Raw genomic sequence first — 115,343 nt, 5'->3', positions numbered from 1 at the left:
CAAACAACGGGATAAGCAGTTAATCGCTTATAAAGAATATCAAGTCTTCACCAATAATTTGATGAAGACTTGATGACAGCTAATACCTAATCAGGTAATTACTCAGCTTCAACGAAGTCGTCGTTTTCTGCTTGAGCAACGATGTTGCTTTCACGACCTTCAGTGATAGCAGTCGCTACTGCACCAGTGTATAGCTGGATTGCACGGATAGCGTCGTCGTTACCTGGGATGATGAAATCAACACCATCTGGGTTTGAGTTAGTATCAACAACAGATACTACTGGGATACCTAGGTTGTTAGCTTCACGGATAGCGATGTGCTCGTGGTCAGCGTCGATAACGAAGATAGCGTCTGGAAGACCGCCCATATCTTTGATACCGCCAAGGCCTTTTTCAAGCTTTTGCATTTCACGAGTAAGCATTAGCGCTTCTTTCTTAGTAAGCTTCTCGAAAGTACCGTCTTGGCTTTGAGTCTCAAGCTCTTTAAGACGCTTGATTGATTGACGAACTGTTTTCCAGTTAGTCAACATACCACCTAACCAACGGTGATTTACATAGAACTGCTCACTTTGGATAGCCGCTTCTTTAACTGCTTCGCTTGCAGCGCGCTTAGTACCTACGAAAAGGATTTTGCCTTTGTTAGATGCTACGTTCTGTAAGAACTTAAGTGCATCGTTGAACATAGGAACTGTTTTTTCTAGGTTGATGATATGAACGCGGTTACGTGCACCGAAGATGAACGGCTTCATCTTAGGGTTCCAGTAACGTGCTTGGTGACCGAAGTGAACACCAGCTTGAAGCATATCGCGCATTGAAACGTTTGCCATTGTATATTTCCTCTAAAAGTTAGGGTTAGGCCTCCACATATCCCATAGCACCAACACGAAGTTTTTATAACTGCATGCACCCAAGTGTATGTGTCGATATGTGTGTGTGTTAATATTAATAAGTGTGTTGTCTTAACTACAAACATTCAATCTCATCGTGTGAGGAAGAATTATTTGTAAAAAGACGGCGCGCTTTATACCATATATAAAGAATTAACTCAATCTTATGCGTAAAATTTGTGCATAATAAATGTTCATCTAAATTGACTTGGAGTCTAAATGAGTGCTGTGATCAAAACCCCTGAAGAAATCGAAAAAATGCGTGTTGCCGGGCGTTTAGCCGCGGAAGTACTGGAAATGATCGAGCCGTATGTTAAGCCAGGGGTGACCACCGACGAATTAAACACCATTTGTCACAACTACATTGTTGATGAGCAAGGTGCTGTTCCTGCACCGCTAAATTATCACGGCTTTCCGAAGTCTATTTGTACCTCAGTTAACCACGTTATCTGTCACGGTATCCCAAACGATAAACCGCTAAAAGAGGGCGACATTATCAATATCGACATCACTGTGATCAAAGATGGTTATCATGGTGATACGTCAAAAATGTTTTACGTCGGTACACCAACTATCCAAGGTAAGCGCTTAAGCGAAATCACGCAAGAGAGCCTATACCTTGCGATAAAAATGGTAAAACCGGGCGTGCGTTTGGGTGATATTGGTGCTGCAATTCAAAAGTATGCAGAAGGCTTTAACTACTCTATCGTGCGCGAATACTGTGGTCACGGCATTGGTAAAGAATTCCATGAAGAACCACAAGTAATGCACTACGGCAAACCGGGCACTGGCGAAGTACTTAAAGCCGGTATGTGTTTAACTATCGAGCCTATGGTTAACGCGGGTAAGCGCCAATGTAAGCTACTAAAAGATGAGTGGACTGTCGTTACCAAAGACCGTAGTCTTTCGGCGCAGTGGGAACACACGCTGCTTGTCACGGATAATGGCGTTGAGATCTTAACGCTACGCAATGACGAGACGATAGACCGCGTTATTACGCATTCAGCTTAATTGCAAAAAGCATTTATCAAAGCCAGCCAGATTGCTGGCTTTTTTATTGCGCAACTCACGCTACAGTGGTTACAACCCCTTTGTGTTTAGATATCAGTTACACGCAATGCTAGTTGCCCAATCCTTGACCCTTCACCTCCCCGTCACTCGCAATTCTTATTTATTTAGTGTAAAACAGGACTCTACTGTTTTTGCGCGCATGACACAGGATCCTAAGTGGCATTACCGAACAAAGTGAAGACGCTTCTTGACGAAGCACAAGAACTTACCGATTACCGTGATTGTCTTGCTTTTTTCTACAAATGGTTAAGCAATCAATTTGCCAAGCAACCCGTTAGAAATCTAATTAACTCTCGAGCCGAATTTATTGACCGCTTGTTGATTAAACTGTTTAATGAAACCGGACTGGCGCACCAACCAGACTTGTCGTTAATCGCCATTGGTGGTTATGGCCGTGGTGAGTTACACCCGTTCTCTGATATCGATTTTTTGGTGCTGACCAAATCCGTTCCCTGTGAAGAAGTGACCAGCTGCTTAGAGCGTTTTGTCACTTATTTATGGGACTTAGGTCTAGATATTGGTCATAGCGTAAGAACCCATGAACAGGTCCTAGAACAAAAACAAAATGACGTTCACTTTGCCACTAGCCTGCTGGAAAGCCGCCTCATTTGTGGTAACCATATTGAATATGAACGCCTCAAACGACATATTGTTGAAACCCCAATTTGGCAATCTAGTGACTTTTTTATCGCTAAGGTCAATGAGCAGAATATTCGCCATAAAAAATGCCATGGTACCGCCTACAACCTTGAGCCTAATATTAAAGAAAACCCCGGTGGCCTGCGCGACCTGCAAACCATTTTTTGGGTCGCTAAAAAGCACTTCCGCGCTGAAACTTTGGAAGAGTTAATCAATCACGGTTATTTGACCCATGAAGAATATCAAGAGCTGTTAGAGTGCATCGAAAACCTGTGGAACATTCGCTTTGCGCTGCACTTAGCCGCTGGTCGCAGTGAGAACCGCTTACTGTTTGACCATCAACCACATGCCGCAGAGCTCCTCGGTTTTGGCTCTGAAGGTAAAGCCTCGGTCGAGCGTATGATGAAACGCTTATTTAGGATCATGAGCCGAGTGCGCGAAATGAACCAGATGCTGCTCTCCTATTTCGAACAAAGTATTCTTCCCGAGCAGTTAGAACAAGAAGCCGTGCCACTTGACAGAAACTTTGAGCGCATTGGCAATAAAATTCGCGTTAAGAACCCCTCGGTCTTTTTCCGTCGAGAGAATTTGTTTGTCCTCTTTGAACATATTGCAGACAACCCTAAAATTAATCAGATTGACCCAAGTACCATACGTACTATGCGCCAAGTCAGACGCCGCTTATTAGGCGATCTGCAAGATTACGCAGGCTGTCGTGACGCTTTTTTAAGGTTATTGAAGCACCCCAACGGCATGGGCCGAGCGTTTACTCTGATGCACAAACACGGGATCATCGCCGCCTATTTACCACAGTGGCGTAATATTTTTGGTCAAATGCAGTTCGATCTGTTTCACGCCTACACGGTAGATGAGCATACCCATAAGCTCATCAATAACATCTATCGCTATTTCGATAAAGAGCATATTAGCGAGTTCCCGATTTGTTCTGAGATTGTTGCCCGCATGGACAAACCAGAGCTACTCTACTTAGCTGGGATCTTTCACGATATTGCCAAAGGTCGAGGTGGCGACCATTCCGAGCTTGGTGCCGTTGACGCCATGGCATTTACCAAAATGCACGGCTTTACTGCTTCCGACGCTAAATTGGTAGCTTGGCTGGTGCAAAATCACCTCCTGATGTCTGTCACAGCCCAGCGTAAAGATATTAACGACCCCGATGTTATTGCTGAATTTGCACAAAAAGTGAAAAACGAACGTCAGCTAGATTATCTCTATTGCTTAACGGTTGCCGACATTCGTGCCACCAACGACAACCTCTGGAACGACTGGAAAAATACCCTCTTACGCGAGCTATATCTACATACTCAGCGGGCATTGCGCTTGGGTCTTGAAAACCCAATGGATATGCGCGATCAGATCCGTGATAAGAAACGCCAAGCCAAGCAACGGCTGATTAATTTGGGCTACTTCGAAGAGTACATTGACCTTATTTGGTCACGCTTTAAGGCCAATTATTTTACTGCCTTTAGTGAACAGCAGATTTCTTGGCATACTGAACACTTATTACAGTCTCATGATTTAAGTCAGCCAAGCGTGATCGTCTCTGACAAGCCCATGCATGGCGGGACGCAAGTATTCGTATACAGTCCTTATGAATCTGCGTTATTCGCCAAATTGGTCAGTGTAATAGGTTCTAAAAAAGCACAGATCCAACATGCTCAGGTCATGACCACAAAAGATGGCTATGTTGTCTTTAGTTTTGTTATCCTAGAAGTGAATGGCGACCCACTCAGTACTGGCCGTGCAGCGGGGATCAGAAAAGGCTTGGAAACTTTACTAAAAGATCCAAAAAGAAAGATCCGGGTAAAGAAAAACCGCTCACAGAAGTTTAAAGACTTTAATATCAAACCTAAAATTATACTACGCCCGCACGCACGCGACGATCGCAGCCTAATTGAAATTCAGGCCATTGATATTCCGGGGTTACTGACTAAAATTGCTGAGGTATTTCAGGCCTATTCACTACATATTCATGCCGCGCGCATTACAACCGTCGGCGAACGCGCAGAAGACTTTTTCGTCGTCTCAAACAAAGATTACAAGGCTCTAGATGAAGTACAAAAAGCAGAGCTTCATCGCGCCCTACTCAAAAAATTAAATGCTGAAACAGATTAACGAGGAATTTATGTCTGATTTAAAAACGACTATTGAAACCGCGTGGGAAAACCGCGATACCATTACTCCAACCACGGTATCAGACGAAGTAAAACAAGCGATTGTCAACGCATTGGAAATGCTAGATTCAGGTGCAGCGCGTGTTGCTGAAAAAATTAGTGGTGAGTGGGTTGCACATCAATGGTTGAAAAAGGCGGTACTCCTGTCTTTTAGAATTCGTGACAACCAACCAATGAGCGATGGCGTTAACCAGTTTTACGACAAAGTACCATTAAAATTCTCAGACTATACGCCAGAGCAGTTCCAACAAGGTGGTATGCGCGTAGTACCAAACGCGGTAGCGCGTCAAGGCAGTTTTGTCGGTAAGAACGTGGTACTTATGCCGTCTTACGTTAATATTGGTGCTTACGTCGACGAAGGCACTATGGTAGACACTTGGGCAACTGTAGGCTCGTGTGCACAGATCGGTAAAAACGTACACCTATCTGGCGGTGTGGGCATTGGTGGCGTATTAGAGCCGTTACAAGCCAATCCAACGATTATTGAAGATAACTGTTTCATCGGCGCACGTTCTGAGATCGTCGAAGGTGTGATTGTTGAAGAAGGCGCGGTTATCTCCATGGGTGTCTATATTTCACAAAGTACTCGTATTTACGACCGTGAAACAGGCGAAACCCATTATGGTCGCGTACCAGCCGGTGCGGTAGTAGTACCAGGTTCACTACCAAGCAAAGATGGCTCTCATAGCCTATACGCAGCAATTATTGTGAAAAAAGTAGATCAGCAAACCCGCGAAAAAGTTGGCATTAATGCACTACTTCGCTCACTAGACGACTAAATATCACGATAGTTTCAAACAAGGGAGCTTTCTGCTCCCTTTTTCATCTATTACCAGCGGTAGTCCAGTGACACTAGAATGTTTCTTGGTCTTCCTGGAAAGTACCTTTCACCACTAAATGAAGTGTAATCGGCACGCTCAGCATAATGTTCGTCGGTTAGATTTTTCACTCTCATCGTCAACGCCAAATGCGGATTTACCTGCCACTTTCCTCGCAAACTCAGTAAATCGTGACCGGAATAACGATGAAGATTTTCGGGGTCAGTAAAATACTCTCCTACATGATGCCAAGCTAAAGACCAACTGAAATTATCCAGTGCTTGCCAGTGTAGTTGGGCGTTAATCACGTTCCTTGGTGCTGAATCTAGATCGTTGCCATTAATATTGATGCCACCAAGAATATTATCTTGTTCATAGGTATGCTTAGCACGCGTTGCGGCGAGATCTAGTTGCCAATGTGCTGTGAATGAATAACTCAGCTCCAACTCCACACCTCGGTGTCTTGAGCGACCATCATTGATATAGAAAAAGTCACTATCTCGGAAGATCAAATTTTCTTTTTCCATGTCATAAATCGCGACCTGATAGCCAAGACTATCTGCACTCCCTTTTAGGCCAAGCTCGATATTGTCCGCCTTTTCTTCCTCTAGCGATGCTTTTACCTGCGCTCGCTGCAATTGGTAAAGCTCAGCAGTTTGTGGTGCGCGATAGCCTTGAGACACGTTAGCATAGGCAATATGCCGCTCAGTAAACGCATAGCTTAGGCCTAATTTTGGTGAAAAATAAGCAAAGCTATCTTTGCCACTGGCTGGGCGACTATAACGACATCCTCCCATTGCACACACCGAGCCATCTTCTTTGGTGCGCCCAATAGGCAAAAAGTTGCGATAATCGTATTTCATTGACTCAAAACGACCGCCCAGTTCAACTAACCAATTACCCTGTCGCCAACGGAGATTTGCAAAAGGCGCGAGTTGCCTTGCATCTACTTCATAGTCGTAGTGTTTTCCTGTGGGAATAGTTGAGCGCAAAAATGCCGAGCCTTCAGTCGGCGTAGGCTGATACTGCAACATCTCGCCTTGGGTATATTCCGCATCCATTCCCCAATCTAGTTGTATTGAGTCACTTAATTCAGTGTGTATAAGCGTTTGCAGCCCCACACCAGTTTGACCATTTTCTTCAAACGGCTTACCCGGTAAGAAATGCTTAACAAATTCCATCTCTTGCCAGCGTACATAAGGTTTTATCAGTACGGTGTTGCTATCATCAACGTGCCCGGTTATCTCTGTCCAAGCTCTAAATGACTCAGCCTTTCTAAATGCTTCAGGGTTTTCGTTTTGCTTTGCCAATTGCTTATTTTTATAGCTGTCCACTCCGGTTATATAACCTGCAGTTTGCTGATCTAAGTGGGTGTATGTCATCCCAGATAAGATACCAACCTTCTCACCTTCATATTGATGTTTGACGCTCAACTTTTGTTGCTCAACGCTTTCATCGTCACGATAACCCGTATCTTTTGTAAGGGTTAACGCTGAGCCCAAGCCAAGGGCTTTATCGCCAGCTTGTATCCGAGTTCGGCTATAACCATAGGAGCCGATATCTAATGCTACCCTAGGTGTCTTTTGAATGCGGTTTGAAGTAATCACATTAACCACTCCATGCACCGCATTAGAGCCATACAGTACGCTGTTTGGCCCTTTTAGCACTTCTATACGCTCAGCCGCTTCAAAGTGCGATTCAAAGAGTTCATTAATATTACAAAAGCCAGCTGCTCTGAGTGCAATACCATCTTCAGCCATTAAAATGCCGCCACATGCGCCTGCACCAGATAGCACTTGTGAGCGTAATGCAGGTAGATACTCTTGACCATTACCATGTTGTATATTTGCGCCAGCAACAAGCCTCAACGCCTTTTCGATATGTGTGACGCCTACGTCATCTAATTGAGCTTCTGTGAGCAAAGAGAGGCTCACAGGGCGCTCTCCTGCCGTCTCAGCCAATCTGGATGCCGTAGTAGTGATGATTTCAAATTCGTTGTTCTCTGTCGCTTTGCTAAGTTGTGGTGTAAGGGCACAACTTGCAAAGACCAACACCATTTTTTTCATTTTGATACCAATTGTATTAACTCGATTACAAGGCAAAAAGAAAGGGCTACACAGCCCTTTCGTTTCCTTTACCGCTAAGCGTTATGCTTGTCTTGCCTCTAACATCAAACGCTTCATATCTCGTACTGCTTTTTCCAGTCCATCAATTGCCGCTCGAGCAACAATGGCATGACCAATGTTCAGTTCGTAGATTTCTGGCATTTGTGCAATCGGTTTAACATTATGGTAATGCAAACCATGGCCGGCGTTGACGATAAGGCCTAGGCCATGAGCATACTGAACGCCTTCACGAATGCGTTCAAGCTCTGCGGTCATTTCGGTGTCGTTCTCAGCATCAGCATAAGCACCGGTGTGGATCTCAATGTAAGGCGCACCGCTTTGCTTTGCAGCATCTAGCTGCTTTTTATCTGCATCGATGAACAAGCTTACTTTGATACCCGCATCAGCTAGACGCTGAGTTGCTGCTGTGATCCTATCTAGATTACCCGCAACATCTAAGCCACCTTCCGTCGTTAACTCTTCGCGTTTTTCTGGCACTAGGCAAACATATTCAGGTTTTACTTCGCAAGCGATATCGAGCATTTCGTCAGTTACTGCGATTTCTAGATTCATACGTGTTTGGATGGTTTTTGCCATCACGTAAACATCGCGATCTTGAATATGGCGACGATCTTCACGTAGGTGAATAGTAATGCCGTCGGCACCTGCGTGCTCAGCTACTGCAGCTGCATGTGCAGGATCTGGATAGCTAGTGCCACGCGCCTGACGAAGCGTTGCAATATGGTCTACGTTGACGCCGAGTAAAATATCTTTCATCGTTTATCCCTTGATAATATGACGTAGCAAGTGGATCACCCACTTATTACCGCAATACCAATTTACCGATTTATACTTTTGATTAAATTGGTATTATTTCTTTGAAATAAATAGTTCTCTACTTTTCAGCCCTTGCTTACCAACCAGCGGTGCCATTAATTTTCGTGTTAATAGCTTAGCCGCCCTTCTCACTGCAAGGTCTTGGAAATCTTGATTGGCAATGGCCAATAACATACTGCCCGGTATCGTATCAGGTTCACGACCGACTGCAATAAAACCGTACTCAGATACGTACTTATACGCGGCTTTTGGCCGCACTGGATTACCTTCTGCGTCAAATTCCAGTTCCACCCCGAAACCAAGCTCACCTAACAATTGCAATTCAAAGCTGCGTAAGATAGGTTCCACATCTTCATCTTGGGCCAAACGCATTAAATGTAGCTGATAAAGCGAAAAGATCTGCTCTAGCGGTTCGTTGGTTGGTACCACGCGTTGTGTTAGCTCATTGAGATACAAGCCGCAATATAACTGTCGCCCAACGAGTTGGATTTGATTGTCTGTGGGTTCAAAACGATTTACGTATTTAAAATCGTATCTGCCTGCATATTGCAGTAAAAGTAATGAAAATGGCCGCAACTGGGCATTATGTTTGAGGGATTGCTTGCCCTTTACTCGGGCAAGCATTTTGAGTTGTCCAACGCCTTCGACCAGTACGTCAAGCAGTACCTGAGAATCGCTATAAGGTCTGCGATGTAACAGATAGGCCTGTCGAAAGTCGCTATCCAATCAGTCTTCTCCGTACCCTAAGCTACGAAGAGCACGTTCGTCGTCTGCCCAGCCAGATTTCACTTTAACCCAGCATTCGAGATAGACTTTGTTGTCTAGCATGTTTTCAAGATCTTTACGCGCTTCGCGACCGATCACTTTGAGCTTTTCGCCTTTGTTGCCGATCACCATGCGTTTTTGCGACTCGCGCTCAACAAGGATCAATGCGTTTATCTGCCAAACACCGTTGTCTTGCCACTTAAACTGTTCGATCTCAACCGTCACCGAGTACGGTAATTCATCGCCCATAAAGCGCATCAGCTTTTCACGCACGATCTCTGCCGCCATAAAACGCATTGAGCGATCGGTAACGTAATCTTCAGGGAAGTAGAACTCACACGCAGGTAAACGCTTGTGCACTTCTTCTCTGATCATATCAACGTTCTTACCTTGCTTCGCAGAGATAGGTACGATCCCGATAAAATCACCCTGTTCACTCAACCACTGAATATGTGGCATCAACAAGTCTTTATCTTTTACCTGATCGGTTTTATTCATTACCACCAAGATAGGACGACCGCTGTCTTTAACTTTGGTCAGTACCATTTCGTCATCAGGCGTCCAATGCGTCCCTTCTACGACAAAAATAACCAATTCAACATCGCCGATTGAGCTTGACGCTGCTCGGTTCATTAAGCGGTTAATTGCACGCTTTTCTTCAATATGAAGTCCTGGCGTATCAACATACACCGCCTGATAGTTACCCTCTGTATGGATCCCCATAATGCGGTGACGAGTAGTTTGTGGCTTACGCGAGGTAATACTTACCTTTTGCTCAACCAATTTATTTAATAGTGTCGATTTACCTACGTTAGGTCTACCGACAATGGCAATCATGCCGCAATGTGTATCAAGCGTCATTCTTTAATATCTTAAGCGCTTTTTCGGCAGCTTTTTGCTCAGCTTTACGTCGCGAGCTGCCTACTGAAATTATACTTTCCATCCCTTCCACTATACATTCGACCGTGAATGTTTGGTTGTGAGCTTGCCCTTTGGTATCTATTACAGTGTAGCCCGGTAAAGGTAATTTTCGAGCCTGTAGATACTCCTGCAGCAGCGTCTTCGGGTCTTTTTGATTATGACCAGGTGAAATCGCAGTTAAGCGTGATTCGTACCAACTTAGTACCAAATCTCTACACACATCGATGTCAGAGTCTAAGAAAACAGCACCAATAATGGCTTCTACTGCATCTGCGAGCGTTGACTCACGGCGAAACCCGCCGCTCTTTAGCTCACCTGGACCTAGGCGCAGATAATCACCTAGCGCGAATTCCACACCGAATTCCGCCAGCGTTTGACCACGCACTAACGTTGAACGCATGCGGCTTAAATCACCTTCACGCGCTTTTGGAAACTTGTGATACAAAGCATTTGCAATCACAAAGCTTAAAATAGAGTCGCCCAAAAATTCGAGACGCTCGTTGTGCTGGCCTTTGTGACTGCGATGCGTCAAAGCCTGCTCAAGCAGCGCCTTATCAGAGAAGTTGTACCCTATTTTATTATAAAGTTCTTCTACGTTTCTTTTCATTTTTACTGAATACTACCTAGGCGTTCAAAACGAACACCAGTTGGAACCCACCCTGGCAAAATGCTGTCTGGGCCATTATCAAAATCAAAACTTAACCAAATAAATACCGCTCTTCCAACCAAGTTTTCATCAGGTACAAAACCCCACATACGACTATCTTGGCTGTTATTACGGTTATCACCCATCGCAAAATAACTTCCCTCTGGTACTACCCACTCATCGCGGCGAGTACCTGGTTGTTGATAGTAGCGATCTGTTAACTCTAACACTTCAGGATTAATTAAAATATCATGTTCTACGTTTGGCAAATGCTCGGTTAGACGCACCAACTGCATTGGGCCTTGCGTAAACTCGTCACGATTAACAATATCTACGTCAATCTTGTTATACTCGCCACACGTCAACCCGTTTGCTTCGCTCTGCCCGTCTTCACACTTAGGTTTAATGTAAAGCTGACGATTGCGATAAACAATATGGTCGCCCGGTAAACCAACAATACGTTTGATGAAATCAATACGCTCGTCTAGCGGAAACTTGAACACCGCAATATCACCGCGCTCAGGTGTACCCGTCTCAACGATTTTGCTACGCCACACAGGGTCTTTAATCCCGTAAGCATATTTTTCCACTAGAATAAAATCGCCATCCAATAAGGTTGGCATCATTGAGCCTGATGGAATTTGAAACGGTTCAAAAATAAACGAACGGAAAATCGTGATCGCGGCAATCATCGGAAAAATTGATTTCGCGTTTTCAACAATGGCAGGTTCAGGTGCTATTTCCGCGATGATGTCAGCATCCAACTGAGTGTCAGACGCACCTTGCGCAATAGCAAGCCTAGCTTGTCTTTTTGGTGCATACACCAAATGATCGATCAACCAAATAAGGCCTGAACCGACCGTGAGTAGCACCAATAAAATTGAAAAATAACCTGCCATTTGTATTTCCTGTTACTTACCTACTTTCAATATTGCTAAGAATGCGTCTTGTGGCACTTCAACGTTACCAAGTTGCTTCATACGCTTCTTACCTTCTTTTTGCTTTTGCAGTAGCTTTTTCTTACGGCTCACGTCACCACCATAACATTTCGCGATTACGTTTTTACGTAACTGCTTAACTGTACTGCGCGCAATAACGTGATTACCAATTGCAGCTTGAATAGCAATATCAAACATTTGGCGAGGGATCAATTCTCTCAGCGCTTCAGCTAACTGACGGCCACGCGTTTGTGAACCATCGCGGTGAACAATTATTGCAAGCGCATCAACACGGTCACCATTGATCAGAATATCCACACGCACCATGTCTGATGCTTCAAAACGCTTGAAGTTGTAATCTAGTGATGCAAAACCACGGCTGGTAGACTTCAACTTATCAAAGAAGTCCATTACCACCTCTGACATTGGCAATTCATAGGTTAACGCAACTTGCTTACCGTGATAGGTCATCTTGGTCTGCATACCACGCTTTTCAACACACAGCGTGATCACGTTTCCTAAATATTCTTGCGGAACGAGAATATTTGCTTCAACGATTGGTTCACGAATTTCAATAATGTCGTTTACCGGTGGTAAATCCGATGGATTATCGATTTTCACCACACCGTGCTTAGTTTCTACTTCATAGATTACCGTTGGAGCTGTGGTAATAAGATCCATGTCGTATTCACGTTCAAGGCGCTCTTGAATAATCTCCATATGGAGCATACCTAAGAAACCACAACGGAAACCAAAGCCTAGTGCTGTTGAGTTTTCAGGCTCGAAGAATAGTGATGCATCGTTGAGGCTCAATTTATTAAGCGCATCGCGGAAATTTTCGTAGTCATCAGATGAAATTGGGAACATTCCCGCGTATACCTGAGGCTTCACCTTTTGGAAACCAGGCAAACGGTCTGTTGCAGAATCACGAGCCATGGTAATGGTATCACCAACTGGTGCACCATGGATGTCTTTGATACCTGCGATAACAAAACCTACTTCACCCGTTTTCAACACCCCAGTATTGGTCTGCTTCGGTGTAAAGATACCAACCTTATCTACTTGGTGAGCTTGCTCTGTAGACATGATCTTGATCTTCTCGCCCGCTCTTAATTCACCGTTTTTAATACGTACCAATGACACTACGCCTTGGTACGGGTCAAACCATGAATCGATAATCAGTGCCTGTAGTGGCGCATTTGGCTCACCTTCTGGCGGTGGAATATCACGTACGATCACTTCGAGCACTTCATCAATGCCGATCCCCGTTTTCGCACTACAACGCACCGCTTCTAATGCTTCAATACCAACGATATCTTCAATTTCTTCGGCAACGCGAAGTGGATCAGCCTGTGGTAAATCAATTTTGTTTAGTACCGGAATAACTTCCAAGTCCATCTCAAGCGCGGTGTAACAGTTCGCTAGTGTTTGTGCTTCTACACCTTGACCCGCGTCAACAACCAATAACGCACCTTCACAAGCGGCAAGAGAGCGCGACACTTCATAAGTGAAGTCAACGTGTCCCGGTGTATCGATAAAGTTTAGCTGGTAGGTTTCACCATCTTTTGCTTGATAGTTAAGCGTTACACTCTGTGCTTTGATGGTAATGCCGCGCTCACGTTCGATGTCCATCGAATCCAGTACCTGCTGCTGCATTTCGCGGTCTGTTAAACCTCCACAAACTTGGATTAAGCGGTCTGATAGCGTCGATTTTCCATGGTCAATGTGGGCAATAATAGAAAAGTTACGGATATGCTTCATATACTGGATTCAATACTTCTGTTAGTCACAAATAGAGATTAAGGCCTCGATTTTACATTTTATTTAGTACAATCACCATCTATTTGCGTTATTGGTAGGCTAATTGGGTAAATTTTTATCACTTTTACCTGATGTTTGAGTTTATCCCCTTGGACTCTGGCGAAAAATAAACCGAGTGCAGCACTCGTAAATGCAATAAGTATCTGCAAAGGTTCATTGAGACCAAGTAAGAGGGCTGCGATAAACATGCCAGCAAAAGCAAAAAGCAATGGCATCATGTAAACATAAAACGCATGTTTCACCACATTAGAGTCGTCTAATGCCAACTTAATTTTTTGGCCAATTTCGACAGATTCCGTCAAATCTACAGGGAATTGTTTTTTGTGGGTGCCAAAGAGTTTGGCAAATACTTGGGAGCCGCATTTGCCGTTACAGCCTTCACAAGCGGGTTTTGGCTGCGCTTCTAAGTAGACAGTTGCGCCTTTTATGGCGGCAACTGTCAGAGTTTGTTCTATCATAAAGGTCTTTTCACAGACTCAGCGATTGCTTTTGCGGTCATTGCTGGAATATTTCCAACTACGGATACGTCAAACGCACCTGTGTTGTGAACGTACACCGTTGTCGCACCTGACGAAAGCGCTCCACTTGGGCGCTGGCCCGGTAAAGGACGTTGTACAAATACCGAAATATCAACAAGGCCATCGGAAAACAAGTAGTAGTCTGCCAGCTCATTGTTTAAATCTAACTTATGTCTGTCAGATTTTAGCAGCTCAAAGCCCTGAGGTAACCAACCAATTTGCCAATTGTTTTTTGTGCCATTCTCAAGTGTCTTCAACAACCCAGATACGGCTTCAGGAAACTGTTTTTGTGAAAGTTCTAACAATTGCTCGGCCGGAGTTTCAGTCACGCTGATATGGGTAAGCTGAAGCTGCTCTAACAACTCGCCTTGTTGGTTTACGTAAGCGGATTTTAGCAACAGAGATGACTCGGTATCTATCCACAACCAATAGTTGTATTTAGCGTCGTCCTTTGCTTCTAACCTGACAAGCTGAGCAGGTCTGTCAACAATCCGGCCTTTACCACCTAAGACAAAATCATAGCTTTCTTTGAGGCTGTCGATATTTTTGAACAAAACTTCGGGAATAGGACCTGCTATCGAATCTGTTTGGATGGTGTAAGGCTCAGACTTTGGTTCAAAATAAGTCACTTTGTCACCAATGCGGATCATTTCAAGTCCAGCACCATTGAGCAAACTTAAAAGCTCAAATTCAGTCCCATCTTGGTTACCATGAAGCCAACGGTAAGGCTCCATAGATTTTCCTTTCACCACGACAAACGATGCATCAAAGTTTCTATGATGCACCGCTTCGGCCATGTCTTTTAGCAGTTGTTTGGCTGATACGCTTTCATTTGCCCACAGCCAACTAGAGAAAAATACACTTACTACAACTAACAGTGCTCTCATTTATTGCTCTTTTTCCTCTTGCTTTTCAGCGGTATTGTTTTCACCAGATTGCTGCAGCGCATACGCCATACGTGACTGTCTTTGGTGCTCTAACACCAATGCACCAATACGTTGCTGCTGTAACTCTCTAATGCCTTTAGCCGCTGATTCAAGCGCAGGCTCAGTTGATAAGCTCACAGGAGAAACGCCTCCAGCAAAAGGAGTAGATTGCAACTGTAACGTATCGCCCGCAGGTAAAGTCGCATCTGTGCTTAGCGTATTGACCCCAAGCACAGCAAACAATGACACACTTGCCGCGATAGCCACTTGTGCAAACGGCTTACGCCATGCGCTTAGCTCAATCACATTGCTCTTCGGCGTCGTTTCTTTCACTTGCTCAACGACCGGCTCACTATACGTTTGCTCTTGTTCAAGTGCCGCTGCAAAGCTGCTGGTGATATCAATGCAAGGTGTGTCTTGCTTTTGACTACGCATTACATCACCAATCAAGGCATACCGAGCAAACTTTTGTTCGTCTAAACGAACATCAGTTTCAGCGTTGAGTGACAGATCACCGTCAAAAATTTGCGATGTCGTTAAATCTTCTGTCACTTGTTTTTCAGCTTGTGCCATATTAAGACTCACCTATTAATGGGTTCAAATTGTTATCTATCGCTTCCCTTGCGCGAAAAATTCTCGAACGAACTGTACCTACCGGACAATCCATAATGACAGCGATTTCCTCGTAGCTCATGCCTTCGATTTCACGCAAAGTAATTGCGGTTTTTAAGTCATCAGGCAAGCGCTCGATAGTTTTGAAAATCACTGCTTTCACTTCGTCGCTTAACAATAGATTTTCCGGTGAAGCGTTCGATCTTAATTGGTCTGCACCATCATAAAACTCGGCTTCTTCCGCATCTACGTCGTTTGCTGGCGGCTTTCGACCAAGCGCCACCAAATAATTTTTTGAACAGTTAACCGCGATTCTATACAACCAAGTATAAAATGCGCTCTCGCCCCTAAAGTTAGGTAACGCTCGGTAAGCTTTAATGAACGTTTCCTGTGCCACATCTGCCACATCGCCTTGATTCGCTACATAACGAGAAATCAGCGCTGCGACTTTATTTTGATACTTGGCAACTAACAGGTTGAATGCGTTTTTATCTCCCTGTTGAACGCGTTTAACTATATCTAGATCTAAATCCTGCTCGCTCATTCGAGCCGGTACTCCTCTTTTTGCTTTTCTAAATCGTATCTAGTTGCCATCATTCACAGCTACTCTGACTTAGTACTGAATAAAAAGTTCTGTTTTTTTGTATTTTTTTTTAAAATAAACGAATTCATCCATCTTTGCGTACTAGTTCTTGGCTGCTTTTTAGCATTATTCCATTAGCAGTCACACAAAATGTTCTAAATGATTCTCATTAAACGGAACAAACTCTCTGCCTTCTATGATAGCAGATGTGGTATAAATAGCAGAATTAAACGCAAAAACAGTAAAGATCTTCGAATATGAAAAATACGACTCACCACAATACTGATGTAGTCATTATTGGTAGTGGCGCTGCTGGACTCTCTCTTGCGCTCTCTTTGGCAAACCACTGTAAAGTTACCGTGATAAGCAAAGGGGCGTTAAAAGAAGGCTCCACGCTTTATGCTCAAGGTGGCATTGCCGCAGTATTCGATAAGAAAAATGACAGTATTGAATCACATGTCGAAGACACACTTGCGGCAGGCGCTGGTTTATGTGACCGCGATGCGGTCCACTACACCGCCTCAAATGCAAAGAATTGCTTGAAGTGGCTGATTGAACAAGGCGTGCCATTTGATATGGAAGTGGATAGCAAAGGGAAAGAGCGCTTTCATTTAACCCGCGAAGGTGGACATTCACATCGTCGTATATTGCACGCAGCTGATGCAACGGGTAAAGCCGTTCAAACCACATTAATTAGCCAAGTGCAGTTACACCCAAAAATTAATATACTTGAGCAATACAACGCCATCGATCTCATCAAAGATAAACATGGCGACTCAAGCGATATCAAAGGCGTTTACGTCTATAATCGCAAAGCGGATAGAGTTGAGAGCATCTCGGCTAAGTTTGTCGCTTTAGCAACGGGTGGCGCAAGTAAAGTCTACTTGTATACCTCAAATCCAGATGTTTCTTCGGGTGACGGCATCGCAATGGCGTGGCGTGCGGGTTGTCGTGTGGCCAACATGGAGTTTAACCAATTTCATCCAACCAGCTTATACCACCCTGAGCTACAAAACTTTTTAATAACCGAAGCCATGCGCGGTGAAGGCGCGCTGCTTAAACGTCCTGACGGCACACGCTTTATGCCTGACTTTGATGAGCGCGAAGAACTCGCCCCTCGCGATGTAGTCGCCCGTGCCATCGACTATGAGATGAAACGATTGGGTGCAAATTGCGTCTATCTGGATATCTCACATAAAGACAAAGAGTTCATCATTGAGCACTTCCCTACGATTTATGCTAAGTGCTTAAGTGTTGGTTTAGATATCACCAAAGAGCCAATCCCCGTAGTGCCAGCGGCGCATTATACCTGCGGTGGTGTTATGACTGACTTTAACGGTCGTACTGACATCGACAATTTATATGCAATCGGCGAAGTGGCTTACACAGGTCTACACGGCGCAAACCGCATGGCGAGTAACTCGTTGTTAGAATGCATTGTGTTTGCCCACGCAGCCGCAAAAGATATTTTAGCTAAAATCGATAATCGTCCTGAGCCATCTAAGTTACCAGATTGGGACGAAAGCCGTGTCAGCGACTCGGACGAAGAAGTAGTGATCACCCACAACTGGCACGAACTTAGATTGTTTATGTGGGATTATGTTGGCATCGTTCGCTCAACTAAACGGTTAGAACGTGCGCTACGCCGCGTTGAGTTATTGCAGCAAGAGATCCACGATTATTACGCCAACTTTAGAGTGAGTAACAACCTGCTCGAATTACGTAACTTAGTACAAGTAGCCGAACTGATTATTCGCAGCGCGTTAGAACGTAAAGAAAGCCGCGGACTGCACTACACCATTGACTTCCCAGACATGGCTGAAAACCCCACACCGACCGTTTTGTCACCGACAAAATAATAATATTTGCATGTAGAGCATGTGCTGATTTTTATCGCCATGCTCTGGTCGCTGTTTCTAATTGGCTTGCAGCGCAGTGCGACAAAGTAAACGCCAGTCCGCTTCTGGTATTGCCTGTCGAGTCAAAAATATCTGCTGCTTAGCTTGGTTCGCATCCATGATTTTTAGCGCTATTTGACTATCAAACCATATGGTGGCACCAATAAGCTGCCCTTTGCAATTTATCGTTTGCGACTGTATTTCAATGAAGTTTTCCTTCGGGAGCATGAGTACAGTACCTGCCTTTGGCGTACGAGATAAAACAGTTTGCCAACTGCAATAACCCGCCACGGCGAATACGATTGCGACTAACCACCACAGCGCAGGAAACAGCAGAAAAAGGATAAAAGCGAGGCAAGAAAAAAGAACCACAAAGAAGATGTGGTTCTGAAGATTGTGTTGAAAGTCGATTCTATACGCGGATCCGATCAAGGATTAACTTAACCATGCGTTTTAGCTCTGGATCTGGACATTCTTCATGACCCATAAACCAAGCGAATAAATCTGGATCCTCACAGGTAACTAGACGCTGAAACACGTACTTACCTTCGTCGGATAGCGCGTCATAAGCCTGCTCAACAAACGGCTCTAAAATAACGTCCAGCTCTAACATGCCACGACGGCAAGCCCATTTAACTCGAGCTTTAGGCAGTAACTCAACCATAAACTGATTAACCCCTCATAAACTATTGAGAAAATTATACCCACTGTGCAGGACATATGCCATAAAACTTATAGAAATGGCACATTGAAATCGTCCGTCCCTATCTCCACTTATGATTTTACGGTAACATGACGAAAACACTTTAATAGGGATCAACATTATGTCAATTGCTCGTGCTTATGCGCTTCCGTTCAAGGTTATTCGCATTTCAGGACAAGATAAACTTAGCTATTTGCACGGTCAGGTTACTCAAGACATTAACCTTATCAAAGAAGATAATTTTATGTGGTCTGGGCATTGTAGCCCTAAAGGCAAACTTTGGTCTGTGTCGCGCTTAACTCGCTATCAAGACGACTACTTAATGCTTGCAGGTGTAGCCGAAGCTGAAGCATCACTTCGTGAGCTAAAAAAGTACGGCGTTTTTGCCAAAGTTGACATTGATTTTGCTGACTGCGAAGTCTTTGGCTTAATGACTCAGGACAGTAAAGCGCTTGCTACTGCCTTTGACGTTGAGCTTTCGTCTGACGCAAGCGCTGTTGATGTTGCCAACGGCAAGCTGCTAAAACTCGCAGACGAGCGCTTTGTTTTCATCGCGTTCGAAGGCGCAAGTTTACCCACGGACGTGGAACAACAAAGCAACCCAGCACCGTTTATTGCGGCCAGCATTTTAGCAGGTGAGCCAAGCCTTGATGCCGATCACGTGGACGAATTTGTACCACAAATGGTTAACCTTCAAGCCCTTAACGGGATCAGCTTTAAGAAAGGTTGCTATACTGGTCAAGAAACCGTAGCTCGTATGCGCTATCTTGGTAAAAACAAACGTGCCATGTACATAGTGACAGGCAATGCTGCAGAGCGCATCGAAGAGGCAGACATTGAACTGCAGATTGAAGACAACTGGCGTCGTGGTGGCAAGGTTATTCAACAAACCTTTGATGCTAACAGCGGCCGTTATTATGCGCTAGCTGTGATGCCAAATGACACACCACAAGACGCGGTGCTAAGAGCAAAAAATTCACCAGAGGTGAGTCTTACTATTCAACCTCTACCTTATTCTTTAGAAGACAACTAACGGGATCTTATATGATTATTGGCCCTAACTCGGTAGTGACAATCCACTACTCAGTTCAAGACAAAGACAACAACACGATTGATAGCACATTTGATGATGAGCCTGTGATAGCGATGCTTGGCTCAGGCTACCTGATCCCAGGTCTTGATGATGCTCTACAAGGCAAACAAGCTGGTGACACTTTCAGTGTGACCATAGAGCCACAAGAAGGCTATGGTGAACGCTTTGACGAACTGACTCAGGCGGTTCCTAAATCAATGTTTGAAGACATGGAAATCGAAGTGGGTATGCAATTTAGAGCTACCACCGACGAGGGTGACCAAATCGTTGTGATCATTGGTATCGAAGACGAAGAAGTCATTGTTGACGCGAATCACCCGCTTTCTGGGATCACACTAAATTTTGACGTTGAAGTGCTTGAAGTACGTGAAGCAACAGCAGAAGAAGTTGCCCACGGCCACGTTCATGGCGAAGGCGGTTGTGGTCACGACCACTAAGATTAGTCGAGTTACTAATAGAAAGCGCTGATCATTCAGCGCTTTTTTCTTGTTTAAGTTTACTTTCCATTGCCGTAACCAAGTTGGCTTGGTCATTGGTTCCTAAGCGATATTTAGTGCCGTCCTTCATCACCACTTCAAGCGCCTTGAATCCGGCAACTGTGTATACCCAACCATCTGTGCTGATCCGCATGCCAATGCCATGACGTAGAGAATTAGTCACAGGCTGAACATAATCGATATCGTCAAACTTTAAGGTCATTTTGGCGACCGACGGCCCAAACCACCAGCTTAACGTCTGTTGCTCTTGATTCACTTGAATGGTTAAGCCGTAAAAAATAAACGCAACAAGCGCGAGGATCACCAAAAAGCTGACAAAGGCTAGATTGCTACCAGTTAGGAAAATTGCCAATATGGTAAAACTGGCGATAAAGGCTAGAAACAACCATATAACCCATGCAAACTGTGTATTTTTATACATCGATAGTCTTCTTAATCAAAGCTGTAAACTAATGTAGCACCAAGTTCGGTGTCTACCTTTTCTTTTTCATTTTCTGGCTGCGAATTATAACGGTAAATAAACGCAAACTTCAGCGCAATCCCGCCAATCACTTGTGTAACTAGCGCAGATTCAGCAAACAATCGGGAGTTTAAACCTGACAGCGATTGCTCAAAACTAACGTCTTGATTAAAGCGGGTACGCTTTGACACGTTTCTTTCCCACTGCAGTGCCATACGCAAAAGCTGGCCTTGCTCCGTTCTATCTTCTTCCGGCTCAAGCTCGATTTCGTTATCCACACGAGAGATAGACATACCGGGACCGATGTCAATATCTACCGTGTTCTTTCGTCCCTCGTACACACGATTGCCATAGCCAAGCGCAAATGTCGTGGTATATTCCTTGCCATTAAACCTGTCACGCTCATAGTCGCCGTACATAAAGAACGAAGCGTTATCGTCCCCTAATTTGTAATTACCTTGTGCCGAACCAAAGTAACGCGACGCAGAGACATCCTCAACATCCGTTTCTGTATTTTGCTCGCGGCGATAAAGGCCATTAAATTTAAATTGATTACGCCACTTGGGAAAATCTTGGTAGAGATTACTTTTTAGCTTAAATGACGTGTTTTGCGTATTACCTTTGTTAACGATAAAACCAAATTCAACGTCACCGTACAGCATCTCGCCCTTGTGTTTTTGATGAATTTCGTCATCGGGCATTTTGCCATATTCGTGAAAATCTTCGAATGGATCCGTAGCTAAGCTTGGTAACGAAACTAAGCCAATTGCAAATAAAGTGAAAGTTCTAAAAAACGGCACTGATAACTACTTTCCGGTTATTGCTTCCAAATGATATGACAAAACGGTGCGTCTAAATCTCTGCTAATCAAAATTTTTGCGTACACCTGATCCGAGTCATCAAACTCGATACCAACCAAAACCTGAACGAAGTGCTCTGGTTCTGCTTCTTGTTCATAAGCAGTGATGCTCGACCAACTCTCGTCCGGCTCACTTTCTTCAATGAAACCACGATCTTCGCGATGTTCGTTGAACATATTAATATCGTGTTCTTCAAGATTATCCGGGGCCAACTCAAGGAAGATATCATATGCTTGGTGAGTGGCTTCTTCGATGCTACAAAGTCTCGCTGTCATGGACGCTAGCCTGTTGTTTTAAAGTTGGCGCAATGATAGCAAAATGAGGTAAAACATAAATACTTAGTCGCGATAATCAAACAGAAAATAACGCTAAATGACGAACAAATTATCGGTAAAAGTTGAATGTTACGTCGCTTTTGAGTTATTACTCTAAAACTATCGCATAAAACCCGCAGGGAGCATCTCATCATGATTTCATTTTCCGAAGCGAACAACATCGCATTTGTGACCTTATCTCGACCAGAAAAACAAAACGCGCTATCTGTTGACATGTTTGTTGGTTTAGATAATGCGATAAAGAAAATTAGAAAAAGCAAATCAATTAGGGCTGTCGTTCTCCAAGGTGAAGGCGCACATTTTTGTGCTGGTCTAGATGTAAAAAGCGTGCTGAATAAACCTTCTGGGATCATCAAGCTACTTAAAAAGTGGTTACCTGGCAATGCTAACTTAGTACAAAGAGTCGTACTCGGCTGGCAAACTTTGCCAGTTCCTGTCATTGCCAAGATCACAGGTAATTGTTTAGGCGGAGGCTGTCATATTGCATTAGGCGCTGACATTCGTTTAGCCGACAGCAGTGCGCAGTTTGCCATTATGGAAGCCAAGTGGGGACTTTGCCCTGACATGGGTGGCAGCTTACTTTTGCCTGCCACAATGAACAAGGATAAGGCACTGCTGATGACAGTCCATGCACAGCGAATAGATGCCCAGCAAGCACTAAAGGACGGTCTCATTACCGAGCTCTGTGATAATGTTGACACTAGACTCTCAGAATTACTCACTCAATTTAGCGCACGCTCGCCAGATGCTATTGCAGCAATTAAGAAAGTGTATAATCGAGCCTACAACCAGCCCGCCCGTAAACTGTTATGGTTAGAAACGTGGTCACAAATCAAATTGCTTGCAGCCAAAAACACCAAAATTGCGATGAAGAATGCCTCTGTAGCTGATGAGAATAAAAAGCCATTTTTGCCTCGCATGAAGTGGTAACGCTAGGTTGAATGCTTGTTTGCCCAAAGTATAATGGCTATCGCAATACGAAAGCGTACAATTAGGCATCATACATGTTAGCGCCATTGCAGTGCTGAGGATTTACATTTAATGGTACACAGAGCGAAGTTGATATTACGATTTGCACTAGGCTTTGCCATCATTTTGGCGTGTCTCTTCAGCGCTAAATGGATTATTCAGCTTAGTGCTTTACAGATCCCAGCCGCCCTACTTGGCATGGTGTTTCTTGTCATACTCCTCGCCACAAAAATCATTAAAGTAGAATGGTTAGCCCCCGCAGCAGAGCCCATTTTAAAATATATGGCGCTGTTTTTTATTCCAGCGGGAGTGGGCTTGGTAGAGCATCTCAGTTTGTTTCAATCCCACTGGCTTATGCTACTGTTATTGCTAGTTGGTGTACCAACAATAAGTCTTGTATTGTTAAGCCCTATCGTTAAGAGCATCAAGTTTCGTGATTAATATGATTATGGCGTCAGCGCTCACTGTCCTATTATTTTTTAGTGCTCGCAAACTATATCAGCGCATCTCCTTACCGATATTAAACCCTGTGCTGATCTGCATTTTGGCCATTTCGGCATTTCTACTATTCACGAAGTTCGACTACAAGATATATCAACAAGCAACGCTACCAATTCATTACTTGTTAGAGCCAGCGGTCGTTGCACTCGCTTATCCTTTGTATAAACAATTTCACCAAATTAAACCGGTATTTTTTGCATTGTGCTTAACCAGTTGGTTGGGTGTTTCACTGTCTACGTTAAGCGCTTTTCTTATTTGCCAGTTTTTCGCAGCCGATCCACAGCTCTCAGCTTCAATGGCGGCCCTGTCGGTTACAACACCAATCACTCTACTCATTAGTGATTATCTCGGGGGGATCCCCGCTATTGCAGCGATTATGGTGATACTAATTGGTGTATTTGGTGGCGTGTTTGGGCTACATATCTTGCACTGGTGTAAAGTTGACCATATGCAAGCGAAAGGCACTGCGCTTGGTGTTGCTTGCCATGCGATAGGCACAGCTGCAGCGATAGAGCATCACCCCATGGCTGGCGCTTTTGCTTCAGCGGCGATGACAATTACCGCCATGATAACTGCACTTTGGGTGCCTTTGTTTTATCATTGGTTGGCTACTCTAATTTAATAACTCGGGATATGACTGTGATCAATCAAGAAATCGAGCAAATAGAACACTATTACAACATTATTCGAGAGTATCTGGTGACGTACAGTTTCCAATTGCTCGCTGCGATATTCATCTTCCTTCTCGGTTTGTGGTTATCAAGAAAGCTGTCTAAAGCGACTGAAAACTTGATGCTAAAACACAATATCGATCCTGCTTTAACCAACTTTATTGGCAATGTGATCAAGGTGCTTATCATTGCCATGTTTGTGATTATTTCTCTTGGCAAGGTTGGCATAAGTATCACACCATTTGTCGCCGCCATCGGGGCTGCGTCCCTAGGTGCTGGTCTTGCACTGCAAGGTATGCTGGCAAACTATGGCGCTGGGCTTGCCATCATTGCTACCCGCCCATTTGTGATTGGCGATACCATCAGCATCAAAGGCGTTAACGGCCAAGTTAAAATGATTGAGCTTGGACATACCACGCTTATCAACGAAGACAAAGTAGAGATCACAATCCCAAATAAACATGTGGTGGGAGAAATTCTCCATAACTCGTTTGCAAACTCTTTGGTTAAAGGTGAAATAGGGATAGCTTATGATGCTGATTATCAAAGTGCATTAACACTTATCAATCAGGTACTCGCTGATAATGCTAAGGTCAGTCAAGACCCTAAGCCGCAGGTGGGGATTGAGGAATTTGCCGACAGTGCAGTGATATTGAGCTACCGCTACTGGGTGCCTACGACTTCACTTATCGAAACTAAATTAGAAGTAAATAAAGCGGTGTTTGCCGCGATTAAAAATGCGGAAATCGAAATACCATTCCCGCAACGAGTGGTTAAAATCATTCAGTGAGTAAACTCACTAACGGCTAGCCCCCTAGCCGTTATTCTCCACTTAGTTTTCATCAGGCTTTTCCATAGAAAAGCCACTGCGTAAATGAAGATCGCGCTGTGGAAACGGGATCTCGATTTGATATTTTCGAAAGGCATCATCGATAGCCCAGAGGTAATCAGAAACCAGCGCTGTTGGTCGCTTTACCTGCTCAGGTTGCACCCAAACTCCAAGCGTGAAATTCAAGCTACTATCACCAAACCCTGTCATCCATACTGTTGCTTCTCGCCCCGGCGTATTCAAGGTATATTGGACATTTTTGGCCGCTTCCAATGCGGCACGCTTCACCTTCTCTTTGTCGCTGCCGTAGGCCACCGAAAAAGGAATACGGAAACGACGATATTTATCCGACATTGTCCAATTGGTAATTGTATTTGACACCATTTCCGAGTTTGGAATAAGCAGGTCGACGTTGTCATTTGTACGGATCCAAGTTGAGCGCATGTGAATGGCGATGACTTCTCCCACCACCCCGTTGGTCAGCTCAACAAAGTCCCCAACTTTGACGGTTTTCTCTAGCAGTAATACCAGACCAGAGACAAAGTTATTCACTAGACCTTGTAGGCCCAAGCCAATCCCAACGCCGAGTGCACTGGCAACAAGCGCCAACTCAGTGATCTCTATTCCTAAGGCCGTCAGCGCAATAATAAGACCAATAAATAATACGATGTAGTGAATGATCCTGCCTATCACATAGGCTGAGGTATGCTGGATCACCCCTTGTCTTGACGCGAGACGATTAAATGCTAGTCGTAGGATCTTGGAGATCACCAAAGTCGCAACGATCACCGCGATAAATGAGAGTGCTTCTCCCACCTCTAATGAAAATTTACCTAATGAAAATAGCTTTTGGTCAAGCCACGGAATATCTACATCTATATCTATTGGTGCTTTTATCATGGTTATATTTTTTGTTATCTCGTGAAGTTAAGTGTGTGTGGCTAGCAGAAAAAATACAAGTTTTAAAGACGCCTAAATCATGCTTTGTTCAGGCTACTCGCTTGACCTTTTACAGGGCTCGTGACTAAATAAAGGACAAATAAATAACAACAATACTACTGCGGATTGGTAAAATACGTCATGAAAAAGTCCCTACTCGCTTTAACCACTTGTCTCGCGCTTGCATTGCCAGCTTATAGTCAATCGCTTGCGGACCTTACCACGCTCGAAGCACAAACCAAAATACAAAATCGAAGTTTATCAGCAACGCAACTCACTGAGTTTTATTTAAAAAGGATTGCACAACTTGACGACAGTGGCCCTATGCTCAATGCCGTGATCACGCTCAATCCCAACGCTTTACTAGACGCTAAAAAGCTTGATGCCGAACTACGCGCGGGAAAATATCGAGGGCCACTTCATGGCCTGCCAGTTATTGTTAAAGATAATATCGACACCAGAGCGCCAATGGCAACAACTGCAGGTGCGCTCGCACTGCAACACAACGTCAAAACCCAAGCTGCACCACTGATCATCCAGTTAGAACAAGCCGGCGCTATCATCCTTGGCAAAGCCAATTTAAGTGAATGGGCAAACTTTAAATCAAGTTTCAGCTCAAGCGGCTACAGCACGCTCGGTGGTCAAACCAAAAACCCGTATGTGTTAGATAGAACACCATGTGGCTCAAGTTCAGGCTCTGCCGTTGCCGTCTCCGCAGGTCTTGCACTGCTCGCCATAGGCACGGAAACTGACGGCTCTATTGTTTGTCCTTCAGCACATAATGGTGTTGTAGGTATTAAACCGACTGTCGGTTTGGTTTCTGGTGAAGGCATTGTTCCTATCAGTCATAGCCAAGATAGCGCTGGCCCTATGGCAAAATCGGTGATGGGCGCCGCCTTATTGCTCAATGCTATCGTTACCAATGCAAAACAGCCTATTGATTTTACCCAAGACTTAAACGCCGCCAGTTTCAAAGGCAAACGAATTGCTATCACCAGTCATCTAGGTCAGTTTCCACCTGCAGTTCAAGCGGTATTTGCAAAAGCCGTTGCAACCATGAAAGCAAATGGCGCAGAAATAATTGAAGGGTTAGACTTACCTGAGCTGGAAGCTTTAGGCTCCGCCGAATTGGATATTTTGCTCTATGACTTCAAGCATGATCTTAATGCTTACCTTGCCACGACACCAGAGCAGGTAAAAGTAAAAAACTTAAACCAGCTCATCCAATTCAACCAGCAACACCCTTCCACCATTAAGTACTTTGATCAATATTTGATAGAGGAAGCAGCAAAAAAAGGCGATATCACTGAGCACCGATATCAAGAAGCCCAAGCTTTGGTTAAAGAATTTGCCCGTCAACAAGGCATTGATAAAATAATGCAAGAACATCGCCTTGACGCATTTATCGCACCAACGAATACCCCAGCTTGGAGTATCGATATCATTAACGGTGATAATTTCTCAGCCTCGTCGTCATCTCCCGCCGCGATTGCAGGATATCCAAGCATTACCGTACCGATGGGTTTTCATCATGAGCTACCGCTGGGTATTTCTTTCTTCGCTGAGGCTTATAGCGAAGCGAAATTAATCAAGCTTGCCTATGCTTTCGAGCAGTTGACTAATGCACGCAAAGCGCCTGAGTTTAAGACAACATTAACGCCTTAGCAGCGCAAATAAAAAGCCTCCGCACCACTACAGGAGGCTTTCTGTTAAAAATGGCGGCAATAGCGCGTTTTTATTTATGCTCCTTTGTATTCAAGGTAACATTTCAGCTCAATTAAACTAGTTGTACATAAGGCCTCAAAATCAGTGATTACATCTGGAGTTGGTAGCTGTTTGTTGCTTTCACACTCTCTTTGTAATTTAGAACTAAGCTGACCAAGCTTTGAGCACCCAAGGTTCATCGCAGCTCCCTTAACTTTGTGAAAAAGCTTAGCCAACTCACCGACATCACCAGAGGTGAGACAAGACCTTAAATTAGAAATTTCTTCATCAATGCTGCGCTCAAAACTTTTAGATAAGTTACACAGAAGTGCTAAAGGTAAAGAGTTTAGTCTATCAATGTCCAATAACTCTGAGTCTGGTTCTCTAGTCATCTTAGGTGTTGCTTCACACTCACTACTCTCAATTGGTGGTGTGCTAACTTGTTCAGACCGTAGTTTTTTCGAGCACTTCTGCAGACAAGAGACCAAGTCAGCTTCTACAACCGGTTTAGTCAAGAAATCAACCATACCTGTTGCTAAGCATTGCTTTTTATCTGCAACGGTTGCATTGGCTGTCAGAGCCACTATTTGGGGAGCTTGATCGCCATAAATACGGAACACTTCGCGCGTAGTTTGCAATCCATCAAGTACTGGCATTCTCATATCCATTAATATGAGATCATATTGCTTCTCGCAAAGCTTATCTAAAGCAATTTGTCCATTTTCAGCAAAGTCCGCTTTGTAGCCACATGCTCCAAGATAGTGCTTCATAAGCTCAATATTAACGAGATTGTCTTCTGCTACGAGGATCTTTAGTGGATAATTTTCTGCTAAATAAGGTAACTGCTCAATCGCTTGGATGCTTTCACTATTGGATTCATGGCGATAACCTGCAAACAATGTGCTCATTAAGGCATCATAAAATGCCGATAACCTAAAAGGCTTATATGCTATATGCTCAAAAAGGTTTCGCGCGTTATTAGGTAGCGTTGTTGATGACGAAAATAACATTATTGGTGGCCCATATATGAGCTTTTCTTTTAATTGCGCAGCAAGCTCAATACCATTTACTTCCGGCATTTGGTAATCAAGAATCACCAAATCTGCTGATTGCGCATCTGACACTATCGCTTCTATATCTCGAGGGTCCTGAAAGGTAGAAACTTTCATTCCCCATAATTCAAGATTGTGCTTAATCACTTCAAGGTTTACTGACAAATCATCTACCGCTACAACGGTTTTCCCTCTTAAAGCAGGGAGTTCACCTTGGGTATAAGGACTGCTTGTTGTTGGATTAACTCTAACGGGTAGAGTGAAAAAGAACTCTGACCCCTTGCCTTGGCGGCTGTTCCATCCAATTTCTCCTCCTAAAGCTTCTACGATACTCTTGCAAATTGCCAGCCCCAGTCCTGTCCCTCCATATTTTCTTGTGGTGGCACTTTCAACTTGGGTGAAAACGTCAAACAATTTATGCTCGCCACTTTTAGGAATACCAATTCCAGTATCTTTTACCGAAAATCTGAGCACGGTATGAGGTAGCTCAACACCTGTTTTAGAGACATGTATTTTTACATATCCCTCTTTGGTAAACTTAATTCCATTGCTAATCAAGTTACAGAGAATTTGAGTAATGCGAGTTTTGTCAGCAATACATGTAACTTGCGCATTAGCTTCAATGTTATAGACAATTTCAAGGCCTTTTTCTTGGGCTTTATTTGCATATAACATGACACAATTTTCAACTAGTTCGTTCAAATCAAAAGAAATATTCTCAAATTCCATCTTCCCTGACTCAATTTTTGAAAAGTCCAAAACATCGTTAATCAAAGACAGCAAATGCTCACCACTATTGTGGATCGTTTGCAAAAAGTCAGCTTGCTTTTTGGAAAGGGACTCTCTTGCAAGTAGGCTCGTCATACCTAAAATACCATTCAGCGGTGTTCGTATCTCATGGCTAATATTCGCAAGAAATGTAGACTTAGCCTGATCCGCTTCCTCAGCAGCGCGGCGCGCGCGTTCTTCTTCGGTGATATCGTCTAGCACCACTAAAATTTGTTGTTGTTCATTGTGTTGAAACTGCTCTAAAGTGATAGTAAAAGTACGCAGTGATGTCCCTTCTTGAGGGCACCATAAGGTTTTAACGAGTCTATTATTGTTCTTTTCTTTTAATTTACTGACTAATGTATCTTGGCTAGCTAAATAGTCGCTCAACTCATTTTTTAGACTACAGTCCAAAGCAGGCTTATTAACCGCTTTCAAATCCGGTAAACCATTGGAGATAAAAATAGCGCTAGGCACTGAATTCAATACTGTTTCATTGAAGCAGCGCCAATATTCTGATTGAGCCATTGTGTGTTGTAACTCAATCTCCTTTCGCTTTAGCTCAACAAACACATTCACCTTAGCAAGTAGAATATCTTCGTTAAGTGGTTTGTGAATGAAATCGACTGCACCAAGTTGATATGCCTCAATTAGGTCTTCTCTTGATTGCTCACCTGCTGTGATGAAGATGATCGGTGTGGCAACTAAGGCTGGGTCATCCCTCATTAAGCTGGCCACTTCGAATCCAGACATATCAGGCATGTTTACATCTAACAAGACTAAGAAGATATCAGGGTGCTTTACTAACTTTTTCAATGCTTCATTACCGCTAGCCGCTTCAATACGTTCTGCAGCCACATTTTTCAATAACTTTTGCAGCACAATAATGTTTTCTTTGCGATCATCAACGAGAAGTATTTTTGGTAAATTAGTATCCATGACTTGCTCCTGCAATAAGTTGTGCTATCGAATAGTGGCTAAGTTCAAGATCGATTTTTGTCGTACTTTTTGCCGCACTTACCATCTGCGGGAACTCACAAAGTTCAGGTGCAAGTATAGTTGTTAAGGCGTTGACCTGACTCAGTCCTAACATACCCTGTACACCATCTTCATTGGCACCAGAGAGTAAAATCCCAATTGCTCGATGTTGGTAAACATTGGCAATACTTAAAAACAGATTGTCAATGGCAGGGCAACAGCCATGGATAAGTTCACCAACATCTAATCGAATACAGTGATCCGTTGAAATGCTGATATGTAGGCGTGAGGGGGCGATGTATATGTGGTTCTTTTCTAAGGGCGCACCATCTATTGCAATAGAGACAGGGTAACGGATCAAGTTAGATAACGTCTGCTGCAGCGCAAGCCCACCTATTTCACTAGAGTGTAGTACTAAAACCAGCGGCGGTATTATTTCTCCATTGAGTAAGCGACATATAGAAATAAAATCAGACGTCGCACCGGCTGAGCCACCAATACCAATGACTTGACATACATCCTCAATTTCGTTTGTACACCGAATTTCCACTCGATAACTCCTTAAATTGCCGTGAATTAAGTAACGACTCCGACTCTCCGACAACCAAATATGCGTCTTTTTTCATCGCTTTTGAGATTGTTAACAGCACTTCATCCTGCGCGTGTTGAGTGTAATAAATAAGCATGTTACGGCAAAATACTAAATCAAACTCGCCCTCAGGTAAGGCTTTCGTCACATCACAAACAGAAAAAATAGTATGTTCTGTTAGGGCGGGATTAAAATGAACCACACCAGATTGATACTCAAAGTAATTGCGAAATTCCTGTTTTCCACCAGCGCTAAAATAATTGCACGTAAATTCTTTAAAATCTGAAATTTTGTATATCGACTTCTTTGCGATACTAATCGCCCTCGGACTTATGTCATAGGCAAAGCTGCGTGTGTTCCCCAACATACCCAGTTCAAGCAACATAATATTTGCACTAAGAACCTCTTCACCTGTTGAACAACCAATATGTGCAATCCTATATTGTTTATTGCTATCCCAGTTTTGAGAGAGTAAAGCCCGAAGATATTTGAATACATGCGGTGCCCGAAACATACTAGTAACGTTGATCGTTACTTCGGCGAGCACATCACTACACTCCTTTTCACCAGATAAGATTTTTGGAATCAACTCTGTGATATGCGACACGCCTAACTCGTTTCCAGCTTTAATAATTCGCTGTTGTAAAAAGTCATCGGAGTAACGTTCAAGTGCATAACCATTCTTGTATTCCAATGCTCGTACTACAAGACCTATTGAAAACGCATCACTTTGCATTACGCTATTTACTCTCTATCGCAACCAAACATGTAACACTGACATTAAGCGTTTGCTATCAACCGGCTTTGAGATAAAGTCATTCGCACCCACATCGATACATTTAACTCGCTCAGTTGCCATCGCTTTTGCAGTAACGGCTATTATAGGTACTGTTTGCCATTTATCGTTTTCCCGTATCTTTGCAATAGCTTCATAACCATCCATCACGGGCATCATGATGTCCATCATCACCAAGTCAAACTCTTGCTCTGTCATTAACTCTAGCGCTTCTGCGCCATTACATGCCTTGCTTACTTCAATTCCCTCTTTGTTTAACACCTTAGCTAAAGCAAAGGTATTGCGCATATCGTCATCAACTAGCAACACTTTTTTACCCTTTAAGCTATTAGTATTATGTTGATATTGATACAGCAGCTCCCTTTGCATCTCCGGCAACTCAGATTCTAGGCGATGCATAAATAATGTTGTTAATTGAATTAAATGGGCTTCTTGCGCATCTTCGGATACCACAAAATGTCCCTGATACGCCTTGAGTTGTTGGCTCAGGACTTCAGGCGATTGCGCGTTGTATAACAAAACTTTCGGTGGGATATCGTATTCTAATATGGCATCGAACAATTTCATCAGTTGCTCAGACCGAATACTGGTTACGTCGATTAAAATTAGATGGGGCTTAATCTCCTTGAATAGCTTACAAGCAGTGGTAATATCATGACAAGATTCAAGTGCGACGTTTTGCTGTTCAAACACCGTTTGCAACCGTTTCAGTTCAACCAATGACGCAATCATTAAAAGCTGCATAACATGCTGTTGATTTTCAACAGAGATCTGATTAGCAAGCCGCTCAATATCGTCGTCTTTCAATGGTTTATTCGTTATCCCTAAAGCACCAAGCTGAAGCACATTTTCAACATTTATTTCAAGCCCGGTGATGATTTCAACCGGTATTCTCATCGTTTCGGGGTGACGCTTTAACCTTTCTAGCAGACGAACGCCATCTTCGTCTGGCAGACCAACATCCAGTAAAATACCATCAGGTAACATAGACACAGCCAACTTGAAGCCATCCGCCGCACTGTGTGCTAGAGCTGAGTTAAAGCCTTGTTTAGCTACCATCTGTGCAATTATTTTCGCTAACTGAACATTATCCTCTATTACGAGTATTACTTTCTCTGCTTTAGAGGGCGCTTCAACAGCTTGCTCTGTTTTAGTCATTCCTTCATTACTCTCTAGGACAGAACCAGCTTGCTCACCAGCTAGCATTGAAGTCGATTCTTCGCCTATCTTACGGGAGATATCTTCTAGATTATCTGACACAGATGAATGCGTTTGCTTTGACGAACGAATATCAACATTACTGGCGCTCCCATTAAATGGTAATATCAGCTTGAAAGTACTACCTTTACCAACTTCACTGTCAACAGATATCAGTCCCCCTAGCAACTCGGTCAACTGTCTTGAAATTGTCAGCCCCAGACCAGTACCACCAAACTTTCGACTAGTAGAGCCATCTTCTTGCTGAAAAGCCTCAAATATTAATGACAATTTAGACGTGCTAATCCCTATACCAGTATCTCTTACAGTAAACTCAAGCGCATCGCCCATATCCTCCAAGGTTATTTGCTCGGTACTAAGAGTGACTTTTCCTTCACTAGTAAACTTAATTGCATTGCTCAACAAGTTTTTCAAAACTTGCTCTACACGCTTTCTATCAGAGTTGATAAGCGCTCCTTGGCATTGATCATTAATTTCGAAGTGAATGTTTTTCCCATTTGCCACTGGAGTAAACATTCTTTTCATGTTTTCAAGTAGTAAGTTAACTGAAAATTCCTCTTTAATGATCTCCAACTTACCAGCTTCTATTTTTGATAAATCTAAGATTTCATTGATCAAACTGAGTAAGTCATTACCGCTTTGGTGAATAATGGTTGCAGATTCGACATCTTCGTCTGTTAGCTGCCCACTCTCATTGTTCATAAGGCCTTTTGCCAATAACAACAAACTGTTAAGTGGTGTACGTAACTCATGCGACATATTCGCCAGAAACTCGCTTTTATATTTGCTCGCAAGTTGAAGCTCATCGGCCCTTGCTTCGAGCTCAGCTTTCAAGGTGTTAAGTTTGAGATTTCGCTGCTCTAACTCTTCCTTTTTCTGTTCTAATTCAACGGTTTTCTGCTCTAAATCAACATTACTTTGCTCTAATTTGTCTTGCTTTCGTTCTAAGTCCTCTTGAGTCGATTGGAGTGTTTGCGTTTGCTCTTCCAATAAACAGCTCTGCTTTTGCGTTTTTTCGAGTAGCTCATCCACCTTTTGCCGCGCTTGCAAAATATTCAGCATAACAGCAATAGACTCACTCGATTGAGCGAGAAACTCTTGGATGACCTCATCTTGCTTTTCGCTATATGCAATCTCAATAATACCTTTTAGATCTTCTTCAATTAACAATGGCAAAAAAATGATTTCCGTTGGCTGAGCTTTACCTAAGCCAGAACTGACCTCAATATAGCCTTCAGGTACAGGGCTAAAGGTCACTATTTTCTTTTCTTTCATGACTTGCCCAACTAACCCTTCGCCAACCTCAAATGTATGTGTCGACTGCTTCCTATTGTCAAAAGCATAGCTAGCTTGCAACTGGCACTTATCCTGTTCAACGAGATATATGCCGCCAACACATGCTTTTGTATAGCTCGCAAGATAATGTATTGAAGCTTCAGCCAACAGAGCTGTTTTGTCGATGCTACGCAGCTCAACATTTAGCTGATTTAGGCCATTTTTAATCCAGCTCTGGGCCCTATTCTCCATCTCGCTCCGTTGCAATGACTCAAGCATGTCACGCAACGCCGATGAGAGTCGATCTTTGGGTCCTCGCTGCTGTATATCAATATTATAATTATGCTTGGCTATCTGGTTTGCCTGCTGCTCAACTTGCTTAAAACTCAAACGCATATCCGACAACGTTTGAGCGATTAAATCTCGCTCGCTTCTTTGCGAAAACTCCACATCCAGCTCTCCTTGAGCCATCAGTTGTGCTTTAGCTAAAATCGCTTTGAGATTATCAGATACTGTATTGACGGCCGTGGACAATTCATGTAATTCGTCATTGCTTGATAGAGTAAGTCGTTCACCATCAAGGAACCCCTGAGCAAGCTCTTCTGATTTATGTTGAATTGCACCAATAGAGCGGGTGAGAAAACGTGAGAACCCCAGTGCAACAAAAAGAGACAGAAGTATTGCAACCAAGGTGGTTACCCAAATAATATTGAGGATGGCATTTTCAGCATCAAATAAAGCTGTCACATGCTCTTCTTCTTGAATAGACATCATCTGATCGAGTTCATCGACCGTTAGATTAATATCATTTACTAAAGGGATTGCACGATTCGTTAAAATAAATTGCGCTTTGTTCCAGTTTTTTTTATTTCTTTCCGCCACTATGTTTTTTGCACTATCCACATATATATCTTTGAGGCGTAGAATATTCAACCACGATGCGGAACTACCCATCGTTGATTGATAGCTAGTATCTATACTGTCAATAACACTGCTAAACTCACTCAGCTTGCTGTAAAGCTCTGACTCACCACCATCAAAGTCACCAGAGAGATAATAGCCAAGTTGAGTTTCAATTAACGTCGTAATATAGCGAAGGTTAGCGAGTTGAATAGAAGCCTGTTGCGGCACTTTATTCGTGTTAATTAACGTTGACAGACTTTCTTGTAAGCTTTGAGAAGAGGGTTTAAAACTATTTGTAAATAAGTCTTTCGAGAGCGTATTTTCACGACTCCAAGCGATATTCTCGATTTCGTATTGGATCTCCCTAAACTGCTTCAGCTGTGCATTCAATTCGTCGAGTGAAATAGCTATACGACCACTTAACTTCATTTCAGATAAACGTGCCGTTTGCCTATCAATAATCCGCCAAGACTTCGCTCTTTTTGCGATAAAATACTTGCTTTCAGTCTCTATATTCCCCAACAGCATATAACCACGTAGCAACGCGAGAGAAGTTTGTAATTCAGTTTCTATTACACCTAACGATCTGACCATTGGTAGCACATGATCAGAAAGGTACTCTCGCATCGTTTTTACATCTACCGTTTTTTGATAGATAAAAATCGAAGAAAATACCACTATCAATAAAATTGAAGAAAATGTAACGGTAAGTTTATGTGCCAGCTTCATTGATGTTCCCTTTGCTTTGTTCATCCAATACGGATAGGAATGCAGCCTCAGGCATTGGCTTATAAAACAAAAAGCCCTGATACATCTCAACACCAAGCTGAGTCAAAAAAGTAAATTGATCGCTATTCTCGACCCCTTCTGCAACCACCTTCAAATTCAACGCATGCGCCATATTGATGATTGCGGTGGCGATTGCCACATCGTCTTTACTGTGTGGTAAATCATCGACGAAGGATTTGTCGATCTTCAGCTTTTCAATAGGTAGCCTTTTTAAATACGCCAGTGAAGAATAGCCGGTGCCAAAGTCATCTATCGAGATGGTAATACCTCGGTCTTGAAACTCTTTTAAAATGAGTACAGCACTTTCAACATCATGTAGTATTGTTGATTCGGTTATTTCTAACTCAATGTGCTGCGACGAAATATTCCATTCATCCATAGTACTAAACATAAAGTCACATAATCGCGGGTCCAAAAACTGTTTCCCAGAGAGATTAAATGCAATTTGGATCGTTAAGCCGGCGTCATTACATTTAGCCAAGAAACAACATAATTGCCGAAAAAGTAACTTACCTAGACCAATGATTAGGCCTGACTGCTCAGCGATCGGAATAAAATCAGCGGGCGAAATAAATTGGTTATTTTGATTTCTCCACCTTACTAGAGCTTCTGCTCCTTGAATTGTTCCATGGGCATCAATTTTAGGCTGATAATAGAGCTCAAATTCATCGTGCTCGATGGCATGATGAATCGCTTCCTCTAGCTCTACTCTGTCTTTTAAAGATACCTGTTGCGTAGGTTTGAAGACTCGGACTCTATCACCATCTTGTTGAATTAGACCCGCTAATGCAATTTCAGCATCACGCAAAATATCATGTGAGTATCGATATAAATGCGTATCAAAAACTAACGACGCAGAAAAGCTAATATGAAGCTTTTTTTCACCTGCTAATAAGGGCACCATCATCGTTTCCAATACTTCCTCATTCAGCCATAGCAACACCTCGTTGATAGGAGCGGGATTTTCTATAACAAACGCTAGTTTATCGTTTGCTACTCTGGCTAAAGTGCTTTGAGGCTGTAGTACACTTGTAACTCTATTTGTAACTTCAACGGCCATGTGATCGCAAAAATGGTGACCATAACTGTCACTGATCAATTTATAGCGATCGATAGAAATCAGCACCACAGCAAAGCTAGTAAGCTGCTTACTTTTCCGCGCTTGAATGTACATATCAAGCTTATCGAGAAAAGCCGAAGTATTTAGAGTTTGAGTCAGTGGATCCAGTACTTTGCGTTCAGTAATATCACTTATTGAACCGGCCATCCGGTAGGGCTTACCATTATCAAAACGTAAAGCGGAACCGCGCATCAACAACCACCTAAATGCGCCGCTTTTATTTTGCATTCGACATTCATATTCAAAGTAGTCTGTCACTCCAGACAAATGTGCACGCAAGGCTCGTTTAAAACCAAGCATGTCATCGTCATGTAAGCGCGTTACAAATGTGGAAAAATCTGGCTCTACTTCGCCCTCTTCTAGCCCTAATATCTGTTTCCATCTAGCGGAAAGGTAAATCTCATCTGTGGTAATAAACCAGTCCCACAGAGCATCATGTGCTCCTTTTGCTGCAAGCGCGAAGCGTTCATTTGCAACATCAACATCCTGCTTTAGTCTCTTAATAGTCAAAATGGTACCAATACGAGCCATTAGTACCTGAATGTTTATAGGTTTAGCTACAAAGTCGTTAGCTCCTAATTCTAAACATTTCACAACATTGTTAGTCTCATCATCACCGCTAATCATGACAACAGGCAGTGAAATAGCAGAGTGTTTTGCTCGTATAGAAGTAAGTACTTCGACCCCTGATCCATCGGGTAGACCAATATCCATCAGAACAATATCAAAACGATTTTTTGCCAGACAATCATACGCCATAGCAACACTGTCTCCAGCGACAATCTGCTCAAATTCATATATTTTTAAGCATTCGACAATTAACTCTCGGCTTACGAGGTCATCATCAATAACTAAAATGCTCACTTTTTTGTAATCTGGCATAATCCTTCTAACATCCTTAATTCGTAATGCTCAGAGTGATCAACATTAGACTTGCGTTAAATTCACTTCCAATAGCCAGCTATTGGTGCGTAAACTCGCCTTGCCATCTCAAAACTCCTTGGTTAGATAAGGAAATAATTTAATATACATTTAAAAACAATGAGTTAACTAATTCCTTACCCAAGCCTAGAGTTAGTTATCTAACTTCCCGCGATTCTAACTTCAAAGATGAGCATATTGAGATCCCCAATACTATTATTAGAGATTAGTCTAAAAAGTGTATATTGATAAATATTTAACCAACTAAGTCCGCAAGCTTTAACTGCTGATGAAAGAGTTGGTTGTCCTCTTTCCAATATAGATATGAACTATCTAACGATAGTTAAGTACATAGTATCTTTGTACGAGGGTGCTAATATCTCCGCCTCGAATGTAGAGGAAAAAGATAAAATACTTTGTGAAAATATTAGAAGTGAGTTTTAGTTAAAGGCTGGATAGGGCCTGTTTATCCTGCAAGTTTGTTTTTGCAGCAGTTTGATTGGTATTTTACAAGACAGAGCCTGCGTAGCATAGCTATTCCATGTGAGTCAGGCGACAAAGACTTTGTGCTCCTACAAAGTTACCTTACCCCACATCCTTGTGGGGTAACACAGAAAAATGCCAATTTAGCGCAGTCCTTTGGGTTCACCTGAGTCCGCTTTGTTCATTGTTGCTCAACTTTTGCCTAGATTACTTGGCGGTAAGTCGAGTGTCGCGATCAAAACACACTCAGGAGAACAAAAATCGAACAGAAAAGATGAACAGGCCCAAGAGAATAGTTCGAATGACATCAGCCTATTTGACTACATAGATTAGCATAATACTAGAGGCTACTTATCTCACAATTTTTTAATAACCCTACTCCAGCGTCCTGTGTCACCAAGACAGCTAGAGAAGCTATTCATTATCCTAAACTTCGGTTAATTAAGCTTTACGCCAAGTTGTTTTGCCCGCGCTATCTTCTAACACAACGCCTAAAGCAGTTAGCGCATCACGCGCTTCATCCGCTGCAGCCCAATCTTTATTTTCACGAGCGCTGCGGCGCTTTTCAATCAATGCTTCAATTTGCGCTACTTCGTCGTCGTCTTGTTCGCCCTGTAAGAAAGATTCAGGGTCTTGCTGCGCAATACCTAAGACTTCCGCTAGTTTCACAAGAATAAACGCGTGCTCACCAGCAGATTTTGCGTCACTATCTTTTAAGCGATTCACTTCTTTTGATAATTCAAAAATCACTGGCAATGCTTCTGGCGTGTTGAAGTCGTCGTTCATTGCTGTCTCAAAACGTTCAGCGTAAGCATTACCTTTAAGCTCGACGTCCACCAGCTCAACGCCACGTAGCGCAGTGTAAATACGCTCAAGCGACGAACGTGCTTGTTCAAGGTTTTCTTGTGAGTAGTTTAGCTGGCTACGATAATGACCATTGATCAAGAAATAGCGTACTGTTTCTCTATCAAAGGCTTTAAGCACTTCACGTACGGTAAAGAAATTGCCAAGAGACTTAGACATTTTCTCTTTGTTAACTTGTACCATGCCGGTGTGGATCCAAGTGTTTACATAACGGCCGTTATTTGCGCAGCAAGATTGAGCGATCTCGTTTTCATGATGCGGGAATTGCAGATCTGACCCCCCACCGTGAATATCAAAAAATTCACCCAAATGCTTTGAACTCATTGCGCTACACTCAATGTGCCAACCTGGACGACCTTCGCCCCACGGAGATTGCCACGCAGGCTCACCCGCTTTGGCTTTTTTCCACAATACAAAGTCAAGTGGATCATCTTTGTCTTGCGCTACTTCAACGCGTGCACCCGCCTGTAGCATTTCTAAATCTTGCTGAGATAACTGACCATATTGCTCAAACGTTGAAACATCAAACAATACATCCCCGTCCTTCGCAACGTAAGCATGGCCTTTTTCAATCAAGCGCGCGATCATCTCGATGATTTCGTCCATATGCCCTGTTACCGTCGGCTCAATATCCGCAGGCAGCATATTCAACGCAGTAAAGTCTTCATGCATGGCTTTGGTCATGCGAACGGTTAGGTCATTAATCGACTCTTTGTTTTCCGCGGCGCGTTTAATGATTTTGTCATCCACGTCAGTAATATTACGCACATACGTGACGTCATAACCTAAATAACGTAAATAACGGTTCATTACGTCAAATGAAACGTAAGTGCGTGCGTGTCCTACATGACAGAAATCATAGATAGTGATACCACACACGTACATATCAACCTTGCCTTCTTTGAGCGGTTTAAAAGGGGCTTTTTGGCGAGTGAGTGTGTTGAAAATCTGCAACATGTAGTTTTCTTCCTAAGTACGGTTCATTTTTTAACAAAAGTGCTATTAATCATACCACCTGCATAGCAGCGCCTCTAGATTTTAATAACGAATTACGGCAGTTTTTTGATTTTTTACACTGATTTTTAAGGAATGCTTTTTCACAAAAGCCCAGTTGATATAAAATAGGGTTTTATCATTCAACACGATGGACACTAACATGGTTGTTTTAGAAACAAATCACGGCGAAATCCGTATTAATCTTTTCGCTGACAAAGCGCCTGAAACGGTAGCTAACTTCCTAAACTACGTAAACAGCGAGTTTTATAACGGTACTATTTTCCACCGTGTAATCGACGGCTTTATGGTTCAAGGTGGCGGATTCGCATCGGGTATGGAACAAAAACCAGTTGAAGCACCGATCAAAAACGAAGCAAACAACGGTGTTGCAAACAAAGTGGGTACCCTAGCCATGGCACGTACGCCAGATCCACACTCTGCAACTGCACAATTTTTTATCAATGTTAACGACAATGACTTCCTTAACTTCTCTAGCGAAACATCGCAAGGTTGGGGTTACTGTGTATTCGGCGAAGTTATTGAAGGCATGGATGTAGTAAATAAGATTAAAGGTGTTGCTACTGGTTCTTCTGGTTTCCACCAAGACGTACCGCTTGAAGATGTGATCATCGAAAAAGCATACGTTGCTGAGTAATATCCTACTTTTTATTCAAGGCCAGTATTTATGCTGGCCTTATTATTTTTGAGGTCCCATGGGTAAAACCTATTTTATCGCCGACTTGCATTTAACCGAGCACCGCACTGATATCACCGACGCTTTTTTCGCTTTTCTCGACCATCATATGACCGCCGATGTCGACGCTTTATATATTCTGGGTGATTTTTTTGAAGTGTGGATTGGAGACGATGAAAAAGACCCCTACGCCCTGAGTATTGCACAAAAACTGCGAAGCTTGAGTCACCTTGGCATTCAAGTATTTTTTATTCACGGTAACCGTGATTTTTTAATCAAACAGGCCTTTGCTAACGAATGCCAAATGACTTTGCTACCTGAACAAGCGGTGATAGATCTATACGGCACACCGACGGTGATTTTGCACGGCGACGAGATGTGTACTCAAGACGAAGCCTATCAAAAGTTTCGCAGGAAGAGCCGCGGTTGGTGGTGGCCAAAATTGATGCTTGCTATGCCACTTTGGTATCGTCGCAGAGTTGCTGCAAATGCAAGACGTAAGAGTATTGAAAACCAAAAAGGCAAGCCCCTCGAGATTCTAGATGTCACCGAAGAAGCAGTGGCTGACATGTTCGCAAAACATGGCGTAGACAATATGATCCACGGCCACACCCACAGACCAAAAGTGCACACCTACCAAGATGGTAAGGTACGCACTGTACTTGGCGATTGGTATTCACAAAGCTCATATATCGTCGTTGACGAAAGTGGCAAACAACAGCTCCTTTGCCACCCTTTTGAATAAATTTAGTGCTTAAATAGGCGCACCTGAGTGGAACTTGAAATCGGGGTCTAGTGAGATGATAAGCTCGTTTTCCACTTGCTGAAATAGTTGAATGCGCCCAGCTACGTCACAGCGCTTAGGATCGGTTGCGTTGGCAACTTGATGCGCTAAATCAATATAGTCTTGATAATGTCTGGCTTCTGAGCGTAATAGCGACACATAAAACTTAGCAATTTCTTGATCTAAGTGTGGCGCAAGTTTAGCGAAACGTTCACATGAACGAGCCTCAATGTAAGCACCAATGATCAGTTTATCAACCAGAGCTGCGGGTTCATAAGTGCGAATGTGTTTAATCATTCCAGACGCATAGCGAGATGCTTGTACGTACTCAACAGGAATATCACGTGCCCTTATGATTTCTAGCACCTGTTCAAAGTGATGTAGCTCTTCTTTGATAAGCCTCATCATCTTACTCAAAATATCTTGATTGTAGGCATATTCAGGTCGTGCAGTTAGCTCACCGATCAATTCATTTTTACTGCCTGAAAACTCGCCATCACCAACACTGCGATAAATAAAATCTTCGTAAGGTTGCAACCAACTTAACAATGTTTTTGCAGACGCATCATCTATTGCATATTTACGAATTAAGAAGGCCGCGCTTTGTGCCGCTTTTAACTCACAATGCATATGATCGATAAGCAACAATGGTAAGTGCTCGCTTTGCTTTGCTTTTTCAATCCAAGCTTGCGGGGTTTCACAGCCTAAAAATTGGTTAATAGGCGCAAGTAAATCTGTGTACTTTTCTAACATAACAACAAAAGACTAATGTGTTTGCGCCATTTTATCATAACTTCTCGCTGCAAGGTGCACCACAAGGCTATTCCCCAAGAAGTTTTAGATCATTCTGAAAATAGTAATATTGCTATTCAACTACATTTTCTTGACAAAAATTAACTCATCTCTCATAACTTAATTGAATTGTACAAAAATAGTACAAACCTATATTTGAGGGGCTAACTATGATCTTTAATCATCTATGGGGCTTATATGCTCACCCGCACGAAGAGTGGCAAACAATTGATAACCGTCACGAAAGCATGTTTTACAGTTTGTCACATATTGCACTTGTTGCGCTGATCCCAAGCATTATGGGGTATTATTCTTCGGTCTACTTAGGCTGGAGTGTTGGTACTGGGGATGCTGTCTATTTAACTCATGAGTCAGCAATATTAATTGGTGTTGCAATGTACTGCGCATTAATTGCAGGCGTCTTTATTCTGGCATATCTCGCCCACTGGATGGCCATCACTTTTGGCTCAACGCCGACCTATACACAGACTCTAGAGTTATCGGCTTACACAGCAACGCCAATGTTTATGTCGGCATTTGCGGCATTTTATCCTGAACTTTGGTTTGTCGTATCGGTTGGGATGGTTGCACTGGCGTACTCCGTTTACCTGCTTTATACGGGCGTGCCTATTCTTATGCATATTCCTGAAGAGCGTGGGTTTATTTATGCCAGCTCGGTTGTGACTTGTGGCCTAGTATTGTTAGTCATCATTCTTGCTGCAACCGCTATTTTGTGGACTAATGGCATAATTAGCCCTACGTTTACGTAACCTGAGGGCGAGATAAGAAATAGATTAATCTATTTCTGCTAACGCTAGTTGTATTTGTATTTGGTTGGAAAATGAAAAGACGAACGTTCTCTTGGCTTTTACCCTAAATGATGAATAAAAAAAACGGCGCTTGGTTAGCGCCGTTTCTTTTTTGTAGTTCGAAACATGGACTTGTCGATATTTGTCGATATTTGTCGATATTTGTCGATATTTGTCGATATTTGTCGATATTTGTCGATATTTATCAATATTTGCCGCTATTTACCGATATTTGTCGACATAAATATCGACCTACTCTGCGAATACTTCGTCGGTTTTAGCGGCACAGATAAAATCGTTTTTATGAAGACCTTTAATAGAATGGCTCCACCACGTTACCGTCACTTTACCCCATTCGGTAAGTAGACCTGGGTGATGGCCTTCTTCTTCAGCCATATCGCCCACCTTGTTTGTGAACGCAATTGCTTGTTTAAAGTTTTTAAACTTGTAAACACGCTCAAGCTGCATAATACCATCGCGTACTTCAGGTACCCAATCAGGGATCTGTTTGATTAGAACCGCTAGTTCTTCATCTGATACTTTAGGCGCATCCGCACGACACGCTTCACATTTTTGTGCACTTAAATCAGACATTGATAATTCCTTAACTTGCTAGTTTTTCTTTTGGCGGAAACTTAGGTTCAAATAACCCTAGCTCTTTTGCTTGTTCAACCAGCGACATGATATCCATTTTAGAGATCTCAAATAAGTCGTTGATTGAGTTAATTGTATAGTAAACAGGTTGCATAATGTCGATGCGATAAGGTGTACGTAACACATCTAACACTTTAAGCGGATTAATTTCTGGTTTGTCGGAGTAAACATATTGAGTCTCACCTGGGCTTGATAGCACACCGCCACCATAGATACGTAGACCTTGCTCGGTTTGCATCAAACCGAATTCGACGGTAAACCAGTATAAGCGTGCAAGGTATACGCGATCTTTCTTCTCAGCGGCATAGCCTAGCTGACCATACTTGTGTGTAAACTCGGCGAATGCTGGATTCGTTAGCATTGCACAATGGCCAAAAATCTCATGGAAGATATCTGGCTCTTGCAAGTAATCAAATTCTTCTCTTGAGCGAATAAAGGTTGCTACAGGAAACTGTTTGTTGGCAAGTAATCGAAAGAACTCGTCAAAATCAATCAGTGCCGGCACTGGTGCTACCTGCCAACCCGTTTCTCTCGCCAGTGCTTCGTTTAACTCACTTAGTTGTGGAATGCGGTCTTTTGGTAAGTTAATTTTCTCAAGGCCCGCCAAATATTCATCACAGGCTTTGCCTTCGATACACGCTAGCTGACGTGCAACTAACTCCGACCAAATTTGATTCTCTTCATCTGTCCAAGCAATAACGCCATTTTCATCTGGCTGCTTAGATACATATTTACTTGCTTTAGCCATTTTACATTCTCACTTACTTCACCCCGAGTTTATGATCTTGCAATTTCAATTGCCGTCCTGTTGATGGTTCGGAGCGCTTCAACTTGTGACTTTGATACTAAGTAAAAGTGAAGGAAAGTTTAATAGTGAGCACGTTTATCACATTTCGCACAACAAGCATTTTCGTAAACTATAAAATACACACCTGTAAAACTAAAATTACACATATAATAAAAAGGGGTTAAACCTAGCCCCTTTGTAAAAATTAACTTACAGCTATATTTTATCAAACGCCTGCTTAAGATCGTCAATAATGTCTTCTACGTCTTCAAGCCCCACTGAAATCCGAATTAGTCCATCGGAAATTCCCGCAGCTAACCTTTCCTCTTGTGTATAAGGAGAGTGTGTCATTGATGCCGGATGTTGAATGAGCGTTTCTGGGTCACCTAGACTTACCGCTAACGTACACAGCTCAGTCGCATTGATAAATTGTTCACCCTGCTCTAGCGAGCCGTTGATTTCAAAAGCAATTACCCCACCAGCCCCTTTCATTTGTTCACCAAGAAATTGGTAACCAGGATGCGAAGGTAAACCAGGGTAGTAGACTTTATTCACTTTAGGGTGCGCTTCTAGGAACTCTGCTACCGTTTGTGCGCTTTGACAGTGGCGTTGTACACGCAAAGCTAAGGTTTTCAACCCTCGATTGATTAACCAAGCATCATGCGGACTGATTGTAGCGCCAATGTCTTTTAACACGGTTAATTTGATAAGTTCTATGTGCTCTTTTGAACCGCACACGAGCCCTGCTACCACATCCCCATGACCATTTAGGTACTTGGTTGCACTATGCACAATAAGATCAGCACCATAATTCACAGGCTTTTGTAAAAGCGGCGTCATAAAGGTATTGTCAACGACAAACAAGAGCTCGTGCTGTTTAGCGATCTCCCCTAACATTTTCAGATCTAATACCGTCATGTTGGGGTTGATCGGCGTTTCGGCAAACAATAGTTTTGTATTTTCCTGTACCGCATCACGTAACGCTTGCTCATCGGTTAAGTCAACAAATGACACCTCAATACCGAATTTAGGCAACATATGCGCAAATAGTGCGAAGCTACAGCCATACAATGCGCTTGATGCAATCATATGATCGCCTTGCTGCAAAAAGCTCAGCACCGATGCAGAAACGGCCCCCATACCAGTGGCGGTCGCCGCAGCATCTTCCATTCCCTCGAGTCGGGCTACTTTTTCTTCTAGCTCTCGCGTCGTAGGGTTGCCTAAGCGAGTATAGATATAACCGGGCTCTTCACCGGCGAACCGTGCAGCTCCTTGCGCTGCGTCTTTAAAGTGGAATGTTGAGGTTTGATACAAAGGAGCGGTCAACGCCCCATGTGGGTCGTCAAAATGATTGGGTCCGTGAATACACTGACTGTCATCTCTTAATTTTTTCATACTTGCCTGCTGATTTTATTATTGCCAACCAAATAAACATGGTAGTGAATTGATTAGCGTCGTTTTTGTGTAATAACCAATATGTAGGGCAGTTTAGAAAAATAGACAAGCATGCCAGATGGGGAGACGGCTAGTTCACTTATTGTAACTAGCCAGTTTTACTTAAAGAGGTGTATAAAATTGTTGCCGTTTAATCTTTTTTGCTACGCCTTAATAGCACATCTACGACTGAGCTAATCGCATTTTTCAAAAGACTTTGTTTGTGCTCCAAACGTGGTAATGGTCGACAAAGTTCCATCGCCTTGTAGCCCAAACGGGCTGTGAATATCCCAGCACTTAGGCCCTGTGCCGAACGGGTAGAAAGCTTGCCAAGTAATTCAGCTCCCACACTGGTAGCAGCAAGGTCGCTTACCAGCTCACTTGCGCCAACAAATACCATTTGCTTCAACAACATTTTATACAAGGTGACACGGCTGCGATACGCTAATCGAATACCATAATGTTTGCTGATCTTTTCCACCAGCACGACTCCGCGCCAAAGCACCGCCAGCATATCCACAAGTGCGAGTGGACTTAAAGCAACTAAGAGCGCCGATGTTGTTGCATGCTCCTGAATTAGCTTTTTAGCTTCAGCATCTTGGCCTCGGAGCAAAGTTTTTTCATATAAAGTGATGACTTCTTTGTCTGTGTGGTGAGGCTGTAATGCTTCTTCAAATGCGGCAACCTTTTGCTCTGGATGCGCTTTTAATAGTGGCGCAAGCCAAGCTCGCGCCTCGCCAATTTGGTCACTCTGTAATAAGCGCTGGGCATCATGCTTAATTTGCTGATGTTGTTTAAGCTTGCTAAGTGCGATGACTTCCGAAAATAAGAACTTAAATAGCGCAAGTAAACCAAGAGACAACACGGCGGTGTATAGACTAAACAGCAGAATATTTTGCTCATAGCTCTCTATCAAGGTCAGTGCTGCTTCCACAATAATAAGTATTAATAGCGCAAGCAAAAAGCACTGCTTAAACCCAAATCGCCAAGGCGATTCGTAAATACGTTCAATTTTCGGTAACTCGGGTTCAGGCACAGTATCAAGGCTTTCACTCACAGCCAGCTCATTGCCGAGAACTTTGCCTTCACCACCCAAATGTTGAGACTCATTTTGGCTTTCAGCGTCGATGTTTAAGCGCCTACCCGAACCTTGGTAAGATTTTGTCTGATCTGTCATCTTAATTTATCTCCAATTAAGAACTGCAAAGCATGATCAAGCCTGATATGCGATAAGTTTCCTTGCCTCGCAGGTAGCGGCTCAAACGCTAAAAACTCAAACCCATTTCGGGGCCAAGCCTGCGATTTTGGAACGTGATCAGGCGGGGTTGGTGGCACATAATTAATAAACTGCTGCTCGCCGACTGGCTTGCCGTAGATACATTGCACATGTTGCGTCCCCTCTTTCACCGCCCTTGACTCAACACTTCTCACCGAAGAAAGAGACATCGTATCCACGGTTACCCCGTTGAAGCGAAGCTCATTGGCACTGTCCACCAGCATTTCATTTAACAACCTTGTCAAATTGGTCTGCTGCTCGTTCAAGACGCCATCACATTTGTTGGCGGCAAATAGCACCTTATCTATTTTTGGGTTAAATAAACGAGACAAAAAGCCACTTTTACCATGAGAAAACATGGCGAGGATCTGCTTTAACGCAACTTCTTGCTCTTTCAGTGTGTCGTAGCCATCACTTAAGCTACCCAATAGATCAACTAACACGACTTGGCGGTCAAACTGGCAAAAGTAATCTTTGTAAAATGGCGCGATTACTTGCTTTTTATAGGCTTCAAAACGCTCCACAAGCTGTTGATATTGTGAATGCTCGGTAATGTCGTTTGGGTGAACTTGTACCGGAAAAAACAGCAATATTGGCGCTCCCTCAAGGTCACCCGGGATCAACGCTCTGCCAGGTTGCAAGTTAGATAAACGAGTGTCCCGCTGCAACTGCGCTAAAAGCGCATGGTAACTTTGTGCAAGCATTTTCAGCTTACTTTCATCCACCGCTTCCGTCCCATCAAACTGCTTGAGGAGCTGTAAAAACGTTTGTGCAAATGGCTGGTATTTAGGCTTATTTAATAATGCAAATTGCTGCTCACACCACTCGGGAAAAGTCATTTTAAGTAGCGGCAAGTCCATTAACCATTCACCTGGGTAATCGTATAGTTCAAGGTATAGTGTATGGGTTTGCGCTAAGTGCTGTTTGAGTCCGCGTTCACTATGATACCTAAACGCCAGTGTTAAGGTGTTGATACGTTTGGTTGACGCAGGCCATTTTGGCGGCTCTTCCAACAAACAAGTTATTGCTTGCTGATAGTCAAAAGTTGGTACCGCCAGTGCCTTCTGCGGCTCAGGACGACACGCAACAAGACGACCTTCACTCACGACATCTAAAAACGGTAAGTTGTCGGTGCTCGTTTGTGTAGTCAGATGCTTGATAAGAGCAGTGATAAATGCAGTTTTTCCGCTGCCACTAAACCCGGTTACGGCAAGCTTGATATGCTTATCAAAAGAGCGGTGGAGCGTTTTTTTGGCTTGTTGTTTTAACTTATCTAGGGAAGATGGGGTTCGAAAACGTGACGTAGTCATAAGTAGAAAAGTGCCCCTCAAGAAAATGCCAAGGCGGCCAATACCGCCTTATAGCTTGTCAATTTCTCTGCTAACCGTAAATTCAGGGGAAGTTACGTAGCGTTCCATGTTCTGAATGCGACCATCAAGTCGTGATAATCTGTCTTTTAGGTCATAAAGTGCCTGTCTTGGCGGCTCGCCTTTTTGCCACACCTTAAACTTCACCGATACTTTATCCTCATCTTTCGCATCAAGCGAACGGTTTGGTGTCACTTCACGTTTATCTAAAATAAACCAGCATGCCACATACACGACGATAAATAATGGACCACCAGATAATAGCACGGCTGTGATGAATAAAATCCTAACAAGCCATAACTCCATGTTGAAGTAATCGCTAAGACCTGCGCATACTCCGGCTACCTTGCCGCGACTTGGGTCACGATATAGCTCTCGCTTTAGTCTACTCATAACTTGCGTCTCCATTGTGGTGACTCTTGATCAAGTAAAGCTTCTAACGTTTCAACACGATCTGCCATTTTTTCTGCCTTGCTGGCTAATTCGATAAGCTGACGATGCTCGTGTTCACTTAACCCTTGGCTTACTTGCTTTTTGCTACGGTAGTGCAAAATTAACCAAAGTGGTGCCACGATGACCATAAAAATAATCAACGGAGCCATCAAAACTTCTGCGTCAAACATAATCTTCTCCTGCCTTCAACCTGGCTGTTATTATTGTAGTTGGTTAGCACCTACCCTGACAGTAGGTGCGACTATTTTCACTTTTCAGCCATTTTCTTTTTCAGCTGTTCAAGCTCATCGTCAATCTTTTCGTTCTTTTGCAGATCAGCAATCTCATCCGCTAACGATTTCTTACCTAAATCGTAAGATTCGATTTGTGACTCTAGGCCATCGATTTTGCTCTCATAACGCTCAAAGCGATTTAGGGCATCATCTACTTTACTGCTGTCGAGTGCCTTTTTCACCTCTAAACGAGATTCGGCTGAACGCTGACGCAGTACAATCGCTTTTTGGCGCGCTTTTGCGTCGGCCAGTTTATCTTGTAATGTACTGACTTCTTGCTGCAGCTTTTCAATGTGCGTGTCTACATGCTCTAGCTCTTTTTCAAGGGCTGCAACATCCTCCGCAGACTTTTGTTTTTCAAGTAAAGCAGCACGTGCTAAATCTTCACGTTCTTTACTTAGTGCAAGCTCTGCTTTGGTTTGCCAATCATCTACCTGTGCTTTTAGCTGATCTAGACGGCGTGTTAACTCCTTTTTCTCAGCGAGTGTTTTTGCTGAGGTCGATCTTACTTCGACTAGTGTATCTTCCATTTCTTGGATAATTAGGCGAACCATTTTTTCTGGATCTTCGGCTTTATCCAAAATAGCATTGATATTAGAATTCACTATGTCTGCAAAACGAGAAAAAATTCCCATAGTGGTTACCTCTTTGGTTAATAGCTAAATTGCTTACTTCTATGTATCAAATAGCTTGCCAACTTTAACAAAATTAAAAACACAATAAAATCATAAGGTTATTTTATTTTTAAAAAGCCTTTAGTTATCCCTTTTTTTGAAATACACTAGTTATTAGTAAAAACCACTAAGAGTTAGGCAATATGAGCCGTTTTCGCCAACAGGATAATTTATTAGGCCAATCTGACAGCTTTTTAGCTGTGCTAGACAAGGTTTCACAGCTTGCTCCGTTAGAAAAGCCCGTGCTTATTATTGGCGAGCGTGGCACAGGTAAAGAGTTAATTGCGGCGCGTTTGCATTATCTCTCAGAGCGGTGGGATCAGGAATACGTCAAACTGAACTGCGCAGCCCTAAACGAAAACCTCCTAGAGAGTGAATTATTTGGTCACGAAAGTGGTGCATTTACTGGTGCAAGCAAGCGCCATGAAGGTCGATTTGAACGCGCTAACAGTGGCACACTGTTTTTGGATGAGTTAGCCAATACTTCTGCAATGGTGCAAGAAAAGCTCTTGCGTGTAATTGAATACGGCGAGTTCGAGCGAGTTGGCGGCAAACAAACCGTAAAAGTAGATACTCGACTGGTATGCGCTACCAATGAAGATCTCCCCTCTCTTGCCGATGCTGGAGAGTTCAGACACGACTTATTGGACCGCCTCGCATTTGACGTCATCACTTTACCGCCATTAAGAGCGAGAAAAGAAGACATCTTATTATTGGCCGAACATTTTGCAATAAATATGGCTCGGGATTTAGGATGGGAGTTATTTAGCGGCTTTACCCGCAAAGCCATCGAGAAACTACTTGATTACCCGTGGCCCGGTAATGTACGAGAGCTCAAAAATGTCGTGGAGCGTAGTTTATATCGTCATGGGAGTGACCAAATTCCGGTTCATGATATTGTGTTTGACCCCTTTGCCAGCCCATTTAGGCCGAGTCAACGGATCAAAGCGCCAAATGCCCAGCCAACAACTTCAACCACTCATAAAGTTGAGCCTTTGCCTGCAGCGCAACCGAGTAACGAACAACAGGCAGATCCTGCCCTCGAATTCGACTTCCCTTGTGATTTAAAATCGCTTTCCAACGACTATGAAATCACAATGCTGCAAAAAGCGCTTGAATTTAGTCAATTTAATCAAAAGAAAACTGCACAAAACCTTGGTTTGACGTATCATCAACTGAGAGGTTATTTGAAAAAATACAACCTACTGGACCAAAACCAAAAACAAGAGGCATAGTGGTGCGTAAATTGTTTTTTGGTGTGCTGTGTACCGCTTTATTTGGCTGTACAGATCAGGCGCCAAATAAAGTGAATGATAAGTCACAAGGCTTAGTATATTGTGCAGAGGCAAACCCTGTGTCATTTAATCCACAAGTGACCACAACAGGGTCTACGATTGATATTATTGCCAATCAGCTTTATGACACCTTGATCAGTATTGATCCTGAAAGCGGCGAATTCTTACCAGAGTTGGCAACGTCTTGGCAGGTCAGCGAAGACGGTAAATCTTTCACTTTTACCCTGAGGGATGATGTCCAATTTCACGATACCCTCTATTTCACCCCTACAAGAAAAATGAATGCCGATGATGTGGTATTCTCATTTAACCGTTTATTTGATGTTTACAATCCGTACCACTTTGTTGGTGATGCAAATTATCCTTATTTTCAAAGTATTGGACTCGACCAACTGATCCGCCAAGTAAAAAAAGTGGATGAACATACCGTTCGCTTTGATCTGTTCAACGCGGAAAGTAGCTTTTTATCCAATATCGCCACTGACTTCGCCGTCATTCTTTCTAAAGAATATGCCGATCAGCTTATAGAGCTTGAACATAAGCAAGATTTTGATCAAAAGCCCGTCGGCACAGGTCCGTATAAGTACCGTGAATTTTTACGTGATAACCTGATCCGATATTATCGCCATGAGCATTACTGGAAACACCCGGTATACATGGAGCAATTGGTCTACGATATCACCACCAATGGCACTAGCCGCATCGCGAAAATGCTAACTAAAGAATGTGATATTACGGCGCACCCCAGTGCTACCCAGCTCACCGTGCTTGAGCAAAGAAAAGACATAGAGGTTGAAAAGGCTGCAAATCTGAATATAGGTTACTGGGCATTCAACACCGAAAAACCACCATTTGATAATCCGCTAGTCCGCAAAGCGCTTGCGCACAGCATAGATTTTGAAAAAATCATGCAAGCGGTATTTTACAACAATGGGATTTTAGCCCGCTCAATGCTTCCCCCTTCTTCATGGGCATTTGAAGCGCAACAAAAAATGCCAACATATGACCCTGAAAAAGCCAAAGAGTATTTGAAACAGGCTGGTCTTGAGGATGGTTTTTCCATGACCTTATGGGCCATGCCGGTGTCGCGAATTTACAATCCTAACGCGCGGAAAATGGCAGAGCTTATTCAACGTGATTTACGTGATATTGGCGTTAATGCCAGGATCGTTGAGTACGAATGGAATACCTTTATAGAACGCGTTGGCCGCCATGAGCACGATAGCGTGTTACTAGGCTGGGCAGCAGATACGCCTGATCCAGACAATTTCTTCAGCCCATTACTGAGCTGCACTGCGACATTTAGTGGCAAAAACCCTTCCAACTGGTGTAATCCGGAGTTTGACTTATTGCTCACCCAAGCGTTAGACACCAACGATATGGAAGAAAGAAAATACTATTATCAGCAAGCACAAAAAATGGTCATTGAGCAGCTGCCTCTCGTTCCAATTGCGCACGGGCTAAGGTTCCAAGCAACTAGCTCTGATATCAAGGGCGTCTCACTACGTCCATTTGGTGGTATTTCGCTCGCTGAGGCAAGGAGAGACTAACATGTTCGCAAAATATGCTTATCGACGACTGAGCTTGCTTTGCTTTATGTTGTTTACCCTAACTATTTTTACTTTCGCCCTCAATTATCTGTTTCCAGGTGAGTTGATCACTAACTTCAGTGGCGAAGTCAACTCAAGTTATGCCCAAACGCAGGCGCTAGTTGAAAAATACCGTATTGAAGAAAATATCTTTGTGCAATATGGCGCGTTTATGGCTCGTATGTTTGAAGGCGACTGGGGTTTATCTTTATCATCGGGCCAGCCCGTGCTTTCTCATGTGAAACATCTATTTCCAGCAACGCTTGAGCTGTGTTTATATGCTTTGACGGTTGCAGTCATTATTGGTGTACCAAGTGGAGTAATAGCCAGCGCTTATCATAAAAAGTGGCCAGATAAGCTCATTAACTCATTAAGCTTGATGGGATTTTCCATTCCAGTTTTTTGGTTAGCCCTGCTGCTTATTATGGCATTTTGTCTGGGTCTAGGGCTTTTCCCCATGTCCGGTAGAATTGGCTTACTTTATGAAATACAGCCCGTTACTCATTTTATTCTGATTGATATTTACCTTGAAGGTTTCCCCTATGGCGGTGCCGCATTTTGGGATGCACTTCATCATTTAGCGCTACCAACCGTTGTGCTGGCTATGTACCCAACGACAGTTTTGATCCGCTTTACTCGCGATTCTATGCTCGAAGTCCTCGACCAGAACTATATTAAAACGGCTAGAGCAAAAGGCCTTAATCGCAGCCAGCTTATCATTCACCACGCGCTGAGAAATGCGCTGCTACCAGTGATAAAACAAATTGGTCTCCAATTTAGCACGCTCATCACACTTGCGATGATCACTGAGGTGATATTCTCTTGGCCTGGGATCGGTCGATGGTTGATTGAAAGCATCTATCAACGTGATTTCCCTGCTATCCAAGGGGGACTGCTCGCGGTGTCTTTCTTTGTTATCATTGCCAACATGTTGTCTGATTTTATTCATTCGATACTCGACCCGCTCGCAAGGAATCAGGCTCATGGCAAAGTTTAATCTATTTACCGAAGAGTCTAATCGCTCACCTTTATTTAGGTTATGGCGTAAATTCCGCTCAAATCACGTTGCGTTAGTGGGTTTGTGGCTGTTTGTTGCCCTAACGGTATTGGCTTTAACAGCTCCGCTGATCGCGCCCTATGGTGTTAACCAGCAGCATGCTGATGCCCTGTTGCTGCCACCTTCTTGGCATGATGATGGCGATGTGCGCTTTATACTTGGTACAGATGATTTGGGGCGAGACATCTTATCGCGCTTAATGAACGGAGCAACATACACGTTTGGTTTATCTATCATTGCGGCCTTGGTTACCACGGCACTCGGCGTCGTACTTGGTACACTTGCCGGCGCCAGCCGAGGCTTGAAATCTAGCTTTCTTAATCATTTATTGGATATTACGCTCGCCATTCCTTCGTTACTGCTGGCCATTATCATCATTGCTATATTGGGGCCAGGTTTGATGAATACGGTGTGGGCGATCATCTTCGCGCTATTGCCACAATACATCCACTCGATTAGAAACTTAGTGGTCACTGAGCTTAGTAAAGACTATATCATTGCCTTTAAGCTTGATGGTGCAACACGCTGGAAACTGCTCGTCCGTGGCATATTGCCTAACATTTACGAGCATATCGTGGTTATCTTCACCATGGCGCTGTCGACTGCTATTTTGGATATTGCCGCACTTGGTTTCTTAAAGCTCGGTGCGCAGCCTCCATCTACCGAATGGGGTGCTATCCTCCAAGAAAACTTAAGTTTAATTTATCTCGCGCCTTGGACTGTAGGCCTCCCAGGTGTATTGCTCTTTTTGGCAGTACTGTCTACCAACTTGGTTGGTGATGGGCTGCGTGAAGCGCTGAAACAACGTAAGGCAGATTAATGCAATTACTAGACATTAAGAACCTCACCATTGAACTACGTACCGAAGACGGTGTTATTCGCGCGGTTGATAAGGTCAACCTTAGCCTTAAAGAAGGCGAAGTGCATGCGCTTGTCGGTGAGTCTGGCTCTGGTAAAAGTCTAATCGCCAAGGCCATTGTAGGGGTGCTCAATCAGCGCTGGACAGTAACCGCAGATCGCATGCACTGGCGTGGTGTTGACCTTATGCGTTTATCTTCAGAAAAGCGCAGAAAGCTCGTCAGCCAAGACATTGCGATGATTTACCAAGAACCAAGTCGAAGCCTTGACCCAACCGCCACTATTTTCGACCAAGTCGCGGAATCTATTCCCGATAGCGTCTTAAAAGGTGGCTTTTTTGGTCGTAGAAAAGCACGAAAAGAAAAGGTTCGAGCGCTATTGCACAAAGCTGGGATCCGAGACGATAAAAAGATCTGCAGCAGTTACCCACATGAACTTTCTGAGGGGATGTGCCAAAAGATCATGATTGCGATGGCCATCGCCAGAAGCCCTAAATTACTTATTGCCGATGAGCCTACCACCGCACTTGAGAGTACCGCCCGTGCGCAAGTATTTCGATTGCTCAAGGCATTAAACCAGCTTAAGAACATGTCGATATTAATGATCTCACATGAGCTGGAAGAGATCTCCGACTGGTCTCATGCAATGCATGTACTCTACTGCGGACAGATGGTTGAAGCAGGCCCCACTCAGGCTATTTTTAAACAGCCATTGCATCCCTACACCCAGGCGCTGGTTAAGAGTTTACCTGACTTTGGTCAAGGACTCGGTCACAAAGAAGCATTTTATGCCTTGAAAGGCACTATTCCCCCATTACAGCATTTACCCATAGGATGCCGCTTGGGGCCGAGATGCCCCCAAGCGCAAAAAGAATGTGTCGTCACGCCAAGGCAAAGCCGCTCGCATGGTCATAGTTACGCTTGCCACTTTCCGTTAATTAAGGTGAAGCAAAAATGCAACCCGTCTTAAAAGTACAGTCTTTAAACAAGTCCTATACTTCTCGTCAAGGGCTGTTCAGACGCCGCTCGTTGCAGGTACTCAGAGATGTGTCGTTTGCGCTTGCTCCCGGACAAACCCTCGCGATCATAGGGGAGACTGGCTCTGGTAAAAGTACGCTCGCCAAAGTACTTGCCGGTGCTGACATGGCCGACTCTGGACAAATATTATTAAATGGCCAAATTGTAGAAGACGCTGGTATTCGCAATCATGACTGCCGTACTATTCGCCTTATCTTTCAAGACCCAACTCGCTCGCTCAACCCGGGTCTCACCATTGGGGATATGCTTGATGATTGTCTACAATACAATACTGAACTCACCGAAGAGCAGCGTTATAAGAAAATCCGCATCACACTCAGCCGCGTCGGGCTACTTGGCGAACACATAGACTATTATCCTCATATGTTTAGTGGCGGACAATTACAGCGGGTTGCCTTAGCGAGAGCCCTTATTTTAGACCCAAAAGTGCTTGTACTAGATGAAGCGCTGTCATCATTAGACCCATCCGTACGCGCTCAGACTGTGAATCTGCTGCTAGAGCTACAAGCAGCAACGGGACTTGCATATGTGCTTATCACACATCATTTGAGTTTGGTTCGTCATATGAGTGATGAGATTTTGGTATTAAATCGCGGCAGAGTTGTCGAATATGGCGAAACGGAGTGTGTGTTCAATACGCCAAAATCTAAAACCATGCAGAAGCTGCTGTCAGCTTAATTTCGCGAGGGAATGAGAAATGGATTTTAGTGCCCATCTGTTATTTTTCTTCTCACTTGTTGGAGTATTTAACGGGTTTATTCTCAGCGCCCTACTGCTAGTAAAATTTCAGGAGGCAAAGGCATTGCGCTGGGTGTCGGTGCTCCTCATTTTACTTTGTATTCGAATTGGTAAATCAGTCCTTTTTTACTTTAACCCAGAGCTGGATAAAACGATCCTGCAAATAGGTCTGAGTGCCTACTTTTTGCTTGGCCCCTGCCTGCTTAATTTTGTACTTGCAAGCTACAGTAAAACCAAAAATCGTTATCTAACAATACACTTTTTGGCATTAAGCGGTTTTATTATTGGATTTGGTATATTTATGCCCTATCAGCTTCACCCTGAAATTTGGCAAACGTGGGGTTACAAAGGCACATCCTATTTTTGGCTAGGTTATTTACTGATAAGTTCTTACACTTTTTATCGTCTAGCTACGGCCAAAAGCGCCAATAACAACGCCGAGTTTCATCTATCTATGGTTGTGATCTGCGGTTGCTGGCTCATTTGGGCCGCGTATTTCTTTTCGTCATTCACGTCTTACATCACAGGAGCACTCACCTTCAGCTTTGTGCTCTATTTAAGCATCCTTTTCGCACCCAAATTACTACGAAAACCAACTGCTAATGAAAAGAAATATGCCAATACGCACATAAGCGGCGAGGAGTACAATCAGCTCATAGCCAAACTGGAGTCACTAATGTCAGAAAGCAAACTATTTACTGAGCCGGATTTAACACTACCCCGATTAGCCAAACGATTAGGCACAAGCCACAACAAACTATCGCAAATAGTGAATCGTCACTATCATTGTAACTTTAAACAATATCTCAATGGCTTGAGAGTTGAATATGCGAAACATTTGCTTTCGAACACCAACATGCCGCTGGAGCACCTTGCACTGGAGTGTGGTTTTAATTCTGCATCCACATTTTTTGCCGCATTTAAGAAGCTCACGGGGTACTCTCCAAATAGCTTTAAGCACTCCGAGAACATACTCTCAGACTCCTAAAATATACTCTAGGTGACTGCTTTAATTAAATAAGTTTATGTTTCTTCTGAGTCATTACAGGAGAAACTTATGACCCTATCAAAACTAGTACCATTGTTATTTTTACTACTTATCCAAACCAGCATCGCCATCGCTTTTGAGGATGAGACCGCTAAAATTACCGCTACACTAAACCACTACATCAGTGGCACCGCAAATAACCAGCCTGAAATGATAAGAAAAGCGTTTCACCCCGATGCGATGCTTATTTTAGAGAAGTCAGACCAAGCGATGTGGCAAGTCCCGTTGAAAGAGTATTTGAGTTGGTATAAAGGCTCGAAAAAAGACACTGGCAGGCGCGCCAAAATTCTAAATATCAGCGTGAATGACCACCTTGCACAGGCCAAAATCCGTATTGATATATTGAAGTCAAACGTGCAGTACATCGATCACCTACTCCTAAAGAAAATAGCTGGCACATGGAAAATCATCAGTAAATCTGCGCAGCAAACCACTCTAACTTCCGAGCAAGTAACGAACTTAGGTCGCCGAGTGCTCTTTGTCGCATCAAGCAAGGCCTTTCACGGCGATAGTCAGCTGCCAGCTGGCACGAGCTTCGAAGAGCTACTCAGTGCCTATGACGTATTTACCCAAGCTGGACTAATTGTTGATTTCGTCAGCACACAAGGTGGCGCTTTAAACCTGAGCTATATAAATACTTCAAACGGTGAACATAAAAAGTACCTTTACCAACCTGACTATATGTATGCGCTCAGCAACACAATGCGCCCAGCTGAAGTCGACCCTAGCCAATATGCGGCAATCTATTATGTTGGCGGCAGTAATGCCATGTATGAAGTAGCGGAAAACTCTACTCTACAGCGTATTGCTATGCATATATATGAACAAAACCAAGGTGTTGTTGCCGCTGTATGCCACGGCACAGCAGGTATCGTTAATTTGCGCTTGAAAAATGGCGAGTATCTCATCAAAGGAAAGCAAATCACCGGTTACCCTACCGCATTTGAAAATCCAGATAGAGCCTATTTCAAGCATTTTCCTTTTCAAATTCAGCCTAAAGTGGAAGAGCTTGGAGGGAGTTTTGAGTATGGGGAGCGGAATGCGTCCTTTATCAAGGTAGATAGCCGCATAGTGACGGGGCAGAATTATCAGTCTTCACAAGCGGTTGCAAACACCGTACTTGAACATATTCAATAATACCGATATCCCTTTGCTTAAGTAGTCACAAGGCATAAAAAAGACGCCGTGTTGGCGCCTTTCTTCTATCAAAGAACGATTATTGCTGCTCTGTGACCTGTAACTGTGGTCTTTTTACTTCAGACTTAGCTTCAAGTGCTGCTAGCAGCTCAAGATAGTTTTTGTTTGCGTAAGAAGCGGTGATTGACTGCTTCTGCTGCGCATCAACCTTGCCATCGACTTCAGGCGTGGTGACTGACTTCAGCACCACAAATGCCGAATCGCCATTACCAAGCTCTACAAGTGCAGATTCTGTTTCTGCCACACCCGGCTGAGGTAATTTAAATGCTTCAGCTGCAATAGCTGGTGGTACGTCGTAGCTACGACGCTTAAGCTCAGACACGCTCTTCACTTCGATACTTTGTGCTTTGGCAATCTCAGCTAAAGTAGAACCACCTTGTAGTTGCTCAAATAGCGACTGTGCTTTCTCTGCAATTAATGTCGACGCTTTTTCATTGCTCAACTGCGTTTTGATCTGCGCGCTGACTTCCTCAAGAGGCTTAGTCGCTGCCGCTTTATGTTCAGCAACACGAACCACCACGATATGCTCTGGTGCAACTTCTAACACTTCTGAGTTTACGCGGTCTTCTAGCAGCTCTGGCGTGAAGATAGTATTGCTTATCGCTGGCGAATTCAGTGGCTCAGGAAGCGCGTTACGACTTACCAGCTCAGTTGATTTGATCTCAACGCCTGCGGCTTCGGCAGCGTCTTGTAGCGAGTCAGCCATTTCAAAAGCAAGTTCAGCTACACGGGTTTGCTTTTGATAGAAGGCATCGATCTTAGCTGCTTTTTCAAGCTCTGCAAGAAGGTCGTCTTTTACGTCTTCAAAAGATTGTGCCTGTTGGCGCTGAATGTCTGTTAGCTTGATAATATGGAAACCAAACTCAGATTCAACCACTTCAGATACATCACCTACCGCGGCAAGCGCAAATGCTGCATCTTCAAACGCCGGATCCATCATGTCTCTTTCAATCCAATCTAGATCACCGCCAAGCTCAGCGCTCACCACGTCGTCAGATTTTTCTTCTGCAACAACGGCAAAATCAGCACCATTATTCAATTCAGCCAGAATTTCATCTGCTTTTTGTTTAGCAGCTTCAGCATCTTCACTTGCATCAACAAGAATGTGTGACACGCGGCGTCTTTCAGGTTCAAGATATTGGTTTTTTTGCTCTTCGTAATACGTTTTTAACGCTTCCTCAGTCACTGGTTCTGCAGGCGCTAAATCTTCAGCTTTTAGCTCGATATAGTTAACCGCCACCAATTCTGGAGCTTGGAACTGAGTTTGATTCAAATCGTAATAGTTTTGAACTTCTTCGTCTGACACTGACACTTCATCTTTCACCAACTCTTTGCTTAATACCGCATAGTCGATAGCACGAGTTTGTTGCTGTAGCGCAATAGATTGCTGAAGTTCGTTTTTCAGTACAAAATCAGTGCCTGCAACCGCTGAGATTAACTGCGCACGGGTCATCTCGTCACGAAGATATTCACGGAAGCTATCTGGCTGGAAGTTCATTTGACGGATAACTTGTAAGTAACGATCGTTACTGAATTCTCCACCAATTTGAAAATATGGCATTTCAACAATCGCTTTTTTAACCTGCTCATCGCTCACACGAAGACCAAGCTCTTTAGCTAGTTGGGTTTGTAATTCTTGTTGTACTAATTGATCAACAACACCTTGGCGAATTTGCGCCATATAATTAGGATCGGCTGCAATTTGTGCAAAGTATTCGCCAAACTGTTGCTCTAGTCGTGCACGTTCATTCGAGTAAGCACGAGAAAACTTAGTTTGTGAAATCTTTACTCCGTTCACTTCTGCGACAGGCTGCTCTGTGGTTTGACCTAGGTAACCACCGATCCCTGCTAACGCAAAAGATAAGATGACTAAACCTAATACGATTTTAGCCGCCGGGCCTTGCGAGCCTTCTCTGATCTTTTCAAGCATTTATTGTTTCTCTTATCTAAGTCAAAGCACCTAAGCACTTTGTGTTTGCTAGATTTGGGTTAAGCATTACACCAATCAGATTAGTGATGGTATAAAAAAAGCGTATCTTAGCAGATACGCCTTTTATCTTGAAGCAGTTCGCGATGACTCTGCACCGCCTAATTCAAATTGAATTAGTTTACTGCGTCTTTAAGCGCTTTACCCGCTTTGAAAGATGGGATGTTAGCTGCTGCGATTTGAATAGTCTCACCAGTTTGTGGGTTACGACCAGAACGTGCAGCACGCTCGCGCACTGAGAAAGTACCAAAACCTACAAGTGCAACAGAGTCACCGTCTTTTAGTGCACCCGTTACAGACTCAATGAATGAATCTAGCGCACGACCAGCAGCCGCTTTAGAAATGTCAGCATCAGCTGCGATTTGATCGATTAATTGAGATTTATTCACAATATCATCCTCTTCCATAGTTATTGTCAAAAGTTACTTCTTACTGGTAACTTTTGCTATTCATTTAGAGACATCACAGCGACTCTCTAATTCTCGAAATCTTTCTCAAGCCTAGTGATTACGGGGCTTCCGAACCAGTAGGCTTGAATACAGTGCCTAACTTAACACACCTTTTAGATTTGAAAAGCCTTTTCACTCAATTTTTTGGCTTTTTTCTTAGTTTTTTTGCGATTCCACACTAAAACTGTCTATTGGGTGCGCTAACGCCAGTGATAATACCTCATCAATCCATGACACCGCATGAATATCAAGCCCTTCAAGAACATTCTCAGGAATTTCTTTTAAGTCACGCTCGTTCTTTTTCGGTATTAAAACTCGTTTAATTCCACCACGGTGCGCTGCCAATAATTTCTCTTTCAGACCACCGATAGGCAGAACTTCACCACGCAAGGTAATTTCACCTGTCATCGCAACATCTGCACGTACTGGATTGCCAGTAAGGCTTGATACTAAGCCTGTTACCATCGCAATACCGGCGCTCGGACCGTCTTTTGGTGTTGCACCTTCAGGAACATGAACATGAATATCACGTTTCTCGTAGAAATCGTCATTTATGCGAAGCTTGTCAGCACGGTTGCGCACTACCGTCATTGCCGCCTGAATTGACTCTTGCATCACATCGCCTAGCGAGCCGGTGTAAGCAAGTTTGCCTTTACCTGGTACTGCCGCACATTCGATAGTGAGTAAGTCACCCCCTACTTCTGTCCATGCAAGACCGGTAACTTGACCAACTCTATCGCCGTCTTCCGCCTTGCCGTAGTCATGACGTTGTACGCCTAAGAAGTCTTCAAGATTTTCTTGGTTAATCACAACTTGCTTAACATTTTTATCTAGCAAGATGTTTTTAACTGCTTTTCGGCACAACTTAGATACTTCGCGCTCTAGATTACGGACACCCGCTTCACGCGTGTAGTAGCGGATAATGCCAATGATCGCGCTGTCTTCAATATTGATTTCAGACTCTTTTAGTCCATTGCGTTTCACTTGCTTTGGAATTAAGTGCTGCTTGGCAATATTTAGCTTTTCGTCCTCGGTGTAACCAGAAAGACGAATAACTTCCATACGGTCTAATAATGGACCTGGAATGTTAAAGCTATTAGAAGTCGCAACAAACATAACATCAGACAGATCGTAGTCCACTTCTAAATAGTGGTCTGCAAAGTTGCTATTTTGCTCTGGGTCTAACACTTCTAGTAGAGCCGATGCAGGGTCGCCGCGCATATCCGATGACATCTTATCGATTTCATCCAACAAGAAAAGTGGGTTCTTTACGCCAACTTTCGACATGCTTTGGATCAGTTTACCCGGCATTGAGCCAATATAAGTTCGTCTGTGGCCACGAATTTCAGCTTCGTCGCGCACGCCACCGAGCGCCATACGTACGTACTTACGGCCAGTCGAACGCGCGATAGATTGACCTAAACTGGTTTTACCAACGCCTGGAGGGCCGACTAAGCATAAGATAGGACCTTTAAGCTTATTGGTGCGCTGCTGTACCGCTAGATATTCGATAATGCGGTCTTTCACTTTCTCAAGACCATAATGATCGGCATCGAGTATCTTTTGTGCACCAGCTAGATCTTTTTTCACCTTTGAGCGCTTTTTCCAAGGTACATTGATCATCGTCTCAATGTACGAACGCACAACCGTCGCTTCCGCAGACATAGGTGACATCATTTTAAGTTTGTTAAGCTCTGAAAGCGCTTTTTCTTCCGCTTCTTGCGGCATATTCGCTTCGCTAATACGCTTTTTCAGGGCTTCAAATTCGTCAGGTACATCATCCAGCTCACCAAGCTCTTTCTGAATAGCTTTCATTTGCTCATTCAGATAGTACTCACGTTGGGATTTCTCCATTTGCTTTTTAACGCGTGAGCGGATCTTTTTCTCTACTTGAAGTAAGTCGATCTCGCCTTCCATCAACGCCATCAAATATTCGAGACGCTCGGTCACATCGTTAATTTCTAGCACCTTTTGTTTTTCAGGTACTTTAATTGGCATATGAGCAGCCATCGTATCCGCTAAGCGTGCAGCTTCATCGATACCCGATACTGAAGTTAGTACTTCCGGTGGGATCTTTTTATTTAGCTTCACATAGCCTTCGAACTGGCTAATTGCGCTGCGAACTAATATGTCTTGCTCTTGCTCATCCACATCCTGAGATGGAATGTACTGAGCTTGCGCCAAGAAATATTCGTCTGTAATTAGAAACTCATCTATTTTTGCGCGTTGAGTACCTTCAACCAGCACTTTCACTGTGCCATCAGGTAGTTTGAGTAACTGTAGTACCGTTGCAATGGTACCAGTCTGATAGACATCATCAGTGCTTGGGTCATCAACTGAGGCGTCTTTTTGCGCAACTAAAAAGATTTGCTTGTCATTGTCCATCGCAGCTTCTAGGCATTTTATTGATTTTTCTCGGCCTACAAACAGCGGGATCACCATATGCGGATACACCACTACATCGCGTAGCGCTAGCACTGGAATTTCTACTCGATCCGTTCTTTCAAGCGTCATTATGTTCTCTTCGCACTTCAATTAATTTTGGGAATACTGAGCTATATGGGGATAACGCAGATAAAGTTCAATAGTTTATAGTAATCCGCATCAAGTAGAGATCAATTTAACATATAAAAAGCTTAGTTTTGACACTCAATTTACCGTGTGAAATGTATGAAATATTCACCCTAAAAACTTGTCTCGCTATTGCCCATTATTGTTATAGCAATTTGACTATATTGGTTTCTATCTGATGTGGACTAAGAAATAAAAAGGAGCGCTAGGCTCCTTTTTTCAATCTCATACTGAGCTATTCAGACGCCGCTTTTTCTTTACCGTTATTTTCGTAAATCATAATAGGGTCTGATTCGCCTTTGATCACCGTTTCATCAATGACGACTTTACTCACTTCTTCTAGTGAAGGAAGCTCATACATAGTATCAAGCAACACGCCTTCAACAATCGAACGCAGACCACGGGCACCTGTTTTACGCTCCATCGCTTTATGAGCAATCGCTCGTAGCGCATCTTCACGGAATTCAAGGTCAACACCTTCCATCTTAAATAGCGCCGCGTATTGCTTAGTAAGTGCATTTTTCGGCTCATTTAGGATTTCAATTAGTGCTTCTTCGTCCAGTTCAGTCAAAGTCGCAACTACAGGCAAACGACCAATAAATTCAGGAATTAAGCCGTACTTAACTAAATCTTCAGGCTCTACATCTTTAAACGTTTCGCTTAATGAGCGCTCAGAGTCTTTAGATTTAACTTCAGCACCAAATCCAATTCCTGTATTTTTTGTACTGCGCTGTTCGATGACTTTATCTAGGCCTGCAAACGCACCACCACAGATAAACAAGATCTTAGAAGTATCTACTTGTAAGAACTCTTGTTGCGGGTGCTTTCTACCACCTTGTGGCGGAACAGATGCAACCGTGCCTTCAATCAGTTTTAGTAGTGCTTGCTGTACACCTTCACCTGACACATCACGGGTAATCGATGGATTGTCAGATTTTCTTGAAATTTTGTCGATTTCATCAATGTAAACGATACCACGTTGTGCTTTCTCAACGTCGTAATCACATTTTTGCAGAAGCTTTTGAATGATGTTTTCAACATCTTCACCCACATAACCGGCTTCGGTTAATGTCGTTGCATCTGCCATTGTGAATGGAACATCAAGTAAACGTGCAAGCGTTTCTGCTAGAAGGGTTTTACCACTACCCGTTGGACCGATCAGTAGAATATTACTCTTGCCCAGTTCTACATCACCTTTGCCGCCTTGGTTACGCAGGCGCTTATAATGATTATAAACCGCAACAGACAAGACTTTTTTAGCGTGGTCTTGACCTATCACATAATCATCTAAGTGATTTCTGATCTCTTTTGGCACAGGTAATTTATCAGACGCGTCATGCTTAGGCGCAATATCTTTGATTTCTTCCCTAATGATGTCGTTACAAAGTTCAACGCACTCGTCACATATATAGACAGATGGACCGGCAATTAACTTACGAACTTCATGCTGGCTCTTACCGCAAAATGAGCAGTAGAGTAGCTTGCTATTCTTATCGCCGTCTGTTGGAGTGTCTGACATTCAGCTACCTCATTCAATTGCTGTTATCTCTAGATAACATCGTATTTCTTTTAACTATACCAAAGAAATTTGGCTTTGGCACAGTAGAAGCCGATGAATTCAACTCATCGGCTAATTCATAATCACTTAAGCTCTCGACGAGAGTGAACCGCATCGATCAGGCCATATTCTAACGCTTGATCTGCAGTCATAAAGTTGTCTCTATCTGTGTCATGCGCAACCACATCATAAGGCTGACCGGTGTGATCTGCCATTAAGCGATTCAACTTCTCTTTAATCGCCAAGATTTCGCGGGCGTGAATTTCAAAATCAGAAGCCTGACCTTGGAAACCACCTAAAGGTTGGTGGATCATCACACGAGAATTAGGTAAGCAATAACGTTTACCTTTAGCACCGCCAGATAGCAAAAATGCCCCCATACTCGCAGCTTGACCAACACAAACCGTACTAACGTCAGGCTTGATAAAATTCATCGTGTCGTAGATTGACATCCCAGCAGTCACAGAACCACCTGGCGAGTTGATATACAGGAATATATCTTTGTCAGGGCTTTCTGATTCCAAGAACAGCATCTGCGCCACAATTAGATTGGCCATATGGTCTTCGACTTGACCAGTTAAGAAAATAATACGGTCTTTTAACAGTCGTGAGTAAATATCATAAGAACGCTCGCCTTTAGCCGTTTGCTCCACGACCATAGGTACTAACGCATTGATTGGATCGATCATACCATCATTCATGTTTTTTTATTCCTTATTAGCACAGAATCTATTGCCTATTCGCAGCAACTTTATTGGACTTAGCGCGGTCCATAAAAACATTCTGTGATCGGTGTTTAGGCTAATACTTTTTTGAGCGAATTGAAACGAGTAGATATAACTGTAGCAGTAATACTCAACGAAACCTGACTCGTAAAATAAGTATAGCTAATAAAATAAGCCATGCCTCAAGATATAAGTACTTAATGCTTCAATATCAAGGCCTAAAAACAAAAATGGCCCGAATTCTCTATTAGAGTAACTCGAGCCATTTAAACTTCAGCTTAGCTGTAAGTCAATGATTTCTTCAAAGACTTATTGAGCAGCCTGTGGATTCATGATGTCGTCGAATGACTTTTCAACATCAGAAACAGATGCAGCAGCAAGTACTGCTTCAACTGCAAGCTCTTCCATCGCAACGTTGCGCATTTGCTGCATTAGTTGATCGTTTGCTTTGTAGTATGCCACTACTTCACTTGGATCTTCGTATGCAGAAGCAACTGTGTCGATTAGTTCAGCAACCTTATCTTCATCAACTTTGATGTCGTTCGCTTTGATCACTTCACCTAGTAGTAGGCCAGTTTTCACGCGAGTTACTGCTTGCTCGTGGAATAGCTCAGCTGGAAGCTCAGGCATGTTTTGTGCGTTGCCACCAAAACGTTGTGCAGCTTGTTGACGAAGTGCATCGATTTCTTGGTCGATTAGTGCTTTTGGCACTTCAACTTCGTTAGTTTCTAGAAGACCTTTGATAGCTTGATCTTTCACGTTAGCTTTAACCGCTTGGTTTAGCTCACGCTCCATGTTCTTCTTAACTTCTTCTTTAAGTGCGTCAACGCCGCCTTCAGCAACACCAAACTTAGTTGCGAACTCGTCAGTTAGTTCAGGAAGCTCTTGAACTTCAACTTTCTTCACAGTGATTGTGAATCGAGCCGCTTTACCTTTTAGGTTTTCAGCGTGATATTCTTCAGGGAAAGTTACGTCAGAAACAACTTCTTCACCTGCTTTTTTACCAACGATACCGTCTTCAAAACCTGGGATCATACGACCTTGACCAAGCTCTAGAGGGAAGTCTTCAGCTTTACCGCCTTCGAACTCTTCACCGTCGATTGTACCAACGAAATCTACCGTTACACGGTCTTTTTCGCCAGCTGCAGCATCACTCTCAGTCCAAGAAGCGTGTTGCTTACGAAGCGTTTCAAGCATGTTCGCTAGGTCTTCATCCGTTACAGAAACTGCAGGCTTTTCAACCGCGATTTTGTCTAGATCTTTAAGTTCAACTTCTGGGTATACTTCAAAAGTTGCATCGAATTCTAGATCTTTACCAGCTTCTAGTGACTTAGGAGCAAAAGATGGTGCGCCTGCAGGATTGATTTTCTCAGCAATGATTGCTTCGATATAGTTACGCTGCATCAGATCGCCAGCAACTTCTTGACGTACAGCTGCGCCGTAACGCTTAGTGATGATTGACACTGGAACCTTACCAGGGCGGAAGCCATCGATACGCTGTGTTCTTGACAGTTGTTGTAGGCGTTTTTTAACTTCAGTCTCAACGTTCTCTGCAGGAACGGTGATGGTCAGACGGCGCTCAAGGCCTTGAGTCGTCTCAACAGAAACTTGCATGATTTACCTCAATCTTCATTTTTGGGCGACAAAGCGCCTTCCTTACTAACAAGACAACCATCATGCTTTTTATGGGCCTTCGGCTAAATTGCCAAACTCTCCGTTGCATGTGACGCTTGTTGCCTGCCCTACGGGCACTACGTTAATTAATAGACGCGGCATTATAACCTATTCAACGACGGAGTCGAGCAATCAGGTTAAATAATTAGGCATATTGGTGCTAATTGATTAAAAGTTAGTAAATTTGAAATAAATGACTGAGATACTAGAGAGAAAGTGGTCGGCGATGCAGGATTTGAACCTGCGACCCCTTGGACCCAAACCAAGTGCGCTACCAAGCTGCGCTAATCGCCGAACATATATATTTTGTAGAAGTGGTCGGCGATGCAGGATTTGAACCTGCGACCCCTTGGACCCAAACCAAGTGCGCTACCAAGCTGCGCTAATCGCCGACTAATTTAGGCATGTAGATGGGGCGACTGATGGGACTTGAACCCACGACAACCGGAATCACAATCCAGGGCTCTACCAACTGAGCTACAGCCGCCACTACATGTGGATTAAAATAAGATGGCGCACCCTGAAGGATTCGAACCTTCGACCGACGCCTTAGAAGGGCGTTGCTCTATCCAGCTGAGCTAAGGGCGCAAACTCGTAAACATCTTCATGCTACTTTCTTATTTTAAAAGTGGTCGGCGATGCAGGATTTGAACCTGCGACCCCTTGGACCCAAACCAAGTGCGCTACCAAGCTGCGCTAATCGCCGACTGTGACCTTGGAGAACTAAGAACCTTTTTATCGGTGAGTCCTCGTTGGCAACGGGGTGCATAATAGTGATTTGCCCGAAGTAGGTCAAATATTTTTTTTAGTTTTTGTTTCAACTGCCTAATTTTGCCACAAATTGTTGATAAAACAGCTGACTTAAACAATTTTTGAACGCTTCTTGTAGAACAGATCATGAAAACCTTTGCTTTTACGCAATGCAAACTTGGCGGACTGGCTGTTTTTTGAGAAAATAGCGGGCAAATGTCCTCCTTTGTAATAACTAAAGGGACATATAAATAGAGCGACCCCATTTTTCATCTGTATTAAGCAATCATTTCATCAATATATGAAAGTGCTTGTATAGAAGAATTTAAAGGCTCTATCATCGTTCAAGTTTTTTAACCCTTAATATAGGTCAATCATGACGGCAAACATCATTGATGGCAAAGCTATCGCGAAACAAGTTCGTTCTACTGTTGCACAACGTGTTCAAGACAGACTAGCGCAAGGTCTAAGAGCGCCTGGCTTGGCTGTGGTATTAGTAGGCCAGGATCCTGCGAGCCAAGTTTATGTTGGTTCAAAGCGTAAAGCCTGTGAAGAAGTCGGATTTGTTTCTAAATCTTTCGACTTACCAGGTGATACAAGCGAAGAGCAATTACTTGCGCTTGTTGATGAGCTAAATGCAGATCCTGAAGTTGATGGGATCTTAGTACAATTGCCGCTACCTGAAGGCCTAGACGCAGAAAAAGTGTTAGAGCGTATTGATCCTCATAAAGACGTCGACGGCTTTCACCCATATAACGTAGGTCGTCTTGCCCAAAGAATGCCAGCACTGAGACCTTGTACGCCAAAAGGGATCATCACCCTACTCGACTCTACCGGTGTGCGTTATAAAGGCATGCATGCTGTTGTGGTTGGTGCTTCAAACATCGTTGGTCGCCCTATGTCACTAGAGCTGCTACTTGCTGGTTGTACTACAACCGTTTGCCATAAATTTACGCAAGACCTCGAAACCCATGTGCGTCGTGCCGATCTACTGGTTGTGGCGGTCGGTAAACCTGAGTTTATTCCAGGCGACTGGGTTAAAGAAGGCGCGATTGTCATCGATGTAGGCATTAATCGCTTAGAATCTGGCAAACTGGTAGGTGACGTGCAATACGACATCGCAGAACAAAACGCGAGCTTTATTACTCCAGTGCCAGGTGGTGTGGGCCCAATGACCGTCGCAAGCTTAATCGAAAATACGCTCGAAGCGTGTGAAAAATATCACAGCTAAACGCTGTTCGTTTATAGCTATAATAAAAGCCTCAGTTGAGGCTTTTATTATTTTAAGCCTCACTAACTCATTAGCGTGTCCTTGTTCGCCTTGTTTTCTTCCTGAGTTACCGCTTCTCTCATCGCTTCTTGTAAGGCAGCCATCCGCTCTTCTAATTCTTCAGGTGAAATTTTTCCCTCAGCCGCAAGCTTTTCAAGTTCTGCCATTTTCTCTTTTAATTCGTCTATTTTCTCTTTATTTGCCCCTAAGCGGCTAAACATTACCGCTTCTCTCATTTTTTCGAGAAATGACTGATTACGCTCCACCACTTCATATTTATATGGCTCGTCGGCTTTATTATCGAGTACAGGGGATGATTGGGCTGCGATGTTAGCAGCCGCGACATAGTCTTGCTCCTGCGCAGCGGTATTAGCTCGTTTAGTTTGAGCAAGGCTTTGCTGCTCTGAAACGGACTCAGTGGTACGAATTGCGGAGTGGGTTTGGTAAGTGATCATGATTGCTCTCCTTGATTTGTCCAAGAAAAGCAATCACTGTGCCAAAATTAGCTTACTCGCTACTGGCTAGATATGACTAGGAATTGGCTTGTGCGACAAATTGACGTCTTGGTTTTGACCACGGTGACGTAATAAGTGATCCATGAGCGTAATAGCCAACATGGCTTCTGCTATTGGAATGGCACGAATACCAACACAAGGGTCATGGCGACCCTTCGTCACAACTTCTTGTGGTTGGTTGTGGGTATCAATACTCTGCCCCGGTACCGAGATACTTGATGTCGGTTTTAGCGCAATTGATGCGATAATATCTTGCCCTGTAGAAATACCCGCTAAAACGCCGCCGGCATGATTAGAAGTAAATCCCTGTGGCGTTAGCTCATCTCTATGCTCAGAGCCCTTTTGCTCAACCACATCAAAGCCATCACCAATCTCTACGCCTTTTACGGCATTAATGCTCATCAAGGAGTGCGCTATCTCAGCATCCAAACGGTCAAACACTGGCTCACCTAAACCAACTGGCACATTTTTCGCCACGACTTTCACTTTCGCACCGACTGAATCACCTTCTTTTTTCAGCGTACGCATATATTCATCTAGCGCTTCTAGCTTAGATTCATCGGGAAAGAAAAATGGATTGTTTTCAACCGCTGACCAATCATAATGCTCGGCTTTAATCGGGCCTAATTGAGAAAGACAGGCATTGATTTCGATACCATGGACTTGCTTGAGATACTTTTTCGCAATCGCACCTGCTGCAACTCGAATGGCAGTTTCACGTGCCGACGACCGACCACCACCGCGATAATCTCTATGTCCGTATTTGTGCCAATAGGTATAGTCGCCATGACCCGGACGGAACAAGTCTTTGATGTTTGAGTAATCTTTTGAACGTTGATCGGTATTTTCAATCAACAATCCAATACTCGTACCTGTGGTCTTGCCTTCAAACACACCCGAGAGAATTTTTATCTCATCACCTTCTCGGCGCTGTGTTGTGTAGCGGCTTTGGCCTGGTTTGCGTCTATCTAAATCGATTTGTAAATCAGCTTCAGTGATCTCAAGCCCTGGTGGTACACCATCCACCACGCCACCAAGCGCGGCGCCATGGCTTTCACCAAAGGTCGACACCTTAAATAATTGGCCAATGCTATTGCCTGCCATCGTTTTTCCTCATTCCTAAATAGACGATAGAGAGCATTGGCTCCCTATCAGTTTTTAAAGTATTCCAATAGTTGTTGTTTGGATACGACAAAGACCCCTAAACCACCATGCTCAAAGTCTAGCCAAGTAAATGGCGCTTCAGGAAATTGCTGCTCCATATGTACCATAGAATTGCCAACTTCGACAAATAACAAACCATCATCATTTAGATGATCGGCCGCTTCTGCCAGTAGTGTGCGGGTCACATCAAGGCCATCTTCTCCTGACGCCAAGCCAAGCTCTGGCTCATGATGGAACTCCTCTGGCAGATCTGACATGTCTTCTGCATCAACATAAGGAGGGTTCGCTACGATTAAATCGTACTTTTGACCCGGTACACCACTAAATACATCAGATTGGATAGCAAAGACTCTGTCTTGCATCATATGCTGATTGATATTGTGATCAGCCACTTCTAAGGCTTCAAAAGAAATATCTACTGCGTCTACTTGTGCGCGCTCAAATGCTTTGGCCAATGCAATCGCAATACAACCAGAGCCCGTACACATATCTAAAATACGCGTTACTTTATTCGGTGTAGCTACCCAGGGGGCAAAATGTTTTGCGATTAACTCTGCAAATGGTGAGCGTGGTACTAATACGCGCTCATCAACATAAAACGGCATACCAGCAAACCAAGCTTGATTCGTTAAGTAGGCGACGGGAATACGCTGCTCGATACGTGCTTTGATAAATTCCATCAGATGCGCTTTTTCACTTTGTGTCATGCGCGCATGCATGATTTCTTTGGGAGCATCAATTGGCATATGCACCACCGGAAGCACTAAACTGACCGCTTCGTCCCAAGGATTATCCGTACCATGACCAAAAAATACCTCGTTACTCACAAACTGGCTCGCTGTCCAGCGTACCCAGTCCTGAATGGTATGTAAGTCTTGAAAGGCTTCAACGGCCATTTCTTCGGTAATAAGTGGTTGTGACATTTCCGTCATGGTGACTCTCTAAGATCAAACTATATGGCGCTATTGTAGCGGTTTTTAAACTAGGTTTTTATGCTTTTTTTATTTAAAATGTCATCATGAACAGAGAATCTAACACTAATGCTGACCTAAATGACGATTTCGCGATGTTTCGTGAGTCTTTGAATGGTGTAAAACCCCTCAAACAAGATCAGGTGCAGCTCAAACAAAAGAAAAAAATTCAGAGCATTGAGCTGAAGCAACAAGTCAAGCAGCAGCAATCTGAGTTTTACTTTTCTGACGAGTATATTCCTGATATTGATACGTCAGGAACCATCAATTTCGTAAAGCTCGGAGCTGATCGCTATTTAGCAAAGCAGCTAAGGCGTGGTGACTACGCGCCCGAACTCATCTTAGATTTACACGGGCTAAATAAAGAAACGGTAAAACAAGAACTAGCAGCATTAATTCATGCTTGTAAGAAGCAGCATATTGCTTGTGCGTGCGTGGTGCATGGAATTGGTGAGCGTGTGCTTAAACATAAAGTACCGCAGTATCTTGTCCAGCATCCAGATATACTGGCGATGCACCAAGCACCTTTAGAATATGGCGGTAAAGGGGCTGTATTAATCTTGGTTGATTTACCTGATGACCCTAACTTTGGCCGTTAATTCGGCCCAAACATTGTTCTTCATCCTTTCTTACTTCGCTTAATCCAGCCTTAATAAATTTAACTAAATCTTAGCCATTTCACCCATTCATAACTGGTCAAATTCACCACCCCATTAACTCCCCTATGCCAAGAAAAAATTAAAACACATAAAAATCAATAACATAAAAATTAAATTCATTTTGGCACAACCTTTGTAATAGTTATTGCGACTAACAAATTACAAGGAAACTTATTATGACTACTTTAGCGAAAATCACCATGACCACTTTACTGTTTACAGCAAGCATGACAACAACAGCTGCAGAAATTGATGCTTCATTACTTCAAGAAGTAAAAACCAAAGTAACGCAAGCTATCACTGAGTCAATCAAAGCGAATCTAGAAGAAATAAAAATTGAGACCAAACAGTCTTTAGAGAAAGCGTTTCAAATAACCAATAACAACGAGCAAGAAAAAAAGGAAGAGACTAATGATTAATGAACTCGAATTTCTGAGTCTGCTCGCAACTCCCGTGATCAGTTTATTTGCCGCTTACCTGAGCATTCAACTGATAAAATCACTGGGTCAGTTTATCAACTTTAACTAGCATGGCACTTGCTAAAGTAGGCAAGGTAGCCGAGTAGTCAAAGTTTTACCCTGAGAAAGCTATTGAGGTATCAGTAGCCATTAAAAAACCCGCCAATTGGCGGGTTTCTTTTTGATATCAGTGAGATATCATAAAGTCGACACTAAATTATAGTGCGCCTTCGTTTTCAGATAGGAACTTAGCAACACCTTCAGGGCTTGCATCCATACCTGCTTTACCTTCAGTCCAACCAGCTGGACATACTTCACCGTGCTCTTCGTGGAATGCTAGTGCATCAACCATGCGAAGCATTTCGTCGATGTTACGGCCTAGTGGTAGGTCGTTAACTACTTGGTGACGTACATTACCTTCAGCATCGATTAGGAAAGAACCACGGAAAGCAACGCCAGCTTCTGGGTGCTCAACGTCGTATGCTTGACAGATTTCGTGCTTAACATCAGCGATTAGATCGTATTTAACTTGACCGATACCGCCTTCGTTTACTGGAGTGTTACGCCATGCGTTGTGTGAGAATTGAGAATCGATAGAAACACCGATCACTTCAACACCACGCTTTTGGAACTCTTCGTAACGCTTGTCGAACGCGATTAGCTCTGAAGGACAAACAAACGTGAAGTCTAGTGGGTAAAAGAAAACAACCGCTTTTTTACCTTTAATACGCTCGTGCAGGTTGTAGCTATCTACGATCTCACCGTTACCTAGTACTGCTGCTGCTGTAAAGTCTGGTGCCTTGCGGCCTACTAATACACCCATTTTTATCTCCAATAGTTAGGTTTATTTCCAATCTTATCTTGGTATCTCGTATCGAGACCAAAATATCTTGTTCATAATATTGTGGCGTGCTTATGAAAAAACAACCCTAGCTAAATTCATAACTAAAGTCTCTTTGTCATTCTCACCGCCAAAAAAACTGCGCCTAGTGTATTTGGCAAGCGCCATAATTAACAATCGAATTTACCGATAGCACCAATCTATAAATTCGATGAGACAAAAATGCCTCCGCTCAAGATGCCATTCGGAGATCAAAAAAAGCTTCACGAAGAAGCCTTTTTAAGATGTCTATCACTCAGTGGACATTAGTCCATGATATTTTCAGGCATATCACCTCGGATCTGCTGCCAAATTTCACCCGATTGGTGACCATACTTACGCATCAATGAAATAGCGCCATCGTGTTCTCGATTTTCTGCCAGTTTGGTTAAATCTGCATAGAACTGTCTCGCCAGTCCTCGCGTTCTTGAATCAGAGAAGTAATGGCACCCAATTTTTGAGTATAACCCTCTGAATCCATTTAAAATAAGCACATAAATTTTGTTTTGCCCAGCACCTGCCAGTTCGTGATGAACTTGGTAATCATAATCGGCAAACGCTTCTGCGGTGTCTTCTAGCTCTTCATGCTTAGACAAAATATCGATAACACGCTGCGGATTGAATTTTATCGCCGCACGCGTATAGATAGCACTAATATTGGTACGCGCTGACAGCAGCTGATCGGTCAGCTCAGGCATCTTATCTTCATCAAGACGCGCTAAGGTTTCTAAAATATTAAGCCCTGACGTTTCCCAAAAGTTATTTACTCGGGTTGGCTTACCATGTTGGATAGTCAACCAGCCATCACGAGCTAGCCTTTGTAATACTTCGCGCAGTGTTGTTCTTGTTACACCAATGAGTTCAGAAAGCTCACGCTCAGCAGGTAGAATGGATCCCGGAGGGAATTCACCGTTCCAAATTGACTCAACAATATATTCTTCAGCAAATCCAGCTGGGCTCTTGGCTTTGAAAATTCTCATCTCACACCACTTTATTATTACATCAATGCCTTGATTGGCAGGTTGTGCTTGTTAATCCACTGATTGTACCAGATGAAGCTCAACTAACAAGCTACAAATCACCCTAGCTGAAAATAGCCATGTTTAATGCAGGTGAGATTGTGATGCGGTGTGAGGCTTAGAACTCGCTTAAGGCGATATAGACTTGGCCATAACGAGCTCATCTTCGCTAAACACTGAGCTGTTAATGTAAACAAATTGCTCCTCATCAGACCATCCTGCCTCTGCTTTCATTTTGTATAACTCAAATGCTTCTCCTTAAAGTGCATACGAAACGACTGCGAAATAAACAGACAAAGCGGCATGTAATAATGTTATTGGACATCTTTTGCAATTTACTTTCGAGCGTTGCTTGCAAACAACAAAGCAGCTTAAGGAAACCAAAACTCACAGGCAACAAAATCGAACCCTGTTTTTAAAAGCCAATATCAAAGTCTGCCGAAACACAGAACTCCTATTCAAGGAATCACCAAGAAAATTCGCTCCCTACTTTTAAATCACTGAGCGAGCTTTATGCCTGAGTAACCAAACGTATTAGAGCTCATTCTGTCTGCTTTCAAGCTTATTCAGCCATGCTTGTTTAAATTCGTGGTTTGATGTCAAAGTGAGATAAAGATCCGTAGCAAAAAAACTATCATTGTAGTCGGGTAACCAGCCAGTGTTGAGCAGCTGCGTTAGCGCTTGTTGTGTTTCTGCTGCGTCATTGCTAAGTGCGGACCAATATGGAGATAAAGCTGCATCTAGCTGATTTCCTTGATTAAGGTATTGTGCCAACAACTGTGTTACTCGCTTAAGCTGGCTATCTTGACCAGTACGTTTCAGCATCAGGGCATAAGTAAGGTATTGCCCTACATTGCCTGCCTCTGGCAATGTAAGCGCCGCGATATCAGCAAAATGCTGTTCAAAAAGCGTTAGCGCGGGTTGTACTTTCTGCCGTGCAAGTAAAGCCAGAATATAGGGCATCACATAATGATTACCCTTTGAGTCTAGCTCGTATCGCTGCTTTAAGAGTCCTTCAGCCTTTTCTACATCACCTTGTCGCCATGCGATCCCGGCTTCAACATAGAGTCTAAATGCTGTAGAAATTGAACCTAAATTTGCGGCTTGCTGATATGTCTCCTCAGCTTCTTCTGCGCGCCCTAAACTCAATAACACCAATATGTGGCTCAACTGCTGCGCGGGGTACAATTTACTATGACTGATGTGATTGTTTTGGTACCACAGCAAATATTGGCTTGCTCTATTCTGGTTAAGCGGATAAAAGTCTAGCGCATAGAGCGGATTGTTTTTGGTGTGGGGGGCAACGGCAACGCTACGATCAAAATATTTTCGCGCGAGCACTAACTCTCTAAAATTCAAATAGGCATAGGCTAATCCTCGGATAATAACCGCATCGTTTGGTGCTAACTGATACGCTTGTTTATGCGCAGCAATTGCATCGGGTATTTTGTGTTGGTCCCGAAGAAATCGACCGTACCAATGCCATAGGCGAGCATGCTTGGTTGAGAGCTCAAATCCGCGCTTAAAATAATCCTGTGCTTGCTCAATTTCACTCTCCATCACCGCAAAGCGCGCAAGAGAGGTTATCACTTCAATATTTGTATCATCTAAGATCCGTGCCTTTTCTAACAATGGCCGACACAAAGCAAGCGATTCATACTCTGACACCGCGCCATATACGCTAAGCCCCATCAAGACATTGCATAAGCCACTGAGTGCCTCGACATTATCACTTTGTTTAGATAACACTTGTTGATAAATCGTTTTCGCTCGCGCTAACTCTTCCACTGCTGTACTTTGGGATAGGTGTGTGGCAAGAGTGATCTCATCAAAATACGGGTTGTTTTGTGTTTTGTGCTTTTGATCAGTTTGAATATAAAAAGCAAAAAAAGCGATGAGCGCGAGCAACGTAATGGTGACACCAAGCAGCCAAATTCGCTTTTTGCTCACTGACACCACAGCCGCTTTATGCTCTCTAAGCGCAATGTTTGGATGAATGCGGTAGCCTTGAGCTGATATTCTTTCTATGTATTCTTGGTATTGTGGATCTGTGTTTAAAATCTTTCTTAACTGCGCAACAGCTTGATAGACCGAATTGTCAGACACCACCTTCGGGTGCCAAGCTAACTCGACGAGGTTATCAATACTCAGAGGCTCAGCTTTCGCATCAACCAGCACCAACAGTAATTTCATCACTTTTGGGGTGACGGTATATTCACGGCCAGCCGGATACTCCACAATCTGATTCAATTTAGGCACAACAAGCCAATTTCCCAAAAGCAAATTTATCAACCCCAGAACACCTTACATTATTGATTATTATAGTTTTAATTAAATTAAGAAAAATTTCAGAGTTAAATTATATGAAAATTAAAACACAAAGTACCTCGCCAGTTATGCTCGAAGGCATCTAATACAACACTAACTGGTTTTCATTATGAAAAAACAAACATTAATATTTGCGGCCTGTTGCGCCCTGTCTTCTCATGCATTATTTGCAGCAGTGGACCTTCGTATCGACAATGCTACCATTTTAAATCCTATTGATAAGCACCAAGTCAATATCATTTCCAATCATTGGCTCGCCATCCAAGACGGCAAAATTATACAAGTCTCTGACTCAAGTCAAAAACCGGATGCAGCACAGGTCATTGATGCTCATGGTCAATACCTCATACCAGGGTTAACCGATAGCCATGTCCACCTAAAAACAATGCCGGGATTGCTTAACACTTCTCCTAGTGCTCGCCAAATGCAGGCAGCATTTTTACAACGGCAAGGCGCTAATTATCTTTACTATGGCGTCACGCAAGTTATTGACCCGTCAAACACTGCAACCGGCATGACCGAATTTACAGCAAATGGCCCCGCACCCGACGCCTACTTTTGTGGCGCAATGCCGGTTTACCAAGGCTATAATGCTGAAGGCCTTAGTTACTCAAAGCTACATCACCATAAACCCTACTTTGCTGCACAACACGGCGATCCTGCTCATGAGCTAACGCCATCTGAAGCACACGCTCACCAAAGAAATCAACCCTTAACGCGAATGAAATCTGACGGTGCAACTTGTGCCAAACTGTACTTTGAAGATGGCTTTGGAGAAAACAGTGCTATACCGCTTATTAACCAAGAAACTGCCAAACAGTTAGTCGAGTCCGCAAACTCACTTAAGTTACCCGTAATGGCACATGCGAATGCCGTTGATATGCAACAACTTGCTGTAGATGCCAATATCAACGTTATGGCGCATGGACTTTGGAACTGGTTAACGCCAAATACAGCCCCTAGCGAAAGCGAACTGCCAACCAATGTAAAAGCTGTGCTGGATACCATCATCGAAAAAGACATCGCCTATCAAGCCACATTAAATGTGATGAATGCTCTGGCGAAAGTAACTGACAACACCTTCACCCTTTCGTCTGAATATCGTACCGTATTACCTCCATCTCAAATTGCTTGGTATCAAAGTGAACCTGGTCGCTGGTTTTCTCGAGAAATGGGTCAAGGCTGGGGTGAAATAAGTAATCAACAAAAGGTCGCTAAACTTGAGCAAGTTTTCTCTCAAGGGCAACGAGCACTAAATTATCTATATAAAAATGGCGCAACCTTGCTGCTTGGCTCAGATACGCCACCCGCACCAACTTATGTCTCGCAACCTGGCTTATCGACTTATCAAGAATTAACGATGATGGATCAAGCCGGAGTAGGCCTCGTTAGCTTGCTATCTGCTGCTACCATTAATAATGCGAAAGCATTTGCAATAGACAATCAGTACGGCAGTATCGCTGCTGGGAAAGTGGCAAATCTATTACTTTTAAATAGTAACCCTTTGCAGTCAGTCGCGGCTTATAACGATATTGAATATGTTATCTTACATGGCTCAGCCATTGAGCGTGCTACTTTTCATATCGATGCCCTCGAGAAAAGTGAATGAGTAAATACGTCAGAATAGAAATACTGATAATGTCGGTCTCACCTCTATTGACTTAATCAAGTGGTCTATTTTGATATTTTCGAACTTCTGCTGGTAACAAGAGTCGAAAAATCGTCGCAAAGATAGCGCACACCGCCGAAGTAAGGTTGCTCTAACACAGCCAGATAAAGCATAATAAAACAAAAAGGGTTTCTCTATAATGAAGATTTCATCTTTTCATCTCTCTAGGCAATCTTGGGGATTGCTAGCACTATCCGCTGCTATTTTTGAAGCCGCTGCACTGTATTTCCAATACGGTATGGGTTTAGAGCCCTGTATTATGTGCATCTATCAGCGTTTTGCTATGTTGGGGTTATTAGCAGCTGGTTTAATCGGTATGATTTCTCCTCGCTCATTCGCGCTGCGTAGTCTGGCATTTGTTTCGTGGGGTGTAGGCAGTATTTGGGGTTATTTTATCGCCCGTGAACATATCAGTATGCAAACCACAACGGATCCATTTGCTTTTACCTGTGACTTTGTACCAAACTTTCCTGCGTTTATGCCGCTGCATGAATGGCTACCAAGCTTTTTTGCTGCAACAGGTGACTGCGGCAACATAGATTGGTCTTTTGCAGGATTATCTATGCCTGGATGGATGGAAATTATCTTTGCATTTTATAGTGTTGCATTTATTCTTTTCTTATTTTTCCACGTTACCAAAAGAAGTTGAGATATCACATTCATGCATTTTAGGTTAAGCCAAATTGAGCAACTGAGAGCGTTTAAATTACGTGACAAGCAGATGATCTTACGTCTTGCACTTAGCCACCTTGATGCAAAAACAAAGGTCGTGTTAAGAATAGCCAAGTTGCTACTGCTCACACCATTTTTTGCCTCATTGGTCGTATTTGAAGGCTGGCTGTTATTACCTGTCTTATTGGTAGCAGGACTAATTTATCCGCTACTGACCACACCACTGGAAATACAGTTTGGCAAACCCAAGTTAGCTCAGGCAATCGCTGAGTTTAACGCCTCGAATAAGCCCTAATCTTCAATCTACCTGTGTGCGAGCAGCGAAGCTCGCACACAATAACTACGACTAGACTCTAATTTTCCCCTCCAGTTTTGCCAATATTCCTTTCCCAATTCCTTTTACTTCCAGCAACTCCGTTGTTGTTTTAAAGCGCCCCATTTTCTTACGGTACTCTACGATGGCTTCAGCTTTACGAATACCAATCCCTGGTAAACTTGAAAGCGCCGAAGCGTCAGCAGAATTAATATCGAGTACAGCACTTTGCTGCCGTGTTTGAGAAGCTGACTTTGCTTGCTCCGCAGGTTTTGCGAGCACGCTTGAACAGCTTAAACCTAACGCCAATAAAATAGAAAGTATGGTGGGTTTATTGAACATATATACACTCCTTGTGCGTAAAAAGTATCCAAAGCTTTTTGCATTCCTCTCAATGGATGATTGCAGCAAGCTTATAAAATAACCTGAGCTTCGGATAATTAATGCCTTTCTAGCAGCTAGTTTTAGCGCTAACTGTGTTGAATTCACTTCCAATAGCCAGCTATTGGTGCGTAAATTCGCCTGGTTATCCCCAAAACTCTCTGGCTAGATAAAGGAAATAATTTAATGTGAGTTTAAAGCAATGAGCTAGCTCATTCCTTATCCAAACCTCAGGTTAAATAAAGATTGGAACATTGACTTTGTCAAAAAACATTCATTCTTTCAAAAATCAAAACAAACATTAAGCTTTTGTTTTTAATGAATTTAATTAATTTCACTTCACTCAACAGCACTTGAAAAATTTTCAAAATAACTTGCTTAATCACTCGATTCGATTTACTGTATAAAAAAACAGTGACTAGGGGAATAACCATGGCCGTTATCATCAAATATGTTGTTGAAAGAAATGGAGTCGAGCGTATGACTTTCACGTCTAAAAAAGAAGCTGATGCTTATGATAAGATGCTAGATGTAGCTGAAGCATTGGAAGACATGCTAACGAAAGTTGACGTGCCGCTGAGTGAACAACAAGTTGAATCCCTAGCGCTTGAAATTGCGAAACAAAAAGATGACTTTGTGTCTGTGTTAAAAGGTGGCAAAGTAGCACCAAAGGCCAATACCAAAAACAAATCTGAAAACGAAAAAGCGTCAGATCCAGATAAAGTGACCAAAATTAAGCAAGCCTAAATGATAATAACCACTTACTTCAGTGGATGGTTTAGGCTGAAAATAAAAAACCGCATGCTCTGCGGTTTTTTATTTTGTGCTGTGTAGCGTGGTATTATTTAATCACGCTTGCCACTGCGTCAGCAAAGTAGTCAATATTGTCTTTGCTTACGCCAGCTACGTTAACACGGCTAGAGCCTACCATATAGATAGCATATTCAGTGCGTAGTCTGTCAATTTGCTCTTTATTAATACCTAAGAAAGAGAACATACCGTGCTGACGGTCGATGAACGAGAAGTCTTGCTCAACACCTTTTGCAGCTAGGCTTTCTTTAATCAACGTACGTAGACCATTGATACGACCGCGCATTTCGTCAAGTTCGTCGTACCACATTTGCGTAAGTTCAGTACTGCTTAGAATGGTATTTACAATATCAGCACCGTGTGCTGGTGGCATTGAATAGATACTACGAACAACGCTAAGTAATACTGAGTTTGAAACATCAGCAGTTGCACTGTCTTTTGCAATGATTGAACACGCACCGATACGCTCGCGGTATAAACCAAAGTTTTTAGAGCAAGATGAACAGATGATCATTTCATCAACTGTATCCGCAACCGTTCTAAGGCCTTGTGCATCCTCTTCAAGGCTGGTACCAAAACCTTGGTATGCAATATCAATTAATGGCGTAAAGCCTTGCTCTTTCGCAAGTTCAGCAACCACTTTCCATTGCGCTTGATTTAAGTCCATACCACTTGGATTATGACAACATGCATGAAGTAGTACTACATCACCTTTAGGTACTTGCTTCAGCGCATTGATCATCTCATCAAACAACAACCCTTTGTTTTCGTAGTCGTAGTAAGGATACTCTTTAACTGTTAGACCAGCTGCTTCAAATAGGCTGATGTGGTTTGCCCAAGTTGGAGTCGTAACCCAAACAGTTGCATTGGTATTGCAACGTTTAATAAATTCGGCAGCAACACGTAATGCGCCAGTACCACCAGGTGCTTGCGCCGTACGTACACGGTTTGCCAATAATGTACTATGCTCTCCAAGTAACAGTGTTTCCATCTTTTGACAGAAGTCTAAGTTACCAGCCAAACCAATATAAGATTTTGTCGTTTCGTTTTCTAAACGAAACGCTTCCGCTTTTTTAACCGCTCTAAGTACCGGCGTGTTTCCCTGCTCGTCCTTATAAACACCTACACCAAGGTCAATTTTGTTTGGGTTAGTGTCCTGTTTATAAGCGGCCATCAGGCCTAAAATAGGATCTGTTGGAAGTGGTTTTAGCTCTGAGAACATGGCTTATCTCTTTTATTTTAATTAATGCAAACTCGAGCGGCTGACGCCCGATTCCAGTAGACTTGATGGTAACATAGAGACTTGCATCTCAGTTACCATATTTATCTAGAATTTTATTCATTTTTGTAAACTTGGCAGCACCACAAAGGCGTCAAGTTTACAGCCGGACTATTCCGATAATTATTCGGGTAAATAGTCAGGAATTCTCGTACATGCCGCTGCAAGCAATGCTAAGATTTCTTCGTTGAAGAATGACTCAGAAAGCGCTTCTGCATCAATAATTCCAATACAATTTTGAGCATCATCGAATAATGGCATACAGGTTTCTGCTTTCACCTTTGGATCGCAAGTGTAGTACTCTCCACCACTGGCGACATATTGAGGGATGTCATTAATCACTCGAGCTTTAGCGCTCAATACCGTTTGGATATTATTTGACGCAGCGGCAAAAGCCTCCGTTATCGGGAATAGCGGTCTACTCGGCGCGCCAGAGTACGCTAATTTGAGAAGTTGTTTCCCTTCATTTGTCGCTCTTGCTTGGTATATGCCAAACCAATCAACAGCTGTAAATTCAACTACTGCTGACACTATCGTTTGCAGCTTGGCAAGCGATTGCTCATTCACAATGTTCTTTTCAACGTAGTCACTCAATAAAAAAGGCGCTTCCTGAAGGTGCCCAAACAAGCTACAAGCGCCTCCTTCCCCAAGCTCAGGGATCTGATATGACCACACAGCAGGACTTGAGTTTTGCTCAATATAAGCATCTAGTTTTTTTAATTGCAGCAAAAGCAACTCGCGGGAGATAGATAATCCACTCAATGAAATATAATCTGACATTTTAGCCATCTAAACATCTAAAGTTAATGCAACTTTACCACGCTCTTTATACCTTGCCAACACTAAAAAACAGGTACATACAGCAATACGAGTAGATAACAAACTAAAGCTGAAGTGAAATACACTTGCGTGGAATTTAAACCGATTTAGAGGTGAGTGAATAAATCATTTCTACTTCATTTCCAGCACTGTTGTAGCTAACGCTTTGGGCAATCTCGTTAAGTAAGCTAACACCTCGGCCGTGGCTATGCTCTTGCTGCGCTTTATTGCGATCGCTTGATTCAAAACCATTACCTGAATCACAAATGTTGAAGTATAACTTTAGCTCTTCAGGGCTGTAGCGCACAGAAATAATAATGAGCGCTTCTTTTAGCTCCTTCAAAACACTCTCTCGCAGACTATAGAACTCAAAAAAGCCATCTTCTTTATTTTTAATCTCAGAATCTAACCCCAATACACCGTGATCTAAAGAATTATTGTAGGCCTCTGAGAGTAGTAAGAAGATGTTAGAGCGATGCGCCGAAATACCGTCAACCTCACTAAGCAAATCCACCAGCTCAAGTACCGGATCTGTCGTTTTCATCTGCTTGGCATCTAAAGATAACGAAATATTAAACGGCAAACTTGAATAATGGTTAGGCGCAGAAACAATTGAATCGCTAGCAACGCAATTAATAATTGCGATACTTAAGTCATCTTGTTGCTCAGTATTGCCAGAAAACTCGCGAACTTCAGAGATAATTTGATCCGTGGAAATATGCTGCCGACTCGCCAGCAAGCGCTTTAACCGTCGTTCGCCATACATTTCCCCCCGCTCAGACTCAGACTCGATGATACCGTCTGTCGCCATTACGAGGCGTTGGTCGGGGCTAACTTCAAAATGCAGTAGGTTACGTTCAAACTCATCGACTTCTAGAATACCAAGCGCCATATGCTGGCTCTCTATGGTTTTAATAAGGCTGCCATTTTGGTCAACCAGATATAAATCTGGCAAACCGCCAAGCCAAGCAGAAACACTTTTCCCTGAGCTGCTCAATTCAATGATTGCTGCTGCACAAAACATATGGCCGGGTAATAACTCATTAAGGGCGGTATTGAGCTCAACGGCTATATCACTAACCGCCATCCCCTTTTGCACCATAGTATAGAAAATGCGCGATGCAGGAAGCGCGCCGACCGCAGCTGCTAAACCATGACCAGTAAAATCACCTAGTAAACAATAAAAGCCACCCATTGGGCTCTTGGCCATTAAAAACATATCGCCATTAAACATTGACGCAGGTGACAAGTGGTATTCACATATCTCAGGATATTCAGATTGTTGTGCAAGCGCATTACTAAAGATGTGCTCAACAATCTCGTGCTCTCGCTCTATTTGGTTATAGTGATATTCCAGTTGTCGGCGTTGTTCGTTGCTTTGTTGGCTGAGCCTCCGTGTCCTCGCATGCGCTTTGATCTTGGCTGATAAAATGACTTTATCAAACGGCTTATGAATAAAGTCATCACCTCCTACAGCGAGACACTTTTCAAAGCTACTTTGATCTTCAAGCGCAGTGATAAAGATGATGGGGAGGTATACGTCGCCTGCATATTGCTTTATTTTGGGGGCAGTCTCAAAGCCATCCATTACGGGCATGACAACGTCTAGCAGCACGATGTCGATGTCCTGACTTTCAAGAATTTTTAATGCATCACGACCATTATGCGCACAAAAAACGGTATAAAATTGTTGCTCAAGCATCGCCTTGAGCAGCTTACAGTTTAATACCTGATCGTCGACTACCAAGATATTCATGAGGGGCTAATCTATCGGCGTTCAGTCAATATCAAACTTCTTATCAAAACGAGAGATCTGGAGGATTTTCTTAAGTTGCGGGCGACAATTACTAATTTGAATGCTAGAAACTGAGCTTCCTAGTGTTTTTTTCATATTTAACAGCATACCCAAAGCGGAGCTGTCCATATAGTCGGTTTCACGCAGGTCAACAACAACCTTTTCGGTTTGATCATTCACCTCCGCATACGCCTGACGAAACGATTGCACCAAATTAAAGTCGAACTTGCCTCTAATTTGAATGGTTAGTGTCTTACCGTCAGCAGAAGCGTTTTTACTCAAGCTCATCATTAAGCTCCTAAATTATTTTGATTTGTTTCCCCTCACCAATTTAAATATAACGCTTAAAAATCATTTAGCAAAAAATAAAAAACATCTAATCTGCTTTTTGCTATGATCTCTGCAAAGAACCCGCAAGAGGACCAGAATCAATGTCAGAATCAAGACTTGTGTACTCCACAGATGTAGGCCGTATTGACACCAAAGAGCCAAAGCAAGAAGTTCAAGGGAAAGTTTTTAAAGACGGTGCCGTTCGTATTGAAAGACAAACTAAAGGGCGCAAAGGCAAAGGCGTTATGCTTGTTGTTGGCATCGATAGTGAACAACACGACCTGAAAAAATTGGCAAAAACGCTTAAATCTAAAATGGGTCAAGGTGGTGCAGTTAAAGAAGGCGTTATTGAAATTCAAGGCGATGACAGAGAAAAGCTTAAGCTGTTATTAGAAGGCCAAGGCTTCAAAGTGAAAATCGCAGGTGGTTAAGCGCTTATTATTTTCAGCCCCAAACTTTTGGGGCTGAGCTGCTATACCGCTGGGAAAAATCTCAGAATATCGGCTTCACTTAGCGGCGGGCTGTAGTAATAACCTTGTACGATATAGCAGTTATTTTTCGCTAAGAACGTCATCTGAGCCTCAGTTTCCACCCCTTCAGCAATAACCTGCAAATTTAATTTTTGCGCCATTGCAATGATAGCAGCGGTGATTTCCATATCGTTCGGATCTTCAGGGATATCCTTTACAAAGGAGCGGTCGATTTTAAGTATGTCTACAGGGAAACGTTTAATATAACTTAAAGACGAATAACCTGTACCAAAGTCGTCAATAGACAGTGAAACGCCAAGCGCTTTGATATCTCTAAGTTGTATGATTGCCGCTTCCACATCTCCCATCAACATACTCTCGGTAAGTTCAAGGTGTAGTAGAGTCGGCTCCATCTCAGTTCTGTCTATAATATCTGACAGCGTGCTGATCAATTGTGCATCTTTAAACTGCCTCGCAGAAAGGTTGATAGATATGTTGGCAATTTTGCCCGCGGCTTTTAAACGACGAGAAAAATGGCACGCTTCTTCTAACACCCATGCACCAAGCTCTACGATTAGGCCTGTCGCTTCAGCAATTGGAATAAACTTACTTGGCGGAATGGTTCCTTCGCTTGGGTGGAACCAGCGAATAAGCGCTTCATAGCCTACAACCTCACCACTTTCACTGTTCACTTGTGGCTGATAATGCAAGGTAAATTGTTGCGCCTTAATTGCTATACGCAGCTCGTTCTCTATATATAGACGCTCGTTAGCAGCTTCGTCTAAATCTTGGCTATAGAAATGGTAAGTGTTCCGCCCTTTTGCTTTGGCCTGATACATTGCCAAATCTGCATGTTTAAGCAGCTGCTCCTCTTCTTTACTGTCAAACGGAGCCATCGTAATGCCAATACTTGCACTGACGATCACTTCGTTATTCCCCAGCTTTATTGGTTCTGCCAGTGTCTTTTGAATGATATTGGCAACTTCCATGGCATTTTCTCGCTCATTGATGCCACTCAGTAACACCGCAAACTCATCCCCACCCAATCTGGCAATGGTATCTTCTGCACGGAGGCGCTTTTTCAATCTTGTCGCAACTTCAAGCAATAAGCGGTCACCCGCGTCATGTCCTAAAGTATCATTGATGCGTTTAAACTCATCTAAGTCAAAGTAAAATAGAGCAAAGGCGTAATGACCACGTTCTGCAAGTGCCATGGATTTCCGTAACTGCATCCTGAAAAACGTTCGATTGGCAAGGCCGGTTAAGGTATCAAAATAAGCCAATTCTTCCATTTTACGCTGGCTTTCTTTTACAAACGAAATATCTTGGGCTGAGGCGACATAACTTGAAATTGCGCCACCTTCTTCACGGATCGGCGACACGCTCAAGCTAACCCAAATAGGCGCCTCTCTGTTACCCGCCAACATCGTATCCCCGCGCCAATGATTGCGACTGCGTAGGTCAATATCGATATCATCAATGAGAATTGCCATGTCTTTTGAAATAATACTCAAAAGCGGAGAGCCAATAAAATGCTGTTCATCGTAGCCCGTCATTTCCTGCATTTTTGGATTGACGTACTCAATTTGAAAGTGCTCATTGGTCAATACAACGCCAGTACCGGAAAAAGCCACAGCTTTTGACAAACGGTTTGCCGCCTTTTCTGCGATTTCCTTTTCTGTAATACGTTGATTTAGGCCATTTACAAGCTGTTTTATCTCAACACTCATGTCATTAAATGAGGCGTTCAATTGACCTATTTCGTCATCGGTATGCGGCAAGGTTGGCGTATCCCACTGCCCTCGACCAAATCCCTTCACTGCTTTAACGAGCGCATTGATACGTTTGAGTACTAATTGATATAGAACCTGATGCAGTAATATCGCAACAAAAATGGCATACAGAATAAACAAACCGAAGAACTTAACTTTAAGCTCTTCAATGGCCGAGATAGCCGACGCCCGCTTCTTGTAGATCCCAATGTACCAATCTAAATTGGCAATATGGGTCACGTGCATAATATGCCAGTTGTCTTTATATCTAAATTCATCTTGGATATTTGGCAGCTTAGTAATAAGTGCAGTTTGTACTATTTTACTCAAATCTTCCGGTAGCTTGTTGTGGTCCAATAGCTGCCCAGTCGCAGCGGTGGTTTTAAACAGGCCGGGAGCTGCCAATAATCGACCCTGTTTATCAAAAACGATGAAACCTTGCTGATGGTCAGATTTAGGTAGTTTTTCGAGTAAGGTGGTCAACTCTATATCGCTACCCGTTAACCCAAGGTATTTGTCATGTAAGTATAAAGGCACCAAAATACTGACCACCCATTTGTTCCAAACCCTATCAAAATACACGCCCGACCATACCGCTTCCCTCGTTGGGTTTTGTTCAGCATGTAAAACAGGCAAGTTATGAAGCTGATTATTTACCAGCCTAGGGTCTTTCGCTAATAGGGCATTAGGAGGCGCAACACGGACAAATCCGTCTTTTGTAGAGAGGTAAAAATTAAAGAAATCCTGTAACAGTGGGGGCGCAAGAATATTCCAAAGCAATTCAGATTCAGAAAATAACTTTTGCACTGACTGCAATTTTAAATCGCCAGTATACATAGCTGCAGAAAGGCCATTTTTGGCTGTACTCGCTAAGTTTTCGCCACGCTTGTCGACACTCGCTTGTGCGCCAGATAAATCTTGAACACCGTAAAGTAAGTGTTTGGAAACCACTGAATTGGCTTGTTCGGCCAAGTTGGCTTTAAGATCGAGGTAATTTGAAAACTGATTGTTCACCTGCGCACTAAAACGCTTAAGCTCATCATACTCTTCATAGATCAACTGCTTTTCTTCAGATTTTAGCATCAATGCTGCAGCAAAAACGCCCGCGATCAAACACACGGCCGAAATCAACATCGACAGCTTTACACTTAAAGAGCTTGCACCATATCTTGATGGGGGACGACGATTGCCCACAAGTTAACCTATTCTTTTATTTACAGTGGTGGTGTTGCCTGAATATACCAGAATATTTTTCGACTCGCCAATAAGTTACGTTTGATTAACGTACTTAACTCACTGAGATTGGGCACTTATCTACTAAATAACTTAGGTTTTTGCCAATACGTCCAAAGTAGTACTTGTTTTCTCGTTTAGTTCTATGCTAATAATGTATTCAGTTTCAAAGTAAGGTTTGAATAAATGAATTTCATCACACGCAACAGCAACACATATTTCTTTTTTAGCTTCTTTAGGTGAAGAGGCTTGACTGTTCGCGAGTGAAAAAGAATAGCTAAGCCTCCCAACTTCGGGAGGCTTTTTTTTTGGCTAAATGGGAGTGAGGACCTATGACACAAAATACATTAGATGCCCTTAGGCATGATATCAATGAGATAGATTCGGAATTACTGATTTTACTGGCAAAGCGACGTCGCATTAGTCATGGCGTGCTGGAATATAAGATTGCCAACAACAAACCTATCCGTGATGAAGCACGTGAGCAGGCACTGCTGGAGAAACTGATCCGATATGGTAAATCTCTGGGTCTTGATGCCTTTTATATAAACAGCGTTTTCCAAACTATCTTAGAAGACTCTGTATTAAACCAGCAAGCCATGCTGCAAAAGAACTTAAACCCCGATGCAGTAGGTGATACACACCGCGTTGCCTACTTGGGTGGACAAGGCTCTTATAGCCAGCTTGCTTGTCATAAATACTTCAGCCGTCGTCCCGGTAAGCTTGTGGAAATGGGTTGCCAAAGCTTTGAGCAAATCACCGAGCAGGTAGAGAAAGGTCAAGCGGACTTTGGTATCTTACCTATTGAAAATACCAGTTCAGGCAGTATCAACGAAGTATTTGATTTATTACAACATGCGCAAGTATCTATTGTGGGCGAAGTAACGCATACCGTAGAGCATTGCCTCCTAGCTTTGCCAGACACAGAATTACAAGCGATCGACAAAATTTATGCGCACCCCCAACCTTTTGCCCAGTGCAGCCGTTTTATTCAAGGTCTGGGGGATATTCAGCATGAAACTTGCGACTCGACCTCTAGTGCATTAAAAGAAGCAGGAGAGCACCCAAACAGTGCCGCGATTGGCTCTGCACAAGCAGGTAAGAATATGGGTCTAGAAGTGGTGAAGTCTGGCCTTGCGAATCAGACCGAAAACCATAGCCGCTTTATTGTAGTAGCAAGAAAAGCACTTCAAGTGTCTACTCAAATCCCAACCAAAACCAGTTTAATTATGGCCACTAAACAGCAAGTAGGCTCACTTGCTGACGCGCTGATGGTATTTAAACAGCACAATATCAATATGGTTAAGCTAGAGTCACGCCCAGTACCTGGTAACCCTTGGGAAGAAGTCTTTTATGTAGATTTGCTTGCCAATATTGCAGACTCACAAGTCCAAGCAGCACTTGAAGAATTAAAAGATCATACCCAGTTTGTACGCTTACTGGGCTGCTACCAAAGCGAGTCTTTGCAAGCCGTAGATGTATTATAATCCCAATTTGACTCAATACTTGCTCAATTTGAGGAATTAAATCTGACGCTAGCTGCGTTAAAAATTTCTCATTTAGAGCAACTAAATAGCAAAATTTTTGCCTTGCCTACACGGAGGTAGGTACCTTGGCGATAGCAGGACGCGGTAGCGGGGCTATCGACAAGATTTTCTTGCCTCAAAATAGGCCACTTAATTAAGTAAATTGGCATAATCAATCATACTAAGTCACTCTCATTGAGACAAATAAAAAGCCAGAGCGCAAATTGCATTCTGGCTTTTTTTGGTTGAGATTTGTTTAACCTTAGGTTATTTAGGCTATTCGCCGCTAAGACCAAGGAGCTCGATTTCTGAGATCTGTACTAGGCCATCGTTATTCGCATTTTTGCTAATATTTAGACGATAACTGCTATAGGCAAAAGCATTAGAGAAAGTAAACGCTCTTCGTTGTAAGCGCTCATCCCAGCTCTCACCCACCCAAACCGCGACTTCTGTCCACGTCTCACCGCCATCATTAGAACCCAGTAACTGGAAATTTTCGGGATCGCGCTCTGGAGCATCATTCGCACTTGTGATTGCCAAACCACTCACAATCTGTGGCGCAGTAAAATCAGCTTGGATCCAAGATGGTGATTCCTCTGTTGGCGGGCCTTGCCACTCATTGTGATCTAACCATTTTGTCTCGATATCATTATCAAACGCCTTTTGTTCACTTTCCGCATCTCCAATACGATTACGCGCGGTAAAGCTTGTTCCAGCCAAGTCAGACAAATCTTCAAGTGCATACTGAGGTCCGGCGAGTTCAATTTCAGCTATTTGCACTAATCCATCATTATTCGCATTTTTACTGATAGACAAGCGATAATGTGTGTAAGCCAAGCCATTAGCAAACGCAAAGGCACGACGTTCAAAACGTGATTCAAACGACTCCCCTACCCAAGTATTTAATACTTGCCACACTTCCCCATCGTGAGATGCTAAAAATTGGAAGTTTTCAGGGTCACGCTCTGGCGCATCATTGGCGCTGGTAATGTACAAAGTATTTACCGCTTGCGCTTGCGGCAAGCTAACTTGAATCCAAGCTGGATTTTCAACAGTGGGAGGCCCCTGCCAATCGTTGTGATCGAGCCATTTAGTCTCAACATTTTTATCAAATGCTTGCGCTGCACCTTCTGAATCACTAATGCTAAATCGCGCCGAGTAACTCGCACCTTGTACTTGTGCATGATCTAATCCAGAGATTTCTGGACCGATTAATTCAATCTCAGCAAGCTGCATCAAGCCATCATTATTTTTGTTCTTGGTTATCTCAAGACGATAGCTTTGGTATGGCAATTGATTCGCTACCGCAAAGCTTTGGCGCTCCCCTCGCGCTTTAAAAGACTCACCAACCCAATTACTCAACTGCTGCCATGTAACCCCGTTATCGTTAGAGCCTAACAAAGCAAAGTTCTCAGGATCTCGCTCTGGTGCATCATTGGCGCTCGTTATCGCAAGCTGATTAACCGCCACAGCCTCATTAAAATCTACTTGGATCCATGAAGGCACTTCGACGGTAGGTGGGCCTTGCCAATCATTATGATCTAGCCACTTAGTGGTTGGGTCGTTATCAAATGCCTTATCTTGGTTTTCCGCCTCACCGATACTGTTGCTTGCCGTGACCGCAAACGTCTCAGTATCAGTATGGTCAACGCTCGGATAAACCGGCCCGACAAATTGAATTTCTCCAATTTGCAGTAAGCCATCGTTATTTTTGTTCTTTGTCACTGCAATTCGGTAGCTTGTATACTTTTGCGCATTACCAAATACAAAGCCTTGACGTTCAAAGCGCGCTTCAAACGACGCCCCAACCACATTACCCAAATTAACCCAACTCGCACCCTCATCATTAGAAGCTAGTAAAGAGAAGTTTTCAGGGTCTCGCTCTGGGGCATCATTAGCACTGGTAATGTAAACACCGCTAATTGCTTGTTGAGTGGGAAAATCCACCTGGATCCAAGATGGCGCTTCCTCAGTAGGTGGCCCCTGCCAGTCATTGTGGTCAAGCCATTTAGTTTGTGGATCGCCATCAAATGCTTTGTCTGCACTCTCAGCATCACCAATAGCATTTCTTGCTGTGATAGTGGCACCTGATGTCACGACTTGCTGCATGGGTCCCGTGGATACCGGCTCATCAAATAATGGTAACGCTAAGTCCATAATACTATCGGCACTGAGGCCTAGCTGCGCAGTGAATGGGTGAGCTTGAAGCGCGTTGTAAATTGGCAATCGAAGCGCTTCAAGTGCAACTTCATCACCGCCAAGTGCGGCGCTAAGATTGCTAGCAGAGTTGCTTAAGACGCCTTGCAAAGAGCCTTGCTCATCAAACTGGGCAAATGCAGCATTGAATAGAGAAAGCTTTTGCACACTCTCGGAAACATACGTCATCTCGCAATTTTGCTCACCAGAGTCAGAGGTTGTGCAAGTTTCCCCTAATTCAAAATTCGTTAATTGATCGGCGCTAACCACAGGTAACTCAAAAACATTGGTGTTCCCGGTTTGCCAGCCAAGGGCCCGAAGCAATAACGCAGACATCTCCACTTTTGCCAATGCCATTAATTCGGGCGTAGAGACATTACGCCCCTCAGCAATTTGCTGCTCCACCAGCATGGTTGCTAGTGTCGTCAAGGCGTTGATTTGTAAGGTCGCATCAGCACTGCCATCGGCGTTTGAACCAAACGGTACGGCGACATGACTTAAGGTAGCCAAAGTCACACCAGCAATATACTCGCCACTTACCTGCTCCCCAATTCCTACAGAACCACAGCGACTGGCGTCGCAGCGCATCTGCGAGCCTTCGCTCGTTGTGGCGGTCACTTTAATGGTGGAATTAATGCCAAACCCGGCTTTACCCGTCAGTTCAATAAACAACTCCCCCGATTGACTGGTTGCCGAGTTCTCATCCATCATCATGCTAGAGCCATTGAGCGCCGTCACCGAAATGCGGGCTTGGCTCAACGTGCCTTTTATCACTGAACCCGATACTTCTGCCGTCGTCACAGCAGGGGTTACTGGCACTTCTTCAACTTTTGGGTCATCGCTCCCGCCGCCACATGCAGCCAATAAACTGCTAACGGCAATGAGCGGGATCGCATTTCTTATTTTATTTAACGTTTTCATATTTATCCCTTCTTACATATCAACCAACTCGTGTGACTAGGTTGATATAAACGCACCACAAGCAGGTGATAAGCCGTGATATTGTTTCTCGTTGTACTGACACGACTTCACCCTGTTTGCATTACTTTATGGTTATCGCCAAAGTTAAAATCGATAGGTGATCCCGGCATAGTAGCGCTGCCCGGTGTAGCTGCTGCTGCGCAATCTCGCTTTAGAATCTTCACCATAAAAGGTTCTCGGTTCTTCTTTGGTTAAGTTGATCACAGACGCGGTTAGGATCAGGTTTTCCATCAAGTTATATGAAGCGTTCACATCAACTTGTTGGTATGGTTCCTGATATACAGTGAGCCCGTCAGCAAGCCCCAAAGCGGTTTCTCCTCGGCGGTTATATGATGCTCTGACACTAAAGGTGTCATTCTCGTAATAGGCGGAGAAGTTAAATTGATTATCGGCACTGCCAACAAGCGCAGACTCACCGACCTTTTCACCGTCTACGCTAATGTCTGCCTGATTGGTATCGTTTAGGGTGTAGTTAACGTTGAGACCAAAGCCATTGTCGAATGCATGTTGTGCAAACAGCTCTATTCCCCGAGAGGTTGCATTTGTACCATTGGCGGTGGTGGTAAACGGCGTGACGGTAATATCACCCGGCGGTACAATTTCAACACCGGTAAAAGGGTTATCAAAGCCCTCAAACGGCCTTACTGAGGTAATAATCAAGGGCACGATAAAGTTATCTACGTCTTTGTTGAACACCGCAATGCCAACCGCAGATCCTTCGTCATAATAATACTCCGCAGATAAATCCATCTGTACCGATTCAAATGGTTTTAGCGCTTTGTTACCACCTGAGCCACGCCATCCTGGCTCCACAGGGTTGCCTCTAAACTCAAGCCTGTCGTCTGCCCATTCTTGAGAGATAAAGGTCAGCTGCTCTGGCGCACCCATGTCGTTGAACGGAGCTCGAGACATCGTTTTGGCGATAGCACCACGTATAACAAGATTGTCGCTGGCATCCCAGACAATATTGAAACTAGGTAGAAATTGCGAGTCAGTTACGGTACGCACGGTGGTGGTTTCAACGTCAATAAGGCGCTCATCACCTAAAATATCCTCTTCGGTGACATCATCAATGTCATCTAAAAAGTAGTTAATTTTATCCGATGACATAATCTGCGTTTCAGTCTCGACATAGCGTACCCCGATGTTTCCTCTAAAATCTCCAAAAGAAAAATCGGCCTGTAGATAGGCGGCCATGATCTCTTCTTCTATGTCGAACACAAAATCAGGCTCACGGCGCGTGTGCTTAACATATTCACTGGTCACGATTTCGCGGTATCGATCCCAATTGATCGTGGGCATCGCATTTACTTCAAAACCGCCTGGGATATTTTGTTCAGACGTTGCGTTCAAAATATCCTCCAGTTTTGGCATACCACCAATCCACTGATAAGACACCTCATCAATGGCACCTTGACTGAATGGATCAAGCTCGCCACTGGCAATTCTGTCAGCCCCATCTTGAGTGATGAAGAAGGTGTTGTTGGTTTCGCGATGCAGTGTCGCTTTACGATATTTAGCACCGACACGCAGCGTATCAACGATGCCGTACCCGACGCGATAATCAAGGTCTAACTGAGCATAGTCCTCTTCTAAGTCACTGACGACAAAGCTTGAACCTGTCGACCCCGGATCGGGATCGCCGGCAATACCAGCCTGAAGGTTAGACAACAAAGCGGGATCGGCGTACAGCGACACTCTGTCACCTAATCGCCACCCTGCAAATGAAGCGGCGTTTTCAACCTGCCCGGAATCGCTGCGACTCGCAGGTTGGCCGCTTTTATACGCCGCACTCCAAGATTCTGAAGGGCCACCGCTGGCTTCAGTGTGACCAAATTTACCGCGTAAGTCATATAAGTCACCGGCATACTCAAAGGCGAAGTCGTAGGTATCCGAGGTATCTTTTTCTACCGTATAACTACCAATGATCCAAGGAAATTCAAGATTCCCTTCAGTGCCACCAGCGCCACTGGTAAAGTCCATGCCAGTCACAATCGTACCGGTTTCGTCTAGAGTAATACCGGTAAGATAATCTGGGTTGTACTTCCATTCTGGGATCCACATTTGCGACGTGGTGCGATTTTGCCCAAGCTCAAAATGAAAATGATTGAATGTTAAAGATAAATCATCTATTGGACGCCATTGAATGGTGGCTTGTAACCCCTGACGTTCACGTTTTTCTTTGGTTACCCCAACACCTGCAACTTGCGGTGCCCAAACACCATCATAAACGTTACCATAAGCATCTTCTAACGCTGCAAATCGGCGTGTACTATCAGCAATCACATTGCCCGCCGTGTCCGTTGCTGGCAAGTCTGAACTTGTTGCCCAACGCCAACCGCCACCGCCCGACATATCACCGCCTAAAGAGCGGTTGGTGCGGTCTTGTTTGGTATAACCAACTAGCAAGCCAAAAGTTTCTTCTTCGTTCTTCCAAGAATAAACGCCGCTAAAATTAGGCTCGTACTCTTCAGTCACATCAGCGTAAGTATATTCAACATTTAACGCCCCAGAATTTGCCTCCATATCCAGTGGTTTACGGCTGTGTAGAATAACCGTGCCGCCGACCCCTCCTTCATCTAAACGCGCTTCAGAAGACTTAAAGACTTCAACCGATTGCACCATGGTAGAAGGCAACAAAGAGTAACTAAAAGAGCGCGACGGCGAGCCCGGAGAAGAAGCGATAAAATTGCCGTTTAACTGCGTAAAAGTAAGATCAGAAGAAAGGCCACGAATACTGACGTTTTCCCCTTCCCCGCCACTACGAGAAATCACCACACCGGGTACGCGTTGCAGTGAATCCGCCACATTTTTATCGGGAAACTTGCCGATGTCTTCTGCTGTAATGGCATCCACAATCGCGTTTGATAAACGCTTAATCGCCAAGTTTTCGGCCATAGATGCGCGGATCCCGCGCACCTCAATCGTTTCGATTTCCTGCGCTTCCTCTTTTTCGGTTTCTTCAGCCATTGCCCAGTTAGTAGCTGATAACATAGCGAGGACCAGTGCAGACTTGCTAAATTGCCGTGACCTTCCTGTCACATGGCGTCTGTTATTATTATTGGCCATTCCTATCTCCAAGTTTTTTATAATTTGTAAAGCCACGACGTCCCTTGCTGCTCCATGACGCATGACTTTGTGACGACCCTTTTTTGTTTCCCTATAGGGGTTAATGGTTTGTGAAACACTCGTTCAGAATAGGAGCGCTCTACAAAAAGTGATAATAGAATTTCGGTTTGCACTAAGACAAAATCGGCGTTTAGGTCAAAAAAAGATCCAATTTCAATTTCCTTGGTTTATAGTCTGATTAACATAAAAACTCATTATTAGTTTCTATATTAGGCAATTTAAAAACGTTCCAAACATGTGTAACCAAATGTTTTTATTGAACTAATTAAATATTCAAAACCAAGCATTTTAAACTTTAAAATTATTCAACTTCAAGAGTGAAATATGAATTCGGCAAACTATTCAGGTAAAAACTTGGAAATATGCCTCAGCAGCGATAATCCTCATTTGTTGCAGCGAAATGCACAAATTGCTTTTGCATCTGGGGCAACAAGGATAGAACTCTGTAGTGTACTGAGTTGCGGTGGCTTGACCCCAAACCCGACGGCGATAGCGGCAGTAGCCCAGTATTTACCAAGCTTTGGCGAATGTATTGTGATGTTACGCCAAGCACCGCATTTTTTTATTGATGACGCCATGCTATATCAGTTACAAAAAGGGATAGATGGCATTGCTTGCGCTGGCGCAACTGGTATTGCGCTTGGTTTTATCGACGACAATCAAGAGATAGCGACTGACCATTGTCGAGCACTCATTGCCACGGCAAAATCCTTAGGCCTTTCTGTCACCTTTCATCGCGCCTTTGACGCCGCTGCAAACTGGCAGCAGGCAGCCGAGACGCTGCTAGAGTTAGGCGTTGAGCGGGTCTTAACCACCGGCAATACATGGCAAAGTGGCAAAGGCGCAGCGTTTGGTACCAGTCAGCTCATTGCCTTACTGAAAAAACTCAATGCTGAAATCGAAGTTGTGATCGGTGGAGGGGTCAACACGATAAACGCAGCGGATCTTTGGCTTTTAAGTGAATTTGGTCCACTCTCTCTACATACTCACTCTGGCGTGCACCATGGCGATGAAGTTTGCCCAAGGCTAGTTAATGCAATACTCACCGGATCAGAAAAGGCAATACAATGACAGCATCGAAGCTATTTTTAGGGATTGATGGTGGCGGGACGAAATGTAAAGTCCGCCTCGAGGATCAACATGGACAGCTCCTTGCCGAGGCCACCAGCGGCCCTGCAAACATAGCAACATCAATACATCAGGCCCAAGAGTCAATGTTGAGCGCAACAATGACAGCGCTGACAAATGCAAAAATCCCCCACCACGACATTGCTAACATCAGTGCTTTTGCAGGACTTGCCGGCGCGAATGTCACGACGACTTGTGAGGCGATGCAGCAATGGCGTTCCCCTTTTGCACGTTTTCAATTTTCAACCGATGCACACATTGCTTGCCTTGGTGCGCATCAACACGAAGATGGCGGTGTAATCATTCTTGGCACCGGATTTTGCGCGGGTCTGGTGACGCATGGACAATTTAGGGAGTTCGGCGGCCACGGATTATTACTCAGTGATGGTGCAAGTGGCAGTTGGATCGGTTTGAGTTTAGTGAAACATGCCATCGAGGTGCTTGATACACTGTCCCCTAGCAGTCTGATGATTGAGTCGTTTTTGGCTGCCATGAATTGCCACAGTACCGAACAGCTAGTCAAACTCACGCTAAACGCCACTCCCCAGTATTTTGCCCAGTTTGCTCAACATGTTTTTGCTACGCCAAACGATCCCTATGCCGAGCAGATCTTAAGTAGCGCGGCACAGTTTATTGAGCGTTATGTCCGTCATTTGCAGAGCTTAGGGGCACAGAAAGTCGCGCTAGTTGGGGGCATTGCTAAGCCTATTCGTCCATGGTTAGCTGCCGAATACGAAAATGCGCTGGTAACACCAGCATTATCACCAGAAGTCGCAGCGTTAACGCTCGCTCGACGTTAACTCTTTACGTAATTGCGACGGGATTTCACCAAATAAACGACGAAACTGCTTGCTAAAATAACTTGGCTCTGAAAAGCCACACTGATAAGCGACTTGTGATACTGGTAAGCGTGTTTCGACCAATAATTTACGGGCATTTTCCAATCTCACTTCGTTGATAAATTGATTCGGGGTTTTGGCTAAATGCTTCTTAAATCTGCGTTCCAGTGCGCTTACCGACAGGTGAGCAAGTTCCGCCAATTCTTCGATACAAATATGACGATGGTAATGCGCCCGAATAAATTCAACGGGCGCTTCAATGGCTCTTACGTGAGACAACGCCTTTGACGTTTTCGCTAGATGTCGCGTAACACCATAAGTGCCCATAATCGCATTTTCGCCGTCAAGTAACACTTTTTTTGACGTGGAAAACCATGCCAATTCCCCATTTTCGGTTTGATTGAGTTCTAATCTATCCGTTACGATAAAGCCTTCCATCACTCGTTTATCATCGTTAACGTATTGGAATGCCAAGTGTTGCGGTGAAAAGTCAAAATCGGTTTTCAGTAAGATTTGATCTAGGGTTTTATAGCCCTGATGTTCAACAAAGTGTTGGTTCGCATGCACTATTCTACTTTTTGTGTCTTTGACCCAAAAGAGGATGTCCGGGATCAGATCAAATGCTGCAATCAATTGATTTACGCCAGCTTTATTCAATATTGTTTGCTCTTCCATTGCCCTATTTACCGCCTTTTTATAATTATAATAATTTATTTTAAACGCCGATTTTGTTGCATTGTCAACCGAATTTTTATTATCACTTTGGCGCCTCTGTTACCTATTATCAATAACATCAGATTAACTTACCTCGATAACTCGACGGAGCTAAACGATGGATAATAACAAAATCCGCATGGCCATGATCGGTGGTGGAGAAGGCGCTTTCATAGGTGCAGTGCACCGCATAGCCGCGCGTTTAGATGGTCAAATTGAACTTGTTGCAGGCGCATTTAGCGCCGATCCAAACAAAAGCCTCGCAATGGGCCAGCAACTCGGGCTTAACCCAGCACGTTGCTATGCCAGCTACCAAGCACTCTTACAACAAGAAGCGGAACTGCCAGAGTCGGAGCGCATCCACTTTGTTGCCATCGTGACCCCAAACCATTTGCATTTTCCGATTGCCACTGCCGCGATCGAACACGGCTTTCACGTCTTGAGTGATAAGCCTGCAACGCTCAATTTATCTGAGGCTCTACGTCTACAAACACAGCTTCAAAAGAGCAATTGCTTGTACGGATTAACACACACCTATACCGGCTACCCAATGGTGAAAGAAGCACGCCACCGCATCGCAAACGGCGAACTTGGCAAAGTACGCAAAGTCGTCGTTGAATACAGTCAAGGATGGCTTGCAAGTGCTGATGACGAAAACAGCAAGCAAGCCAGCTGGCGGCTAGATGCAAGCAAGTCTGGCGTGAGTTGTTGTATGGGCGATATCGGTGTACACGCAGCGAACCTTGCCGAATATGTGAGTGGCTTGGAGATAGAAGCGCTTTGTGCGGATTTAAACACGGTTGTGTCCGGCCGACAGCTCGACGATGACGGCACAGTGTTACTGCGCTTTGGCAACGGTGCAAAGGGCGTATTGATGGCAAGCCAAATAGCCCTTGGCGAAGAAAATAATCTCACCTTAAAAATCTATGGTGACAAAGCCAGTATCGAATGGTCGCAAATGGAACCTAATAGTTTGTGGTTACGTGCGGCAAATGCTCCAGCTCAGTTGATCCGCACAGGAGTGGGCTCACTTAGCCAAGCAGCCATTAGCGCAACTCGTGTGCCAGCAGGTCACCCTGAGGGGTATCTGGAAGCATTTGCAAATATCTACCTTAACTTCGCCAACCTTATTCGTGCACACCAGCAGCAAGCCAATGTGCAACACGAAGAATTTGACGTGCCAAGTATTAACGCTGCAGTCCGTGGCATGGCATTTATTGAAAACGCGGTAGCAGCTAGTGCAAAAGACACTAAGTGGCACCCCTTTACTATTGGATAAAATAAGAATGAAGCAAATTAAAGGACCCGCTATTTTTCTCGCGCAGTTTGTCTCAGACGAGGCGCCATTTAACAATTTTAATAGTATTTGCCAGTGGGCAAGTAGCCTAGGTTATAAAGGTATTCAGCTACCAAGTTGGGAACAGCGACTGTTCGATCTGCAAAAAGCCGCTGAAAGCCAAGATTATTGCGACGAGATCACTGGTATTGCCGCAGAGCATGGCCTTACTATTTCAGAGCTATCAACCCATTTGCAGGGTCAATTAGTGGCGGTGCACCCAGCTTATGACCAAATGTTTGACGGCTTTGCACCAGCAAAAGTGCATGGCTCTCCTCAGGCTCGAATGGAGTGGGCAACAGAGCAACTAATGCTAGCGGCCAGTGCCAGCGCTAAGCTTGGGCTAACCAGTCACGCAAGCTTTTCTGGCGCCTTGCTCTGGCATACCTTTTACCCGTGGCCACAACGTCCAAATGGCTTAGTGGAACAAGGGTTTGAGGAGCTCGCAAAACGCTGGTTGCCTATTTTAAACCGCTTTGACGAGGTTGGCGTGGATGTCTGCTATGAGCTTCACCCGGGTGAAGATCTACACGATGGCGTGACTTTTGAACGCTTTTTAGCGGCGACGAATAATCACCCGCGAGCCAATATTCTTTACGATCCAAGTCACTTTGTTTTACAGCAATTGGACTACTTGGCATTTATCGACATCTATCATGAACGTATCAAAGCGTTCCATGTAAAAGATGCCGAGTTTATCCCCAATGGCCGCTGCGGTGTTTACGGCGGATACCAAGGATGGCAACAACGGCCAGGACGGTTTCGTTCATTAGGTGACGGACAGGTCGACTTTAAGAAAATATTTAGTAAGTTAACACAGTACGGTTTTGATGGTTGGGCTGTATTGGAATGGGAATGCTGTATTAAGCACCCTGAAGATGGGGCCAAAGAAGGTGCTGAATTTATCAAACAGCACTTGATAAGACCAACCGAAAAAGCCTTCGATGATTTTGCAGGAAGTAGCACCGATACCGAACGCAATAATCAAATCCTCGGCATAAAATAAACAGGACTACGACCATGAATAATAATAATCATAATCGGACCGTGTTTCAGCTCTGTTGCCTTGCACTGGTCGTCACATCGATGACGTTCGCTATTCGCGCAGGCATTTTGGGGCAATTAGGTGAGCAATTTGGGCTCTCAGATACGGAGCTTGGTTGGGTTAATGCCATGGCATTTCTGGGCTTTCCCGTCGCAACCATGTTAGGTGGCGCAATCTACAACGCCATTGGCGCCAAAAAGTTAGTTGCCCTCGCCTTTATTTGCCACTTTGCAGGGTTGGTTTTAACCATTACCGCTGACGGTTTTTGGTTACTGCTGATCTCGACATTTTTAATCGGCTTTGCGAATGGTTCAGTGGAAGCTGGCTGTAATCCACTGATTGCCGAAATGTATCCGAAAAACACCACGACCATGCTCAACCGATTTCATGTCTGGTTTCCAGGCGGCATTGTGATTGGTGCATTGGCATCGAATGCCATGACTGCATCGGGCTTTAATTGGCAATGGCAAGTTGCTTTGATATTAATTCCAACGCTGATTTACGGTGCGATGATGATCAAGTCACAGTTTCCTGAATTTGACCGCACAGATCATTCCACCACCAGCAATCTCAAGCACTTGTTTTCTCCGCTCTACCTATTTTTAATTTGCTGTATGACCTTAACAGCAACAACCGAACTTGGTACACAACAGTGGATTGAACGCATACTGGGAGCGTCAGGCGCCTCTCCTATGATGATCCTCGCACTGATCACAGGCTTGATGGCATTAGGTCGCTTCTTTGCCGGCCCAATAGTCCACCGCTTTAACCCGACAGGCGTGTTACTCGGCTCTGCAGTATTGGCAACCGCGGGTATTTTCATGATGAGCCAAGCACAAGGGTCAGCAATCTACGTGGCTGCAATATTATTTGCCTTGGGTGTCACTTATTTTTGGCCAACCATGCTGGGCTGCGTTGCTGAATACACCCCAAAAACAGGCGCACTTGGTATGTCTTTAATGGGCGGTGCGGGAATGTTCGCTGTCAGCATGTGGAATCCAGTAATTGGTAGTTGGATTGATTCGGCGCGACTCGAAGCCCAAGCGGCGAACTTAACCGCGCAGCAATCAGAACTAGTTGCAGGTCAAGCGGTGCTTGAAAATATTCTGTTATTCCCGGCCATTCTCATTGCCGCTTTTATCGGCCTTTACCTTTATATCAATAAAAATAAACGCGTTGAGAAATACGCGTAATACCCTTTGTATTAAGTAGCAACAAGTAAAAAGTGAACAGACGAGGTTCCAATATGCTCAACTCTATAAAAATACTAACGCTGGCATTAGCCGTTAGTTGTGCGGCTTGCGCTAGTACAACTGACAACCAATTGAGCCCGCAAGAACAACAAGCTGGATGGCAACTGCTATTCGATGGCAAAGATATGTCGCAATGGCGCAACTTTAAAAGTGACGGCCTAAATAGCCAGTGGCAAGTTGAGGACGGCGCGATGACACTTACCCAAGGTGGTGGCGGCGATATTCTGACCAAAAAACAGTATCAGAATTTTGAGCTCCAGCTCGATTGGAAGATTTCTAAAAAAGGCAACAGTGGGATCTTTGTATTGGCGGATGAAAAAGGCGGTGCAATTTACTCCCACGCCCCAGAAATCCAAATTCTAGATAACAAAGAACACCCAGACAATAAAATAGACTCTCACCTTGCAGGTTCTATTTATGACCTGTTCGCCGCACCAAGTACGGCACATAAACCTGCTGAAGTTTGGAACCAAGTTCGCATTAAGCTACAAGATAGCCACCTACAAGTTTGGCAAAATGGTGTAAGCACGACGAGTATCGTGATTGGCAGCACCACTTGGAATGCTTTGGTTAAGAACAGTAAATTTGCGACATGGCAAGGGTTTGCTGAAGGTAAAAAAGGCCACATCGGCCTGCAAGATCACGGCGACAAAGTCTGGTTCAAAAACATTAAGATCAAGGAGCTATAACCATGGCAACATTTGATCATAAAGTATTGGTCGTTGGCTCAGGTGCCGGTGGCGCAATGGCCGCTTATACACTCACTAAGCTAGGCCACAAAGTTTTATTGCTAGAAGCTGGCAGAAATTACGACCCAAAAACAGAAAGCCCGATGTTCCGCCGCAATAGCGAAGCCCCACTCATGGGCGCTGGTAATAAGGATAAGAACTTTGGGTTTTACGACGCGACGATTGATGGCGGTTGGCAGGTGCCAGATGAACCATACACACGCGCTGAAAACACCGATTTTTATTGGTGGCGTGCACGTATGCTCGGTGGCCGCACCAACCACTGGGGTCGCTACTCGCTACGTTTTAGTGAGCACGACTTTAAGGGCAAAAGCCGCGATGGACATGGCGCTGATTGGCCGTTTGAATATCAAGACATTGCGCCTTGGTATGACAAAACAGAAGAAATAGTCGGGATCTGCGGTACCAATACCGGCTTGGATGACATGCCCCCTTCTGCGCCTGGCGTGTTACAGCCACCACCGACGCCAAGAGTACCCGAATTACTGGTTGCAGCGGCCGCGAAAAAAATGGGGATCCCAGCGGTTCCAATGCACAGAGCTGTACTGACTCGTAATAAAGACGACCGCTTAGCGTGTTTTTACGCCACGCCTTGTGGCCACGGCTGTTCAATAGGCGCGGCATTCCAAACCACAACCTCGCTTATTCCGATGGCCAAAGCGACAGGAAACCTTGAAGTGATCACCGATGCCATGGTGAAGTCGGTCGCGGTGAATGAAGATGGCAAAGTAACTGGTGTGACTTACGTCGATAAAAAGTCTGCGCAAGAACATGCACTCAATGCAGATGTGGTGATTTTGGCGGCCAGCGCCTGTGAATCTGCTCGTATTCTGCTTAACTCCAAACATGCAAAGCATCCCAAGGGACTTGCAAACTCAAGTGGTCAGGTAGGTCGTAATCTAATGGACTCTACCGGCGCTTGGCTTGGTGCACAAATCCCTGCGTTAAAAGGTCGCCCACGTTATAACGAAGACGGCCATACCGGGAACCACCTTTTTATTCCCTGGTGGGGACACAAAGCCCATGAGAAAGGTGAGCTTAATTTCCCGCGTGGCTATCACTTTGAAATTAGCAGCGGCTTTAATCAACCGGGCTCTGGTGTATCTGGCAATAAACAAGGTTATGGTCCCAAGTTAAAGCAACAAGTGCGTGACGCTTATGGTTCCTATGTTGGATTTGCACTGCGTGGAGAAATGCTACCGAACAAAGATTCTTACATGGAAATTGACGAAAACGTCAAAGATAAATGGGGGATCCCGGTTGCTAAGTTCCATTTCAAATGGTCTGACAGAGAGCTCAAGCAAATCGAGCATGGCCTCAAAACCGCGAAACAGATCCTTGAGAACATGGGTGCCAAAGTCGGCGAGCTACCGCCTGCGGAAAAAGCCATTTCAAAAGGCGGTGAGATCATTCATGAGGTCGGCACGACGAGAATGGGCAGCTCACCAAAAGAATCGGTAACGAATCAGTGGGGCCAAACATGGGACTGTGACAATCTATTTGTGATGGATGCCGGTGTCTTTGCGTCTAACCCCCATAAAAATTGCACCTTAACCATTATGACCTTAGCGATGCGAAACTCCACCTGGTTGGCAGCACAAATTGATAAAGGAGCGCTGTGATGAATACACCTGATCGCGTTGATTCTTATAAATATATTTCAGGCATGACACGTCGCGAGTCATTAAAGTGGTTAGGCTTGCTTGCTGCTGGATCTGCGGTGACACTCACCGCTGGTTGCAGTAAGGCCATTGAAGGTGAAACGGCTGCAGCTGGGCACTGGCCAGATATTGAAATAAAGCCAGTTAGCGCTCAAGGGTATGGCACCGATCCAAACATGATCATGCCGCCAGAATCACCTTGGCCGCTCACCCTCACCGAAGCGCAGCTCACGTTAGTTGCAGTACTAGCTGATTTTATTGTGCCAAAGGAAGGAAATCATCCATCGGCTTCTGAAGTACAAGTACCGAGTGTGATCGATGAATGGGTAAGCGCACCGTATCACGGACAACAAAAAGACAGAGTGACAATACTCCATGCGCTTGCTTGGATTGACGATGAGTCGACTTTGCGCTTTAAAAAGCCATTTATACAACTTAGCGCAACGCAGCAAAGTAAGATTATGGATGATATTGCTTATTTTAATGCACAAACACCAGAGCAATTTCAGCGTATAGGTAAAGCATTCTTGCGCTTTAAAGATCTCGTTCTCGGCGCTTACTTCTGCACACCTGAGGGCTGTCAAGACATTGGTTATCTGGGCAATGTACCAATTGCAGGTGATTATCCAGGGCCTACTGCCGAAGCCAAGGCGCATCTAGATGGCGTACTCGCAGAGCTTGGGCTGAGCCAGTATGCGTACAGCGACTAACCCTTGAGTCATTTTGTTATGACTAACCGAAGCAGAGTCTAGCTCTGCTTTTTCTTTAGGAGTAGATCATGTTTGTTGAAAACACCAACCGATTAAAGCAAGTAATGCTGTTCATTGCTTTAATTTTTATCTCGCCACTCTATGCACAGCCTTCCCTTCAACCTTCGCCCGTTAGCGTTCAACTGTGGTCGGTAAAAGATGAATTGGCAAGAGACTTCGACGGCACCTTGCAAGCACTCGCCAACATGGGATTTGATGGCGTTGAATTTGCGGGAAACTTTGGCAACTATGCCGATAACCCAAGTAAACTAAAACAAAGACTAGCAGAGCTCGGTTTAGTTGCGAGCAGCGCCCACATCGGCTTTGACGCATTAGCTGAAGAAAAACGAGCAAGCACCCTACTTTTTTACAAAACCTTAGGCGTATCCACGCTCTTTATTCCTTGGGATGAAAGGGCATGGGATAAAAACCAAGTGCAAGCATTTGTAAAACAGCTTAACCAAGTGCACCAAATTGCCAAGCGCTATGATATGAAGATCGGATTTCATAATCATGAAAAGGAATTTAACCCATACGCTAATAGCACGTTTTGGGATTATATCGCCACCAACACCCCTAGCGACTTCCCACTGCAGCTCGATGTCGGCTGGGTGATTTACGCAGGTAAATCACCCAGCGATTATGTTAAGCGATATGTAGGAAGAACCGTATCGACACATATCAAAATACGTACTCACCAAGGAGATGACAAAAGCCCAATCATTGGCGAAAACCACTACCCTTGGAAAGCGCTCATCCAGACCATGCAGCAACACGGCGGCACACAGTGGCTGGTCATCGAACAAGAAGAATACCCAAGCGGCCTAACACCACTAGAGAGCGTCGCCCACTCAAAAGCGAATTTAGATAAGATATTGGGTAAGTAACAAGCGGGAGTATGTTTATCTGAAATAGCTAATTATCGCTGTCAGGTTTGATCTTTTGGGTTAATCAAACCTGATATTTGGAATAGTGCGAGAGTGGAAAATGGTAACGACGGCCACAGCAGCTGGCAAAGCTGACGATTTTTGTGCAGCGAAGCGCACAAAGAGTGACTAGTTTTATAGTACGTTACTGACCCGTGTTAGCACTGTTATTTGCACGGTATAGCAAAATCAACATGGTAGTGTTCATCATGCCTGACCCAAGACCGTTTTTTGGAAAATTGGATATTATCCTTCAAATACTGCGCATACTTCGTTTTGTATAAATTTGGCTGTAACTTCGGGTCAAAGATCACTCGCCATAAATCATGTCCATGTGCCTTGGCTTGTTTGTGCAAAGCTACAACATGAGCTGCAATGGCTTCGTAATCTATGTACATACCATCATAATGGCCGTTAACATCAAACTCGATGTTGTAACCCAACTTATTTAAGACATTTGTGGGCAAATGAATAGATTTCCCATTCTTGTCCTTTACAGGTGTCATAAAATCAACCGAAAGTCCATTTCTATGAGTTTTATGAGGTTTGAATTGCCCTCCATCCTTAAATCCTGTTTCTGCGTATTTGTAGACTTTCGTTGGCTGTTCATTCTCCAAGTCTTTATATGCAGATACTATGATATTTCTTACTTCTGAATGAACGTAGGTACGACCAGCCAATCTTGCCATCATGCTGTAGCTTACATAGTTTTTTCCTTCGGATGGAAGTTTCACTCCATTAGTAAGGCTGCCATTGGAAGTAGTCCCAAAGCATGCACTGGTTTGTGCCAAAGCCATCAGCGGAAACGAAAATGTAATTATTAGAAGGTACTTCATATTCATGCGGTGCTAACAGCCCATTAGCTTGAATTCTCGAGCATCTCACTTATTCACAAGTAAAAAACAACAGTTATCAAGCTAACTTTATTTAGTAATTTTAGTAACTTATCAGTCAAAGATTATAATTTCAACACGCAAATCACCTGCTACACGCAAGGAATCACCTATCTGAACCATCGATTGGCCCGCTAAGAACAAATTACATCTAGATAACGTGTTAACAATGCTCAATTTTATATGTTGCTGGTTATTTGTCGCCATAAATGACGACCTACGTAAGAAAGTGTGAGCAACGCTAGCACTTTATCTAACCCATTGTGCCGTAAACACTAAAGCTACATCAAACCGAAAATGCCAAGCGTTTGTTAGTTCACCTTTTGCATCTTGTAGATGCCAGATCGCTGAACTGATTTAGTAGTGGTAACGACACGAAATTATCGTTATCGCTTGATCGTCGAGCGCGTAAACAAGTCTGTTAGTATCATCAATACGACGAGACCAAAAACCAGATAAGTTCTCTTTCAACGCCTCTGGTTTCCCGATGCCCTCAAATGGAGAGCGCTTAACATCATTGATTAGTTTATTGATGCGCTTAAGTGTTTTCTTGTCTTGAGTTTGCCAATATAGGTAGTCATCCCAAGCGTCATCAGTCCACGCCAATAAACGTTGACTACTACTCATCAATTAACTCTCGTGCTGTTGTTTTACCAGCGCGGTACTGTGCTATTGAACGGTTTAGGTGTTCAGCGTTTTGAGGAGAGCGTAGTAAATGCACTGTTTCCATAAGGCTATTGTAGTAGTCTAAAGACATAACCACTGCATCCTCAGAATCACGCCGTGTTATAATTGTTGTATCAGCATCATTAACTACACCGTCTAAAACAGCTTTGAGACTATTTCTAGCTTCAGTAAAAGATACGATTTTCATAAGAATCCCCACATGTACATTTAATGGAACAAGTATAGTATTCACTACCCTACTTGTACAGTAAGCTGAACATGTGATATTGATAAACCAACGTCCGATTAACGGGTAAAAATTGTGGGCCAAAATTGAGTGAAGTGAAAAGCTCAATAGCGTGAATTCTTGAATATCTCACTTATACACAAGTAAAAAACTAACAATTATCAAACTAACTTTATCTAATAATTTTAGTGACTTATCCGAGCCATTAATTGACTCGCCAAGCACACATTACATCTAGATAACGCGTTAACAATGCTCAATTTTATATGTCGCAAGTTATTTGTCGCCATAAATGGCGACCTACATAAAATCGTGGCGTAAAGCCTCCCACAACGCTATTTGCACTGTGATGCAGGAGACATACCTTAGCGCTAAATACTTTCCTCATAATCTAACACTTTAGCGTCATTGGCTTTGTTAAGCAGGCCACGGCTTTGTGATAGGAAGTGTTTCGCGCTTTCTGAGAAATAATGTTTGGCTTGTGAGAAAGATTGCATTAGGCCTTCTTTATCGCCTTGTTGTAGCTTGGTCAATGTCTGCTCAAAGGTATCTTGATAGCTTGCCAATAACCCTTCTACATCATTAAATTGCGCGAGCATAATATCTGAATAAAGTTCAGGGGATTGCGCAAATAGTCGCCCAACCATCATCAGCTCTAATTGGTAGATAGGCGATGAGCAGCTTCTTAGCTCTTTTAATGAATGGCACTGCTTAGATAAAAACTGCCCATACACAAACGTGGTTAAGTGGCGCATCACTTGGATGATCTGCATGGATTGGTCGTGTTTTTTAGCGTCCATGGGTACCAACTGGCTGCCCCAGATCTTTAGTTGTTTGATTAATCCTTCACATTGCTTTGGCATACGTCCTTCGCACACCACGACAGTTTGCTTAACCCAATGAGATATATCTGGACCAAACATAGGGTGTAGACCGACCACAGGGCCGTTGTGCTTGTTCATTAGTACTTTGAGCGGGGCTTGCTTCACAGAGGTAATATCTGCAAGAATACAGTCATCAGGCAGCGTTGGTAGCGCATTAACAACCTGCTCAAAGGCATTGATAGGAACGCTCACCAATACTAACTTAGCATCACTCAGTAGCTCAGTAGCCTGTGATTGATTGTCTTTGTCTAAAATACGTACTTCGTAGCCTGAGCGCCTAAACTGTTTCGCAAACAGTTTACCCATGGCGCCTTGGCCACCGACAATAACGACCGGCGACATTTTTGGTGCAGCACAGGCGAGTTCACTTTGTTGGTTTTCGTAGGCTTCTCGCATCATACGACGCAGAATATCTTCGACTAAATCAGGATTTACCCCTTTGGCATCAGCTTCTGCGCGCCGGGCTTTGATCAGCTCCGCTTCGCGCTTCGGCACATGTAGCGGTGCGCCCTTTTGCTGTTTTATTTTTCCAACCTGTTCGGTCAATGCTTTGCGCTTTGCAAGTAGCGCGACAAGCTCACTATCGCAATCATCTATTGCAACGCGTATTGCTTCTAAATCGTTAGCCCCATTCATGATGTAAACTTATATATACAGTAGTAAATTAAATAATACACCGAGTCTAACAAGAAGTGCGCCGCTTTAAAAGTAAGCAACCATGAAAATATCGTGACAAGACGCCTGATATGTCAGTGAGTATTCACAGAATGGAAATAATGAGAGGGATAAAACCAAAACAGGCCGCATAAAGCGGCCTGTTTTATCTGCATTTGATAAATGCGACGTATTAGTTAAGTTTCTCTTTAATACGTGCTGATTTACCAGAGCGCTCACGTAGGTAGTAAAGCTTAGCACGACGAACCGCACCACGACGCTTAACTGTTACGCTGCTGATAAGAGGGCTGTGCGTTTGGAATACACGCTCAACACCTTCACCGCTTGAAATCTTACGAACAGTGAAAGATGAGTGTAGACCACGGTTACGCTTAGCGATTACAACACCTTCAAAGGCCTGTAGACGCTCTTTTTCACCTTCTTTTACACGAACCTGTACTAGTACTGTATCACCAGCGCCAAATGCAGGTATGTCTTGCTTAAGCTGTTCAGCTTCAAGCTCTTTAATAATATTTTGGTTTACTTTTGCCATTTTATTTCTCACATTCCTAGGTGTAACTGTCTTCTAGCCACAAGCTTGGCCATTCTCTTGCTGAAATTCAGCAAGTAATGCCGCCTGCTCCTCAGTCAGAGCTAGGTTACGCAACAAGTCAGGACGACGTTGCCAAGTTCTACCCAAAGACTGCTTTAAGCGCCATTTGGCTATTTCTTGGTGGTTTCCGCTGAGTAATACAGCAGGCACCTGTTTATCATCCAATGTTTCCGGCCGGGTATAATGAGGACAATCTAACAAGCCATCCGAAAATGAATCTTGTTCAGCTGATTGGTTGTGACCTAGTACGCCAGGCACTAATCGCGCTACTGCATCAATTAATGTCATGGCAGGTAACTCACCACCGCTCAGTATAAAATCGCCGATGGACCACTCTTCGTCTATATAAGACTCGATGATCCGCTCATCAATACCTTCATAACGACCCGCTACTAAAATCAACTTTTCGGATTGCGCCAATTCAGTCGCACCTTGTTGATCTAGCTTTCGCCCTTGAGGGGACATATAAATTACTTTAGCGCCTTCTCCTGCTGCCGCTTTGGCATCAAGAATAGCTTTTTTAAGAGGCTCAACCATCATCAACATTCCTGGGCCACCACCATAAGGGCGATCATCCACGGTTCTATGTTTATCAGTGGTGTAGTCTCTTGGGTTCCAACAATTAAACTCAATCAAGCCGTTTTTCACAGCTCGACCCGTTACGCCTTGCTGAGTTATCGCATCAAACATGTCAGGAAAAAGTGAAACCACTCCAACCCATAGCTTTTGCTGATCGCTCATTAAAACGCTGGATCCCAATCTACCGTAATTTTTCTCTCGTCATGATTAATATCCGAAATAACAGAGTCTGTTAAAAATGGAATTAATCTTTCCGATTGGCCAAATGCATCTTTTTTGTTTGCTTTCACAACCAAAACGTCATTTGAACCAGTCTCCATCAAGTCATCAACTATGCCTAAGTCGTAGCCTTTATCGGTTACTACTGACATGCCGATGAGATCTCGCCAATAAAACTCCCCTTCAGGTAATTCAGGAAGCTGCTCAGCATAAACAGCGATTTCAGCATTGGTATAAGCCACTGCTTCGTCTCTGTCGTTTACCTGTGCAAATTTAGCGATATATCCCTTGTTGTGACGACGCCAGTCGCTCACTTCAAGGTTTTGCCATTTACCTTGTTGCCCTATCAACCATGGGCTGAAATCGAAGATCCCTTGGGGATCGTCAGTAAATGAATGCACCTTAAGCCAACCCTTGATGCCATAAGGAGCACCAAGCTTACCAACAACGATTGTCGAGGTTTTACTTTGACTCATGGTTACACTTACGCCTATTAAGCCGCTTTACGAGCGTCTTTAACCAGCTTCGCAACACGATCTGAAAGAGCTGCACCTTGACCTACCCAGTGATCAACACGAGATAAATCTAAACGTACTTTTTCTTCCTGACCTGCAGCGATAGGGTTAAAGAAACCTACCTTCTCGATGAAACGACCGTCACGCGAGAAACGGCTATCCGCAACCACGATTTGATAGAATGGACGCTTTTTAGCGCCGCCACGTTGCAAACGAATAGTTACCATACCGTCCTCTACATAGATTGACTGTTTTCATTAATAAGTTTGTACTTCCCATTACGGGAAGCTCGGGCATTTTACGCATTTTTCAGCGCAATGCAAGTTTGAATTAGATAAATGCCCAACAGCGACGCGATTGTCACCCTTGAGCACCTTGATAATAAACTAAAATGTGGCGTAGAAACGAATTCTGTTATTCCATTGGTTGCTGTAGCTTATCCATTTCTGCAATCAAAGTTTTTATCGCCTTCTGCTGCCCTTCAGCCGTGCTAACATCTCCTAATAAAGGTAATGTAGAGGACGTTGCTTCAACCTCAAGCTTACCGTGAACTCGTTCCCCCATACTCTCTATCGTTTGCTTGAGCTGCTCTCCAATTGCAGGCTCACTGAGCAGATGCTGTAGCCCTGCTTGCTGCGCAGGTATGGGGATTTGGAAGTACTCTAGATAGCTGTTTACATGTTGATATGCAGCTTGCTGTAAGAAATTCACAAAGTCAGAATTCTCTGAACTAATGATACTGGTATTGAGCTGCCCAGCAAATGGAGGGTCACTTGGTGCTAGTTGCGTGTAGTTTGTGCGATTGGCAAGTTCTTTTGCAAAATCAATTAAACCATCAACAATCCGGCTTGAAATTTCACTTCCATAAATTGTCTTAATCTCCTCCAAGCTACTTTCAGCCCACGCATGAGGAACGATATCTAAACTATTTGCAAAGCGCACACTCACCGCTTTATCGTCTGATAGGCTGCCATTTGGAAGCTGCTGATTAGAATGAGCGGCAAATACATCGTTGCCCGCTGTTGGGCCAGCCGTACCCATCGTTTTGACAGTGGCGTTACACGCAGGATCCCACAGTAGTGCTTTGCCTTGTAGATCTCGCAGCATCAAGGCGACAGTGGGAGCAAGCGCACCACCTTTGCTATGCCCCGCGACCGTAATGCCACAAGGCGACTTAGCCGTATCGCGTAAAAAGTGCATTAAAGGGATACCGCTGCCTGGGACATTCCCCTGCGGGATCATAACATTCAGCATCGCTAAACCTAATGCCGTAGCCGCTGAAATTTCGGCCCCTTTAACATTGGGAGCAAAAATCCATGGGGTTGTGATGGCAACATTAAAGTCTTGGAAAATCCAATCAAATAATGATTTACCATTAGTACCTGCTATTGCTACTATATATTGCTCAGTTCCACTCACCCGTGCAACGTACATCGTGTTAAATGCCTCACCGTTGGGCATCATTTGAGCATGAGGTCCCCATACTATGTCGACATCAATAAATGGTATTTCTTTTAATGAGTTGGAGATGGTGTGGTACAGAGACTCATCGCTGGCGCCTGGATTTTTAGAACCAGCATTTGCGAATATCTCCACGGCAAAAACGAGTTTTTCAATATCTGTTGGTTGATTTGACATGACTTGCTCCTTGTAGTGATAGACCACAAGCGCACACATAAAACGATAGACTTTTAGAATACTCACTATCGACAATCGCTGTTGTCGTAATACGCAGTGTAAGTCAACACTACCTGCCGCCGCTGTCGGTCTGCTTCATAAATGTAGAAAGAAACTCACGGGTGGCACTACTCTGCCACTGAACGCCACTCATTATAGCTCGATGGTTAACTGAGCTAAAACGACAGATTGAGGCTAGTCCAACGACTGAAGAGTGTCAAAAATATTTAGTACTTAACCTGAGGTTTGGATAAGGAATGTTCCAACTCATTGTTGCTAAAGCACAACTTAGTTTTTTCCTTGTCTAGCCAGCAAGATTTAGGGAAAACAAGGCG

At 43.7% G+C, this 115,343-nt stretch carries 103 protein-coding genes and 5 tRNA genes; 40 read left to right on the top strand and 68 right to left on the bottom strand.

The genetic code is table 11. The features are described 5' to 3' along the window. Positions 1 to 98: 98 nt before the first annotated feature. Positions 99 to 827 carry a 30S ribosomal protein S2 gene (rpsB, locus tag BB427_RS00540; RefSeq protein ID WP_010371318.1) on the bottom strand — a complete coding sequence of 243 codons (729 nt, stop codon included), beginning with the start codon at positions 825 to 827 and terminating at the stop codon, positions 99 to 101. A 279-nt stretch (positions 828 to 1,106) separates the two neighbouring features. Between rpsB and map the strand changes: the two genes are divergently transcribed. From map to dapD, 3 genes are all read left to right on the top strand, one after another. Continuing rightward, complete coding sequence (gene map, locus BB427_RS00535; RefSeq protein WP_039497131.1) at positions 1,107 to 1,898, top strand: type I methionyl aminopeptidase; 792 nt, start codon at positions 1,107 to 1,109, stop codon at positions 1,896 to 1,898. A gap of 216 nt (positions 1,899 to 2,114) precedes the next feature. Then, positions 2,115 to 4,733, top strand: coding sequence for a [protein-PII] uridylyltransferase (gene glnD, locus BB427_RS00530; RefSeq protein WP_010606767.1), 2,619 nt, complete (start codon positions 2,115 to 2,117; stop codon positions 4,731 to 4,733). A 10-nt stretch (positions 4,734 to 4,743) separates the two neighbouring features. Further along, entirely contained in the window at positions 4,744 to 5,571 is an 828-nt protein-coding gene (gene dapD, locus BB427_RS00525; RefSeq protein ID WP_069018688.1) for a 2,3,4,5-tetrahydropyridine-2,6-dicarboxylate N-succinyltransferase, read from the top strand. Positions 5,572 to 5,621: 50 nt separating this feature from the next. Here the strand turns inward: dapD and BB427_RS00520 are convergent, their stop codons facing one another. From BB427_RS00520 to rpoE, 11 genes are all read right to left on the bottom strand, one after another. Next, positions 5,622 to 7,676, bottom strand: coding sequence for a TonB-dependent receptor (locus BB427_RS00520; protein WP_069018609.1), 2,055 nt, complete (start codon positions 7,674 to 7,676; stop codon positions 5,622 to 5,624). An 81-nt stretch (positions 7,677 to 7,757) separates the two neighbouring features. Beyond that, complete coding sequence (pdxJ, locus tag BB427_RS00515) at positions 7,758 to 8,492, bottom strand: pyridoxine 5'-phosphate synthase (RefSeq protein ID WP_069018608.1); 735 nt, start codon at positions 8,490 to 8,492, stop codon at positions 7,758 to 7,760. 93 nt (positions 8,493 to 8,585) lie between these two features. Further along, complete coding sequence (gene recO, locus BB427_RS00510; protein ID WP_039497123.1) at positions 8,586 to 9,278, bottom strand: DNA repair protein RecO; 693 nt, start codon at positions 9,276 to 9,278, stop codon at positions 8,586 to 8,588. After that, the gene (era, locus tag BB427_RS00505; RefSeq protein WP_045989845.1) at positions 9,279 to 10,178 is read right to left on the bottom strand and encodes a GTPase Era; all 900 of its coding nucleotides are present in this window, start codon (positions 10,176 to 10,178) and stop codon (positions 9,279 to 9,281) included. Beyond that, a complete protein-coding gene (gene rnc / locus BB427_RS00500; RefSeq protein ID WP_010371291.1) occupies positions 10,168 to 10,845 on the bottom strand; it encodes a ribonuclease III in 678 nt (225 codons plus the stop codon). The genes era and rnc overlap by 11 nt, the downstream gene beginning before the upstream one ends. A 2-nt stretch (positions 10,846 to 10,847) precedes the next feature. Continuing rightward, the gene (gene lepB / locus BB427_RS00495; protein WP_010371286.1) at positions 10,848 to 11,783 is read right to left on the bottom strand and encodes a signal peptidase I; all 936 of its coding nucleotides are present in this window, start codon (positions 11,781 to 11,783) and stop codon (positions 10,848 to 10,850) included. Between the two features lie 12 nt (positions 11,784 to 11,795). Next, positions 11,796 to 13,583 carry a translation elongation factor 4 gene (gene lepA / locus BB427_RS00490; protein WP_010606762.1) on the bottom strand — a complete coding sequence of 596 codons (1,788 nt, stop codon included), beginning with the start codon at positions 13,581 to 13,583 and terminating at the stop codon, positions 11,796 to 11,798. A 59-nt stretch (positions 13,584 to 13,642) separates the two neighbouring features. Then, on the bottom strand, positions 13,643 to 14,101 hold the full coding sequence (locus tag BB427_RS00485; protein WP_069018607.1) for a SoxR reducing system RseC family protein: 459 nt from the start codon (positions 14,099 to 14,101) through the stop codon (positions 13,643 to 13,645). Next, a complete protein-coding gene (locus BB427_RS00480; protein WP_010371273.1) occupies positions 14,098 to 15,048 on the bottom strand; it encodes a MucB/RseB C-terminal domain-containing protein in 951 nt (316 codons plus the stop codon). The genes BB427_RS00485 and BB427_RS00480 overlap by 4 nt, the downstream gene beginning before the upstream one ends. Further along, entirely contained in the window at positions 15,049 to 15,660 is a 612-nt protein-coding gene (locus BB427_RS00475) for a sigma-E factor negative regulatory protein (protein WP_069018606.1), read from the bottom strand. It lies immediately after the preceding gene. A gap of 1 nt (position 15,661) precedes the next feature. Next, the gene (gene rpoE, locus BB427_RS00470) at positions 15,662 to 16,243 is read right to left on the bottom strand and encodes an RNA polymerase sigma factor RpoE (RefSeq protein ID WP_010371267.1); all 582 of its coding nucleotides are present in this window, start codon (positions 16,241 to 16,243) and stop codon (positions 15,662 to 15,664) included. A gap of 296 nt (positions 16,244 to 16,539) precedes the next feature. Here rpoE and nadB point away from each other — a divergent pair, with 296 nt between their 5' ends. Next, on the top strand, positions 16,540 to 18,141 hold the full coding sequence (gene nadB / locus BB427_RS00465; RefSeq protein WP_069018605.1) for an L-aspartate oxidase: 1,602 nt from the start codon (positions 16,540 to 16,542) through the stop codon (positions 18,139 to 18,141). 57 nt (positions 18,142 to 18,198) lie between these two features. On the opposite strand, the gene BB427_RS24825 is transcribed toward nadB, so the two are convergent. Then, positions 18,199 to 18,612, bottom strand: coding sequence for a protein YgfX (locus tag BB427_RS24825; protein WP_368072333.1), 414 nt, complete (start codon positions 18,610 to 18,612; stop codon positions 18,199 to 18,201). Then, positions 18,593 to 18,844 carry an FAD assembly factor SdhE gene (locus tag BB427_RS00455; protein WP_010371260.1) on the bottom strand — a complete coding sequence of 84 codons (252 nt, stop codon included), beginning with the start codon at positions 18,842 to 18,844 and terminating at the stop codon, positions 18,593 to 18,595. Before BB427_RS00455 ends, BB427_RS24825 begins: the two co-directional genes overlap by 20 nt. Before the next feature lie 160 nt (positions 18,845 to 19,004). Between BB427_RS00455 and ygfZ the strand changes: the two genes are divergently transcribed. Together ygfZ and BB427_RS00445 are read left to right on the top strand one after the other, a co-directional pair. Then, complete coding sequence (ygfZ, locus tag BB427_RS00450; RefSeq protein WP_069018604.1) at positions 19,005 to 19,916, top strand: tRNA-modifying protein YgfZ; 912 nt, start codon at positions 19,005 to 19,007, stop codon at positions 19,914 to 19,916. Positions 19,917 to 19,927: 11 nt separating this feature from the next. Then, positions 19,928 to 20,413, top strand: a complete 486-nt coding sequence (locus BB427_RS00445) for an FKBP-type peptidyl-prolyl cis-trans isomerase (RefSeq protein ID WP_010371256.1) — start codon at positions 19,928 to 19,930, stop codon at positions 20,411 to 20,413. A gap of 31 nt (positions 20,414 to 20,444) precedes the next feature. On the opposite strand, the gene BB427_RS00440 is transcribed toward BB427_RS00445, so the two are convergent. Genes BB427_RS00440 through BB427_RS00430 form a run of 3 tightly spaced genes read right to left on the bottom strand, consistent with a single transcriptional unit; the run spans position 20,445 to position 22,068 of the window. Continuing rightward, a complete protein-coding gene (locus tag BB427_RS00440; protein WP_017216102.1) occupies positions 20,445 to 20,894 on the bottom strand; it encodes a hypothetical protein in 450 nt (149 codons plus the stop codon). Positions 20,895 to 20,905: 11 nt separating this feature from the next. Further along, complete coding sequence (locus BB427_RS00435; RefSeq protein WP_045989853.1) at positions 20,906 to 21,733, bottom strand: DUF481 domain-containing protein; 828 nt, start codon at positions 21,731 to 21,733, stop codon at positions 20,906 to 20,908. Positions 21,734 to 21,750: 17 nt separating this feature from the next. Further along, a complete protein-coding gene (locus BB427_RS00430; RefSeq protein WP_010371248.1) occupies positions 21,751 to 22,068 on the bottom strand; it encodes a DUF440 family protein in 318 nt (105 codons plus the stop codon). A 192-nt stretch (positions 22,069 to 22,260) separates the two neighbouring features. Here BB427_RS00430 and BB427_RS00425 point away from each other — a divergent pair, with 192 nt between their 5' ends. The 4 genes from BB427_RS00425 (at position 22,261) to BB427_RS00410 (ending at position 25,059) form a co-directional block, all read left to right on the top strand. Continuing rightward, a complete protein-coding gene (locus BB427_RS00425) occupies positions 22,261 to 23,058 on the top strand; it encodes a crotonase/enoyl-CoA hydratase family protein (protein ID WP_069018603.1) in 798 nt (265 codons plus the stop codon). Positions 23,059 to 23,169: 111 nt separating this feature from the next. Next, complete coding sequence (locus BB427_RS00420) at positions 23,170 to 23,538, top strand: CidA/LrgA family protein (protein WP_010371242.1); 369 nt, start codon at positions 23,170 to 23,172, stop codon at positions 23,536 to 23,538. Position 23,539: 1 nt separating this feature from the next. Further along, positions 23,540 to 24,220, top strand: a complete 681-nt coding sequence (locus tag BB427_RS00415; protein WP_254663555.1) for an LrgB family protein — start codon at positions 23,540 to 23,542, stop codon at positions 24,218 to 24,220. A gap of 17 nt (positions 24,221 to 24,237) precedes the next feature. Continuing rightward, positions 24,238 to 25,059 carry a mechanosensitive ion channel family protein gene (locus tag BB427_RS00410; RefSeq protein WP_069018686.1) on the top strand — a complete coding sequence of 274 codons (822 nt, stop codon included), beginning with the start codon at positions 24,238 to 24,240 and terminating at the stop codon, positions 25,057 to 25,059. 42 nt (positions 25,060 to 25,101) lie between these two features. Here BB427_RS00410 and BB427_RS00405 read toward each other — a convergent pair whose 3' ends face one another. Further along, positions 25,102 to 25,998, bottom strand: a complete 897-nt coding sequence (locus tag BB427_RS00405) for a mechanosensitive ion channel family protein (protein WP_069018601.1) — start codon at positions 25,996 to 25,998, stop codon at positions 25,102 to 25,104. A 180-nt stretch (positions 25,999 to 26,178) separates the two neighbouring features. Between BB427_RS00405 and BB427_RS00400 the strand changes: the two genes are divergently transcribed. Continuing rightward, the gene (locus BB427_RS00400) at positions 26,179 to 27,702 is read left to right on the top strand and encodes an amidase (protein WP_069018600.1); all 1,524 of its coding nucleotides are present in this window, start codon (positions 26,179 to 26,181) and stop codon (positions 27,700 to 27,702) included. A 74-nt stretch (positions 27,703 to 27,776) separates the two neighbouring features. Here the strand turns inward: BB427_RS00400 and BB427_RS00395 are convergent, their stop codons facing one another. The 6 genes from BB427_RS00395 to cysS all read right to left on the bottom strand — a co-directional run bounded on the left by BB427_RS00395 (position 27,777) and on the right by cysS (position 40,454). Next, complete coding sequence (locus BB427_RS00395) at positions 27,777 to 30,500, bottom strand: response regulator (RefSeq protein WP_069018599.1); 2,724 nt, start codon at positions 30,498 to 30,500, stop codon at positions 27,777 to 27,779. Beyond that, positions 30,490 to 31,089, bottom strand: coding sequence for a chemotaxis protein CheB (locus BB427_RS00390; RefSeq protein WP_045989860.1), 600 nt, complete (start codon positions 31,087 to 31,089; stop codon positions 30,490 to 30,492). Before BB427_RS00390 ends, BB427_RS00395 begins: the two co-directional genes overlap by 11 nt. Further along, positions 31,061 to 31,864: a CheR family methyltransferase gene (locus BB427_RS00385; protein WP_069018598.1), complete on the bottom strand. Its 804-nt coding sequence runs from the start codon at positions 31,862 to 31,864 to the stop codon at positions 31,061 to 31,063. The genes BB427_RS00390 and BB427_RS00385 overlap by 29 nt, the downstream gene beginning before the upstream one ends. Positions 31,865 to 31,879: 15 nt before the next feature. Next, positions 31,880 to 36,049, bottom strand: coding sequence for a response regulator (locus BB427_RS00380; protein WP_069018597.1), 4,170 nt, complete (start codon positions 36,047 to 36,049; stop codon positions 31,880 to 31,882). Beyond that, a complete protein-coding gene (locus BB427_RS00375; protein WP_069018596.1) occupies positions 36,033 to 38,111 on the bottom strand; it encodes a two-component system response regulator in 2,079 nt (692 codons plus the stop codon). Before BB427_RS00375 ends, BB427_RS00380 begins: the two co-directional genes overlap by 17 nt. 963 nt (positions 38,112 to 39,074) lie before the next feature. Further along, complete coding sequence (gene cysS / locus BB427_RS00370; RefSeq protein ID WP_069018595.1) at positions 39,075 to 40,454, bottom strand: cysteine--tRNA ligase; 1,380 nt, start codon at positions 40,452 to 40,454, stop codon at positions 39,075 to 39,077. 199 nt (positions 40,455 to 40,653) lie between these two features. On the opposite strand from cysS, the gene BB427_RS00365 reads away from it, so the two are divergent. Continuing rightward, entirely contained in the window at positions 40,654 to 41,148 is a 495-nt protein-coding gene (locus BB427_RS00365; RefSeq protein WP_045989997.1) for a peptidylprolyl isomerase, read from the top strand. A 58-nt stretch (positions 41,149 to 41,206) separates the two neighbouring features. Next, entirely contained in the window at positions 41,207 to 41,932 is a 726-nt protein-coding gene (locus BB427_RS00360; RefSeq protein ID WP_069018594.1) for a UDP-2,3-diacylglucosamine diphosphatase, read from the top strand. Positions 41,933 to 41,941: 9 nt separating this feature from the next. Here the strand turns inward: BB427_RS00360 and miaE are convergent, their stop codons facing one another. After that, positions 41,942 to 42,724, bottom strand: a complete 783-nt coding sequence (gene miaE / locus BB427_RS00355) for a tRNA isopentenyl-2-thiomethyl-A-37 hydroxylase MiaE (RefSeq protein ID WP_069018593.1) — start codon at positions 42,722 to 42,724, stop codon at positions 41,942 to 41,944. 209 nt (positions 42,725 to 42,933) lie between these two features. Between miaE and BB427_RS00350 the strand changes: the two genes are divergently transcribed. Then, complete coding sequence (locus BB427_RS00350) at positions 42,934 to 43,533, top strand: Yip1 family protein (RefSeq protein WP_010606742.1); 600 nt, start codon at positions 42,934 to 42,936, stop codon at positions 43,531 to 43,533. Between the two features lie 291 nt (positions 43,534 to 43,824). Here the strand turns inward: BB427_RS00350 and BB427_RS00345 are convergent, their stop codons facing one another. From BB427_RS00345 to pspA, 8 genes are all read right to left on the bottom strand, one after another. After that, entirely contained in the window at positions 43,825 to 44,166 is a 342-nt protein-coding gene (locus BB427_RS00345) for a 4a-hydroxytetrahydrobiopterin dehydratase (protein WP_010371199.1), read from the bottom strand. 10 nt (positions 44,167 to 44,176) lie between these two features. After that, the gene (gene phhA / locus BB427_RS00340) at positions 44,177 to 44,974 is read right to left on the bottom strand and encodes a phenylalanine 4-monooxygenase (protein ID WP_045989993.1); all 798 of its coding nucleotides are present in this window, start codon (positions 44,972 to 44,974) and stop codon (positions 44,177 to 44,179) included. 255 nt (positions 44,975 to 45,229) lie between these two features. Further along, positions 45,230 to 46,408 carry a trans-sulfuration enzyme family protein gene (locus BB427_RS00335; protein WP_010606739.1) on the bottom strand — a complete coding sequence of 393 codons (1,179 nt, stop codon included), beginning with the start codon at positions 46,406 to 46,408 and terminating at the stop codon, positions 45,230 to 45,232. Positions 46,409 to 46,598: 190 nt separating this feature from the next. After that, entirely contained in the window at positions 46,599 to 47,624 is a 1,026-nt protein-coding gene (locus BB427_RS00330; protein ID WP_069018592.1) for a TIGR01620 family protein, read from the bottom strand. Beyond that, positions 47,621 to 49,033, bottom strand: a complete 1,413-nt coding sequence (locus BB427_RS00325; RefSeq protein WP_069018591.1) for a YcjX family protein — start codon at positions 49,031 to 49,033, stop codon at positions 47,621 to 47,623. The genes BB427_RS00330 and BB427_RS00325 overlap by 4 nt, the downstream gene beginning before the upstream one ends. 48 nt (positions 49,034 to 49,081) lie before the next feature. Next, a complete protein-coding gene (pspC, locus tag BB427_RS00320) occupies positions 49,082 to 49,483 on the bottom strand; it encodes an envelope stress response membrane protein PspC (RefSeq protein ID WP_039497085.1) in 402 nt (133 codons plus the stop codon). Further along, a complete protein-coding gene (gene pspB, locus BB427_RS00315) occupies positions 49,480 to 49,713 on the bottom strand; it encodes an envelope stress response membrane protein PspB (RefSeq protein ID WP_010371190.1) in 234 nt (77 codons plus the stop codon). Before pspB ends, pspC begins: the two co-directional genes overlap by 4 nt. A gap of 77 nt (positions 49,714 to 49,790) precedes the next feature. Then, on the bottom strand, positions 49,791 to 50,450 hold the full coding sequence (gene pspA, locus BB427_RS00310) for a phage shock protein PspA (protein WP_010371188.1): 660 nt from the start codon (positions 50,448 to 50,450) through the stop codon (positions 49,791 to 49,793). Between the two features lie 182 nt (positions 50,451 to 50,632). On the opposite strand from pspA, the gene pspF reads away from it, so the two are divergent. The 8 genes from pspF to BB427_RS00270 all read left to right on the top strand — a co-directional run bounded on the left by pspF (position 50,633) and on the right by BB427_RS00270 (position 59,248). Continuing rightward, a complete protein-coding gene (gene pspF / locus BB427_RS00305; protein WP_045989990.1) occupies positions 50,633 to 51,724 on the top strand; it encodes a phage shock protein operon transcriptional activator in 1,092 nt (363 codons plus the stop codon). A gap of 2 nt (positions 51,725 to 51,726) precedes the next feature. Continuing rightward, positions 51,727 to 53,334, top strand: a complete 1,608-nt coding sequence (locus BB427_RS00300; protein ID WP_069018685.1) for an ABC transporter substrate-binding protein — start codon at positions 51,727 to 51,729, stop codon at positions 53,332 to 53,334. A 1-nt stretch (position 53,335) separates the two neighbouring features. Next, complete coding sequence (locus tag BB427_RS00295; RefSeq protein ID WP_010371177.1) at positions 53,336 to 54,370, top strand: ABC transporter permease; 1,035 nt, start codon at positions 53,336 to 53,338, stop codon at positions 54,368 to 54,370. Further along, entirely contained in the window at positions 54,357 to 55,250 is an 894-nt protein-coding gene (locus BB427_RS00290) for an ABC transporter permease subunit (RefSeq protein WP_010371175.1), read from the top strand. The genes BB427_RS00295 and BB427_RS00290 overlap by 14 nt, the downstream gene beginning before the upstream one ends. Continuing rightward, complete coding sequence (locus BB427_RS00285; RefSeq protein WP_010606731.1) at positions 55,250 to 56,257, top strand: peptide ABC transporter ATP-binding protein; 1,008 nt, start codon at positions 55,250 to 55,252, stop codon at positions 56,255 to 56,257. The genes BB427_RS00290 and BB427_RS00285 overlap by 1 nt, the downstream gene beginning before the upstream one ends. Further along, complete coding sequence (locus tag BB427_RS00280) at positions 56,242 to 57,003, top strand: ATP-binding cassette domain-containing protein (protein ID WP_069018590.1); 762 nt, start codon at positions 56,242 to 56,244, stop codon at positions 57,001 to 57,003. The genes BB427_RS00285 and BB427_RS00280 overlap by 16 nt, the downstream gene beginning before the upstream one ends. 19 nt (positions 57,004 to 57,022) lie before the next feature. After that, a complete protein-coding gene (locus BB427_RS00275) occupies positions 57,023 to 58,051 on the top strand; it encodes a helix-turn-helix domain-containing protein (RefSeq protein WP_069018589.1) in 1,029 nt (342 codons plus the stop codon). A gap of 69 nt (positions 58,052 to 58,120) precedes the next feature. Beyond that, a complete protein-coding gene (locus BB427_RS00270) occupies positions 58,121 to 59,248 on the top strand; it encodes a nuclear transport factor 2 family protein (protein WP_069018588.1) in 1,128 nt (375 codons plus the stop codon). A 79-nt stretch (positions 59,249 to 59,327) separates the two neighbouring features. Here the strand turns inward: BB427_RS00270 and BB427_RS00265 are convergent, their stop codons facing one another. The 11 genes from BB427_RS00265 to BB427_RS00215 all read right to left on the bottom strand — a co-directional run bounded on the left by BB427_RS00265 (position 59,328) and on the right by BB427_RS00215 (position 68,978). Beyond that, the gene (locus tag BB427_RS00265) at positions 59,328 to 61,238 is read right to left on the bottom strand and encodes a SurA N-terminal domain-containing protein (protein ID WP_069018587.1); all 1,911 of its coding nucleotides are present in this window, start codon (positions 61,236 to 61,238) and stop codon (positions 59,328 to 59,330) included. Between the two features lie 173 nt (positions 61,239 to 61,411). After that, the gene (gene hupB, locus BB427_RS00260; protein ID WP_010371157.1) at positions 61,412 to 61,684 is read right to left on the bottom strand and encodes a nucleoid-associated protein HU-beta; all 273 of its coding nucleotides are present in this window, start codon (positions 61,682 to 61,684) and stop codon (positions 61,412 to 61,414) included. Between the two features lie 216 nt (positions 61,685 to 61,900). Continuing rightward, entirely contained in the window at positions 61,901 to 64,258 is a 2,358-nt protein-coding gene (gene lon / locus BB427_RS00255; RefSeq protein WP_017216125.1) for an endopeptidase La, read from the bottom strand. Positions 64,259 to 64,550: 292 nt separating this feature from the next. Continuing rightward, on the bottom strand, positions 64,551 to 65,834 hold the full coding sequence (clpX, locus tag BB427_RS00250) for an ATP-dependent protease ATP-binding subunit ClpX (protein ID WP_010606725.1): 1,284 nt from the start codon (positions 65,832 to 65,834) through the stop codon (positions 64,551 to 64,553). A 122-nt stretch (positions 65,835 to 65,956) separates the two neighbouring features. Then, the gene (clpP, locus tag BB427_RS00245) at positions 65,957 to 66,574 is read right to left on the bottom strand and encodes an ATP-dependent Clp endopeptidase proteolytic subunit ClpP (RefSeq protein ID WP_010606724.1); all 618 of its coding nucleotides are present in this window, start codon (positions 66,572 to 66,574) and stop codon (positions 65,957 to 65,959) included. Between the two features lie 333 nt (positions 66,575 to 66,907). Beyond that, positions 66,908 to 68,212: a trigger factor gene (gene tig / locus BB427_RS00240; RefSeq protein WP_069018586.1), complete on the bottom strand. Its 1,305-nt coding sequence runs from the start codon at positions 68,210 to 68,212 to the stop codon at positions 66,908 to 66,910. 277 nt (positions 68,213 to 68,489) lie between these two features. Beyond that, positions 68,490 to 68,566: transfer RNA gene (locus BB427_RS00235), tRNA-Pro, on the bottom strand. Between the two features lie 21 nt (positions 68,567 to 68,587). Next, a tRNA-Pro gene (locus BB427_RS00230) sits at positions 68,588 to 68,664 on the bottom strand. 19 nt (positions 68,665 to 68,683) lie between these two features. After that, a tRNA-His gene (locus BB427_RS00225) sits at positions 68,684 to 68,759 on the bottom strand. Between the two features lie 24 nt (positions 68,760 to 68,783). Beyond that, positions 68,784 to 68,860, bottom strand: a tRNA-Arg gene (locus BB427_RS00220). Between the two features lie 41 nt (positions 68,861 to 68,901). Next, a tRNA-Pro gene (locus BB427_RS00215) sits at positions 68,902 to 68,978 on the bottom strand. Between the two features lie 420 nt (positions 68,979 to 69,398). On the opposite strand from BB427_RS00215, the gene folD reads away from it, so the two are divergent. After that, positions 69,399 to 70,253, top strand: a complete 855-nt coding sequence (folD, locus tag BB427_RS00210) for a bifunctional methylenetetrahydrofolate dehydrogenase/methenyltetrahydrofolate cyclohydrolase FolD (protein WP_010371140.1) — start codon at positions 69,399 to 69,401, stop codon at positions 70,251 to 70,253. Between the two features lie 62 nt (positions 70,254 to 70,315). Here folD and BB427_RS00205 read toward each other — a convergent pair whose 3' ends face one another. The 3 genes from BB427_RS00205 to prmB form a co-directional block, all read right to left on the bottom strand. After that, positions 70,316 to 70,747: a hypothetical protein gene (locus BB427_RS00205; RefSeq protein WP_069018585.1), complete on the bottom strand. Its 432-nt coding sequence runs from the start codon at positions 70,745 to 70,747 to the stop codon at positions 70,316 to 70,318. A 66-nt stretch (positions 70,748 to 70,813) separates the two neighbouring features. Then, a complete protein-coding gene (gene aroC, locus BB427_RS00200; protein ID WP_069018584.1) occupies positions 70,814 to 71,911 on the bottom strand; it encodes a chorismate synthase in 1,098 nt (365 codons plus the stop codon). 47 nt (positions 71,912 to 71,958) lie between these two features. After that, a complete protein-coding gene (gene prmB / locus BB427_RS00195; protein WP_069018684.1) occupies positions 71,959 to 72,894 on the bottom strand; it encodes a 50S ribosomal protein L3 N(5)-glutamine methyltransferase in 936 nt (311 codons plus the stop codon). A 95-nt stretch (positions 72,895 to 72,989) separates the two neighbouring features. On the opposite strand from prmB, the gene smrB reads away from it, so the two are divergent. After that, on the top strand, positions 72,990 to 73,541 hold the full coding sequence (smrB, locus tag BB427_RS00190; RefSeq protein ID WP_069018583.1) for an endonuclease SmrB: 552 nt from the start codon (positions 72,990 to 72,992) through the stop codon (positions 73,539 to 73,541). Positions 73,542 to 73,777: 236 nt separating this feature from the next. Further along, positions 73,778 to 74,020 carry a hypothetical protein gene (locus BB427_RS00185; protein WP_069018582.1) on the top strand — a complete coding sequence of 81 codons (243 nt, stop codon included), beginning with the start codon at positions 73,778 to 73,780 and terminating at the stop codon, positions 74,018 to 74,020. Positions 74,021 to 74,276: 256 nt separating this feature from the next. Here the strand turns inward: BB427_RS00185 and BB427_RS00180 are convergent, their stop codons facing one another. The 3 genes from BB427_RS00180 to BB427_RS00170 form a co-directional block, all read right to left on the bottom strand. Next, entirely contained in the window at positions 74,277 to 74,882 is a 606-nt protein-coding gene (locus tag BB427_RS00180) for a peroxiredoxin (RefSeq protein ID WP_010371125.1), read from the bottom strand. Positions 74,883 to 75,205: 323 nt separating this feature from the next. Beyond that, positions 75,206 to 75,919 (bottom strand): fatty acid metabolism transcriptional regulator FadR, encoded by a 714-nt coding sequence (fadR, locus tag BB427_RS00175; RefSeq protein ID WP_069018581.1) that lies wholly within the window; start codon positions 75,917 to 75,919, stop codon positions 75,206 to 75,208. A 573-nt stretch (positions 75,920 to 76,492) separates the two neighbouring features. Continuing rightward, the gene (locus BB427_RS00170; protein ID WP_254663550.1) at positions 76,493 to 78,217 is read right to left on the bottom strand and encodes a winged helix-turn-helix domain-containing protein; all 1,725 of its coding nucleotides are present in this window, start codon (positions 78,215 to 78,217) and stop codon (positions 76,493 to 76,495) included. Positions 78,218 to 78,395: 178 nt separating this feature from the next. On the opposite strand from BB427_RS00170, the gene BB427_RS00165 reads away from it, so the two are divergent. From BB427_RS00165 to BB427_RS00155, 3 genes are all read left to right on the top strand, one after another. Next, positions 78,396 to 79,895: an amidohydrolase family protein gene (locus BB427_RS00165; protein ID WP_069018579.1), complete on the top strand. Its 1,500-nt coding sequence runs from the start codon at positions 78,396 to 78,398 to the stop codon at positions 79,893 to 79,895. A gap of 199 nt (positions 79,896 to 80,094) precedes the next feature. Further along, positions 80,095 to 80,604, top strand: coding sequence for a disulfide bond formation protein DsbB (gene dsbB / locus BB427_RS00160; RefSeq protein WP_069018578.1), 510 nt, complete (start codon positions 80,095 to 80,097; stop codon positions 80,602 to 80,604). A 12-nt stretch (positions 80,605 to 80,616) separates the two neighbouring features. After that, on the top strand, positions 80,617 to 80,922 hold the full coding sequence (locus tag BB427_RS00155; RefSeq protein WP_017216140.1) for a hypothetical protein: 306 nt from the start codon (positions 80,617 to 80,619) through the stop codon (positions 80,920 to 80,922). A 51-nt stretch (positions 80,923 to 80,973) separates the two neighbouring features. On the opposite strand, the gene BB427_RS00150 is transcribed toward BB427_RS00155, so the two are convergent. Continuing rightward, positions 80,974 to 81,282, bottom strand: a complete 309-nt coding sequence (locus tag BB427_RS00150; protein WP_069018577.1) for a ComEA family DNA-binding protein — start codon at positions 81,280 to 81,282, stop codon at positions 80,974 to 80,976. A 471-nt stretch (positions 81,283 to 81,753) separates the two neighbouring features. On the opposite strand from BB427_RS00150, the gene BB427_RS00145 reads away from it, so the two are divergent. Further along, complete coding sequence (locus BB427_RS00145) at positions 81,754 to 82,068, top strand: YebG family protein (RefSeq protein ID WP_010606713.1); 315 nt, start codon at positions 81,754 to 81,756, stop codon at positions 82,066 to 82,068. 94 nt (positions 82,069 to 82,162) lie between these two features. On the opposite strand, the gene BB427_RS00140 is transcribed toward BB427_RS00145, so the two are convergent. The 4 genes from BB427_RS00140 to BB427_RS00125 form a co-directional block, all read right to left on the bottom strand. Further along, positions 82,163 to 83,353, bottom strand: coding sequence for an amino acid aminotransferase (locus tag BB427_RS00140; protein WP_010371103.1), 1,191 nt, complete (start codon positions 83,351 to 83,353; stop codon positions 82,163 to 82,165). A 180-nt stretch (positions 83,354 to 83,533) separates the two neighbouring features. Continuing rightward, positions 83,534 to 84,199, bottom strand: a complete 666-nt coding sequence (locus BB427_RS00135; protein ID WP_069018576.1) for a GAF domain-containing protein — start codon at positions 84,197 to 84,199, stop codon at positions 83,534 to 83,536. A gap of 127 nt (positions 84,200 to 84,326) precedes the next feature. Beyond that, entirely contained in the window at positions 84,327 to 85,985 is a 1,659-nt protein-coding gene (locus BB427_RS00130; RefSeq protein ID WP_069018575.1) for a fused response regulator/phosphatase, read from the bottom strand. 21 nt (positions 85,986 to 86,006) lie between these two features. After that, positions 86,007 to 86,312: an STAS domain-containing protein gene (locus BB427_RS00125; RefSeq protein WP_010371095.1), complete on the bottom strand. Its 306-nt coding sequence runs from the start codon at positions 86,310 to 86,312 to the stop codon at positions 86,007 to 86,009. A 143-nt stretch (positions 86,313 to 86,455) separates the two neighbouring features. Here BB427_RS00125 and BB427_RS00120 point away from each other — a divergent pair, with 143 nt between their 5' ends. Continuing rightward, positions 86,456 to 86,785: a translation initiation factor gene (locus tag BB427_RS00120; protein ID WP_010606709.1), complete on the top strand. Its 330-nt coding sequence runs from the start codon at positions 86,456 to 86,458 to the stop codon at positions 86,783 to 86,785. Between the two features lie 41 nt (positions 86,786 to 86,826). Here the strand turns inward: BB427_RS00120 and BB427_RS00115 are convergent, their stop codons facing one another. Beyond that, positions 86,827 to 89,790: a bifunctional diguanylate cyclase/phosphodiesterase gene (locus tag BB427_RS00115; protein WP_069018574.1), complete on the bottom strand. Its 2,964-nt coding sequence runs from the start codon at positions 89,788 to 89,790 to the stop codon at positions 86,827 to 86,829. 371 nt (positions 89,791 to 90,161) lie between these two features. Here BB427_RS00115 and BB427_RS00110 point away from each other — a divergent pair, with 371 nt between their 5' ends. After that, positions 90,162 to 91,316 (top strand): chorismate mutase, encoded by a 1,155-nt coding sequence (locus BB427_RS00110; protein WP_069018573.1) that lies wholly within the window; start codon positions 90,162 to 90,164, stop codon positions 91,314 to 91,316. A 315-nt stretch (positions 91,317 to 91,631) separates the two neighbouring features. On the opposite strand, the gene BB427_RS00105 is transcribed toward BB427_RS00110, so the two are convergent. Both BB427_RS00105 and BB427_RS00100 read right to left on the bottom strand, forming a co-directional pair. Further along, positions 91,632 to 94,472 (bottom strand): discoidin domain-containing protein, encoded by a 2,841-nt coding sequence (locus BB427_RS00105; protein ID WP_069018572.1) that lies wholly within the window; start codon positions 94,470 to 94,472, stop codon positions 91,632 to 91,634. A gap of 144 nt (positions 94,473 to 94,616) precedes the next feature. Continuing rightward, entirely contained in the window at positions 94,617 to 97,601 is a 2,985-nt protein-coding gene (locus BB427_RS00100) for a TonB-dependent receptor (protein ID WP_069018571.1), read from the bottom strand. Positions 97,602 to 97,985: 384 nt separating this feature from the next. On the opposite strand from BB427_RS00100, the gene BB427_RS00095 reads away from it, so the two are divergent. Beyond that, entirely contained in the window at positions 97,986 to 98,732 is a 747-nt protein-coding gene (locus tag BB427_RS00095; protein WP_069018570.1) for a copper homeostasis protein CutC, read from the top strand. Next, positions 98,729 to 99,589 (top strand): BadF/BadG/BcrA/BcrD ATPase family protein, encoded by an 861-nt coding sequence (locus tag BB427_RS00090; protein WP_069018569.1) that lies wholly within the window; start codon positions 98,729 to 98,731, stop codon positions 99,587 to 99,589. Before BB427_RS00095 ends, BB427_RS00090 begins: the two co-directional genes overlap by 4 nt. Here BB427_RS00090 and BB427_RS00085 read toward each other — a convergent pair. Continuing rightward, positions 99,569 to 100,303, bottom strand: coding sequence for an AraC family transcriptional regulator (locus BB427_RS00085; RefSeq protein WP_069018568.1), 735 nt, complete (start codon positions 100,301 to 100,303; stop codon positions 99,569 to 99,571). The genes BB427_RS00090 and BB427_RS00085 overlap by 21 nt on opposite strands. A gap of 157 nt (positions 100,304 to 100,460) precedes the next feature. Between BB427_RS00085 and BB427_RS00080 the strand changes: the two genes are divergently transcribed. From BB427_RS00080 to BB427_RS00050, 7 genes are all read left to right on the top strand, one after another. Beyond that, on the top strand, positions 100,461 to 101,621 hold the full coding sequence (locus BB427_RS00080; protein ID WP_069018567.1) for a Gfo/Idh/MocA family protein: 1,161 nt from the start codon (positions 100,461 to 100,463) through the stop codon (positions 101,619 to 101,621). A 7-nt stretch (positions 101,622 to 101,628) separates the two neighbouring features. Beyond that, a complete protein-coding gene (locus BB427_RS00075) occupies positions 101,629 to 102,684 on the top strand; it encodes a sugar phosphate isomerase/epimerase family protein (RefSeq protein WP_010606700.1) in 1,056 nt (351 codons plus the stop codon). A 14-nt stretch (positions 102,685 to 102,698) separates the two neighbouring features. Next, a complete protein-coding gene (locus BB427_RS00070) occupies positions 102,699 to 103,916 on the top strand; it encodes an MFS transporter (protein ID WP_069018566.1) in 1,218 nt (405 codons plus the stop codon). A gap of 53 nt (positions 103,917 to 103,969) precedes the next feature. After that, positions 103,970 to 104,665, top strand: coding sequence for a 3-keto-disaccharide hydrolase (locus tag BB427_RS00065; protein WP_069018565.1), 696 nt, complete (start codon positions 103,970 to 103,972; stop codon positions 104,663 to 104,665). A 2-nt stretch (positions 104,666 to 104,667) separates the two neighbouring features. Beyond that, a complete protein-coding gene (locus BB427_RS00060; RefSeq protein ID WP_010371072.1) occupies positions 104,668 to 106,347 on the top strand; it encodes a GMC family oxidoreductase in 1,680 nt (559 codons plus the stop codon). Next, a complete protein-coding gene (locus tag BB427_RS00055) occupies positions 106,347 to 107,096 on the top strand; it encodes a gluconate 2-dehydrogenase subunit 3 family protein (protein WP_069018564.1) in 750 nt (249 codons plus the stop codon). The genes BB427_RS00060 and BB427_RS00055 overlap by 1 nt, the downstream gene beginning before the upstream one ends. A gap of 68 nt (positions 107,097 to 107,164) precedes the next feature. After that, entirely contained in the window at positions 107,165 to 108,022 is an 858-nt protein-coding gene (locus BB427_RS00050; RefSeq protein WP_069018563.1) for a sugar phosphate isomerase/epimerase family protein, read from the top strand. Between the two features lie 206 nt (positions 108,023 to 108,228). Here BB427_RS00050 and BB427_RS00045 read toward each other — a convergent pair whose 3' ends face one another. From BB427_RS00045 to BB427_RS00005, 9 genes are all read right to left on the bottom strand, one after another. Next, positions 108,229 to 108,858: a penicillin-insensitive murein endopeptidase gene (locus BB427_RS00045; RefSeq protein WP_368072332.1), complete on the bottom strand. Its 630-nt coding sequence runs from the start codon at positions 108,856 to 108,858 to the stop codon at positions 108,229 to 108,231. A gap of 453 nt (positions 108,859 to 109,311) precedes the next feature. Then, entirely contained in the window at positions 109,312 to 109,581 is a 270-nt protein-coding gene (locus BB427_RS00040) for a Txe/YoeB family addiction module toxin (protein ID WP_069018561.1), read from the bottom strand. Next, positions 109,574 to 109,828: a type II toxin-antitoxin system Phd/YefM family antitoxin gene (locus tag BB427_RS00035; RefSeq protein WP_069018560.1), complete on the bottom strand. Its 255-nt coding sequence runs from the start codon at positions 109,826 to 109,828 to the stop codon at positions 109,574 to 109,576. The genes BB427_RS00040 and BB427_RS00035 overlap by 8 nt, the downstream gene beginning before the upstream one ends. A 410-nt stretch (positions 109,829 to 110,238) precedes the next feature. Continuing rightward, a complete protein-coding gene (gene tyrA / locus BB427_RS00030) occupies positions 110,239 to 111,387 on the bottom strand; it encodes a bifunctional chorismate mutase/prephenate dehydrogenase (protein ID WP_045989966.1) in 1,149 nt (382 codons plus the stop codon). Between the two features lie 211 nt (positions 111,388 to 111,598). Continuing rightward, positions 111,599 to 111,958, bottom strand: coding sequence for a 50S ribosomal protein L19 (gene rplS / locus BB427_RS00025; protein ID WP_010371056.1), 360 nt, complete (start codon positions 111,956 to 111,958; stop codon positions 111,599 to 111,601). 33 nt (positions 111,959 to 111,991) lie between these two features. Continuing rightward, on the bottom strand, positions 111,992 to 112,759 hold the full coding sequence (gene trmD / locus BB427_RS00020) for a tRNA (guanosine(37)-N1)-methyltransferase TrmD (RefSeq protein ID WP_045989965.1): 768 nt from the start codon (positions 112,757 to 112,759) through the stop codon (positions 111,992 to 111,994). Next, positions 112,759 to 113,292 (bottom strand): ribosome maturation factor RimM, encoded by a 534-nt coding sequence (rimM, locus tag BB427_RS00015; RefSeq protein WP_010371053.1) that lies wholly within the window; start codon positions 113,290 to 113,292, stop codon positions 112,759 to 112,761. Before rimM ends, trmD begins: the two co-directional genes overlap by 1 nt. Positions 113,293 to 113,309: 17 nt before the next feature. Beyond that, positions 113,310 to 113,558, bottom strand: a complete 249-nt coding sequence (gene rpsP, locus BB427_RS00010) for a 30S ribosomal protein S16 (protein ID WP_010371051.1) — start codon at positions 113,556 to 113,558, stop codon at positions 113,310 to 113,312. Between the two features lie 187 nt (positions 113,559 to 113,745). Then, complete coding sequence (locus tag BB427_RS00005; RefSeq protein ID WP_069018559.1) at positions 113,746 to 114,969, bottom strand: lipase family protein; 1,224 nt, start codon at positions 114,967 to 114,969, stop codon at positions 113,746 to 113,748. Positions 114,970 to 115,343: the final 374 nt, after the last annotated feature.

The sequence above is a fragment of the Pseudoalteromonas sp. BMB genome, from assembly GCF_001709235.1.
Taxonomy (GTDB): Bacteria; Pseudomonadota; Gammaproteobacteria; order Enterobacterales; family Alteromonadaceae; genus Pseudoalteromonas; species Pseudoalteromonas maricaloris.
This window is presented reverse-complemented; position numbering and strand designations above follow the sequence as displayed.

Bases quoted from the DNA above. Each gene is read 5' to 3' on its own strand.
- rpsB (WP_010371318.1), bottom strand. From the start codon at position 827: ATGGCAAACGTTTCAATGCGCGATATGCTTCAAGCTGGTGTTCACTTC.
- map (WP_039497131.1), top strand. From the start codon at position 1,107: ATGAGTGCTGTGATCAAAACCCCTGAAGAAATCGAAAAAATGCGTGTT.
- dapD (WP_069018688.1), top strand. From the start codon at position 4,744: ATGTCTGATTTAAAAACGACTATTGAAACCGCGTGGGAAAACCGCGAT.
- BB427_RS00520 (WP_069018609.1), bottom strand. From the start codon at position 7,676: ATGAAAAAAATGGTGTTGGTCTTTGCAAGTTGTGCCCTTACACCACAA.
- pdxJ (WP_069018608.1), bottom strand. From the start codon at position 8,492: ATGAAAGATATTTTACTCGGCGTCAACGTAGACCATATTGCAACGCTT.
- era (WP_045989845.1), bottom strand. From the start codon at position 10,178: ATGACGCTTGATACACATTGCGGCATGATTGCCATTGTCGGTAGACCT.
- rnc (WP_010371291.1), bottom strand. From the start codon at position 10,845: ATGAAAAGAAACGTAGAAGAACTTTATAATAAAATAGGGTACAACTTC.
- lepB (WP_010371286.1), bottom strand. From the start codon at position 11,783: ATGGCAGGTTATTTTTCAATTTTATTGGTGCTACTCACGGTCGGTTCA.
- lepA (WP_010606762.1), bottom strand. From the start codon at position 13,583: ATGAAGCATATCCGTAACTTTTCTATTATTGCCCACATTGACCATGGA.
- BB427_RS00485 (WP_069018607.1), bottom strand. From the start codon at position 14,101: ATGATAGAACAAACTCTGACAGTTGCCGCCATAAAAGGCGCAACTGTC.
- BB427_RS00480 (WP_010371273.1), bottom strand. From the start codon at position 15,048: ATGAGAGCACTGTTAGTTGTAGTAAGTGTATTTTTCTCTAGTTGGCTG.
- BB427_RS00475 (WP_069018606.1), bottom strand. From the start codon at position 15,660: ATGGCACAAGCTGAAAAACAAGTGACAGAAGATTTAACGACATCGCAA.
- rpoE (WP_010371267.1), bottom strand. From the start codon at position 16,243: ATGAGCGAGCAGGATTTAGATCTAGATATAGTTAAACGCGTTCAACAG.
- nadB (WP_069018605.1), top strand. From the start codon at position 16,540: ATGAAAAATACGACTCACCACAATACTGATGTAGTCATTATTGGTAGT.
- BB427_RS00455 (WP_010371260.1), bottom strand. From the start codon at position 18,844: ATGGTTGAGTTACTGCCTAAAGCTCGAGTTAAATGGGCTTGCCGTCGT.
- ygfZ (WP_069018604.1), top strand. From the start codon at position 19,005: ATGTCAATTGCTCGTGCTTATGCGCTTCCGTTCAAGGTTATTCGCATT.
- BB427_RS00445 (WP_010371256.1), top strand. From the start codon at position 19,928: ATGATTATTGGCCCTAACTCGGTAGTGACAATCCACTACTCAGTTCAA.
- BB427_RS00440 (WP_017216102.1), bottom strand. From the start codon at position 20,894: ATGTATAAAAATACACAGTTTGCATGGGTTATATGGTTGTTTCTAGCC.
- BB427_RS00430 (WP_010371248.1), bottom strand. From the start codon at position 22,068: ATGACAGCGAGACTTTGTAGCATCGAAGAAGCCACTCACCAAGCATAT.
- BB427_RS00425 (WP_069018603.1), top strand. From the start codon at position 22,261: ATGATTTCATTTTCCGAAGCGAACAACATCGCATTTGTGACCTTATCT.
- BB427_RS00420 (WP_010371242.1), top strand. From the start codon at position 23,170: ATGGTACACAGAGCGAAGTTGATATTACGATTTGCACTAGGCTTTGCC.
- BB427_RS00415 (WP_254663555.1), top strand. From the start codon at position 23,540: ATGATTATGGCGTCAGCGCTCACTGTCCTATTATTTTTTAGTGCTCGC.
- BB427_RS00405 (WP_069018601.1), bottom strand. From the start codon at position 25,998: ATGATAAAAGCACCAATAGATATAGATGTAGATATTCCGTGGCTTGAC.
- BB427_RS00400 (WP_069018600.1), top strand. From the start codon at position 26,179: ATGAAAAAGTCCCTACTCGCTTTAACCACTTGTCTCGCGCTTGCATTG.
- BB427_RS00395 (WP_069018599.1), bottom strand. From the start codon at position 30,500: ATGGATACTAATTTACCAAAAATACTTCTCGTTGATGATCGCAAAGAA.
- BB427_RS00385 (WP_069018598.1), bottom strand. From the start codon at position 31,864: ATGCAAAGTGATGCGTTTTCAATAGGTCTTGTAGTACGAGCATTGGAA.
- BB427_RS00380 (WP_069018597.1), bottom strand. From the start codon at position 36,049: ATGAAGCTGGCACATAAACTTACCGTTACATTTTCTTCAATTTTATTG.
- BB427_RS00375 (WP_069018596.1), bottom strand. From the start codon at position 38,111: ATGCCAGATTACAAAAAAGTGAGCATTTTAGTTATTGATGATGACCTC.
- cysS (WP_069018595.1), bottom strand. From the start codon at position 40,454: ATGTTGCAGATTTTCAACACACTCACTCGCCAAAAAGCCCCTTTTAAA.
- BB427_RS00365 (WP_045989997.1), top strand. From the start codon at position 40,654: ATGGTTGTTTTAGAAACAAATCACGGCGAAATCCGTATTAATCTTTTC.
- BB427_RS00360 (WP_069018594.1), top strand. From the start codon at position 41,207: ATGGGTAAAACCTATTTTATCGCCGACTTGCATTTAACCGAGCACCGC.
- miaE (WP_069018593.1), bottom strand. From the start codon at position 42,724: ATGTTAGAAAAGTACACAGATTTACTTGCGCCTATTAACCAATTTTTA.
- BB427_RS00350 (WP_010606742.1), top strand. From the start codon at position 42,934: ATGATCTTTAATCATCTATGGGGCTTATATGCTCACCCGCACGAAGAG.
- BB427_RS00345 (WP_010371199.1), bottom strand. From the start codon at position 44,166: ATGTCTGATTTAAGTGCACAAAAATGTGAAGCGTGTCGTGCGGATGCG.
- phhA (WP_045989993.1), bottom strand. From the start codon at position 44,974: ATGGCTAAAGCAAGTAAATATGTATCTAAGCAGCCAGATGAAAATGGC.
- BB427_RS00335 (WP_010606739.1), bottom strand. From the start codon at position 46,408: ATGAAAAAATTAAGAGATGACAGTCAGTGTATTCACGGACCCAATCAT.
- BB427_RS00330 (WP_069018592.1), bottom strand. From the start codon at position 47,624: ATGACAGATCAGACAAAATCTTACCAAGGTTCGGGTAGGCGCTTAAAC.
- BB427_RS00325 (WP_069018591.1), bottom strand. From the start codon at position 49,033: ATGACTACGTCACGTTTTCGAACCCCATCTTCCCTAGATAAGTTAAAA.
- pspC (WP_039497085.1), bottom strand. From the start codon at position 49,483: ATGAGTAGACTAAAGCGAGAGCTATATCGTGACCCAAGTCGCGGCAAG.
- pspB (WP_010371190.1), bottom strand. From the start codon at position 49,713: ATGTTTGACGCAGAAGTTTTGATGGCTCCGTTGATTATTTTTATGGTC.
- pspA (WP_010371188.1), bottom strand. From the start codon at position 50,450: ATGGGAATTTTTTCTCGTTTTGCAGACATAGTGAATTCTAATATCAAT.
- pspF (WP_045989990.1), top strand. From the start codon at position 50,633: ATGAGCCGTTTTCGCCAACAGGATAATTTATTAGGCCAATCTGACAGC.
- BB427_RS00295 (WP_010371177.1), top strand. From the start codon at position 53,336: ATGTTCGCAAAATATGCTTATCGACGACTGAGCTTGCTTTGCTTTATG.
- BB427_RS00290 (WP_010371175.1), top strand. From the start codon at position 54,357: ATGGCAAAGTTTAATCTATTTACCGAAGAGTCTAATCGCTCACCTTTA.
- BB427_RS00285 (WP_010606731.1), top strand. From the start codon at position 55,250: ATGCAATTACTAGACATTAAGAACCTCACCATTGAACTACGTACCGAA.
- BB427_RS00280 (WP_069018590.1), top strand. From the start codon at position 56,242: ATGCAACCCGTCTTAAAAGTACAGTCTTTAAACAAGTCCTATACTTCT.
- BB427_RS00275 (WP_069018589.1), top strand. From the start codon at position 57,023: ATGGATTTTAGTGCCCATCTGTTATTTTTCTTCTCACTTGTTGGAGTA.
- BB427_RS00270 (WP_069018588.1), top strand. From the start codon at position 58,121: ATGACCCTATCAAAACTAGTACCATTGTTATTTTTACTACTTATCCAA.
- BB427_RS00265 (WP_069018587.1), bottom strand. From the start codon at position 61,238: ATGCTTGAAAAGATCAGAGAAGGCTCGCAAGGCCCGGCGGCTAAAATC.
- lon (WP_017216125.1), bottom strand. From the start codon at position 64,258: ATGACGCTTGAAAGAACGGATCGAGTAGAAATTCCAGTGCTAGCGCTA.
- clpX (WP_010606725.1), bottom strand. From the start codon at position 65,834: ATGTCAGACACTCCAACAGACGGCGATAAGAATAGCAAGCTACTCTAC.
- clpP (WP_010606724.1), bottom strand. From the start codon at position 66,574: ATGAATGATGGTATGATCGATCCAATCAATGCGTTAGTACCTATGGTC.
- tig (WP_069018586.1), bottom strand. From the start codon at position 68,212: ATGCAAGTTTCTGTTGAGACGACTCAAGGCCTTGAGCGCCGTCTGACC.
- folD (WP_010371140.1), top strand. From the start codon at position 69,399: ATGACGGCAAACATCATTGATGGCAAAGCTATCGCGAAACAAGTTCGT.
- BB427_RS00205 (WP_069018585.1), bottom strand. From the start codon at position 70,747: ATGATCACTTACCAAACCCACTCCGCAATTCGTACCACTGAGTCCGTT.
- aroC (WP_069018584.1), bottom strand. From the start codon at position 71,911: ATGGCAGGCAATAGCATTGGCCAATTATTTAAGGTGTCGACCTTTGGT.
- prmB (WP_069018684.1), bottom strand. From the start codon at position 72,894: ATGTCACAACCACTTATTACCGAAGAAATGGCCGTTGAAGCCTTTCAA.
- smrB (WP_069018583.1), top strand. From the start codon at position 72,990: ATGAACAGAGAATCTAACACTAATGCTGACCTAAATGACGATTTCGCG.
- BB427_RS00185 (WP_069018582.1), top strand. From the start codon at position 73,778: ATGACTACTTTAGCGAAAATCACCATGACCACTTTACTGTTTACAGCA.
- BB427_RS00180 (WP_010371125.1), bottom strand. From the start codon at position 74,882: ATGGGTGTATTAGTAGGCCGCAAGGCACCAGACTTTACAGCAGCAGCA.
- fadR (WP_069018581.1), bottom strand. From the start codon at position 75,919: ATGAGAATTTTCAAAGCCAAGAGCCCAGCTGGATTTGCTGAAGAATAT.
- BB427_RS00165 (WP_069018579.1), top strand. From the start codon at position 78,396: ATGAAAAAACAAACATTAATATTTGCGGCCTGTTGCGCCCTGTCTTCT.
- dsbB (WP_069018578.1), top strand. From the start codon at position 80,095: ATGAAGATTTCATCTTTTCATCTCTCTAGGCAATCTTGGGGATTGCTA.
- BB427_RS00155 (WP_017216140.1), top strand. From the start codon at position 80,617: ATGCATTTTAGGTTAAGCCAAATTGAGCAACTGAGAGCGTTTAAATTA.
- BB427_RS00150 (WP_069018577.1), bottom strand. From the start codon at position 81,282: ATGTTCAATAAACCCACCATACTTTCTATTTTATTGGCGTTAGGTTTA.
- BB427_RS00145 (WP_010606713.1), top strand. From the start codon at position 81,754: ATGGCCGTTATCATCAAATATGTTGTTGAAAGAAATGGAGTCGAGCGT.
- BB427_RS00140 (WP_010371103.1), bottom strand. From the start codon at position 83,353: ATGTTCTCAGAGCTAAAACCACTTCCAACAGATCCTATTTTAGGCCTG.
- BB427_RS00135 (WP_069018576.1), bottom strand. From the start codon at position 84,199: ATGGCTAAAATGTCAGATTATATTTCATTGAGTGGATTATCTATCTCC.
- BB427_RS00130 (WP_069018575.1), bottom strand. From the start codon at position 85,985: ATGAATATCTTGGTAGTCGACGATCAGGTATTAAACTGTAAGCTGCTC.
- BB427_RS00125 (WP_010371095.1), bottom strand. From the start codon at position 86,312: ATGAGCTTGAGTAAAAACGCTTCTGCTGACGGTAAGACACTAACCATT.
- BB427_RS00120 (WP_010606709.1), top strand. From the start codon at position 86,456: ATGTCAGAATCAAGACTTGTGTACTCCACAGATGTAGGCCGTATTGAC.
- BB427_RS00110 (WP_069018573.1), top strand. From the start codon at position 90,162: ATGACACAAAATACATTAGATGCCCTTAGGCATGATATCAATGAGATA.
- BB427_RS00105 (WP_069018572.1), bottom strand. From the start codon at position 94,472: ATGAAAACGTTAAATAAAATAAGAAATGCGATCCCGCTCATTGCCGTT.
- BB427_RS00100 (WP_069018571.1), bottom strand. From the start codon at position 97,601: ATGGCCAATAATAATAACAGACGCCATGTGACAGGAAGGTCACGGCAA.
- BB427_RS00095 (WP_069018570.1), top strand. From the start codon at position 97,986: ATGAATTCGGCAAACTATTCAGGTAAAAACTTGGAAATATGCCTCAGC.
- BB427_RS00090 (WP_069018569.1), top strand. From the start codon at position 98,729: ATGACAGCATCGAAGCTATTTTTAGGGATTGATGGTGGCGGGACGAAA.
- BB427_RS00085 (WP_069018568.1), bottom strand. From the start codon at position 100,303: ATGGAAGAGCAAACAATATTGAATAAAGCTGGCGTAAATCAATTGATT.
- BB427_RS00080 (WP_069018567.1), top strand. From the start codon at position 100,461: ATGGATAATAACAAAATCCGCATGGCCATGATCGGTGGTGGAGAAGGC.
- BB427_RS00075 (WP_010606700.1), top strand. From the start codon at position 101,629: ATGAAGCAAATTAAAGGACCCGCTATTTTTCTCGCGCAGTTTGTCTCA.
- BB427_RS00070 (WP_069018566.1), top strand. From the start codon at position 102,699: ATGAATAATAATAATCATAATCGGACCGTGTTTCAGCTCTGTTGCCTT.
- BB427_RS00065 (WP_069018565.1), top strand. From the start codon at position 103,970: ATGCTCAACTCTATAAAAATACTAACGCTGGCATTAGCCGTTAGTTGT.
- BB427_RS00060 (WP_010371072.1), top strand. From the start codon at position 104,668: ATGGCAACATTTGATCATAAAGTATTGGTCGTTGGCTCAGGTGCCGGT.
- BB427_RS00055 (WP_069018564.1), top strand. From the start codon at position 106,347: ATGAATACACCTGATCGCGTTGATTCTTATAAATATATTTCAGGCATG.
- BB427_RS00050 (WP_069018563.1), top strand. From the start codon at position 107,165: ATGTTTGTTGAAAACACCAACCGATTAAAGCAAGTAATGCTGTTCATT.
- BB427_RS00045 (WP_368072332.1), bottom strand. From the start codon at position 108,858: ATGGCTTTGGCACAAACCAGTGCATGCTTTGGGACTACTTCCAATGGC.
- BB427_RS00040 (WP_069018561.1), bottom strand. From the start codon at position 109,581: ATGAGTAGTAGTCAACGTTTATTGGCGTGGACTGATGACGCTTGGGAT.
- BB427_RS00035 (WP_069018560.1), bottom strand. From the start codon at position 109,828: ATGAAAATCGTATCTTTTACTGAAGCTAGAAATAGTCTCAAAGCTGTT.
- tyrA (WP_045989966.1), bottom strand. From the start codon at position 111,387: ATGAATGGGGCTAACGATTTAGAAGCAATACGCGTTGCAATAGATGAT.
- rplS (WP_010371056.1), bottom strand. From the start codon at position 111,958: ATGGCAAAAGTAAACCAAAATATTATTAAAGAGCTTGAAGCTGAACAG.
- trmD (WP_045989965.1), bottom strand. From the start codon at position 112,759: ATGAGCGATCAGCAAAAGCTATGGGTTGGAGTGGTTTCACTTTTTCCT.
- rimM (WP_010371053.1), bottom strand. From the start codon at position 113,292: ATGAGTCAAAGTAAAACCTCGACAATCGTTGTTGGTAAGCTTGGTGCT.
- rpsP (WP_010371051.1), bottom strand. From the start codon at position 113,558: ATGGTAACTATTCGTTTGCAACGTGGCGGCGCTAAAAAGCGTCCATTC.
- BB427_RS00005 (WP_069018559.1), bottom strand. From the start codon at position 114,969: ATGTCAAATCAACCAACAGATATTGAAAAACTCGTTTTTGCCGTGGAG.